Consider the following 115,343-nt stretch of genomic DNA (forward strand, 5'->3'; position numbering starts at 1 on the left):
CACACAAGTGCGGTAATGTATAAGATTCTCCTTCATACATATAGTATAGCATAGTATTAAGAATATCACAATAAAATATCGAACATATTTTCTTTTTTAATAAAGCTGGATACAGCATTTTTTAGTAAAAAAATAAATATATTTTACTTATAATGTGCAGATATGCACAGTTTACGCTTTCATCTCGGCAATTGAATTACCGAGGATTCCCGCTTATCTTCCTAAAAAGTACGGTAAAATCGGTATTAGAAATGAAGCTCTGAAATCGGGAGTTGATGGAGAATAATCGTTATGATCAGAAAGATGCAGAACATAGATATTAATAGAGTTGCCGATATATGGTTAAAGACTAATTTAAAAGCACATTATTTTATTCCTGAGCAATATTGGACAAGTAATTATGAATTAGTGAAAGAAATGATGTTACAAGCGGAAGTCTATGTGTATGAAGATGATAAAATGATTCATGGATTTGTAGGACTAAGTAACGAATACATTGAAGGGATTTTTGTTTCTGATGAAATGCAGTCATGTGGTATAGGTAAACTTTTATTAGACTATATCAAGAATAAAAAAGTTAGATTACGATTAAACGTATACCAGAAGAATGCCAGAGCCCTCTCTTTTTATCAAAGAGAAGGGTTCGATATTCAATCTGAAGGATTAGATGAAGCTACTGGTGAAAAAGAATACACAATGTTGTGGCAACAGAAATAGAAAGCGGATTTTTGGGGAGAATTTTATATGGAGTTTAAAAATAAAGTAGTGATTGTGACGGGAGGCGCGCAGGGCATTGGAAAGACCATTGCAGAGGAAGTATAAATCGATCAGTAAATCCCAAAATGCCATATTTATCTTTTTTGGCAATCAATTATGATATACCTGTAATTGTAGAAGTTCAAAGGTGGTTTGAGTCATGCGTTATTAGAAATTATGCGAATCCAATTGCAGATAGGCAGATTATGCTTTCAAAGGATGAGACATATCGTGCAAGAATCATTCGGGCGCTTAACGATGTTGATATCGATATGACAGGATATCGGTATGATGAAGAAAATCATGAGCTTTATACACAATGTATGATTGATGGAAAGATTTATGAATTAAGATTCAATGAGGAATCAGATGGAACAAAAAAGATGATTGCGGCATTACCTGTACCATTACAGTCTGTAAACTGGTTTAACCTGGCAGGTGTTGTAGTGGGAGCGATAGCAGCAAACCTTATTCCGGCGGGAATCGCAGCTGTAAATGCCATGATCGTGGCAGCAGTGTTTTATTTCGTTGGATTTGTGGTTGTGAAGGATAAATAAGATATAAAAATAATGTTTCACGTGAAACATTATTATAAAAAATCCCTTGCCGTAGTTACCAAAAGGTAACAGGCAGGGGGTTTTTTTGCGCAGATGGAAGAGAAACTATCTGGTTAATGTTTCTTACACAGTCGAGAAAGTGCCGCGACCACATCGTCCATATTCAATGGCTTTGCGAAGTGCATATTCATGCAGGCATCAATACATTTCTGAGCGTCTTCTTGGAAGGCGTTGGCGGTCACGGCGAGGATTGGAATCGTTTTTGTATCAGGGTGATCCAGACTGCGGATCTCTCTGGCTGCGGTAATTCCATCCATCACAGGCATCATGATATCCATAAGAATCGCATCGTAATAACCGGGCTTGCTGCGTTTAAATGCCTGTACAGCCTGCAGCCCATTTGGAACAACAACTACAGTTGCATCCCGTTCGGTAAGAAGCGTTTTGGCGATTTCAGCGTTGATCTCGTTATCTTCTGCCATAAGCAGATGCAGATCGTGAATACTGGCAGACTCAGAAGAGACAGAAAGCGGAGTATCGGGCTCTTCGGCAACCTCAAAAGGAAGAGTGATGATAAATGTGGAACCAACATCTTTCTGACTTTTTACTTCTAGTGTACCGTTCATTTTTTCAATCAGAGAGCGGACGATAGACATTCAAAGCCCAACGCCGTTATAATTGGTTCTTGCATCCGAATTTTCCTGCGAAAACGGTTCAAAAATATGCTGCAGGAATTCTTCACTCATTCCAATACCGGTATCGGAAATGATCCACTGATACGTGACAATACCGTCTTTATAGCCGAGCGAATGAATCTTTGTAGTGATAGAACCATTAGGCTTATTGTATTTAATGCAGTTTCCATATATATTCAGGAAAATCTGACGAAGATGCAGCGGACTTCCGTAAACATATGGATATGAAATCGGTGAGCTGGAAGCTTCTCTGTCAAAGTTCCATTGGAGACCGTTTTCATCTGCATGCTGTTTTATGATGGTAACAATCTCGATCGTCAGTTGGCTGAGATTTGTTTTTTTATGTGCCAGGTGTACGGCATCGTCATCCAGTTTGCTCATTTGCAGAACATCATTAATAAGAGAGAGCAGATGATTTGCAGAAATCATGATCTTTTCATGATTTGAGCGGAGAACATCCAGATCATCAAAATTAGCTTCGTCAATTTTCAGGAAACCGATGATTCCATTCAGCGGTGTTCGGATATCATGACTCATACTGGAAAGAAATCTGCTTTTGGTTTCATTAGCCTGTTTGGTCTGAAGAACAGCATGTTCAAGCTGTCGATTCTTGTTTTCCAGATGTCTGGTATATTCCTCCTTCATACGAAGCTGTGCCTGCTGGGAAGTACGTTCTGTATGCCACTTCAACAGATGAAGAAGTGCGATAACGATTACACAGATAAAAAGAGTAAACAGCAGGGTCGCAGGTGTGGAAGTAAATACGCTGCGTTCCGGAAGGTATGCGTAGATGTAATAATTCTGGCTTTTTTCCATCAGACCGAAAAAACGTTGGAAAGAATTCTCCGCATCCTGGGTATGGATAAGATTTTTACCTGTAGAATCCTTCATGATACGTTTCGTAATAGGAAGATCATTTGTGCTGGTACCGATCAGAGAATTGTTGTTTGAAGCAATGATCTGATTTCCGGAGCTGATAATGATCGTGCCATCGTATTCCGGTACAAAACCGTTAACAAGGGAGATAATGCCGTTGTTAAAGGTGTGGGCATATTCAGCAGAAGTCTGGAAGAATCCTACGATAATTCCCGGCTGATCGGAACGACTTATGGCTGCAACATCAATGTGCGATCTATTGTCAAAAGGAATACGGATAGAATAATGTTTTTCTTTAAAACGGGCTACATCCAGAAGAGAAGGGGTATCAATCTCTGCCAGAATATCCGAAGTAGCTACACTGGTTGAGTTGTAATCGGCCAGGATTTTTCCGTCTGTATTTAAAAGTGCAATGCCGTTAAGATAACAGTTATCTGCGGAGTCTTTCAGATATTCAACAGTTGTATTTAGTTTTTTCTCAGCAGCGTTAAGATCTGCGGAGATGGCAATAAAAGATACGATTGTCAGAATGACCAGACTGACAAATATTTCTATCAAGATATGATGTTTCCAGAAATTGATTTTTTTATTTTTCATAATTGTCACCCTTGTCATTCAGATACCTGTCCGGATCAGATAAGTACTTTTCTATGATTCTTCTGATTGTTCCGTCTTTACGCATTTCATCCAGAGTTTCTGAAAGCTCCTTATCAATACCGCGGGTATCATTTACACTGAAAGCAACTCCAAGTCCTACTGTAAGGAGTGGTTCGTCCAGAATGCGGAAGTTCAGACCGCTTTCGGACATAAACTGCTCAACGGAGGTATCATGGGCTGCCAGGGCATCCACATAGTCTTTGCTGGTCAGGATAAAGATAAGCTCTCTTTTCTGAACAGAGCTCACTTTTTTTAATTCAGGCAGGGTACCGTTATGAGAACGAATGATATCTTCCGGTTTTGTGGTGGACTGCACTGATTTTGTCTTTGAGATCGGATAAGGTATGGATATCGCTGTCAGGATTGACTGCGACTACCTGGTGGCTCTGCATATATGGACCTGCCCAGTTATACTCGGTTTCACAGCCATCCATGGTGAAAGAACTCCAGATACAATCAATCGCACCGGTATCTACCAGGTCTTTCTTTTCTTCCCAGTTGATGATCTGAAATTCGGGCTGATATCCCATTCTTCCGAATGCTTCATCAGCGAGTTCGACGTCGATGCCTGTGATATTTCCGTCTACATCCAGATAGGAGAACGGAGAGTAGGTATCACAGCCGATCGTGATAACCGGAAGTTTGCTGGTTTCCTGGGAGATATCGGCGGAAGATGTGCCGCAGCCGCTTAAGAGAGGGGGCAGCAGGCAGACACTGCAGGATACGATCAGAAATTTATAGTGAAACATGTGTTTTGTTGCTTTTGGCTTTTTTAACATAATTGATGACGCCTTTGTTTGATTATAACCTTAATTGCCTATATTCACAAGGAGTTGTGGGAGAGGTGTGGGGGAATATTGCTGAACAGTAAATGATTATAGCGAGATTTTTTGTGAATAATGCGAACGTCTATTGAAGCAGGAAATTAATATCACTGTGACTGAGAGGGTTAACTGGTGCCGGAGGCAGACCGGGAACAGTTAAGGGAATTGTCTTTTTCTGGGTCTCTTTTGTGAACAATGTAAACTTTTATTGAAAAGACAGGTTACAATGAGCTATAATAGTCTTTGAAAAATAGAGAATAAAAGGCAAAGCAGTCGAAAGATTGCGACGCAAAGCTATAGGGCCTGTAAAATGGCAGCCAGTTGCAGAATGTTAAGTGGATATTTAGAGAGAGAAGATTTCACTGACTGAGTTTATAATACGAGCATGCACTATAGTAAAAAAGAGATACTACCATAGTGCATGTATTTTTTGCTTACAGTAGCTTAACTGAATATAGCACTTCAGGAAAGTATTACATTAAGCATGGAAATCCATAACAGGAATTCCTTTGTTATATGTGATGCTATAATATGGAAGAACACAGGCTGGCAGGGAGCAGAGATGCGAAAGAAAGGAAAATATAATAAAAAAAGAAAACTGAACAGGGTCGTTAAAGTTATTCTTCTTGCAGTTGGGATTATTCTTGTGGCATTGTTGATTCAAACGGAGATCCTTAATATGATCAATAACCGTAATATTTCGAAAACATCAGAGGTTTTGCTGGATCGTGTTGTCAACGTGATCGAGAAGAATGAGGAATCGGAGAAAGATATGGTCGAAGATCTGAAAAGCGATTATATTATCCGTGCGAAGGCGGTTGCCTATATTCTCAATGCAAAGCCGGAGGCGGGTGAAAGAGCCTCTGAGCTGAAAAAAATCGCAAAGCTGATGGATGTAGATGAAATTCATCTTTTTGATTCGACGGGAACTATATATGGCGGAACAATACCAAGATATTATGGATTCAGCTTTGACTCTGGAGAACAGATATCTTATTTTAAACCAATGCTGACAGACAAGAAGCTTACCATGTGCCAGGACATTACGCCGAATACATCGGAGGGTAAAGAGATGATGTATGCAATGACCTGGGATGAAACAGGCTCATATATGGTTCAGGTTGGTATTAAACCGGTGCGTCTGATGAAAGAACTGAAGCAGAATGAGATACCGGCGCTCATTGATAATATGCCGGCATATGAGGGAATCCGCATATATGTGGCAGAAAAGAAAACTGGTGAGATATACGGAGCGACAGATTCTTCGGAAATAGGGAAAAAACTGGATGATCTTGGAATCATTAAACAGGGTGATGACGAAGATACGTTGTTTACAGAGGTAAACTGGACCGATGGCGTGAAGTACCGATGCACCTTCCGGATAGTAGGAGACTATGCAGTGGGTGTTGTCTGTTCAACAGAAATGAATCGTGAGATGAATATGATCGCGCTGGTGATCGTTGGTGTATATCTTCTTCTGGCGGCAGTCTGGATTATTTACATGTTTGTGAAAGTGGTAAAATCTAATATAGATGAGCTTACTCAGTGCCTGAATCGAAGAGTTTATGAAAAGGATATTAAAAAAATGTCCATAAGATCCGAGTTTGTTTACGCAGCGATGGATGTAAATGGGATGAAATGTGTGAATGATACGCAGGGACATGCAGCCGGGGACGAACTGATTCAGGGAGCGGCAGAATGTATGCGGCAGTGTTTCGGAAAATATGGAAAGGTTTACCGGACCGGCGGAGATGAATTTGTAAGCATTATTTTTGTAAATGAGGATAAGCTGAAGGAAATTCGGGAAACGTTTGAAAAAACGGTAAGTGACTGGAAGGGAGAACTGGTGAATTCTATTACGATATCAAGCGGATATGTATATTCGAAGGAAAAAGAATGGAGATCGCTTGAGGAAATCTCCAGAGAAGCAGATATCAGAATGTATCAGGCAAAAGAGAAATATTATACTTGCTCCGGAAAAGAAAGAAGAAAACGGTAAGAGCAGAATAAAAGAGCCGGAAGGTGAAATTGTTTCACGTGAAACATTCGCCTTCCGGCTTTTTCTGTATCTGAAAAAGTATCCTCAAGATTACTGCTTTGGAGCCTTTTCGCTCATGGATATGTATTCATAAGTTGGACGAAAATCATGATCTGTGCACAGGCGATAATATTGAAGGAAAATACGTTCCATAATATTTGGAATTTTTGTTTCAATAGGCTCAAATAATATAATGAGATACTGCATGGAACTGTAACGCGTACAGATATCTACCCGCCGGATTTTCTGGCGGATTGACTGTTCCATATATTCCAGAGCCTGTTCGATCGCTTCAATATCAGGCAATGTACCTGAGGCAGTTGTCATAGTAACCATTACAAGATAGCAGTGGCATTGACTGCGGATCATAAGCTGACTGAGATATTCATAGTGTCGGGCAAAATCACGGTAATTCAGATCAAGTGCACCATGATAGCTGCCACTCTGACGGAGTGAATCTGCGATCAGATTAAGATCTTTGCCTACGCTGGAAATGGATATGTCTTTTCGTTCTATCAGCTGATAGAAGAAGAACTGGTTTTTTCCATTTTGTTTCACGTAGTACAGAGCCTTGTCTGCTTTGAGATAGCAGTCCTCAAAGGAATCTTCAGAGGTACACATACATAATCCTGCGGAAATTGTTGCACATTGGATTTCTACGTCATTTTTTACAAGAGAATGGAATTCCTGGAAAAGCTTTTTAAGCTTTTCAGAAACAGAATCGTGAGTAACATCCGGCATAAAGAGTAGGAACTCATCACCACCAAGACGGCAGGCAATTCCGTTTTCGGTATAGTGGGTGAGCATATTGCCAAGAAGTTTGAGTGCTCTGTCACCGGCAGTATGGCCGTAGATATCGTTGATTTTTTTGAGGTTGTCCATATCAAGGAATACCAGACATCCGTTGTGTTGCTGCATAAGTTCTGCAGTAAGTCGTTCGCCAAGGTTTCGCATAGGAAGGCCTGTAAGAAAGTCATAATTTTTGGAATCTTCCTGAGCTTTTATGGTGGTTACAACGTCAGAGATGAATTTGCTGACAGTAAGCTGCATATCTGGAAAATTATAGGAATCGGCAGCTGCGGAATCAGAATCCCACACAGGAAGTCGATTTTCATCCATCAGCTTCAGGAAAATATCTGTGATTTTCGGATCGAATTGCAGGCCGCGGTTCTTGCGGATTTCTTCGTAAATAACATCTTGCGGAAGAGAATTTCGGTAAATACGCCTGGAATTCATGGCATCGTAGCTGTCTGCCATTGCCACGATCCGGGCATGAATCGGAATTTTCTCACCGGAAAGACCGTCAGGATAGCCTTTGCCATCGTAGCGTTCGTGATGGCTTCTGGTGACTGCAATAACATTAGGAATAAGAGTAACATCTTTAAGAATCTCAGCACCTATCACGGTATGGCGTTTGATGAGACTGTATTCCTCATCTGTAAGCCGGGAAGGTTTGTTCAGGATTGAATCAGGAATACCAATTTTACCGATGTCGTGAAGATAGGCTGAATGCTTCAGATTCTGTACTTCTTCGGGTGCCCAGCCAAGTTCTTCGGCAATCAGAGCAGAATATTCGGCAACACGATAGGAGTGTCCTCTTGTATATTCATTCTTTGCTTCGATTGTTGTGGAAAGTGTCTGCATCATTTGCAGAGACATTTTTTCTGTCTGTTTTTTATTCTTTTCAATTTCAGTCCGGCGGCGAAGGCGCTCGATATCCTGGATTTTTTTCATGGTGCGTACAATGTTGACAAAAAGCAGGACAAGCATTCCGATTCCTATAAAAAGACCGGAGATAGAAACTACGAAATACATGGAAACTACTTCGATCAAGATGCACAGAATGGAAAACATAAGTCCTAGAAGCAGCAGGTGATCCGCACCATTGCTTGTGGTTTTCATGTAGCGGAAAAGCTGTATAAACACGATCAGAAGCGTACATGCCAGAATGATCTGACCGGCAGGAAGCGTTTCGATGTAGTCTGCTTTGCGCGTAATTGCCAGAACGGAACAGACTGTGAAATTGAAGATCGCGATCCATCCGATGCAGGCATACAGCTTATGATGAATGTGCTTCTGGATACTGTCTGCGTAAAGTACAACAGGAATCGGACTCAACATGATCATGACAAAACATAAGGAACTTAAGGATGACGCGTTGGAAACCAGAAGCTGACGCATTTTTGATTCCCCGATCATCCATACAGAGCCCATGACCATACACCAGCCGAGATATTCCATGTCAAAATTTGTCCGGTAAACGATTCCCAGGGCAAAGCTGAACAGAATCGTGACAATACCGGCGAACAGAATAAAAAACGCGATAAAAGTTTCCAGGCCATGATCGTTGAAGATTGACAGCCAGATGTCTGTTTTGTCACCGCAGTAAACCGTATTGACTACGCCGGAATAGTTGGAAGTGTAGGTTGTCAGTTCAATGCGGAGTTCTTTGCCCGAGTCGTCAGAAGATACAGGGCAGAATATGTACCGGCTGGCAGAATTTTTGCCTGCGAGGCGTGTCTCCTTTGTGCTGTAGCTGACACGTAGATCATTGTCTACATAAAGCTTCACATCCTGCAGAGAGGAGCGAAGCGCAATGGAGGATTCGTTCAGATCGTCCGGAAGCTGTGAGACAAGAACCATAGTCTCACCTTTCGGAATGTCATATCTGCCGGGGACGGAGATCTCGTCACTGGTTCCGTCGGGCTTCTCCCATGTGAAGGCTCCGGTATAGACAACAGAATTGGGAGCATTCTCTATGGCACGTTCGTTTTTACCAAAGAACTGCATGAAAAGAAACCAGCCGAAAATGGCGACCATCAGAATATAAAAGAAGTATTGTTTCCCTTTTCCAAGGGCGAAGAATTTTTCTCTCATGTAAATCCCTCCTTGAAATGAGGCGGTGTCATAAGTGCTGCATATGTAATTTTTGTAAAAATATTATACCAGAGGAAGGCTGAGTTTGTCTTTTATATTTGGGGAAAAAAGAAAAAATCTTGAGAAATTCTGATGATAGTTGTAACATATGTGCAAGAAGAAATATATCAGGTGCGGAAAAAGTGATCTGAGTATACGGGCTGGAAGATAGAATATGTGCCCTATAACAGCGGAGATCAGAATAAAGATATCCAGGATGCCATGGACGACCTGGAAGCAGGAAAGGTTGATCTGCTTGGGCCGCTGCTGAAAAATTCGATTATAAGCTGAGTTATTGAGAAATTTTCACCAAGGGAATATTATTTTGCGGCCGCACCGGGAAATACGGCGTTGGTGAATGAGTTGGAGCAGGCGATCGAAACTCTTGATAAGGTGCAGCCAAGTCTTCAGGATGTGCTTTTTGAACGGTATTTCCGGAATGGAAGATATACGTTTGCACCCACGGAAAAGCAGAAAAAATATCTGGCTTCTTTGGATACACTTAAGGTATTGTGTATAGATCATGATGCACCGTATGTTTACCAGAAAAACGGTAAGCCGGCAGGAATGCTCATCAGTATTCTGGAGGATTTTGAGAAGAAGGCAGATGTGACGCTTGAATATACTTTTTGTGAAAACAGCGAGGAAGCGGAAGAGCTGATTAAGAAGCAGCATTATGATTTTATGGTAGGAATGAGCTTTACTTCCAGATATTGTGCAGAAAATGGTTTTGTGCGGAGCAAATCGATCATGGAATCCAATCTGGCATATGTGCATGATTCCGAGAATAACAGCCGTAAAAGGGTGGTAGTTCAGAAAGGTCTGGAGGATTATATTTATGACAGCTACAGTTCGCTGGTTACAAGCCTGATCTCGGGAGGTACGCAGGTGGTTTGCATTGCTATCGCAAGAGACAGTGATCTGCAGTTTATAAGGCTGGTTAATGATTATATTTACAGCCTTTCTGGAAGATGGAAATATGCATGAACATAAGACTCCCCTGAGAAGCTATATGAGGGTTCATCCGGTTGAAGTGATCCTTGTGTTTGTTATGATGACAGCTGTTGTGGCTGTGGCATGTTCCATGCTGTTTCACGCAAAACGGATACATAAGAAGAACGAGGAACTTCGGGAAGCCAATCAGATCAAGAGTGAATTCCTTACGCGAATGTCGCACGATATCCGTACACCGATGAATGGAATTATTGGAATGCTTAATATTGCGGACAGATATGTGGATGATCCGGAAATGGTAAAAAAATATCATAAAAAGATCCGGATGGCATCGGAATATTTACTGCCGTTGATCAATGATATTCTGGATATCCTGGAGGCGAGAGCAGGGGAACAGGCAATAGAAATGGAGACCGGGCTGGGATTTCCTATTGTAAAGAGCATTATTGACCAGATGGGTGGAGAGATCTGAGCTTCTTTTTTTATGGAGAGGTATATGCTACAATAATGCGGATGATATAGAACAGGAGGATGATATATGAGCAAGATTGTGAATATTACATCAAAAGAAGACAAGGAACAGAAGCTTCAGGACATTGCCAATTCACTGGAAGAGCTGAAAGATGTTATGGCAGAAGTGATTGAGGCTTACGAAGAAGAGAATGCGGGCAGCAGAAAAATGGATACGCTTACAGAGGCACTGGATGCCCTTGAGGACGCTTACGATGCAGTCAGCGATGTGATAATGGAAGAACTTTAGGAGGAGCGTCTGCTGTGCTGTATAAGGTGCTGAGAATAGAAGAAGATATAGACTTCGGATGTGAGGAAAGACAGCCTGGAGAGGCATTGATGTCTGTGGTCATCCTGGAAGACGAGAATGGACGGGAGATGAGCCTGAGACATGATGACAGGCTTTTGTATGAACGGGATATTAATGAAGGTGATATGGTCATGCTGGATGAGAAAAATGAACTAAAGAAAGGAAACTAATGTGAGGTATGAAGAAAAAGGCATTTAAGGCAGCTTTTCCGTATACCCTTCCGATCTGCGCGGGTTTTCTCTTTCTTGGAATGTGCGACGAATCTTTTACAGTCAACTGTACAGTAGATCCGCCGGAAGGCGTGGACAGGGGCTGGTTCATGTTCTGGGTCAATGCCTTGAATCAGTTTTACTGGGTAACAGGAGCAACAGCAGGAGCTCTCCTGGGATACGTGATCCATTTTAACACAACGGGAATTGAATTCGTTATGACGGCGTTGGTTGTAGTTATGTTTATTAACCAGTGGGAAGAGGCAGAGGATCATAAGCCTGCGCTGGTGGTTCTGGGAACGATGACGACACGTTTTCTGCCGTTCATTATCTTCCCGGAAGGAAAAAAGCCACCGGCAGGAAAAACAGGCGGAATTTTATGTGTAGAAATAGAGGGGCTTTAACCGCTGGAAATGAGGCACTGGCAATGAGCCATTTATCCCCGTCCCCAATGACACTGTCTTTTGTGCGCGAACAAATGTCTTTCTTTTCTCTCGGGATAATTGCTATATTTTTATGAACGTTGAGTAAATTATGGGCGATTTATGATGAAATATAACAACAAATTATTCGTGAAATAATGAATAATTATACACACTGTTCTGGAGTGATAACGCGAATGTTCTGCTCCTGAAAGAAGTTTTGATAATCTTCGGGGAGCTTCTGGTCTGTGATGAGGGTGTCCAGAGCTTTCAGCGGAGCGCAGGTCATCAGAGAAACTCGGCCGAATCTGGAGTGATCGGCAAGAAGAACGAGTTTTTCGGAGCGATCGGCGATTGTTTTTTTTGTAATGTATTCTTCTGCGCTGGCGGTGGTAAGACCGTTTTTTATGGTGACGCCGGTGCAGGAGATGAAGGCTGTGGAAATATTGTAAGCTTCCAGATAGTTCTGGATATCAGGGCCTGTAAAGGTCAGCGTCTCACGGTTCAGCTTTCCGGGAACGGAGATAACATCCAGGCTGGGGCAGGATACTGCCTTGTTGAGGATGAGGAGACTGTTGGCGAGGATCGTGCAGCGGCTGTCTGAAAGAAAATCAATCAGATCCAGACAGGTGGAATCGCTGTCAATATAGATAATATCTCCATTTGTTACCAGGCTGGCCGCCTGGCGGCAGAGCTCCCGCTTTTCACTGATAAAAGATTCGTTGTGTTCTTTATAAGACAGAAACGGATACTCCGGAGCTGCTTTAAGCGCAGCGACACCGCCGTAAACCTTGACGATGCTGCTGCGCTTCAGAAGAAGCTCGATATCTCTTCGAATTGTATTTTTTGACACATGGAATGTCTCACACAGGGTATCAAGTGAGACATTCCGATGCTCCAGTACATAGTCTTCAATCTGGTCAAGACGCTGTGATTTCATGAATGCATACCTTCTTTCTTGATGAGTAAATTATGAGTATATTATATCATAATACAAAATATATTGAAAGAATTTATGATTAAATTACAACAAAATAAGACCATGTAATCCGATTTCTTTACCGGAGCAAGTAAATTTCCTGCAGAGTTGCGAAGAACAATAAGCAGTGAGTGAAACTTATTCTTCGAAGAAGAGCTTCATATCTTCCTCCACAGACTGAATTCCCGCGATTCCAAAATTGTCGACCAGGAGCTTGGCTACATTTGGAGAAAGGAAAGCAGGTAGTGTCGGTCCCAGGTGAATATTTTTTACACCGAGGGAGAGGAGGGCAAGGAGAACGATAACAGCCTTCTGCTCGTACCAGGAGATATTGTAAATGATAGGAAGCTCATTGATATCATCAAGACCGAATACATCCTGGAGCTTCATGGCGATCAGGGCAAGGGAATAAGAATCATTGCACTGTCCGGCATCCAGAACACGTGGGATTCCGTTGATATCTCCCAGGTTCAGTTTATTGTAGCGGTATTTGGCACAGCCGGCAGTGAGGATCACGGTATCCTCTGGAAGCGCTTTTGCGAAATCTTCATAGTAGCTGCGGGATTTTGCACGGCCGTCGCATCCTGCCATGACAACAAATTTCCGGATGGCACCGGATTTTACGGCGTCTATGATCTGGTCTGCAAGAGATAATACCTGGTTGTGGGCGAAGCCTCCAATGATTTCACCCTGCTCGATCTCTGTTGGAGCGGCACAGGTTTTTGCATAATGGATGATCTGTGAAAAGTCTTTTTTGCCGTCAGGACCTGGTAAAATATGAGTACATCCTGGGTAACCTGTGGCACCTGTGGTATAAAGCCTGTTTTTGTAGCTGTCCTTCGGAGGAACGATACAGTTGGTGGTCATCAGGATAGGACCGTTGAAGCTTTCGAACTCTTCTTTCTGTTTCCACCAGGCATTTCCGTAGTTTCCCGCAAAGTTTGGATATTTTTTGAAAGCAGGGTAGTAGTGGGCAGGGAGCATTTCGGAATGCGTGTAAATGTCAACACCTGTGCCCTGGGTCTGCTCCAGAAGCATTTCCAGGTCGTGAAGATCGTGACCGGAAACAAGAATTCCCGGATTTTTCCTGGTTCCGATATTAACCTTTGTAATCTCCGGATTGCCAAAGGTATCGGTGTTGGCCTGATCCAGAAGTGCCATTCCCCGCACACCGAATTTTCCGGTTTCCAAAGTGAGAGCTGTCAGCTCATCTGCAGTGAGACTGTCGTCCAGGGTTTTTGCAAGGGCACTCTGAATAAAAGCATCCAGCTCCGGGTCCTCACGGAGAAGAGCGTTGGCGTGGCTGGTGTAAGCACAGAGACCTTTCAGGCCGTAAGTGATCAGCTCGCGGAGACTTCGGATGTCTTCATTTTTTGTAGCAAGGATGCTGGTAACGTATCCCATGGAATCGTAGTCGGCAGGACTTTTTGGATGCCAGAGTGCAGCTGCCGGAAGTCCTTTTTTGCTGGAAAGCTGTGCAAGGAGCTGTTCCTTGGCGGAGATGGTTTCGCTGATCTTTGCGACAACGGAGTTTTTGTCAAAATTGGCATTGGTGATAGTTGTGAAAAGATTCTGAATTACCATATGATTAATATAAGAAGGGATTTCCGTTCCTTCGCTGCGAAGTGCAGTGGTGACGGCGGAGAGCCCTTTTGTTACATAAACGAGAAGATCCTGCATGGCTGCCACATCCGGAGTTTTTCCGCAGACACCGGATATTGTGCAGCCGGAGCAGCCGGCAGTTTCCTGACACTGATAGCAAAACATTTTCTGTTCCATTATATATACCTCCTGTAATAAGCGTGCGGAGAAAAAAATCCCGCTTAATTAGTGTGATTGATTTGGGGCAAATATATGCCTGGTTTCATATGACGGAGAAAGAATATCATGTGCTGTATAAAAAATCGGTAACAAATGATACGAAAAAACAACTTGACGGAATTCTTTTTTGAATGTAATATGAAAACGGTTTTCAAATTCAATTTAACTGAATCAGGTAACGAAAGCGGATTGCGAATATCCGATATAACAATAGGTGACAAATATATGGAAGAAAAAATAAAATACAGTACAAAGCAGCAGAAAGTAATTATGGAATGCCTGCAGGAATATGGAGATACTTTTTATACGATCGATCAGTTTATGGATATTCTCCGCGGAAAAGACATTCGTATAGGAAGGACAACCGTGTACAGAGGTCTGGAGCGATTACAGAAGGAAGGCGCCGTGCTGAAGGTTCCGTCTGTAGAGGGCGCACCGGCGCAGTACCGTTTTATCCGGGATGAGGAGCGTAAGAATTACGGAAAGCTTGTGTGTCTGGAGTGCGGGCATACGATTCCTCTGCAGTGCGGATGCATCGACCATTTTGTAGGACATGTGCTGGATGAACACGGCTTTGAGATCGATCAGAGCCGGACGATCTTTTACGGATACTGTGATAAATGCAGGCGTAAGAGAAAGTAGCTGTGTATGTGAATGTCTGGAATAGCATAAGAAGTGGAGATTATGGACGGCGAATACGGTGATGCCTGGCGATAGAGACGAAGATCAGGCAAGGAGGATATAAAGAATGAGCTTTGACAGAGGAAAAATTGCAGCTGCAGCAGTCCTTGCGGCGACTGTCCTTGTGGTGGGTGGCGTGACCGGATATGGTCTGCACAGAGCCGGAGCGGCAAGCCAGACATTCGAGGATGACGGGCGGCTGAAAGTAATGGCAAGCTTTTATCCCATGTATGATTTTGCCCGGAAGGTCGGCGGCGATAAGGTCGAGGTAAAGGATATGGTTCCGGCGGGAACAGAGCCTCATGACTGGGAACCTGCGGCAGTGGATATCCGGAATCTTGAGGATGCGGATGTTTTTGTTTTCAATGGTGCGGATCTGGAGCACTGGGTTGAGGATGTGCTTGCAACACTGGAGAATAAAGATCTTGTGGTGACAGAAGCATCGGATGGTGTAGAGCTTCTTGAGGGCGGCGAGGATCATAGCCATGGAGACGATGGGAAGGATCCTCATGTATGGCTGGATCCCATGCGTGCAAAACAGGAGATGGCGAATATCCGAGATGCTTTTGTGAAAGCAGATCCGGAGAACAGGGATTATTATGAAGCCAATTATAAAAAATATGCCGGTGAGTTCGATGAGCTGGATAAAGAGATCAGGGATGGTCTTGCGAATGTGAAGAAAAGGGATATCATTGTGGCACATGAGGCTTTCGGATATCTGTGTAATGCTTATGATCTGACACAGCTGGCAATCGAAGGTCTGACACCGGATTCGGAGCCGGATCCTGCGAAGATGGAAGAAGTTATTAAGTATGCAAAAAAATACGACATCCATACCATCTTTTTTGAGGAGCTGGCAAGCCCCAAAGTGGCGAAGACAGTGGCAAAGGAAGTGGACGCGGTGACTGCAGTGCTGAATCCGATCGAGGGGTTAAGTGAAGAGGATATCCAGGCCGGTGAGGATTATTTTTCCGTGATGAGAAAAAATCTGGAAGCTTTGCAGAAAGCGTTGAATTGAGATAGAAAAAGCAGGAGAGAAATCTATGGGAATTTTAATAGAAAATCTTTCGTTTCATTATACAGGGACGCCTGTTCTGGAACAGGTAAATCTGGAAGTGGAGGATGGAGATTATGCCATTCTTACCGGTGAAAACGGAAGTGGGAAAAGTACATTTCTGAAGCTTCTTCTGGGTGAACTGAAAGCGCAGGAGGGAAGCATTACAGTAAATGGAAAAGATATTTCTGCCACCTTCGGAAAGGGAGAGCTGGGGTATGTTCCACAGAACAGTATCAGCAGAAACCAGAATTTTCCGGCCACGGTGGAAGAGATCATGATGACAGGCGTTTATACTTCTTCATGGAGAGAGCGGTTCCGGATAAAGAAGGAAATCCCCCGGCTGAAGGCTGCTCTTGCCGAGATGGAGATGGAGGATTACTGGAAAAGCAGGATTGGAGAGCTTTCCGGCGGGCAGCAGCAGAGGGTCATGCTGGCACGTGCACTGGTGGGAAATCCGAAGATCCTGATCCTGGACGAGCCGACTACAGGAATGGATACCGTTTCTGTGAAGGCACTTGCCAGAGTTCTGAAAAAACGTAATGAAGAACAGGGCCTGACTATTCTTATGGTTACGCATGGAAATTCCAATGAGTTTAAGGGTGCAAACCGGTTTTTCAAAGCGGAAGAAGGGAGAATTGACGAGGTATGAGTATTTTACAATATGGATTTATGCAGAGGGCTTTTCTCGTGGGAATCCTTCTGGCAGTGATCACTCCCTGCATCGGGATCACCATTGTGCTGAAGCGGATGTCCATGATCGGAGATGCGCTTTCTCATTCTTCCCTGGCGGGCGTTGTGCTTGGCCTGATCCTGGGGATCAATCCGGTTGCCGGAGCTGTGGCAGTGTGTATCGTAGCAGCACTTGGAATTGAAGCGATCCGAAAAAAAATCCCCCGGTATTCGGAGGTGGCAATCTCCATCGTCATGTCTGCCGGAATCGGACTGGCCGGTGTGTTATCCGGTTTTGTGGAAAATGGCGCAAGTCTGAACAGCTTTCTTTTTGGAAGTATTGTATCGATCAGCGAGGGAGAGCTGGCACTGGTTGTTGTGATCAGTGTTCTGGTTCTGGGAGCTGTGCTGTTTTTTTACAGAGAGCTTTTTTATATTGGATTCGATGAGAATGCGGCAAGGATCTCAGGTGTTTCCGTAAGAAATATCAATTTTCTGTTTACGATCCTGACAGCGCTGACGGTTTCCATTGCATCACGTACAGTAGGAACCCTGATCGTTTCTTCCATGCTGGTAGTGCCCATTGCATGCGGAATGCAGATGGCAAAAAGCTATAAGGGGACGCTGGTGTGCGGAATTCTGGTAGCTGTATGTACGACAATCGCAGGACTGTTTCTTTCTTATTATGCAGGGCTGAAACCGGGAGGAACGATCGTCCTTCTTGAGGTTGCATGGTTTGTGGTGGTTATGACTGTGAAAAGTTTTAACAAATAAAACACATTTTTCCCACAAAGTCAACACAATTAAAATCTATACTTTGAAGCATCAAAAGGAAACAGAGAAGATTTTTTCCAGGGAGGGACTTAATCATGAACAATAACAGAAAATTAAAAATAAAGAAAATGATGAAGAAAGGTGCAACCATCAGCCTGTGTGCAGTACTTGCAGGCGGTATTGGTGTGGGAGCATATGAGGGTGTAAACTATTTTTCTGGTGCACAGTCCGTACAGGCCGCAACAGACAGCTCCGAGAAACTTACGCTTATGAAATCCGAGAAGAAATCTGAGGATACAGAAGAAGCGGATACAAAATCCTCTGACACAAAGGGCAGCCTGGATGTATCCGATGTTGCTGAGGAGGCAATGCCTTCCGTAGTTGCGATCACAACAAAATCCGTTCAGGAGGTTCAGAATTACTACAGCATGTTCGGTTCCCAGTATGCACCGAGCCAGGAGCAGGAGGTACAGGGAAGTGGTTCCGGTATTATTATCGGAAAAACAAACTCCGAGCTTCTGATCGCAACAAACTATCATGTTGTTGACGGAGCAGATACATTATCTGTTGCTTTTGCTGACGGCAGTGCGTATGAGGCAACTGTAAAAGGTTTCGATGAGAATGAAGATCTGGCAGTTGTATCTGTTGCAACAAAGGATGTTTCTGATGACACGATGGATGCGATCGCTGTTGCAAAGATCGGCAGCTCCGATGATCTGAAGATCGGTGAGCAGGTTGTTGCAATCGGTAATGCACTTGGTTATGGACAGTCAGTTACAACTGGTATCGTCAGTGCCAAAAACCGTAAGATCGATTCCTCAGGACAGGTAGAATCCGGTGATTCCACAGATAACAGCAGTAGCCTGAATAAAGGTGTCAACCTGATCCAGACCGATGCAGCGATCAACCCTGGTAACAGTGGTGGTGCTCTTCTGAATATGGATGGCGAGGTCGTAGGTATCAACTCTTCCAAGCTTGCATCCACAGAGGTTGAGGGTATGGGCTATTCCATTGCCATCTCCGATGTTGCAGATTCTCTTGAAAATATGATGAACGCAAAGGCAAGAGATAAGGTTGATAATCATGGTATTCTTGGAATCACAGGTAGTACAGTCAGTGATGAGGCTGCTCAGATCTACGGCATCCCACAGGGTGTATTCGTATCCCAGGTAACAGAGGATGGTCCTGCCGATAAGGCCGGTATCACCAAAAACATGGTCATCACAGAGTTTGATGGAAAGACCATCACAAGTATCGATCAGCTGGTAGAGCTGCTTCAGTACTATGAGCCGAAGGAAAAGATCGATGTAGTTGTTGCCGTTCAGGATGGCAATGAATATAAAGAGAAAACTGTGACTGTAAAACTTGGTAAGGATGACAGCTCTGATAAGAGCAGCTCAGATGAGAGCTCTGCCCAGGATGAGCAGAACTCAGATTCTCAGGACGGTTCTGAGCAGGATGAAGAGAATGCTTTTGCAAATGATGGAGAAGCAAGCCTGTTCAGAGATTTTGAGCAGAATGGTCTGAACGACTGATACGAAGGAGCTCCCAGCGAGAGGTTACATTTGTCTTGCGGAAAATATTCTGCAGATGCTTCTGCAGGGTATTTTCCCGGATATCAAGAGAGGCAGCGATCTCGTCGTTATTGCGGAACTGGAAAACCTGTTCTGAGATCTGCAGCTCTCTGTTTGTAAGATGAAATTCGTTTTTCAGCCAGGAAAGAAGCTCTGAAAGATCGGTGGCTTCTGGCTGTCGGTGGAGTATCTGATACAGGACCGTATTCAGATGCATACCAAGAGCCTGAAGGAAAAACATATCGTCGTTTGTGAACGGGCCGTCTTTTTCGGTGCGGAAAAGCGTAAGAATGCCGAGAAGCTCCTGTTTGCAGACAATGGCATACTGCATGGAATCAAAGATCTGGAACTTACGGTAGCAGTGAACATATAATGGAGAATTCAGACGCTGCTGGTCCTCCAGGAGATCGCTTTCCCGGACGAGGCGCGGTTCTCTGGAATGAAGAAGCCACAGAAGATGATCTTCGTCAGCAACTTTCATATATTCGTTTTCTGCTTCACAGAAGGAGTCCGGAATACACACAGGACTGGTAAGGCGGATGGTGTCGGGCTCTGCGGTGGTATCCCGAAGAAGAATGCTTGCATAGCTGTAGGGAATCACCATTTTCAGACGGAGAAGAAATTTGGCTTTGATCTCGTTTAAGCTGGTGCAGGAATAGAGATCATAGATCAGATCGTTTATCATAAGAAAGCTGTTTTTTTCCATAGAGATACTCCTTTTTCTCAGAGAATGCGTTTTATGTTGCGTTCAGTATACTATGCGATATACTTAAAATCAAGTATATATACTTGAAAAAAATTAATCCACTCCTGAAATTAAGCATTGTATAAAAAACAGAAAAAGAATAGTATATCAGTATCAAAAAAAGAAAATACGAAGCATACAACGGTGTATTTATTGCGGGAACGCAGTGAATACGCCGTTTTTTGTTTCAGATTTTTTCTAAAAAAAACTGCGGGCAGCAGATTTATGCGAAGGGGCATATCCGTTAAACGGGTATGTCCCTTTTGCTTTCGCAGAGAGAAAGGGGAGAAAAAAATGAACACAGGTTTGATAGCGATCTTAATTCTTCTGGTCATCATTGTAGGTGCGATCGCAACCAGAAGATGTGTGGAATTTCTGATCGGAGGATCACTTCTGGCGGCGATATTTATGTATGGAAAGGATTTTCTGCCGCAATGGTGTACACTGATCCAGGATGTGCTTGCTGAGAACGTATGGATCGTTCTTGTATGTGGACTGTTCGGCAGTCTGATCGCACTTCTTCAGGAATCAAAAGGAACCTTCGGTTTTCAGAAGCTGGTTTCGAAATTCTGTAATACGGAAAGGAAAACACTTCTCACCACATTTGTTATGGGTATTCTCATTTTTGTGGATGATTATCTGAACGTGCTTTCCATTGGTGTGTGCATGAAGGGCGTCTGCGACAAACGTAAGATCCCGAGAGAGGCACTAGCGTATATGCTGGATGCAACAGGTGCTCCGGTATGCGTGCTTCTTCCGTTTTCCACATGGGCTGTTTTTTATGCGAGTCTTTTTATTGATCAGGCAAGCGTAAAGGCACTGGGATTCAAAACCGGAATTCAGGCCTACATACGTGCGATCCCGTATTGCTTTTATCCGATCTTGACGATCGCGATCGTATTTCTCTTTGCACTTGGTGTCATGCCAAAGCTTGGTGCCATGAAAAAAGCTTATAAGCGTGTGGAGGAGACAGGAAAGGTCTACAGCGATGCCAGCAGAAAATACAATCATGACGACAGAAAAGGTTATGAGGAGGATGGAAACATCTGGAACTTCATTCTTCCCATGGGTGTGCTGGTAGCGATCGCCATTGCCACAAGCAATCTGCTTCTGGCAGTTGTAGTTTCCCTGATCGTATGTTTCGTGCTTTATGTACCGCAGAAGGTCGTTGCACTGGATGATTTCTTTAACCTGATCGTAAGAGGCTTTGCGGATATGCTTCCGATCCTGATCCTTCTTGTTATTGCCTTTGTTCTTCAGAAAGTAACAGAAGGAATGGGAATGACAGATTTCATCATTTCAGTTGCAAAACCGCTTCTGTGGGGTCCGGTGTTCCCGGCAATCGCTTTTGTACTGGTAGCAGCACTTACCTTTACGACCGGTTCTCTCTGGGGTATGAGTGCAGTTGTCGCACCGATCGTATTTCCGCTTGGTGCAGCCATCAGCGCAAACCCGATCCTGATTATGGCAGCGATCATTTCCGGCGGTGCATTCGGAAGCCATGCCTGCTTCTATACAGATGCAACGCTTCTTTCCTCACAGAGTGCAGGAATCGACAATATGGAGCATGCGCTGACACAGCTTCCATACGTTATCATTGCAAGTGTTCTTTCTGTTGTGGGATTTATGATCTGCGGATTTGTGATGTAGGAGGATGGGTCTATGGGAAAATTTATTCTAAGAAGCAGAAATGTTTTTACAGGGCTTGAAGATTTCCCGGTACCGGCTGCGATCGCAGTGGAGGATAAAAAGATTCAGGCACTTCTTCCATGGGACTATCACAGAAATAAAGACTATGCAGAATGGCCGCTTTATGATTACGGTGAAAAAATGATCATGTCCTCGTTTCTGGACGCGCATACACATCTTTTTTCCGGAGCGGTTGGCGGCAGCAGATATGTCTGCTCTGATCTGGGAAAAGGACGCTCCCAGGCGGAATGTGTGCAGATCATAAAAGAATTCGCTGATGCACATCCAGATTACAAAAGGATCCGGGGATCCGGCTGGTTTATCACCAACTGGGGCGATGAGCCGCTTCCGGATAAAAAACTTCTGGATGAAGCTATTCCGGACAGGCCGGTGTATCTCTGGTGTGCGGACTGCCACAGCATGTGGCTGAACTCCCGGGCACTGGAGGAGGCAGGGATCGATCCGGACAAAGAAATGGAAAACGGTGTTAATGTAAAGTTCGAAAACGGAGAGCTCAGCGGTCTTCTTCTGGAGCCCGCAGCCTGTGCACCGGCACAGGAAAAATACATGGAGTTTTCGGAAGCGGAAATGCTGGAAATCCACAGAGATTTTCAGAATACACTGGCAGATTACGGAATCGCAGCTGCAAGCGAAATGTTTGCGGATGATTATACAGAAGACACGAAGAAGAAATACGATATCCTGAAAAGGCTGGATGAAGAAGAGGGGCTGAAGGCTCAGATCTTTTCTTATATGAAGCTGTTTGGATATACGGATTTTTCGAAATGCTTTGAATTTCAGAAATATTTTGATTCCCCGCATTTTCATATTGCGGGGGTAAAAGGATTTATCGATGGTGTGACGGAAACCTATACAGGACTTCTCCTGGAGCCGTACACAGATAAGCCGGAAACCTGCGGCGAGGGACTTCCGCTCTGGCCGGAGAAAAAAATGCAGGAGGAGATCGTCGCGGCAAACAAAGCCGGAATCCAGGTAAGGCTTCACTGTATTGCCGACGGATCGGTGCGGATGGCACTGAATCTTTTTGAAAAATCGGCAGAGGTGAACGGGGAACACGGACTTCGAAACACGATCGAGCATATTGAAAATATTCATCCCGATGATCTGAACCGATTTCAGGAACTGGATGTGATCCCGTCAGTTCAGCCTTATCATGTGACACTGGCAGCTAATGGAAAGGTGAACCAGATCGGGGAAAAAAGGGCAAGACTTCAGTGGCCGTTCCGGACATTGCTGGAACATGGCGGGGCACTTGCTCTGGGAACGGATTATCCGGTTGTTACTATAGATCCTTTTACAACGATCTACGCAGCAGTTACCCGGAAGGATGATGATGGAAAACTTACATCAACAAATCCATGGGAAAAGATCTCCATGGAGGATACGTTAAAGGCTTATACGATCGGCGCAGCCCGTGTTTACCACACAGAGGATTCCATGGGAACGCTGGAGCCGGGAAAGATGGCGGATATCATTGTTCTCAGCGGAAATCTTTTTGATGTAAATGAAGAAGAAATCCGGGGGATGAAAGTGGAATCCAATTATTTTGAAGGTAAGAAGATACGATGAATCACAGTGCATGAAGGTTTGATTTAATGATCCGGAAAAAAGGAGGACACGCTTATGGAGCTTCAGAAAATGTTTATTGACGGTGAATGGGTGGAAGGAAGTACAGGAAAAACAGTTCCAACATTGAATCCTGCAAATGGTGAAGTTCTTGCCATGGTAGCAGAGGGAAATGTGGAGGATGTAGATAAAGCGATCGCGGCAGCGAAGAGATCTTTTTATGTGACAAGGGAATGGCGCGACATGGATTCCCAGACAAGGGCGGATATTCTTCTGAAGATCGCAGATGCCATTGATGCGGAAAAAGAGGATTTTGCGAAGCTGGACTGCATGGATCATGGAAAGCCGTTAAGAGAGGCTGAGGCAGATGTGGATGATGCCATCCACTGTTTCCGTTATTATGCCGGACTCTTAAAAATGCCGCAGGGCGGAGTTTACGAAGTAAATGAAGGCTTTGGAAAAATGCACTCTTATACCGTTCATGAGCCGGTCGGTGTGTGCGGACTGATCACACCATGGAACTATCCGCTGCTTATGGGTGTCTGGAAGCTGGCTCCTGCGTTGGCAGCCGGAAACAGCGTGGTATTTAAACCAAGCTCCAACTGCGTGCTTTCCTGTGTGAAGCTGTTCGGAATTTTTGAAAAGATCGGAATGCCGAAGGGAAGTGTAAACCTGATCCTTGGCCCTGGCGGAATCACAGGAAACCGTATTGCAGAGAGCAAGGATGTGGATATGGTTACGTTTACCGGAAGTACAGAGGTAGGACAGAGCATCATGCGTGCGGCAGCAGGCAATGTGAAAAAGATCGGACTTGAGCTTGGCGGAAAATCTCCGAATGTGATCTTTGCGGATGCGGATCTGGATGGTGCAGTGGAATGGGCTATGATCGGAATTTTTCTGAATCAGGGCGAGGTGTGCTCCGCAGGTTCCAGAATCATCATCGAGGAGAGCATTAAGGATGAATTCGTGAAACGTCTTGTGAAAAAAGCAAATGCGATCACCATCGGAAACCCTCTGGAGAATCCGGATATGGGTCCGCTGGTATCGGAAAGCCATATGAATAAAGTTCTCGGATATATCAAAAAAGGTGTTGAGGAAGGCGCGACTCTTGTGTGCGGCGGCGAACGTTACACAGAGGGCGAGTGCGCGAAAGGTTTTTATGTAAGGCCGACAGTTTTTGATAACTGTACTTCGGATATGACGATCGTAAGAGAAGAAATCTTCGGACCGGTGGTTACGATCCAGACCTTTAAAACAGAGCAGGAAGCTATTGACATGGCAAACGATACGGAGTATGGTCTGGCTGGCGCGGTATTTACCGGTGATGGTTCCAGGGCACTCCGTGTGATCAAAGAGATCCGCGCCGGAATTACCTGGATCAACTGCTACAATCCTGCATTTAATGAAGCTCCGTGGGGTGGCTACAAGAAATCAGGAATCGGACGCGACCTGGGTGTTCAGGGACTTGAGGAATATCAGGAGATCAAACAGATCAACATTAACCTCAATCCGGGAATCGTCGGATGGTATGAGCATTGAGGAGGAATACCAGATGGGAAAAAGTAAATATGTAGTTACGATCACCAGACAGTTCGGAAGCATGGGACGTCCTATTGCAAAAAAAATGGCCGAGAAGCTGGGAATTGAATATTATGACAGAGATATTGTGGATCAGGCCGCGAAGAAATTGAATCTTCCGGTTTCTGTAGTGGATGAAGTAGAGGAAACGGCGAAAAAGGTCAAGGTGAGTCCTTTTGCAAGAATGATGTTTCCTCTAGGAAAAGGAACGAACAATACACAGGATAAGATCTTTGAGGCACAGCAGAATATCATTAAATTCCTGGCAGAAAAAGAGACCTGTGTTATCGTCGGAAGATGTGCGGATTTTACGCTTGAGGAAATGGAAAATGCCATGCATATTTATATTTATGCGCCGTATGAAGTGCGAGTGGAGCATTGCGTAAAGGATCTGAACATTGAGATCGAGGAAGCAAGAAAAATGATCGTGGCTGTTGATGAGGCGCGTGATTCTTATCATATGCAGTATGCCGGATATCATCCGGATGACAAGAATCATAAGAGTATTCTTGTGGACAGCAGCTTCCTTGATGTGGAAGGTACAGCGGATTTTCTGGTGGATGCTGTGAAGAGAAAATTTCAGCTGTAGAGTAAAAAGAAGCGTTCTGCCGGAAGAACAAACGGCAGAGGCTTGTTGTAAAAAAGAACAGAAGGGACAGATGGATCATGCGGAAGGTGACAGTAGCAGCGACGCAGATGGCGTGTAGCTGGGACAGAGAGGCAACACTTGCGAAGGCAGAAAAACTGGTACGGGAGGCAGCTGCGAAGGGTGCGAATATCATTCTTTTACAGGAGCTTTTTGAAACGCCGTATTTCTGCCAGAGACATGATTTTGAATATATGGAGCTTGCCACAACGCTGGAGGAGAATCCGGCTGTGAAACGTTTTCAGGAGGTGGCAAAAGAGCTGGATGTGGTGATTCCGGTGAGCTTTTTTGAGAGAGCCGGAAATGCTGCTTTTAACTCTATTGCGATCATTGATGCGGATGGTACGGTTCTGGGAAAATACAGAAAGACGCATATTCCGGATGGAATGCCTTATGCGGAGAAATTTTTCTTTACTCCGGGTGATACGGGATTTAAGGTCTGGAAAACAAAGTATGGTACCATCGGTGTGGGTATCTGCTGGGATCAGTGGTTCCCGGAAGCTGCCAGATGTATGGCGCTTCTTGGCGCGGAGATTCTTTTTTATCCGACTGCGATCGGCAGTGAGCCGGTTCTTCAGACGGATTCAAAACCGCACTGGCAGAGATGTATGCAGGGACATGCGGCGGCAAATATCATGCCTGTGATCGCTTCCAACCGAATTGGCCATGAGGTACAGAAGGATTCTGAGATGACTTTTTATGGTTCTTCTTTTATTGCGGATGAGACCGGCGGACTGGTGGCTGAGGCTGACCGTGAGACGGAGGGCGTGATCACGGCGGAGTTTGATCTGGATGCAATCGCTCAGAAGAGACGTGAGTGGGGCGTTTTCCGTGACAGAAGACCGGAGATGTATGGTACGTTGCTGACGCATGGATGTTAGATTTATTAGGATTAAGATACTGGAGGATGAAAAATGCAGGAACTGATGATCAGGCCGACAATCTACAGTTTTGATAACTGTCGGCAGTTTGCAGAGGAATTTAAACTTGGCGAGGGGGATCTTTTGTTTACCAACCGCCGGATTTTTAAGAAGGATTTTGAGCCGCTGGGGTTGAAGTGTGATGTGATTTTCCGTGAGGATTACGGAAAGGGTGAGCCTACGGATGTGATGGCGGATGCGATCTGGAAGGACGTTCCGAAGGATGCGAAGCGGGTTGTTTCTGTGGGTGGTGGAAGTATTCTGGATCTTTCCAAGCTGTTTGCACTGGAGAATGTTTCTCCGGTTACGGATCTTTATGATGGGAAGATTCCGGTTGTAAAAAACAAGGAGCTGGTGCTGGTTCCGACTACCTGTGGTACGGGTTCTGAGGTGACGAATATTTCGATTCTTGCGCTTACGACGAAGGGGACGAAGAAGGGACTGGCTGTGGATGAGCTTTATGCGGATGCGGCGGTTCTGATCCCGGAGCTTCTGGAGGATCTGCCGTTTCAGTTTTTTGCAACGAGTTCTATTGATGCGCTGGTTCATTCTGTGGAGTCCAGTCTTTCTCCGAAGGGGAATGAGACGACGCGGCTGTTTGGGTATAAGGCGATTGAGATGATCCTGAAGGGGTATATGGAGATCCGGGATCATGGTCAGGAGGCGAGGGTTCCGCTTCTGAAGGATTTTCTGATGGCTGCGAATTATGCGGGTATTGCGTTTGGTAATGCTGGATGTGCGGCTGTTCATGCGTTGAGTTATCCGCTTGGTGCGAAGTATCATGTGGCGCATGGGGAGTCGAATTATGCGATGTTTACGGGTGTGCTTAAGAATTATATGGAGATTAAGTGTGATGGTGAGATCGCGCGGCTGAATGCGTTTATGGCGGCGATTCTTGGGTGCGAGGTGGATGTTGTTTATGATGAGCTGGAGAGGCTTCTGAATGTGATGATTCCGAAGAAGGCGCTGCATGAGTATGGGGTGTCTGAGGAGGAGCTGGATGAATTTACGGATTCTGTGATGGAGAATCAGGGGAGATTGATGGCGAATAATTTTGTGGAGCTGGATCGGGAGCGGGTTTATAAGATTTATAGGGAGTGTTTCTGAGGTTCAGTGGAGCGTTTGGTGCGAACGGGTCGGTGTTTTTGCCGGCTCGTTTTTTTTGTGTAGGGTTTCGGGGAAGGGGACGCCCGGGAGGCGTGTGCGCCCTGTCACTGGGGCTTCGTCGGGGGCTAGCTTCTAGGCTGCCGGGATTCTGCTAAAAGCGTTTTCCAAAAAGCCGAACTCGCTCCGGATGTCGCTCAGACAGCGGCTTTTTGAAAAACAACGCAGATTCCCGCCAGCCAAGAATCAGCTCCCCTCCTGCAGAGTCCAGTGACAGGGCGCACACGCCTCACGGGCTGGCTTTCCCGAGTGGTTGGGGTGTGTGGTCTGGTGGGAGTTGGATGGGCCATCAGCGCTTCGCTGGATGGCTGGGAGGAAAGGCTGAGTTTGATGGTGTCTGACGGGAGGTTGTGCGTCGGCGCTGCGCTGGACACCTTGTTATACGGAGAAGCGTTTGATCAGGGTGGTGGAGACTTCTATTTTTACGGAGTGGGGGACGGGGCTTTTTATTTCTCGGATGAGTTGGGCGGCGGCTGTCTGGCCCATGAATTTTCGGGGGACGTCGACGGTGGTGATGGAGGGGTCTATGATGCGGCCTTCGGAGATGTTGTCGAAACCTGCGATGGCGATGTCTTCGGGGATTTTGTAGCCGCGGAGTTTTAGGGCTTTGATGGCGCCGATGGCGATGAGGTCGTTGTCTGCGAAGTAGGAACCGGCGAGGGGTGAGCCGCTGTCTATGATCTCCAGCATGTCGGAGAATGCGCCTTCAATAGATGGGGAGAGTTCGTGGATGATGGATTTGGCGGTGGACATGCCGTGTTCGCGGACTGCCCGCTGGAAGCCGTGGCGGCGTTCGCGAAAGTTTGTGATCTTGTAGGAGGAGGAGAGGTGTCCTGGCTGGCGGCCGCAGCGGTCAATGAGGTAGCTGGTAGCGAGATAAGCGCCCTGGGCGTTATTGCTGAGTATGCAGCTGCAGTCTGCGGAATCGAAATAGGAATCCAGGAGGACTACTGGGACGGACAGCTGGAGAAATTCATGGCATACGGAAGCGGAGACTTCGGTTCCCAGAAGGATGACGCCTGCACATTGGGAGATGCGGAGTTCTTCGATGTATTTCTGAAGTTCGTCGGCTTTTTCGTAGAGCTGGAAGGTTTTCAGGTGATAGCCGTTTTTGCGGCATTCCTGTTCGATTCCTTCGGTGAGCTCGGAGAAGATTGGGGTATAATTTAAGATGGCGTTGTGAGCGCGGCAGATGATACAGTAGATGTCGCCGGTCACATTTTTTTTCATGGAAAGTCGGCTGAAATCGTAGCCGGCTTTTTCTGCTTCCCGGATAACGAGGGCTCTTGTTTCGGTGCTGACTCCGGGTTTTCCGTTCAAGGCCATGGAGACGGCTGTGGCAGAGAGATTTAATCTGGCGGCGAGTTCTTTTGCTGTGATTCCCATGAGTGTTTTCCTCCGATCTTTACTGGATAATTGTGTTTATATATGAAGTGGTGTAATAAAAAAAGTGGCATTTGTGGTTGCTATATGAATTTCCTGAACTGTTTTAATTATAGGATGTTTTCCCCCTACTTACAACAATAAAGTAAAAAATAAAGTAGAAATCACTTTATTTTTTGTAGAAATAAAGTGCATATCAAGATATTATACAGATAACAAAGATAGAACATAAAAACGAATCACATATAAACAAGTAAACAGGATTCATGAAAGGAGTTCAAAAATGGATAAGATCAAAATTGGTTATGCACCAACCAGAAGAAGTATTTTCAGCGCACCGGATGCAGTGAAATATCGTGGACTTACTGCTAAGAGACTTGAGGAGCTTGGTGTTGATTTCGTAGATATCACAGATATCAACGATGAGGGGCTTCTCTACAATGACGAGGGTCTTGAGAAGATCATCGCTAAATTCAAAAAAGAGAAAGTTGACGGACTTTTCCTTCCACACTGCAACTTTGGTACAGAGTATGAGTGTGCAAGACTTGCAAAAGCTCTTGATGTTCCGGTTCTTCTCTGGGGACCTCTGGATGAGAGACCTGAGCCGGATGGAACAAGACTTCGTGATACACAGTGCGGACTTTTTGCAACAGGTAAGGTTTTAAGAAGATTCCGTGTTCCGTTTACATACATGACAAACTGCAGACTGAATGATCCGGTATTTGAAAGAGGAATCAAAGATTTCCTTGCTGTCTGTAATGTAGTTAAAACATTCAAGAATATCCGCATCCTTCAGATTTCCACAAGACCGTTCGACTTCTGGACAACTATGTGCAACGAGGGTGAGCTTCTTGAGAAATTCAACATCCAGCTTGCACCGATCCCGATGCCGGAGCTTACTGATGAGGTAAAGAAAGCGAAAGCTGAGCAGACAGAGGTTCAGGAAGTTATGCAGTACTGCCGTGACAACATGGAGATCTGCATCAAAGAGGATGAGCTTGAGAACGTAGCTGCTCTTAAGGTTGCCATGAAACATCTGGCTGAGAAATATGGCTGCAAGGCAATCGCAATTCAGTGCTGGAACCAGCTTCAGAGCGAGCTTGGAATCATGCCATGTGCAGCAAACTCCTTGTTAAATGATGAGGGAATCCCGACTGTATGTGAGACAGATATCCACGGTGCGATCACAGCACTTATGGTAGAGGCAGCAGGTATGGGCGAGACAAGAAGCTTCTTCGCAGACTGGACGATCCGCCATCCTGACGTAGAGAACGGCGAGCTTCTTCAGCACTGCGGACCATGGCCGATCTCCATCGCAAAAGAAACTCCGAAGCTTACTTACCCGCTGGCATTCGAGCATCCGGGAAGCATCACAGCTGAGGCAAAACACGGCGACGTTTCCCTGGTTCGTTTTGACGGAGATAACGGAGAGTATTCTCTTCTTCTTGGAAATGCAAAAGGTATCGACGGCCCGAAGGGTATGGGAACTTATCTCTGGGTTGAGGTTGAGAACATCAAACGCCTTGAGGCTAAACTGGTTGAGGGACCATACATCCATCACTGTGTCGGTATCCACAAGAATGTTGTTCCGGTACTTTACGAGGCATGCAAATATATCGGCGTAAAACCGGATCTCTATGACCCGATCGAGGAAGATGTGAAGGCTTATCTTCGCGGAGAATGATAAATAAAAAAAGCAGCGGCACGTTTTTCCGGAAGGGAAGCGTGCCGGGAGCTGCGAAGTCAATATAGAATCGAAAAAAGAAAGGACAGGAATCAGCATGGATTTTAGAGAATTAAGCAAACTTGCGTATGATCTCAGAAAAGACACAGTAGATATGATCGTTGCCGGTAAGGGCGGACATATCGGTGGTGATATGAGCGTTATGGAGACTCTGGTTACACTGTATTTTGATCAGATGAATATTTCCCCGGAGAATATGAATGATCCGGACAGAGACCTTTTCGTTATGAGTAAAGGACATTCTGTAGAAGCTTACTATGCAGTACTTGCAAAGAAGGGCTTCCTTGATATTAAAGAAGTAAACGAGAAATTCAGCAAATTTGGATCACAGTATATCGGACATCCGAACAACAAGCTTCCGGGAATTGAGATGAACTCAGGTTCTCTTGGACATGGCCTTCCGGTTTGTGTAGGTATGGCTCTTGCAGGAAAGATGAACAAGAAAGATTACCGTGTATACACAGTAATGGGTGACGGTGAGCTTGCAGAGGGTTCTGTATGGGAAGCAGCTATGGCAGGACACCAGTATAAACTGGATAACCTGTGTGCAGTTGTTGACCGTAACAGACTTCAGATCTCCGGAAATACAGAGGACGTTATGGGACATGACGACCTTCACGAGAGATTTAAGAGCTTCGGATGGCATGTAGTTGATGTTGCTGACGGAAACAGCATTGAGCAGCTTCACGCAGCATTCGAGGAAGCAAAACAGACAAAAGGACAGCCGACTGTTCTGATCGCAAATACAGTTAAGGGTAAAGGTTCTGCAGTTATGGAGAACAAGGCTGCATGGCATCATCATGTACCAAGCCAGGAAGAGTATGACCAGATCATGAAAGATTTTGAAGAGAGAAAGGAGCAGCTGTAATTATGAATAAGATTCCAAACCGTAAAGCAATTTGTGACGTACTTTTAAAAGAAGCGGAAACCGATAAAGATATCGTTGTTCTTTGCAGTGACTCCAGAGGATCTGCATCTCTGGCACCTTTTGCAGACGCATATCCGGAGCAGTTCGTTGAGATGGGAATCGCTGAGCAGGATCTTGTCAGCGTATCTGCAGGTCTTGCACACTGTGGCAAAAAAGCTTTCGCAGCTTCTCCTGCATGCTTCCTTACTACAAGAAGCTATGAGCAGTGCAAGATCGATGTTGCATACTCCAACACAAATGTAAAACTTATCGGAATCAGTGGCGGAGTCAGCTACGGTGCTCTTGGAATGAGCCACCATTCCGCACAGGATATCGCTGCTATGTCTGCAATTCCGAACATGAGAGTTTACCTTCCAAGTGACCGTTTCCAGACAACAAAACTGGTTGAGGCACTTCTGAAAGATGAGAAACCGGCATACATCCGTGTAGGTAGAAACCCGGTTGAGGATATTTATACAGAGGATAACTGCCCGTTTGAGATGGACAAGGCAACTGTTCTTACAGAGGGAACAGACGCAGCGATCATCGCATGTGGTGAGATGGTTCGTCCGGCACTTGAGGCTGCAAAACTCCTCGAGAAAGACGGAATCCACGCAACTGTTGTTGATATGTACTGCGTAAAACCTCTTGACAAAGAAGCAATCGTAAAAGCAGCATCCAACGCAAAGGTTGTTGTTACAGCAGAGGAGCATTCTCCATTCGGCGGACTTGGTTCTATGGTAAGCCAGGTTGTTGGCGCTGAGTGCCCACGTAAGGTTGTTAATATCGCACTTCCGGATGCACCGGTAATAACAGGAACTTCCCAGGAGGTATTTGACTATTACGGAATGAATGCAGAGGGAATCGCAAAAACTGTAAAAGACGCGCTGAAATAAGGTGAAAATTATGGAAAAAAAATATGTTCTTGCGGTTGATCAGAGTACCCAGGGAACAAAAGCGATCCTGTTCGATGCGAACGGTGATCTGGTCTGCAGAACAGACCTTCCTCACAGACAGCTGATCAATGAAAAGGGATGGGTTTCCCATGATCTTTCCGAGATCTACAGCAATACGATCCAGGTCGTAAAGAACCTGGTGGAAAAAGCCGGAATCCAGAAAGAAGAGATAGCGTGTCTTGGAATCAGCAATCAGCGAGAGACATCCGCAGCCTGGAGCCGCAACACAGGCGAGCCTCTGGCACCTGCCATTGTATGGCAGTGTTCCAGAGCTTCCGAGATCTGTGAGCGGATCAAGACAAATGTGATGATCGATCCTGACCGTGAACAGAAGAAGAACGGCGGTGTGGCAGAGATCATCCGTCAGAAGACAGGAATGCATCTTTCTCCGTATTTTCCGGCAGCGAAATTCGCATGGCTCCAGGAGAACGTAGAAGAGGTAAAACAGGCGAAGAGAGATAACGATCTCTGCCTGGGAACCATTGATACATGGCTTCTGTTCAAGCTGACAAAAGGCCAGGTTTATGCAACGGATTATTCCAACGCATCCAGAACCCAGCTTTTTAATATTCATGACCTGAAATGGGACAAAGAGATCTGCACATGGTTTGGTATCAATGCAGATATGCTTCCGGAGGTATGTGATTCCAGCATGCAGTACGGAACAACTGATTTTGAAGGATATTTCCAGACTCCGATTCCGATCTGTGGTGTGATCGGAGATTCCCAGGGAGCACTGTTCGGACAGGGCTGCATTGAAAAGGGAATGGTCAAGGCTACATACGGAACAGGTTCTTCTGTTATGATGAACGCAGGAACAGAACCAATCATGTCAGACCTTGGTCTTGTAACTTCTCTTGCATGGGGACTTGACGGAAAAGTCACCTATGTATTGGAAGGAAATATCAACTACACAGGCGCAGTTATCACATGGTTGAAAGATGATATGGGACTGATCACCTCTCCGGGAGAAACACAGGAGATGGCTGATCAGGCAAATAAAAATGATACCACTTATCTGGTTCCGGCATTTTCCGGTCTGGGAGCACCTTACTGGAAATCCGATGCAAAAGCCATTATCTATGGAATGAGCAGAACTACCGGAAAGAAAGAGGTCGTAAAAGCCGCACTGGAATCCATCGCATATCAGATCACCGATATTGTTGAGATGATGAAGGCAGAAGATGGAATGACAGTAAAAGAGCTCTGTGTAGACGGAGGTCCTACAAGAAATCAGTATCTGATGAAGTTCCAGAGTGATATCCTCGGAACAACAGTAAGTCTTCCTAGATGTGAGGAATCCTCAGCATTCGGAGCAGGTCTTATGGCTGGCTTGAGCTGTGGAATCTATAAGATGGAAAGTATTTTTGAGGTGAAGAACCGCAATCAGTTCATTCCGTCTATGAGCGCACAGGAAAGAGATCAGAAATACAGTGGCTGGAAAAACGCTGTAGAAAAAGTTCTTGTATAAAAAAACTGGTCTGATTATAATAAAATAAAAGGCATTTTCATTGTATGAACGACAGCATGGAAATGAAAGAAAGCCGGTCTTTGCCAACAGAAGCAGAGGCCGGCAAAACTTGTATTCAGATATAAAAAAATATCTGGGGGAAAGGAAGGAAAGCCACAGAGGCTTGCCATGGTAAAAGCATGATATATGTCAGTCATCTTCTGCCTGATGACGAAATGAGGGAAATCATTGAGCAGACAGGAGCAGGAATCGAAAGCATTGAATTTTCCATTTCGGATAATCTGGATAATCTGGAAGAATCTATCCGAAATTATCGGAAACGTCTGAAAGATATGAATTGTCCGGGACTGACGCTCCATGGACCATTTATGAATCTTGATCCGGCGGCTTTTGACAGTGAAGTCCGTAAGATCACAGGAATGCGTTTTCATCAGACCTATATTGCGGGGCAGGAACTGGGAGCAAAAAAGATCGTCTATCATACCTGTATGAATCCATATGTTCATTATCTTCAGGGCTGGGCGGAACGTGTGACAGAATTTTTCGGAGAATTCCTGGAAGAACATAAAGGCCTGGAGATCGTAATGGAGAATGTATTTGATCCGCAGATCGAGCCTGTTCTGGATGTCTACAAAATACTTGGGGAAAAATATCCGAACTTTCATTTATGCTTTGATATGGGTCATGCACACTGCTATTCGAAGATACCGGTGTTGGAATGGACAGAAAAACTGGCTCCTTATGTGACACATGTGCATGTTCATGACAACTGCGGTGACAGGGATTCCCATGCGTCCCTCGGAGCAGGAAATATTCCATATAAAAAAGTTCTGGGATTGCTTCCTGAGACAGAGGAAAGAACCTGGACGGTTGAGTGCTGCACAAAAGAAGATGTGTCGCGAACCTTTCATGTATTAAAAAATATTGTTTCCGGGTAACAAAAAGACTCTGATTTCGGCGATGAAAAGGTGTTCATGACTTGACATAAAATTATCGAACTGTTAGAATGATCAATAGAACAACTGCATATTTCAGATAAGGTGAACTGTCGGTTTCAGTTCTTAAAGGAAGATTACAGCGAGAGGTCTGAATCATGTTTCCGCCATATCATCAGCAAGCTCAGTAGATATCGTATATTTACTGATATGGTTTCCGCAGAGGGAATAGATTGTCTGGAATATTCAGCTGAAAATTAAATATAACTAACAAACAGCAGAAACAGTTCTCTCACTTCGGTGGGAGGACTTTTTTTGTGCAAAAAAGGAAAGGAAAAAGGATGAAAAAAACTAAAAAAGGGTATGGAAAAAAAGCTCTGAGTGTGTCGTTGTCGATGGCACTTATGCTTGGTGGAACTGCTCCGATACAGGCAGCAGATATGTTTTCAGACCAGGCCGCAGAAGAAAGTACAGCAGAAGAGCTTTATCCTGCAGACGAAGAAAGTAATGCAGAGGAAAACAGCACAGAAGATATTGTGACAGAAGAGGATGGGGCAGACAGTAGTGAGGATGATTTTTCTGCCGGACAGGAAGAAGAGACAGTAGAGTTTTCTTCAGGAGATGCCACAGAAACAGCAGAAGCTGAAAGTGTGGAGACACAGAGCGATTCTCATGTGATAAATACAGCCGCTGATATTCCTGTTGACGGAATTCCGGCCGGTGAGACTTACGAACTGGCAGCGGATATCACACTGGAAGCAGGACAGCAGATCAGTTCCATCGCTGGTACCCTGGATGGAAAAGGCCATGTGATCACCCTTGCGGATAAACCTCTTGCAGATCAGGTATCCGGAGCGATTCAGAACCTCGGTGTTGCAGGAAGCAGTACACTGAGTTTAAGCGACGGACAGGGAAGTGTGGCAAATACAGTAACGGGAACGATCCAGAACTGTTATTCTACAGCATCTTCTCAGGCTGCAAGCGACTATATGGACACCATCGGCGGATTTGTGGGAAGCCTTCAGGGAACTGTGGCAAACTGTTATTTTGCAGGAAACACCGATATGTTCGGAGGCGGAATCGCGGCTACCAACGGTGGTGCGTATAAGATCAGCCATGCGCTGTGGACTGCCGGAATGTCTACAGTTGGTATGGGAAGAACAGATAACATTTCCGAAGACAGCAAGAAAAAGATGACAGCAGATCAGATCAAAGCCAATGTGGATATCCTGAATACGGATCTTCCGACTACAGGCTTTTACTGGGTACTGCCTTCTGACGGAAGAAATAACGGGCTTCCTGTACTTTCAGAGGGAACACCGGCTCCGGCAGAGGTGAACTGGGATGGACTGAAAGCTTCCATAGAATCTGCGGAAAAGCTTACAGAGTCAGATTATACAGAATCCAGTTGGAAAACAGTTTCCGATGCGCTGGCTAAGGCAAAAGAAATGCTGGAAGCAGGGACTGCTTCTCAGGCAGAAGTAAACGAGGCAGCAAAAAATCTCAGTGATGCCATCAGCGCACTGAAAAAACAGAAACCGGTAACACCGGTAAAAATTCCGGAAGGCGTGACAGTTACCCATATCACTTCCGCAGATCAGATTGGAAATATCTGGGACGGAACAGAGGGACAGTATTATGTTCTGGATAATGATATCACTCTGGATGAAAATTATATGAATTTCTGTGAATTTAACGGTGTTCTGGACGGACAGGGACATACCGTTACGTTTAAAGATTCCCAGGGGCTGTTTAGCAGAGTCGGGGAAAGCGGTGTTGTTCAGAATATTGCTTTTAAGGGAACAATCGGTAATGTCTGGGAAAATACAGGCGTTCTTGGCGGAAGTATCAAAGGCGCAGTTCTGAACTGTTCCGTTGAGATCTCCGGAAGTGATGCCTGCGGTTTTGCAAAGAAATTATCCGGTGGTGTGATCGCAAACAGTATTGCTTTTGGCGAGAGCCCAAGCGGAGCATTATTTGCCCAGTATGAAGATGTAAACGGAGCTGGTCTGGTGAAAAACTGCTACTGGCTTGATACCCTTACCATGCCATCCGTGCCGGAGGGAGTTCTTGTAAATTCCATGTCCAGAGAAGAATCCGAAATGAAAACTCTGGATCTTGTGGAGTTGTTAAACAACGGCCGTGGCGACAGTGGGTCAAAATGGGGACAGAGCAGTGATGGATTCCCATATTTCGGAGAAAACCAGTCCTATAAACCGGACACTGAGGTCTGGCCGGAGCTTCCGGGGGAAAGCAAATATCAGGTAGAGTTTACTTCTTTTGACGGAAGTGAAAAAGAGACTTTGACCGATTCCCGTATTCAGGTTTCTCCTGATCAGGTAAACTCATACCAGATCGCAGGAACTTTCAGCCTGAAAGACTATCAGGCACCGGAGGGAAGTTCCCTGGAGTGGAACTGTACAGAGATGAAACCAGCCGGATGTATGGCGATGAGTTTAAGTGACGGAGAGCTTTTTGTTTATAAAAAAGGAAAGGCCGTTATTACAGCAACACAGATCAACAGCGACGGTTCCAGTGAGATTGTGGCGTATGCTTCCGTGATTGCAACAACGAAAAAAATCGACGCAGTCCGTCTTCTCATTGACGGTCAGGATGTAACAAACGGAAATTATACGGTAGCCGGTTCCGAAACAAAGAAGATTCAGGTACAGGGAAGATATGAGGGAGAAGAAGAATTCAGTGATATGGCTTTCTCCAGTTTCCGTTACAAAGCAGCTGATGAAACCCTGATCAAAAATGAAGAAAGCTACAGCTCTTTCACATTTGTGAAACCGGGAACTTCTTCCATCGCGGTAAGCTCCAAAGCACAGCCGGAAATTTCCGCCACAGTTTCCCTGACATCTACCTATGTGCCGGTAGAATCCATTGTTGTGGGAATGTCCGGACAGCAGGTGATCCACGGAAGAAACGCAAACAGTGACGGCCAGGAAGAGGACGGAAGAGTGGCTTTCAATCCGATTCCGGGAAGTGCGGTAGTGACTCCGGAAAACGCAAGCTTTGCTTCCGACTGGACGATTAAAAGCAGTGATGATACCATTGGATATTACAGCAACGGATCTAAGGTATTTGTTCCCAAGCAGGCCGGAAAAGTAACCTATACAGCAGAAATTAAAGATACAGATCCGGAAACAGGAAAGACCCGTACTGTAACAGGAAGCTCAGAAGTTGAGTATGTATATAAAAATCCGCTGACAGCTGTTTCTTCACCTGTAACAGAAGTTACGGTAAAAGCAGGAGAGAGTCAGGATATTGATCTCAGCTTTGTGGGAGAGCTCTCTGAGCAGGGGTATAACGTGACAGATCCGTCCATGAAATGGACATTTGATAAAAAAGGTGTCGCAGTTATCACAAAGAAAACAAGTGGCTACTGGAAACGTGAGGATGGTGCACCGGATACAAACAGCTACTTTATCGGAACCGATTACAGAATTACAGGAATTGGAGAAGGCACAGTAACAGCAACCGGTACACCGGTGGATCAGACAAATTCTCCGAAACCGGTGACAATTAAGATCACAGTAACAAAAGGTGACGGACAGGATACCGATAATACAAAACTTGCTTCAGAAGGAATCGAAAAGGCAGCGTCATACCTTGCAGATATTCATGAAACAAAAGGCTACAAATATGGAGATGAGTGGGCTGTATATGCACTTGCGCGTAGCGGAAAGACGATCGCACAGGATAAACTGGATGCATATTATAACTCTGTATGCGAGACAGTAAAAACCTGGAGCGCAGACCAGAAACCTACGGATATTGAGCGCGTAGCACTTGCTTTAACTTCCATGGGAAAAGACATCACAAATGTAAATGGTGTTAATCTGGCAGAGATGATATATAATTCACCGAAGCTGAAAAACGGATCCAATGAACTGATCTATGCACTGATTGCACTGGATGCGGCAGATATTCAGATACCTTCCGGTGCAAAATGGAATCGCGGTGCTATTATAGCGGAACTTGCAAAGTTCCAGAATTCAGCAAGTGGAGGAATCGGTCTTTCCGATGCGAGAGGTGGAAGCTCTGATATTACAGCAATGGCTCTTCAGGCACTTTCTGTTTACAGAAATCATAATACAGCAGCAAAAAAAATCTCCGATCAGGCACTTACCTATTTGAAAAATACAATGGGTGATGACTTCGGATATGGAACTTCAGAAAGTACTGCCCAGGTGCTTCTTGCTCTGACATCTATGGGAATTGATCCGTTGAGCGGTGATTTTGGAACTGTAAATATGAATCTGATCACCAATCTGACCGGCTATATTCAGAGTGACAATGGTTTTTCACATTCCATGTCCATGACGAAATCCAGTGAAATGTCTACGGTACAGGCTCTTCAGGCTCTGGATGCGTACAGTCGTTTTGTAAATAAAAAGACAGCTTACTGGGATCTTAAGGATAAAGGAGAGCATACAAAACACAGCTGGAATACAGGTGTGGTTACAAAGCAGTCCACATGTAAGGAAAAAGGAAGTAAAACATTTACCTGTACCTGGTGTGGCGAGAAAAAGACAGAATCTACAGCACTTGCAGATCATAAATGGAGTTCCTGGAAGACAACGAAAGAGGCTACAGTATTTGCTGCAAAACAGATCACAAGAACCTGTTCTGTATGCGGTAAAACAGAAATGAAAAACTCAGGAAGCAAGCTGAAAGCAACGATTAAGCTCAGTACATATGAAATTAAACTGGTTTCAGGAAAGTCCACAGATAAGGTAAAAGTAAGCGGACTGGCAAAAGGAGATTCCGTAAAATCCTGGAAATCAAGTGATACAGCTATTGTGAAAGTAGATAACAAGGGTGTGATCACTGCACAGAAGAAGACAGGAACAGCCTATGTTACCGTAACTCTGGCAAGTCAGACAACAGCAAAAGTAAAAGTAGTTGTGCAGAAGGCAGCACATGTGACTCATAAATGGAGCTCCTGGAAGACAACAAAAGCAGCTACGGTCTTTGCAGCAAAACAGATTACAAGAACCTGTTCTGTATGCGGCAAAAAGGAGACGAAAAGCTCAGGAAGCAAGCTGAAAGCAACAATTAAGCTTAATGCATATGAGATCAGGCTGAATCCGGGAAAATCCACAAACAAAGTGAAAGTAAGCGGACTGGCAAAAGGAGATTCTGTAAAATCCTGGAAATCAGGCAATACAGCTATTGTCAAAGTAAATAACAAAGGTGTGATCACTGCACAGAAAAAGACAGGTACAGCTTATATTACTGTAACACTGGCAAGTAAAAAGACAGCAAAAGTAAAAGTAATCGTACAGAAAGGAACTGTAAGAACAACAGCCATTACAGGCCTGAAATCCAGTATTACTCTGAAAAAAGGAAAAACGGATACATTAAAACCTGTACGTAAACCAATTACTTCTGCTGAGAAGATCACATACACTTCTTCCAATAAAAAAGTTGTTTACGTAAATGCTAAAGGAGTAATTAAAGGACTTAAAAAAGGAACGGCAGTTATTACTGTAAAATCAGGAAAAGCAGTTTATAAATGCAAGGTGACAGTAAAATAAATAATCCGGCTGCGTCAATACAGGATTGCCACGGTAAGAGAATTATGTTATAATTTCGGCACAGTTAAATATGGAAAAGTAATTCAACAATTACCGGTTTTAAGTTCTCTGTTATATCGACAGAGCCAAGAGGGAACAGGGTTAGAATCCCAGGCAGTCGTGCTACTGTATTTGTTTAGGTTTTCTGCATCCATTGTACATATTTTGTATGAGAAGGAGAAAGACCGTGATTACATAAGCCAGGATACCTGCTTAAAGCTGCTACCAGTTATTACACGCAATGATAAATGGAGTGGGAGATTGTTTTATTTTGTGAACCTTTTTTCGGGTTACGGAGAGAAAACAGCTTCCGGATTCAGAGATATTGCGGTAGCAGATGGTATTGTTTGAGAAAAACATGATTATAATACGGGTGCGATATCTTTCGGGATATTGCACCTGTTTTTTTATTTGAGAGGTAAAAAATGCAGAAAACACTGGTGTGGCGGTTACAGAAGGATGAAGAAAAAACATTTCTGAGAGGCTGTGCAGATAAGCATGGAGACAGACGGCTCGTTATCACATGGCCATATACAAAGATTGGTGATGAGGCACTGAAAAATAACATTCGGATCAAGGAGGCAGTTTTTTCAGACTGTGTAAGAGAAATCGGGAAGGAAAGTTTTTCGGGGTGTACGAGACTAAGAACGGTAGATACGCAAAAACTGAAAAAAATAAAAAACGGAGCATTTTCCGGTTGCGTAAATCTGAGAAAATTTCAGATTTCAAAAACAGTTGAACGCATGGGAAAAGGGATTTTTTCCGGATGCAAAAGATTACAGCAGGTTTCTTTTGATGACAATTTAAAGATTTTCAGAATTCCGGAAGAAACATTTATGGAATGCAGGGAGCTTTCGCAGATTATTCTGCCGGAAACTGTAAGAGAGATTGGAAGACAGAGCTTTTACAGATGTATAGAGCTGTCAGAAATAGAGATACCGAAGTCTGTGGAAAAAATAGAAGAAAAAGCTTTTTATCAGACTGGTCTGAAAAACCTGAAACTTCCGGAGAATCTGCATTTTATAGGAGAGAGTGCTTTTTTGAAATGCAAAGAACTGGAATACGTCAGAATTCCTCAAAGTGTGGAAACTGTGGAAAAATGGGCGTTTCATGGATGCAGTATGTTGAAAACAGTAGAATTTTCCGGAGATCCGGAGGTTCTTGGAGAGTGGATCATCAACAGAGGAACAAAGATTTTATGTAAAAAAGATACCAGGGTGGATGACTATTGTAGGAAGAATGGATTTGAGGTAAAATATTTCTGAGATGGTGTCATTTTGGAAAAAAGAGGAGAAGAAATCATGAATATCTGCATATACGGAGCATCCAGTGAGGAGCTCAAAAAAATCTATTATGAAAAGACAGAAGAGCTTGGACGACTGATGGCAAAAAGAGGTCACGGGCTTGTGTTTGGCGGAGGTGAGACTGGCCTGATGGGTGCAGCTGCCCGGGGAGTTTCCCATGAAAAAGGCTATATCCTTGGAATCTCGCCGAAATTTTTTGACCAGCCGGGAGTGCTGTATCAGCACTGTACGGAGTTTATTTTTACGGAAACCATGAGAGAGAGAAAACATCTCCTGGAAAGCCGTTCCGATGCTACGATCGTGGTACCCGGAGGAATCGGTACATATGAGGAATTTTTTGAGATCCTGACATTAAAGAGTCTGGGGCGGATCGATCGTCCGATCGTTCTCTATAACATCGAAGGCTATTATGACAGTATGAGAGAACTGCTGGAATATACGGCAGCTGAGAAATTTATGTCACGGGATGTTGTGGGACTTTGCAGGTTTATGAAGAATCCGGAGGAGATCCTGGATTATATTGAGAATTATAAGAATTACGGTGGGAAACTGTAAGTTCAAAAGCGACAGTGGTTCCGAAAAGAAAGACGCAGCTTTTACACGGCAAAAATGTAAAAGCTGCGTCTTTTTTTATCAGAATTCGTAGTTTTTATGTCTCTTGAAGAAATTTTTTGTTTCCTTTACGACCACACCGCTCAGGGCAAGAAGAGCAATCAGGTTCGGGAATGCCATCAGGGCATTGAAGATATCTGCGATGTTCCATACTGCTGCTACAGTCATATATGGTCCGATGAATACGCAGATGATGTACAGCCAGCGGTATGTTGTAACTGCGGCTTTGTTTCTGTTGAACAGGTATTCCAGACATCTTTCACCGTAATAATCCCATCCGAGAATGGTTGTGAATGCGAAGAATACCAGACACAGCATCAGTGAGAAGGATGCGACAACCGGCGGGAAAGGAAGTCCTTTCTGGAAAGCTGCTGTTGTGATGGCAACACCCTCAAGACCTGTGTTCCATGTTTCTGTGATGACGATGGAAAGACCTGTCATTGTACAGATAACGATGGTATCAATGAATGTACCTGTCATGGATACAAGACCCTGACGTACCGGCTCCTTTGTCTGAGCTGCAGCGGCTGCGATCGGGGCACTACCAAGACCGGACTCATTGGAGAAGATACCGCGGGCGATACCCTTCTGCATAGCTACGACCATGGTTCCCATTGCGCCACCTGCAAGTGCACTTCCTGTGAAAGCAGATTTTACGATAGTTACGATCGCTGCAGGTACTGCAGTGATGTTTGTGATCACGATGATCAGTGCCAGTGCAACATAGAGAACTGCCATAAACGGTACAACGACCTGGGATACCTTTGCGATTCTCTTGATTCCGCCGAGAACGACAAGTCCTACACATACTGTAAGTGCCAGACATGCAACTACAGTTGCCCAGGAATATGTATTTCCGAAAAGTGCTACTGTATGTGCTTTATCCGGGTCAAAGAAATTGGTAACTGCAGACGCGATACCGTTTACCTGTGTGAAGGTTCCGATACCGAAAAGTCCTACACCTGCTCCGAAAAATGCGAAGATCTTGGCAAGCCATCTCCACTGTTTTCCCATACCGTTTTCGATGTAGTAGAATGGTCCGCCGAGAACGTGGCCTTCTTTGTCAATGGTACGATACTTGATCGCCAGAAGTCCTTCTGCGTATTTGGTTGCCATCCCGAAGAATGCGGCTACGATCATCCAGAAAAGTGCACCTGGTCCGCCGGCTGCGATAGCAGTTGCGACACCTACGATATTTCCGGTTCCGATGGTTGCTGAAAGTGCAGTACACAGAGCTCCGAAGCTTGTGACCTCACCATCGCCGCCTTCTTCATTTTTTACCATGAATTTCAGTGCCTTTCCGAGGTGCCTTACCTGTAAAAGACCTAACCGAGCGGTTAACAGAATTCCTGTGAACAGGATCAGAATGATCAGCGGAAGTCCCCAAACGACTCCGTCAAACCATGTGATAAAGTTGTTGATTTGTGTAAACATTACTCTTTCCTCCATCCTTTTGCCTGAGAGATTTACAGCATTTTATGCTGCTTACACCTTCGGCGCTCTTCTTTTTTATTTGAAGAGACTCTCCTGAGTTTTTTATTTTTGAATGAGTGCCGGAACCTCCTTGTGTACGGTAGTGGCGGTCATTCGTTTTGTGTAGAAATACACTGTAAGAAAGAGTATCACATGAATTGACGGATTTCAATGGGTTTTATTAAAAAAATTTGATTTATTAGTAAAATTAATCGACATATAACCAGTGTTGTTGGTACATTTCGATACAATGCGATTATTTTTCTATAAGAGGATGTTCTTTGTAATACATTCGTGTGAAATGCAGAAAGGTAAGCATATCACCGCTGATGTATTTGCCTTTTTTCCATATCATACCGATCTTTATGCGGATAGGCGGATTCAGTGGAATTCCGGTGATATTGGAATCAGAAAATTTATCGGTCATGCTGGAATAGAGAAAACAGGCGTATTTACCGGTTTTTACGAACTGCAGGGTCGTATAGATCTGGCTGCTTCGCATGACGATATTTGGAGTGTAGCCATCCATTTCAAAACGCATTTTGAGAAGCTGGTTTTGGACAGAGTCTGCGTTGAAAAAGATCAGAGGCTCCTGTGACATCTCTTTTGTTGTGACAGTACTTTTGCCGGCCAGTTTATGATCGTTGTTCACGCAGAAAACAACCTGATCATTGGCAAGGACCGTGTTATGAAATTTGTCAATGTTATATTGTTCCATATTTACCAATGCCAGATCCAGAGTGTCATCCTGAACCAGATGACAGGCGCGGACGGAACCGTATTCCTCCAGAACAACAGCGATCTCCGGATGCTTTTCATGAAAAGCAGTAAGCAGCTCCGGAAAAAATACAGTGCTCAGCATTGGTGGAATCCCGATACGGAGAGGGGGCTTTACCCTGGACATACTGGAATAATCAGCCTGGAGCTCGTTGCAGTATTGAAGGATGTAGGTGGCTTTTTCATAGAAGGCTTCACCTTCCTGGGTAAGGATCAGCTGATTTCCTTTTCTGGAAAAAAGACTGATTCCGAATTCAATCTCCAGGTCACGGATCGCCATGGAAACGGTTGGCTGGGTTACATATAATTCTTCAGCTGCTTTTGTGATGCTGTGGCAGCGGCTGGCGGTGCAGAAATATCGAAGCTGGTTCAATGTCATAATAAAATACTTCCTTTAATATGGTGTTCGGATGTTTTTCTCCGTTTAAATGTTATCATAAAAATATCACAGGCATGGTATAATTTCTATGTTTATTTTGATAAACAGACTGTTTTATAGCAATATTGCATAAAAAATCGGGCGAAAAATTGAGAACATAAATTTTTTTTATGGGGATATGTGTTTCATTAATTTGTTTTTTTATATGTACACCAGTTATAATAAAGTCATCAAAAGAAACGTGTATGGCCTATACTTTTCAGAAAAAATAAGACGGAAAATAAAGACAGAATAAACATGAAATCACAACACAGTGAAAGGAGAGTACAGAAATGTCTCAGACAACTATAACATTGCTGTTTCTTGTGTTCACCATTATCAGTTTCATCCTTGAAAAAATTCCTCTTGGACTGACTGCTTCAATCTGTGCCATCGGTCTGACACTCACAGGAGTTGTGGATGCAACAACAACATTTTCACAGTATGTAAACAGTAACGTAATCCTTTGCGTTGGCATGTTTGTAGTAGGCCAGGCATTGTTCGAAACAGGAATGGCAAATAAGATCGGAGGACTGGTCACGAAATTTGCCAGAACAGAAAAAACATTGATCATTGCGATCATGGTGATCGTAGGTGTAATGTCCGGATTTTTATCCAATACAGGTACCGCAGCAGTGCTGATTCCGGTAGTCTGTGGAATAGCCGATGAGTCCGGCTATTCCAGAAGCCGTCTTCTGATGCCGCTGGTATTTGCCGCAGCACTTGGCGGAAACCTTTCCATTATCGGTGCACCCGGAAACCTGATGGGTGTGAATGCACTTCAGGAGATGGGGCTTTCCACAAGCTTTTTTATGTATGCGCCGGTTGGAGTTCCGATGCTTCTGATCGGAATCCTCTACTTTGTCCTTATCGGATATAAATTCCTTCCGGATGGAAAGAATGCATCCGGTGCAGCTCTTGAAGATCAGCAGGATTTCAGCCATGTACCGAAATGGAAACAGACTGTTTCCCTGGTAGTACTGATCCTTGTGATCCTTGCAATGATCTTTGAGAAAGAGATCGGCATCAGCATTGAGGTTTCCGCATGTATCGGAGCGATCCTCCTGGTTCTGACAGGAGTTATTTCCGAGAAAGACGCATTGAAGTCTATTGACCTGAAGGTTGTATTTCTTTTCGGCGGTTCTCTGACACTTGCAAAAGCATTGGATACAACCGGAGCCGGAGAGCTGATCGCAGATAAGATCGTAGGACTTCTTGGAGCAGATCCGAGTCCGATCCTTCTTCTTCTGGTGATTTTTATTGTAACCTGTGTGCTGACAAATTTCATGTCAAATACAGCAACCACAGCACTGATGATCCCTATTGCGGTATCTCTTGCAAACAACCTCGGAGCAGATCCGAGAGCCGTTGTTATCGCAACTGTTATTGCAGGCTCCTGTGCTTATGCAACACCGATCGGAATGCCGGCGAACACAATGGTGGTAGGACTTGGCGGATATAAATTCAAGGATTATGTAAAATCCGGTCTGCCGCTGATCCTGGTATCTTTCGTGATCTGTATGATCCTGTTACCGATTTTGTTCCCGTTTTACCCGTAAACCTTAAACTTTGTTAATTCTTCTGCACATTGTGAAATGCAATGAGCAGTGGAAAAAAATACATATTCCATCTTAACCAATTAATCAGCCAATTAATTGATGAAACAACCAACCAAAACACAAACCATCGAACCGTATCAGGAGGTAAATCATGACTAAGGAAAATGGAGTTAAAGTATTAACAGATATGGTAGCAGATTTTGTTGCCCACATTGGAAAAAAATTACCGGATGATGTAGTAAACAAACTGGAGGAGCTTGGCTCCCAGGAAACAGCAGCACTTCCGAAAGTTCTCTATGAGACAATGACAAAAAACCAGGGATTGGCTGTAGAGCTGAACCGTCCAAGCTGTCAGGACACAGGTGTTCTTCAGTTCTGGCTGAAATGCGGAACGAATTTCCCGTATATCAATGAGCTGGAGGGACTTTTAAAGGAGGCTGTTGTGCAGGCTACGTTTGCAGCTCCGCTGAGACACAATTCCGTTGAGACTTTTGACGAGTACAACACAAAGAAAAACGTTGGAAAAGGAACTCCGACTGTATGGTGGGATATCGTTCCGAACAGCGATAAATGTGAGATCTACGCATACATGGCAGGCGGCGGATGTACTCTCCCGGGAAAAGCAATGGTTCTGATGCCAGGTGCCGGATATGAGGGTGTTACCGATTTCGTTCTTGATCAGATGACAACTTACGGACTGAATGCGTGTCCTCCGCTTCTGGTAGGCGTTGGTGTGGGAACTTCTGTGGAAACAGCTGCACTTAATTCAAAGAAAGCGCTGATGCGCCCGATCGGTTCTCATAACGACAATGCAAATGCTGCAAAAATGGAAAAGCTTCTCGAGGATGGTATCAATGCGATCGGCCTTGGACCGCAGGGTATGGGCGGAAAGTATTCTGTAATGGGTGTTAATATCGAGAATACAGCCCGTCATCCGTCTACTATCGGTGTTGCGGTAAATGTGGGCTGCTGGTCTCACCGTCGTGGACATCTTGTTGTAAATCCGGATCTTACAGTAACCTGTGATACACATTCCACATGGAAATTCAACGCATAAACGGAGGGAAAAATCATGATTGAAATCAGAGGAGATAAAAAAGTTCTTATTACACCTATAAGCGCAGAAGACCTGGCTGATATCAAAATCGGCGATATCGTATGGTTGGACGGAGATCTGATGACCTGCCGTGATGTGGCACATCGTCGTCTGGTTGAGTACGGAAGAGAGCTTCCGTATGATATTAAAGATAAAGCAATTTTCCATGCAGGTCCTATCGTCCGCAAGATCGAGGGAACAGAGGATGATTATGAAATGGTTTCTGTAGGACCGACAACTTCCATGCGTATGGAAAAATTCGAGTATGAGTTTACGAAACTGACTGGTGTGAGAGTGATCGTTGGTAAAGGTGGTATGGGTCCGAATACTGAACGTGCATGTAAGGAGTTTGGTGCGATTCACTGTGTATTCCCGGCAGGCTGTGCAGTAGTTGCTGCTACAGAGGTTGAGAAGATCGTTGAGCATCACTGGGATGAGCTTGGTATGCCGGAGACCTTATGGTGCAATAAGGTTAAGGAATTTGGGCCATTGATCGTATCTATCGATGCACAGGGACGTAACCTGTTTGAGGAGAACAAGGTTGTATTTAATGAGCGTAAAGAAGCTGCCAAGCAGGCAATTTATCCTGAGGTTAAGTTCATTAAATAATATTGGATATTGGAAAAATTTTTCGGGATATCTGAAATGACGAGGCTCTGCCATGAGAGCTTCGGGATTGACTGGTGATTGTGAAATTGAATTAACAGCGTGATATGAAAAAGAGAGATGTCCGGCGGATCATATAATGTAGTCTGCCGGATGTCTTTTTTTGTTGCTTTTTGTTGTTTCTTGGGGCTTTTGTGTTTTACAGGGGTGAGGTGGTGTGATAGAATATAAGCGTTGCAGCAGGCTGGTTATTAAGGTATTATCTGGTATGGATTCTGCGCAGTGAAGGTGGATCGTGGATATCTGCCTGACAATATTTTCAGAGAGGATGAGGTAGAAGGTTTATGGGGGAGTATTTGAAGAACATTAACTGGAAGCATGTTCTGATCATGTGTATCGGAAATGTTTTTGCAGGTATGGGGATTGGAATTTTCAAGCTGGCCGGGCTTGGAACGGATCCGTTCAGTGGAATGAATATGGCGGTTGCAGATACGCTTGGTATGGCTTATGGTAACTTTCAGCTGATTGTAAATATCGTGTTATTGATCATTGAGATTGCTTTTGGCAGAAGATTCCTGGGAATTGGAACTATTGTGAATGCGGTGTGCCTGGCTTATATTACTACGTTCTTTTATAATATTTATACAGGTGTGTTTGGATTGGAGCTTGTGGCACTGCCGGTGCGTTTGGTGGCACTGTGTGTTGGTGTTGTGATCTGTTGTCTGGGCTTGTCTATGTATCAGATGCCGGATGAGGGAGTTGCACCTTATGATAGTCTTTCCCTGATCATGACAGAGAGATGGCCGAAGATTCCTTATTTCTGGCACAGGATGTCCAATGATGTGCTTTGTGCGCTGATCTGCTATCTGACTGGTGGTGTTGTGGGTATCGGTACACTGGTGACGGCTTTTGGATTGGGTCCGGTGATACATTTCTTTAACAGAGTTTTTACCGGGAAGCTGCTTGCCTGGGTTGATGGTGAGTGAGTTTGTAGTTGTATGGTTTGAGCTGAACTGGCTGCGGAATGTGGCTGGTTCGGCTTTTTTTGTGAAAGGGATGCCTCACGGGCTGGCTTTTCAGAATGGTAGGATAGGTATGACTGATCAGGAGTTGGATGAGCTGTCAGCGCTATGCTGTGTTAAAATATAAACAATATTAATATAATACAGTTATATTATTCATTTTATAACTATTTATAAATGTGTTATGCTATCTTCTGATGAGAGATATATAATGAACACGGTCGTATGAAATGAGAGTGTTCATGAATAGCTGGCTGTCCGGGTTGCCGGGGCTTATGTGATGAAGGAGAGGATATTATTATGGAATTTAATCATGGCGTTTTGTTTTCAGATACATATCAGAAGAAGCTGAAATCTCAGTTTTATTATGCAGATAAGGATCCTCAGTATGGTGCGAGACTTTTCTTCGAGAACTCAGGTGGTTCTTTAAGACTTAAAAAAGCCGTTGAAGCCAAGGCTGCTATCGAGGAATTCCCGGATTGCCCGGAGCGTGCAAGAGGAAGAGGTTTTGACCTGGCAGATTATGTTAAGAATGGTACTCAGGAGATCCTTGAGGTTATTTTTGGCGCGAAGAGCGGTGCGCTTATTACAGAGCTGACAGCTTCCCAGACAATGTTTCATGCAGTAGGTACGATTATGGAAGGTGTTGACTGGGGTAAGAATGCGGTTACATCTGCACTGGAGCATCCGTCTGCACACGATGCAGTTGAGTACTACTGCAAAAAGACAGGAAGAGAGTTCCGTGAGGTTCCGGCTAATAAAGTAACAGGCGGACTTGATCCGGATGAGATCATGAAATATGTTGATAAGGATACCGTTCTTCTCAGCATCATGGCGGCTTCCAATATTTCCGGTAATATCATGGATATCAAGGAGATCGCACGTCGTGCAAAAGAGATCAACCCGGATATCTATATTGTAAGTGATGCAGTTCAGCATGCACCGCATGCAGTGATCGATGTTGAGGATTGGGGTGTTGATGTCTGCAACTTTGCACCGTATAAATTCTTTGGTGTTCGTGGATGTGGTTACTGCTATGTTTCCGATCGTGTTTCTGTAATGCCGCATATCAAACTGACATGCAAGGATGACAATGTATGGGCACTTGGAACACCGGCTCCGGCTAACTTTGCAGCTATGATGGCTGTTATTGATTATGTATGCAGCATCGGTAAGCATTTCCTAGGTGACTCCGCACAGAAATACAATAAGAGAGAGCTTTTTGTTGAAGGTATGAATCATATCCATCTTCAGGAGAGAGCACTTCTGTACCGTATGCTTGAAGGTACCGAGAAAGTTCCTGGACTTCGTCATATTCCTGGAGTACAGGTTTATGTTGATATGGAAGATCTTACATACAAGGACCTGATCGTTGCTATGGGCATCGAGGGAATTGAGTATGCAGAGTGTGCAAGAAGATATCTTGAGCATGGCGTAACACTGTTCGAGCGTGTAAAGAGCAGTCCGTATTCTAAACGTATCGTTGAGACACTTGGACTTGAGGGAGCACTTCGTGTTTCACCGCTTCACTGCCATGGAACAGACGATATCGATAAATTCCTGAAGATCACAAAGGATATCGCAGAAGGAAAATAAACGCACCATTGGGGACGGAGAAAACTGGCTTTCAGTTCTGTCCCCCAATGGCAAAAAAGCCTTGAAAATCAGAGATAAGGATGATAGCATAAAAATAGATGGTAAGTATTCATTTTGCTGTATATTCTTGTATTCTATTTTCAAGGTTTTTTTATTTCAGTTGGGAGGTATGAGTATGAAAAAAAGATTTTTGAAGAAATTTATGATTCTTACATTATCAGCAGCAACTGTATTAAGTTCTGTGCCGGCGACAACTGTAACAGCAGCAGGAAATCCGTATCCGACGACTCAGGATGTAGACCAGGATGGATTATATGAAATTCCCTGCACACGTTTTGCATGGCAATGTGTATATGAGAGACAGGGCATTGCATTACCAGCCTGGGGAAATGCGGTAAATTGGTGGCAAAATGCTATCAACCAGGGATATGCTGTAGGAAATGATCCGTTACCAGGATCCATTGCTGTATGGAGTGGAGATTATTATGGACATGTAGCGTATGTGACCGGTGGTTCAGGAGATACTTTTACAGTTGATGAAGGCGGAAGAACGGATCTGGATCAGACTTCATCACACGGTATAGCATATGGTTATACACTGACAAATTCGGTAGGTGGAAGAAGACCTTATGATTCCAACAAGATTTTGCTTGGTTTTATTTATCCTGGATGTCGAATGCCTGGAAAACCATATGCAAGTGTGAACGCGGGAAAAAGCGGGCAGACTACTACATTCACATGGAATGCCACAAGTAACACACAATATTATGATGTATACATATATAAAGATGGTGAGTCCAATATATATAAATGTCAGTCTAAAGTTACCGGAACAAGCTGGGCATGTACATTGCCGGCTGGAAACTACAGAATGACGGTAGCATCCGTTAATCATGCAAAGTACGCATATACATTTTCTGATTATGTAAACTTTACAGTACAGGCAGCCCCGGTAGCACATACGCATAATTATAAAAAAGTTACAAAGAAAGCAACTACGAAAGCAAATGGATATACGCAGGAAAAATGTAGCTGCGGAAAAACCAGGAATAAAAAAACGATTTATTATCCGAAAAAAATACAGCTTTCCAAAACGAATTATGTTTATGATGGTAAAACAAAAAAACCGACAGTAAAGGTAATCGGTAGCAATAATAAAGTAATCAGTGCAGCAAATTATAAGGTAACATATTCTGCAGGAAGAAAATATGTGGGTACTTATAAAGTAACGATTCAGTTCAAAGGTAATTATTCCGGAACAGTAACAAAGACTTTTAAGATTACCGGAAAATCCCATAAACATAATTATAAAAAACAGGTACAAAAAGCAACGGTAAGCAAGAATGGATATACTCGCTATATTTGCTCCTGTGGAAATATTACAAATCAGAAAACGATTTATTATCCAAAAAAAGTGCAGCTTTCTGCTACAAGCTATGTATATGATGGAAAAGTAAAAACGCCAAAAGTAACTGTGACTGGTGCAGATAATAAAAAAATCAGCTCGGGTAATTACAGTGTATCGTATTCCTGGGGAAGAAAAAAGATCGGTACTTATAAAGTAACGATTCGTTTTAAAGGAAATTATACAGGAACAGTAACCAAAACATTTAAAATTAAGGCAAAACCGAAAAACTGGGTTTATACAAACAAGCTTCCTGCTAATGTTACATCGAGTAAATATACTATCCAGTACAAACATACTTATAAGAAAACAACTTCCCAATATGTTAATGACGGAAGCGTTTATGAGACTGTGAGAACACTGGATACATCAGCTGCCAGACAGTTAGTTGGTTATTATTATTATCATTTTTGCGGACCAAGTACAGGAAACAATGTTAACTTTGCACAGACAGGTGCTTATGTACATTTTGACAGTGTAGCTGCAAATCAGGTAACAGTAGCAGCGTCCGGTGCAGATGGAGACGATCCAAGTATTGCATATTATCTGCTTAACTGGAATGGGAATGGAAACCGTGTATGGTGTTCCAGCGGAACCACCTGTGATGGATCTAATGGAAGTCATGGAAGCAGGGGACAGGCCTGGTATCGAATGAACCAATATCAGAATAAAAAATTACAGACACATACAATAACATCTGAAAGTGGATGGACATCAAAGAAAGACAGCAAAGCGATAAAGACGGTATATCGATATAAAACAAAATAGAATAAAACAAAATAAAACCATAGGGGACGGATAAAAAAGCCATTTTTCTCCGTCCCTTAAAAGAGGTGCAGAAATGGAAAAAATGAGCAGCATAGTAAGACGGCAATTTAAAGAGGGAGATGACATCCGTGATGCAGGTCTTACAACTCCGGAAGATGTGATCCGTTATGATGATATTGCTTATGGAAAAGATTCAGAAATGCAGGTGCTGGACGTATATCGCCCGAAGGATGCGGAGGGCAGAATTCTTCCGGTGATCGTCAGTGTACATGGCGGCGGCTGGGTATATGGTGACAAAGAAAGATATCAGTATTATTGTATGAGTCTTGCACAGAGAGGTTTTGCAGTTGTTAATTTCAGTTACAGACTGGCACCGGAGCATCAGTTTCCGGCATCGCTGAAGGATACCAATCTTGCTTTTGCGTGGGTTCTCAAACATAAGGATGAATATGGAATGGACATGGAGAATCTTTTTGCAGTGGGAGATTCCGCAGGTGCACAGATGCTTTCCATGTATGCGGATATCTGCACGAATGAAGAATATGCGGCGAATTGTGAGATCCAGATTCCGGATGGAATTCATATAAAGGCCGTGGCATTAAACTGTGGACAGTACAGTCTTGAAAATCCGGAGAACATGACAAAGCAGCTGATGGCGGAATATCTTCCCGGAAAAGGAACGGCAGAAGAACTGAAGCATTTATCTCCGGTACTTTATGTCAATGAGAAATTTCCTCCAGCTTACATTATGACCGCAGAGGAGGATTTTCTGCGGGCACAGGCACCGGTGATGTATGAGAAGCTGAAGGAAAAAGGTGTGGCCTGTGAGCTTCATGATTATAGCAGTGACAAAGAAAAGCTGCAGCATGTTTTTCATTTAAATATGAAGTCAGAAGCTGCAAAACGTTGTAATGATGAGGAATGTGATTTTTTCAGAAGATTAACCATTGGGGACGGGGAAAAACGGTTTACTGTGCACATGAAAGAAATCCTGTGTTATACTGAAAGAAAACGATAAAGGAGTTAAAAATGAAAAAAATTCTTATCGTAGTGGACATGCAGAATGATTTTATCGATGGTGCCTTAGGCACAAAGGAAGCAGTTGCGATCGTGCCGAAGGTGGAAGAGAAAATCCGCAATTTTGACGGAGAAGTATTTTTCACGAGAGATACGCATGAGACATATTATCTGGAAACGCAGGAGGGAAAAAACCTTCCGGTCAAGCACTGTATCCGTGACACCGAAGGCTGGCAGATCCGAAAAGAGCTGGATATACTGAGAAAAACGGAGCCGATCGACAAAGAGACTTTCGGCTCAACAGATCTGGCGGGCGAACTGGTTACACTTAATGAAGACCAGGGAATCGAAAGTATCACACTGGTCGGACTTTGCACAGATATCTGTGTGATCTCCAATGCTCTTCTGATCAAGGCATCCCTTCCGGAAGTGCCGATCTGTGTTGATGCCACATGCTGCGCTGGCGTAACACCGGAGAGTCATGAGAATGCACTGAAAGCCATGGAGGCGTGCCAGATTAAGATTATCAGATAAAAATATATCTGACGAAAATTAAATATTTTTATCAATAAATAAAACTATCCTGAACAAATTGCAAAGTTGAGAAGCTTTGTACCTGACAGGATAGTTTTATTTGCGTTAAGAGGCTGCGAAAAACATATTGGAATATGAAAGTGATGAACGAACAGGATACGCGGGCAGACGAGATGAGTAAAAAAGAACAGCTGAAATATACAGAATATTCTTGCACAAGATACCACATTAATGTGCGAAAGCTCAATTTTTTTGAAAAATGACAATAAAAATGTGGACAAAACCAAAAATAATGGTTAATATATACACATGCTCAAAAAAGCAAATATAAAAATTATGCGAAATATATAATATAAATCCACCACTGATAAAAAAATATATAGACATATTTACAAAACGACATCGGGTATATCAATACAGGAAGCAGCGGGGAAATAACGGGAGGGAGATATTATGTTGAAATTTTTTAAAGGAAAAGATAAAGGAAATGTAATTTATGCACCCTGCAAGGGAAGAGTGGTTCCCCTTGCGGAGGTTCCGGATCCTGTCTTTGCGGATAAGGTACTGGGTGACGGTTTTGCCGTGATCCCGGCAGAGGGCAGGATATATGCTCCGGCAGACGGTGAAGTGGCAATGGTATTTGATACTCTTCATGCAGTTACGCTGACAAGCACTCAGGGAGCGGAAATACTGATACATATCGGACTGGATACAGTCACACTTAAGGGTGAACCCTTTAAAGCACACGTTGCAGCAGGTGACAAGGTTAAAAAGGGTGATCTTCTGATAGAGGCTGATCTGGACAAAATCGAGAAAGCCGGTTTAAATACAATTATCCCGGTTCTGATCTGCAACACAGATGATTACGGAAAGATAAGCCTCCAGAAGGAGGGGGATGTTTCGGCGGATGAAGTCGTCCTCAAGCTTTCATGATCATCTTCATGCAGCTGACAGGCTTATAACAGCCCGGAGATAGTAGTAATTTTCGGGGTGTTATAACCGGAGTGATCCGGTCAAATATATTTATTTTAAGGGAGGGGAAATATATGAAATTTCTTCAAAAACTGGGAAAAGCGTTAATGCTTCCAGTGGCAGTACTGCCGATCTGTGGTATCCTTATGGGTATCGGATACTGGTTATGTCCGGCAACTATGCAGGGTGGAGACATTCATGGCGCAGCCAATCTGATCGGTCTGTTTCTGGTTAAGGCAGGCGGAGCTCTGATCGACAACATGGCAATCCTTTTTGCTATCGGTGTTGGTGTCGGTATGTCAGAAAAGAATGACGGAACCGGCGGAATTGCTGCACTTGCATCCTGGCTGATGCTCACAACACTTCTTTCTACAGGATTTGTTACAACCATCATTCCATCAATCGCTGACAATGCAACAAAAACTCTTGCATTTGATAAAATTGCGAATCCTTTTATCGGAATCCTTGCCGGTATCATCGGATCTACATGCTATAACAAATTCAAGAGCACCAAGCTTCCTGACTGGCTGTCATTCTTCAGCGGCAAGCGTTGCGTAGCGATCATCGCAGGAGTGGTTTCCATTATCGTATCTGTTGTATTACTGTTTGTATGGCCATTACTTTTCAGTGCACTTGTAGCATTAGGAAAAGCGATCGCAGGTATGGATGTTGTTGGTGCAGGTATCTATGCATTCCTGAACCGTCTGCTGATCCCTACCGGATTACATCACGCACTGAACAATGTATTCTGGTTTGATACCATCGGACTTGGTGATCTTCAGCACTTCTGGGCGGGCGAAACCTCTGCAGATGTATCCTGGAGCCTTGGAATGTACATGTCCGGATTCTTCCCATGTATGATGTTTGGTATTCCTGGCGCAGCACTTGCAATGGTTAAATGTGCAAAACCTGCAAAGAAAAAAATCGCGATCGGTCTTGTTGCATCTGCAGCAATCTGTGCATTTATCTGTGGTGTAACTGAGCCGTTCGAGTTTGGATTTATGTTCCTTGCTCCTGGCCTCTATGTGATCTATGCATTACTTTACGGTATCTTTACCATGATCACAGTTGCGCTTGGATTCCGTGCAGGCTTCAGCTTCTCCGCCGGTGCGATGGATTTACTTTTCTCATCCTCACTTCCGGCAGCACAGAAGACATGGCTCATCCTTCCTCTTGGAATTGCAGCATTCATCGTATTCTATGTTGTATTCCTTTTTGCCATCAAGAAATTTGATCTGAAGACTCCGGGAAGAGAAGACGATGACGATCTTGAGGCAGAGAAGAATATTGAGCTTGCGAATGATGATTATACTGCTATTGCCGCAAAAATCCTTGAAGGCTGTGGCGGAAAAGAGAACATCACAAGCATCGATAACTGCATCACAAGACTGAGACTTGAGGTTAAGGATATTACAGCTGTAAATGATAAAGTAATCAAATCTGCAGGTGTTGCAGGCGTGATCAAACCTGGAAAAACTTCTGTACAGGTTATCATCGGAACCAAGGTTCAGTTTGTTGCAGATGCATTTTCTGAGCTTTGTAAATAATGGCTTTTTTGGAGTCAGGTATTTGCTAAAATAATTATGGGGCAGCAGCAGAATTGTGAAAACGGTTCTGCTGCTGTTTTTTGTATACCTTATATTGACCGATACTTTCAAAAAGCGTACAATGTTACTTCGATAAAAAGCAATAGGTCAGTGCATTTATGATTGCAATATTTCTACAGGGGGAATGAAGTTAATGAAATCCTGCGTATTTCACAAAAAATATCTTTTAGCCGGCATATATATTATTTTTGTTCTGTTTACCTGCTGTAATTCCCGATTTTATCATACACCGCTGGCAAAAATATGTTCTGTGACAGAAAAACAGACTCTAAGCAGAGAAGGAACCAGGGGCTCAAAAGAATATTACTATACTCAGAATATTACAGCACGGATATTAAACGGTTCGCATAAAGGGGAAAAAATAACGGTCTCTAATGAATATACATCTTCTCAGGTTCAGACCAAGAAATATCATAAAGGAGACACCGTTCTTTTAAGCGGTTCAAAGGAAAGCCCCGGAAAAACGATACGTTCTGTAAAAAGGGATGGGTATCTGGCCTTACTGGCAGGAGGATTATTTTTTCTTCTGATCTGCATTACAGGAAAGCAGGGATTTTACACGATCATATCACTGATACTGAATACAGTCATATTTGCGTATGGATTTCAGGCTTTTACAGGGGGAAAAAATATTTTAAATATCTGTAATGTCATCGCAGTTCTTTTTTCACTGACTACATTGATCTGCTTAAATGGAATTCACAGAAAAACATTTTCCTCAGTTCTTTCAACACTGTGTGTTCTGTTTCTGATCATGGCATTGTTTGAATTTTCTATTTATATGTACGGAGATCTGGATTATTCCAATCTGGAATACCTTGGAAGTACAGGCAATTCAGCAGATATATTCTGGGCAGATATTATGCTGACAGGACTTGGTGCAATTATGGATGTGACGGTGACGATCAGCGCAGCAATAGGAGAAATCGTGCGGAAAAATCCTTCAGTTTCTCTGAGAAAGCTGATACATTCCGGCCGTGAAATCGGATATGATATTATGGGAACCATGATAAATGTACTGCTGTTTGTTCTGGCAAGCGGTATGATTCCCATGTTTATACTTAAGATGAATAATGATATAAGTTTTATAACGATCGTGAAATATCACATTCCATATGATATCTGTCGTTTTCTGATAGAAAGTATTGGAATTGTACTGGCAATACCGGTATCTGTTTTTATTGCTTCAGCGATTATGAAAATACCATCACGGAAAAGGGGTGTCGGAGAATGATCATTTTTCTTGCATTGATTTTAATTTTTCTGGTGATCTTAATTGGCGGAGAGCGTGGAGCCATGTCAATTATGACACTGGCAGGGAATATTGTAATTTTGTTTTTTTCAATTATGTTGATGTCTGCCGGTTTTCCTGTACTGCCCCTGATATTGGTGGCAGGAGCAGGTGTCTGTTATATTTCTCTGTTTTATCAGAACGGAAATAATCCCAAGACGCGGGCGGCTTTTCTGGCTACACTGCTGGTAATGTTATTTTTGTTTATTCCGATTTATATTATTACATGGAGATCAGGAAGTTACGGGTTAAATGAACTGCAGATTTCGGAAGACGATTTTATGTATTATTACAGTACGGATCTTCATATTAACATGCTTCATGTAGGAATATTTGTAACTGTTTTCAGTACTCTTGGGGCTGTTATCGATACAGCATTATCTATAACATCTTCTGTATATGAAGTCTGGACTCATAAAAACAGTCTGACAGCGAAAGAGCTTACAGCTTCCGGCTATCAGGTTGGGAAAGAAATTATCGGTACAACTGTAAATACGTTGCTGTTTGCTTATCTTGGAGGAACTATTTTATTGTTTTCATACATTCAGACACAGCAATATACCCTGGAGATCATTCTTAATTCCCAGTTCCTATTCCAGGATGTTGCAGTCATGCTATCTGGTGCGGTAGCCTGCCTTATTACCGTCCCGGTATCGATCAGATGTATTATTCGACAGATTCACCGTATTGATCCGGAAGAAAAATCTGAAGTTATATAACAGCGTTAAAAAACAGTCAGACCTGTGGAGAAGAATGTGAAGGGAAAAAATGTGAAGAAAGTGTGAAATTAGCACTCACCTCTTGATAATGGAAGTCGATTTTTGTCCTGTCTTGTGTATCCCGGAAGTGCCTGTTTTACAGGCTTTCCGGGGTATCAGTCATTTTGTCTGGTATTGTAAAGCAGTGTCAGATTTGTCGTAAATGTCGTAAATTTGTGGTCAAAAAATGATGAGAAATGGAGAGTGCTAATAAAATGGAATTAACGTATACAAATGTAAATGGATATCTGATCCCGAATCTCACCTATAAATCCGGTGAGCAGATGGAGCAACTTGGCAAGTATGGTTTTCTTCGCAGAGATTATCTGAAAAACTATCGAAATTCAACCTATCAGGTGATGCTTTTACAGGATACCATTGGAGAGCATCTTCTGGAAGTGGACAAGGCAGCCAGAGAACGGGAAGAGGTAATACTGAAACAGTTAGAAGAAAAAGAACCATTGCCGGATAAAGAGAAAGATCAGATTGCCTGGGTAAGAGCTGCTAATCAACACAAAGCGATTGCAGAAGAGATTATTCTCAAGGAATTGATTTATGTTTAAATGCAAGTTCTAAAAGGATACGCAGTGCGTAGCGAATTGCAACTGTAAATCGGAACTTTTTTGCAGAGTTCACAGTAAAGTAAATAAGTGCAGAGAAAGGCGTGAGTCATAGAAATGTGGCTTGCGTCTTTTTCTTTGCCTGAAAGGAAGTGATAAGTTTGAACAAGAAGTTTTTGAAGCATTATATGGAAACCAATCCAGAAGGGACAGCACAGACCTATATCTTTCTGGTGGACAATCAGGATATAGCGTTGAATATTGTAATGTCAGGATATCAGGCAATCTGTCTGGTGCAGGAAGATGACGGATATTATTTCAGTGCAGATTCTTTTATAGAGGAAATGAGGTCTATTCAGTTTACTGGAAGCTGTCAGAGTGCCTATCATTATGTGGCTGCCTGTACAGTGAAGTGGATGAATGATAAGTTACAGACATTTTTCAAAGACGCTGGTCTCGACGGAAAAGCAGGCTGGCAGTTGTTCAAAGAGAAAGAGTATCTTGGCAAACTGGATAATCAGAAAGAAGTTGAGAAATTACTGGAACAGTATATTCTTCGGTTTGAGCGAGATCCGAAAGAAGAACCGGAACTGAGCCGTTTTCATTTATTTGATGCAAAAGGGAATGTGAAAGGTGTCCGGGATATGGAGATTGTAGATTACCTGGTGGAGAATGTTCAGTTTTTTGTGGTGGGAATCACACCGTATTATTATGAGCATGGTGTTTTCCTGGAAGACCATGATGGGGTAAGAATGAAATACCGTATCCAGAAGCTGATCTATCGTGACCAGGTACAGAGTGGAGTGATCAAAAGAATCTATAATCTGCTGATCACACAGCCAAAAGTTCACCGAGAGGCATATGAACTAAATAAACAGCCTGTGCGGTGGATCAACTTCAAAAATGGATATTATGATCCGGTTACGGGTGAAATGTTGGAACACAATCCAGATTATCTGACAATCAATCAGATACCATTTCCCTATTATCCGGAGGACAGGGAGCAGGTGTTGCAGGGTGGAGAAAATATCAAAAAGTATCTTGCATCGTCTCTTCCTGACAAAGAAGAACAGCAGACATTCTGGGAGTATTTTGGATACTGCATGACACAGGATACGCAGTTTCAGAAATTTCTTACACTGAAAGGAAATGGTGGAACCGGAAAGTCTGTGGCAGTATCGCTGATCCAGCATGTAGTTGGAATCACCAATATGTCCAGCATTTCTTTACAGGATTTGAACAAACGATTCTATGCGACTGGAATGTACGGAAAGCTGTTAAATGCCTGTGCGGATATTCCCTGCAAAGCAATGGAGAACACAGATGTATTAAAGAAAGCAGTCGGTGAGGACACACTGATTTATGAGAAAAAAGGACAGGATGCAATTCATTTCCACTCTTATGCAAAGCTGCTTTTTTCTACCAATGAAATGCCGCAGAATCTTGAGGATAAGTCAGATGCTTTTTACCGTAGACTACTGATTCTCGATATGAACCGGGTAGTAAAAAGTGGTGAAAAAGATCTGCACTTAAAGGAAAAGGTACAGGCAGAATCCGATTATGCAATTCATATGGCGATGATTGCATTGAAAAATCTGTACGAACAGGGAAAGTTCACGGAGAGCGAACACAGCAAAGAATGTGTAAGAGAGGTACAGCGGTCATCTGACAGTATCTGTGCTTTTATTGATGAGTCATTGGTGCGTGCCAAAGGAAAACGTCTGAAACGAAGTGAAGTGTTCCATATGTATGAGGAATACTGCAAAGAGAATGGCAGACAGGGGCATGGTAAATCCAACTTTTTCAGGAATATGACAGATAAAGGTTTCCTTCTGAAGCAGTACAATGGTGAGTTCTATTATCAGGATATTGCAGTTAAGGAAGAAGATTTTTGTCCTGTAGATCCAGAAGAAAGAATACCTTTTGAAGAAACAGATACAGATTATAAACAGTTACAATTAAATATGAATCAGGGAATTAAGGGTATTTAGGGCAAAATAAGCAAAAAGAAATGTTACCGGAGCAGGAGAAATAACAAAGATAGCTGCCAGAGTACATAAAATTTTGCTTTTTTTACACTGACTGCCCTTTTTCATGTATCAACGTTTTAGCTGATACAAATATAGGTTTTCCTGAATTTGGGAGAAAGTCAAAAATAAATATTAAGAAAGTATGAGGTATGATTATGAGAATGATGAAAAACAACAATAATGAGACGGTTATGGTGATCGGGATTGATCATGGGTATGGAAACATGAAAACAGCCACCAGATGCTTTCCATCCGGTGTAGCCAGATATGACAAGGAGCCAATCTTCCAGAATAATCTTCTTGTTTACAATGGCATGTATTACCAGATCGGAGAGGAACACAAGGAGTTCTGTGCAGAGAAAACGCAGGACGAGGACTATTATGTGCTGACACTGGCAGCTATCGCAAGGGAACTGGATGGGAAAGGTATGAATCGGGCAAAGGTACACATTGCAGCCGGACTTCCACTTACCTGGGTTGCTACACAGAAAGAAGATTTCCAGAAATATCTTCTCCGGAATGAATGTGTGGATTTTGCATTCCGCAATAAAGAATATCATGTGGAGTTTGCAGGAACTGATATTTACCCACAGGGATTTGCAGCAGCCTTTTACCGCTTACAGGATTTTAAGGGCATCAATATGCTGGCAGACATTGGAAACGGGACTATGAACATCATGTATATCAACAATTCCCGTCCATTAGAGAAGAAATGCTTTACAGAGAAATATGGAACGCACCAGTGTGTGCTTGCAGTCAGGGAATCTTTGTTGAAAGAACTGGGCACAGTGGTGGATGATCTGGTGATTGAGCAGGTGATCCGTACCGGGACAGCAGATATTGGTGAGAAATATCGGACAGTCATTCGCAAAGCTGCCGGAGATTATACGAAAGAAATTTTCCATAAGCTGAGAGAACGGGAATATAATCCAGAACTGATGCGTCTGTATGTAGTGGGCGGTGGCGGTTGTATGATCCAGAACTTCGGAGAATATGACAAGAACCGAGTGACGATTGTACGGGACATCTGTGCCACAGCGAAAGGTTATGAAGCAATGACCGTAAGGAAAATCCAGAGAAACGGAGGGATGCTTGTATGAGAAAAGAGCGGAAAATCATCAATACAAATATCCGTTTGAATCTTAGTGATGAACAGGACAGGCAGGCATGGGAATATTTGCAGACGATGGACAGGGAAAAATATAAATCATACACCAGAGCAGTTGTAGTTGCTTTAAACGATTATTTTTCCAAAGAGTACAGGAATGAAGCAGATCCGTATCTGGAAACCAGAGAAAAGGAAGATGCGTTTCTGGAAAGGGTGGAAACAGCTATCCGGGATGGAGTGAAAGAATCCGTCCCGATGGCTATAGCGAAGAATCTGATGGAAATGCTTGTACCGTTTGTAAAAGAATCGGTAGGAGAAAGTAATCTGCCGGACAGAACACTAACAATGGAGAAAACGGATGGAGAGATCGCAGAAGATAATCTGGACTGGGAGAAAGAAGCTGATATGGATGCAGCACTGGATTTTGCGGACAGTTTTTAGATGATTATGAAATAGCAGTAACAGGAAAACAGACTGACAGTAAGGAATAGCTTTACAAAAACAAAATAGCAGAAAAAGACAATGGCAGTGGTGACATTTCAAACATTATGAATTGGAGAAATGTTTATGACTGCTATTTTTATGTCTTTTAGCAGAAATGGAAAGAGATTCAGAAAAAGAAAGACAGAAATAACAGGAAAATATAACAGAAAGGCGTTGGCAGATGGGTGGATGGAACAAGCAAGGCGAAGAAAAGAATAGAGTGCCGGATACGGCACATGATTGTCCGATACTTCGCATCGGAGTGATGCAGGAACAGCCTGTTTCAGAAAGAGAAAATCTATGGAAATGGGAGCTTTTCTATTTCTTCCACAGTCTGTCCCTGCACCACAAAACCACCGTCATCTCCATTTAGGATTGATAATGCAGTGTGGAAATGCTGCTTGGCTGGTATCGGTTTAGTAGTGGGAAGATGACAGGCAAGTTTCGCAAAGTGGCAAGCCACTCTGCACCGGAGCCAGCCTTTGGACTGTTCCTAAACTTGCCAGAGGGCTCTGCCCCTTGGAACCCCGACACGTCAATAGCGTAAGTATCCCTCCGAAATGTCCACCGGACATTCCTGCGGAACACTTACTGATTGACTAGGACTCTGTCCTGCACCTGTATAAGGGAGCGTTGCACTCCCTTATATATCCCCTGCTAATCTACCAGCCGGAAAGGTTATGAATGATTTATAAAAAAGAAAGAGTGGAGAAAGGAGACAAAGATTTATGCGAAAACGAAATTATACAGTAACGATACGAATGAATAAAGCAGAGTATGATCTGCTCCAAAATAAAGTAAAGGAGTCTGGACAGACTCAGCAGGCGGTTGTAATTCATGCAATAGCAGGTTTAAAAATTGCTTCTGCAGAGGAAGTGGAAGAACTGAAAACGCTGAATCAGATTCTTTCAGAGATACTTAGTCAGCTTCGTGGTGCAGCTACGAATTTGAATCAGATTGCAAGAAAAATGAATACGGATGGTTTTATGCCAAGGGAAGATATTCTGTATTATCTCAACAAAAATATTCTCAAATACAGGAAGGAGAGTGAAAAGATATGGCTATTAATAAGACGATTAATAAGCGGACAAATACACATGGAGCAATGAGAAATTGTATCGAATATGTTTTGCGACAGGACAAGACAAGTGAACTGCTTACTTATGTAACAGGTCCGTACTGCCATGATGAGATCAACTATGATCTGGTGTATAGAACCTTTTTAGAAGAAAAGAAGATGTGGGATAAAGATTCTGGGAGAATGTACGCTCACAACATTATTTCCTGGCATAAGGACGAGCAGATTACTCCGGAGCAGGCATTAGAATTTGGAAAAGAGTTTGCAGAAAATTGGTTCAGTGGATTCCAGACCTTAATGGCTGTGCATAAGGATAAAGATCATATCCACTGCCATCTGGTTACTAATTCAGTGAGTTATGAAGATGGAAGAAAACTGCATAACACCAAAAAGGATCTGGAACGTATGAAACAGCTTACCAATCAGATGTGCCGAGAACGTGGACTAACAGTTGTCGAGAAAGGAAAGCACTTTGATGGAAGCCAGATTGAAAAAGGGGAAGTCATTGCATGGAGTAAAGATAAATATAACCTGTTCCGTCAACAGGTAAAGGACAGTTTTGTAGCGGACTGTGCAATGGCGGTATTAAAGGCACTGGAAAATTGTATCAGCAAAGAAAAGTTTATAGAAAAAATGAAACAGTTTGGATGGAGTGTGAACTGGACAGAAAAGCGGAAACACATCACATTTCAGAATCAGGATGGAAAGAAAGTGCGTGACAGCAATCTGTCAAAAACCTTTCATCTGGACATCAGCAAGGAGGGGTTAGAGAATGAATTTAATGGAAATAGGGAAAAATCCAAAGTTGCAGCCGACAGAGACAGCAGATCAGACGAAGAACTCAGAAACTATTACAGAGAGCTTGACGCAGCCATTGCAGACACCAGAGGAATCACCAATCAAGCTCAAAGCGGAGAGGGATATTCTCGTACAGAGTTTCGAGAAAGCGAAAGAGTTCATGCGAACACAGAAAAAGCAGATACAGACACTGGAAGAAGAGAAACAGACGATCTTATCCGACAGGCAGAGATTGCGAGAAGAAGTTCGGAAATCAACCGTAGAAATTCAGCGTTTGACAACCGAACTGTCCGAAACGCAGAAGCTGAATCAATCGCTTCAGCAGAGCAACGACGACTTGAGGAACAGAAACGGATTGATGAGCAGGAGCGAGCAAGAGCGGCTCGAAGAAGAAATAAAAGACGTTCGGGACCGGAACTCTAAATTACAGATACAAGTGAACCAATCATCTGTGGAAGCGGTGGAACAGGCACAGCAGAAACAGGAAGAAGCTGAAAAGAAGGTAAGGACAATACAATGTCAATATAACAAATTACAAGAGAATGCAGAAACGATGAAAGAAAAGGCGGATCAGAAAATAAAAAGTCTGAAACAAGAAATGAAAGAAAAAACAAGTTTCTGGCAGATGGCATATATTATTTTTTTAGTATTTGAGATGATAAAAAGCACAGTAGTTCAGAATGATTTAATTGCTTGTATAAAAGTTCCGGTAAGAGTTTGGTGTAGGTATGTAGAATGGGTAATTCGTCCATCAGAATTAAATATTTGGGGTGAGAAGGAATATTTTTCAACAGAATGGTCGTGGTGTTTGCGAGTTATGGCAATTATTATCATTGTCGGAGCAGTAATTGCCGGTGAAATGTTTGTTCTGAAGAAAATAGAACAGTATCGAAGAGTGTGGGATAAATATTCCATACGGTTTATGGTGGTCAGTTTAGAGATGATTATTGTATCAAGCGATGTGTTGAGAAGATGTATGCCAATAAATCTTGTGGTATTATTTGGAATAATAAATATCGCTGTCATAGAAATAAGGATTTATTATCGTAGAGCTAATGAAATATATTAAAAATCAACAATGGTTATCAAAAACCAAATTTGATTATTGACAATCAATAATGTGGGTGCTATAGTAAAAATATGGAAATTGATTGTGAATAACCAAAGGAGGAAGTGGCATTGAAGACTTCGGTTAAAGAGCTAAAAGCAAAAGAAATCTCAAAAGTTGAAGAGATTAGCTGGAATATTTCAAACAGGATAAGAGAATTTGGAAATGCTTCTATGTACGGTGGGTTTTGTTTAGCATATGTGGCCTATGTATCCTTAAAAAATAAGATAACAGATATAAACCAGTTAAAAGAATATGTGGAGCTGACTTTTTCACCAGAAAGAGTCAGTTTCATAAAAGAAAATATTGGAAATTTATGGAATGTTGCAATAGAAATTTCAGAAGAATATTCAGAAGCTGCACTTTTAGCGACTGTTTTATGGTGGCAATTACAGGGAAATCGTTTCATGGGAGAATGTGAAACACCGCAGAGTGTCATAAAGCTGGCAAATGAGATTCTTCAGATTTCAAATGATAAGGTGGCAGATTTTTGCAGCGGAATTGGTTCGTTTCTTGTGAGTGCCATAGAAAAGAGTCCAGAATCACAATTTTATGGTACAGAGATTGTGCGAGATGTAAAAGAAGTGTCAGCAATCCGTACAGAATTGATATCTGATCGGGTAAAAATTGAGCAAAAATCAGTTTTAAATATAAAGGATAATTTGATGTTTGATAAAATATTCTGTGATTATCCATGGGGAATAAAAGCAAAAGACAGCATTGGAAGTAACGAAGCATTACAAGCAATATATGATGAGATACCAGAAGTACAGAAGGTGGCAGCAGGAGACTGGATATTTATTATAAATGTCATGAATCACCTTAATAAAAATGGTAAGGCTGTTATTTCGGTAAGTAATGGAGTTACTTGGAATGGTGGAAATAATACAATCATTCGTGAAAAATTTATAAAACAAGGATTTGTGGAAGCAGTGATTGCTCTTCCGCAAAATTTATATTTAAATACAGGAATTGCATGTTCATTACTGGTGCTAAGCAGAAATAATAAAAATATAAGAATGATAGATGCAACAGAAATGGTATCGGTCGGACGGAGACAGAACATTCTTAGTGATGAAAATATTTCTGAGATTGTTGAATTGTTGAATACCGATGACAAAAATTCAAGACTGGTTTCTATTGAAGAGGTGGCGGAAAATGAATATGTTCTTAATCCTTCAAGATATCTTCAACAAGAAACAGTTGTAAAAAATGGTGTGCTTTTTGAAACTGTAATAAAGAATATAACAAGAGGAGCACAAATTAAAGCATCTGTTTTAGATGAAATTGTATCAGATAAACCGACGAACATGCAGTACTTGATGTTGGCAAATTTACAGGATGGAATCATTAGTGACGAACTTCCATATTTAAAGGGAATAGACTCTAAATATGAAAAATATTGTATAAAAAATGGAAGTCTGGTAATTTCCAAAAATGCATCGCCGGTGAAAATGGCGATTGCGTCTGTACAAGAAGGCAATAAGATTTTGGCAAATGGAAATCTCTATGTTATTGAACTGGATGAAGATAAGATAAATCCTTATTTCTTAAAAGCGTATCTGGAAAGCGAAAATGGGAAGGCGGCTTTATCCAGAGTCGCAGTAGGTGCTACCTTGTTAAATCTACCGGTGGAAGGATTAAAAAAGGTGATAATTCCGTTGCCGGATTTAGAAAGTCAGAAAAAAATTGCAGATCAATATTATGCGAAGCTAAGTGAGATTAAAGAATTAAAATACAAACTGGAAAAGGCAACAGAAGAACTGGAACATATTTATACGGAGGAAAAATAAATGAACGAGAATAATAAATTTGATGTAGTTGGAACCAATATAGCAGAAAAAGCGACGATGATCTGGAATGTAGCAGATATGCTTAGAGGACCATTCAAACCGCATGAATATGGTTTGATAATCTTACCAATGACAGTAGTAAAAAGATTTCATGACTGCCTATTGTCGACGCATAAAGCAGTACTTGAAAAGTATGAGGAAGTAAAGAAATTTGCAGTTATTGATGGATTTTTGACAACAGCCTCTCAGTATCAGTTTTATAATATCAGCAAATATACATTTGATTCATTGCTTGCTGATCCGGAAAATATCGAAGCAAATTTTAGAGATTATTTAAATGGATTTTCTGCAAATGTCCAGGATGTGTTATCGAAGTTTGATTTTGACAACATTATCCGCAGAATGGTAGAAAGCAATACATTATATCTGGTTATCAAAGAATTCAATTCCCAGAAAGGTTACCTGGGACCGGATAAAATCAGTGCTGTAGATTGTGGTTATATTTTTGAGGATCTGGTAAAGCGATTTTCAGAGTCTTTCGGTGAAGAAGCAGGAGCACATTTTACCAGTAGAGATATCATTTATTTGATGACAGACTTGCTTTTATCCGATGCGGATCTGAGTAAGGGGGGAAATGTAACTGTGTATGATATGGCAATGGGAACCTCTCAGATGCTTAGCTGTATGGAAGAAAGAATTCAGGAATTAAATACAGAGATTGGCGTTACCTGTTTTGGTCAGGAGTTCAATCCGTCCACTTTTGCGATTGCAAAAGCAGATATGATGATTCGGGGTGGTGATCCGAATAATATGAGGTTCGGTGATACTTTGTCAGAAGATCAGTTTAGTGGCTATCAGTTCCAGTATATCATTTCCAATCCGCCTTTTGGAATCGACTGGAAAAGAGAAAAGGCAGCAGTGGAAGCAGAAGCAAAGAAAGGTGATCTGGGAAGATTTGCACCGGGACTTCCGAAAATATCAGATGGTCAGCAGTTGTTTGTATTAAATGGTCTTTCAAAGCTTGCACCAAATGGGAAAATGGCAATTATTCAGAACGGTTCACCACTGTTTTCCGGAGATGCGGGAAGCGGACCGTCAGAAATCAGAAGATATATTCTTGAAAATGACTGGCTGGATGCAATCGTGCAATTAGGAACCGATATGTTTATGAATACAGGCATCAGTACCTATATCTGGATTTGTTCCAAGGATAAACCGTTGCATAGAACTGGAAAAGTGCAGTTGATAGATGCATCACATTGTTATGAAGCAAGAAGAAAAAGTATTGGAACAAAAAGAAATGATATTACGGATCAGTGTCGTGATTTGATTGTAAAGGCATATGGTGCATTTGAAAATGATGCTGTATATGGAGATAAGGAAGGTATTTATTGCCAGAGCAAAATATTCGATACAGAGGAATTTGGATACCAGAAGATTGTCGTAGAACAACCCCATAGAGATGAAAATGGAGAAATTGTAATAAAGAAAGGCAAGCCTGTGGCAGATATATCTCTGCGTGATACAGAAAATGTGCCACTGACAGAAGATATCAAGGAGTATTTTAAGAGAGAAGTATTACCATACGCACCGGAAGCATGGATTGATGAGAAGAAGACAAAAAAAGGATATGAGATTCCAATGACAAGATATTTCTATGAATATCAGGCACCAGAACCAGTGGAAGAAATCGCAGTGCGTCTGCATGAACTGGAACTGGAAATTCAGAGCAGTTTGGATACTTTGTTTGGGGGTGAATGATATGAGTAGAGAGATGAAAGATTCTGGGGTTGAATGGATTGGGGAGATACCGAAAAATTGGAATGTGCAACGTGTAAAAAATGCATTTGTTCGAAAAAAAGCAGAAGCACATCAAGAAAATCCTGTTGTTTTATCTCTTGCAAGGGCAGGAGTAAAAGTACGTGATTTATCAAAAAATGAAGGACAAATAGCAGAAAGCTATTACAATTATAATCTTGTAGAGTTTGGGGATTTGTTATTGAATCCAATGGATTTATACAGTGGTGCTAATTGTAGTATTTCAATGGTTGAAGGAGTTATTAGTCCAGCTTATATCAATCTTCGTGCAAAAAGTGGCTATAGTTCAAGATTCTATGATTATTACTTTAAAACACAGTACTGGTCAATGGCAATGTTTGCACATGGGAAAGGTGTTTCTTTTGAGAATAGATGGACCCTAGGAATTGAAGAATTGTTTAACTATAAAATTCCGGTACCGTTGGAGAACGAGCAAGATAAAATTGCAGATTTTTTAGATGGACAATGTGAGAAAATAAATTTAGCAATAGAAAAAGCTAAAGTATCTATCGAGGAATATCGAAATTTAAAACAGTCATTTATTACACAAATTGTAACAAAAGGGATCAATGAAAATGATACGATGAAGGAGAGCGGAATTGAGTGGATAGGTAAAATTCCGGCTTCATGGAAAGTAACACAACTACGACATTGTGCAAGTATAAGATCTGGGATTACATTGGGAAAAACATATTCAAAAGATACTGAATTAGTTGAAATGCCATATTTAAGAGTAGCAAATGTCCAGGATGGTTATGTAGATACGAATGATATTGCTGTTCTTCAAGTAAGTAAAGATGAAATAGAGAAATATAGCTTATCAGCTGGAGAAGTTCTTATGACAGAAGGAGGGGACAGGGATAAGCTGGGACGCGGTTGTGTATGGGATGGACGAATTACACCATGTTTGCATCAGAATCACATTTTTGCTGTTAAAGTAAAAGAGAAACTGTTAAATCCACATTATTTAGAATATTTAACGGCTTCATCTGTTGGACGTACTTATTTTGATGTTACTGCGGTGAAAACAACGAATCTTGCATGCACAAGTTCAAGTAAGGTGTTAGCATTCACAATTCCTTTGCCAAGTATAGATGAGCAGAATGAATTTGTAGATTATTTAAAAGAAAAATGTGGTTGTATTGAAAATGTTATTTTTAAGAAAGAGCAGTTTATAAGTGAACTGGAAAATTACAAAAAATCCCTGATTTACGAATATGTCACCGGGAAGAAGGAGGTGCCGGAAATTTGAGCATAGATGTTACCACAGAGAAACGTTTTGAATCGGATATTGAAGAATTTTTTTTGTCGCCAGCAGGTGGATATACACACAATCAAGATGCATATGATTCGCAGCTTGGTGTATACAAAGATACTTTGCTACGGTTTATTCAGAAAACACAACCGAAAGAATGGAAGCGTTTTTTGCTGCAAAACAAAGTGGATCCGGAGCGGAAATTTTGTCTTGCGTTCAATAATGCCTGTGATATGGATGGACTCATTTCTGTATTACGCCATGGCTTCAAGCACAGAGGAATTCCATTTAAAGTCTGCTATTTTAAACCGGAATCAGGTCTGAATCAGACGGCGATGTCTTTATACGAAGAGAATGAGATTACCTGTAATAGACAATGGTTTTATTCCAATGATACACACAATTCTGTGGATATGGTTCTGGCTGTGAATGGAATTCCGGTATTTGCATTGGAATTAAAGAATCAGTATACCGGACAGAACGTAGATCATGCAAAACGACAGTGGATGTATGATCGTGATCCAAGAGAAATTTGTTTTCAGTTCAATAAAAGAATTTTAGGGTATTTCTGCATTGATCAGTTGGAAGTCTGGATGACAACAAAGCTAGAGGGAAAAAATACATATTTTCTACCGTTCAATCAGGGATCAAATGGTGCCGGAAAGGATGGCGGAAAGGGAAATCCGGCAAACCCGAATGGCTATCCGACGGCGTACTTCTGGGAGTATGTATTTCAGAAAGATAGTATGATGGATATCATTCAGAAATTTATCCATTTGCAAATCAAAGAAGAAAAGAAACGGTTGCCGGATGACACAGAGCAGGTTACGAAAAAGAAAACACTGATATTTCCAAGATATCATCAGTTGGATGTGGTGCGTAAGTTAATTGCAGATGTACGGGAAGAAGGATCGGGGCACAATTATCTGATTCAGCACAGTGCCGGATCTGGAAAATCAAATTCGATTGCCTGGACAGCATATAGACTGGCATCCTTGCATGATGCCAATGATATATCTGTTTTCAGCAGTGTTATTGTAGTGACAGATCGAACTGTGCTAGATGCTCAGCTACAGGAAACGATTTCAGGATTTGACCATACGATAGGTGCAGTAGAGACGATTGATGATAAAAAGAATTCAAAAAATTTGAGAGATGCAATTAATAATGGTGCAAGAATTATTGTAACTACTTTGCAGAAATTTCCGGTGATTTATCAGGAAGTGGATAAGGTGGCCGGAAGAAACTTTGCGATCATTGTTGACGAAGCACATTCTTCACAGACTGGAAGTTCGGCAATGAAATTGAAGGCCACATTAGCAGATACAGAGGCAGCATTACGGGAATATGCAGAAATAGAGGGGAAAGCAGAAGATGAAATTGACAGAAATGATAAACTTGTTCAGGAAATGCTGACACATGGAAAGCATCCGAACTTATCATTTTTTGCATTTACAGCGACTCCGAAACCAGCGACATTAGAGATGTTTGGTAGCCAATGGACTGATGGAAGTTTTCATCCATTTCATATTTATAGTATGAGACAGGCGATTGAAGAAGGATTTATTTTGGATGTACTGCAGAACTACATGACATACAGTATTTGTTTCAAGATAGCAAAAGATACACCGGAAAATCCAGAGCTTCCGGAGAGCAGAGCAACAAAGATTATCAAAAAGTATGAGAAATTGCATCCATATAATATCAGCCAGAAATCACAAATTATTGTAGAAACTTTTCGGGAAACGACCAAAAATAAAATTGGAGGAAAAGGGAAGATGATGGTAGTTACAGACTCCAGACTGGCTGCAGTTCGATATTTCCATGAAATTAAACGGTATATTCAAGAACGGCATTATGCAGATATGGATATTTTAGCGGCATTTTCCGGCAGCGTGCAGGATGGTGACGAAGAATATACAGAGTCTGGACTAAATGTAAGAAAAGATGGAAGTCATATATCAGAAGGACAGACCAAGGAAGAGTTTCATGACAACTTTAATGTCCTTGTTGTTGCAGAAAAATATCAGACAGGATTTGATGAGCCTTTGCTACATACTATGATTGTGGACAAAAAATTGAAAAATGTAAAGGCTGTGCAGACATTATCACGTTTGAACCGCACCTGCCCTGGAAAAGTAGATACATTTGTGTTGGATTTCGCAAATAAGAAAGAGGATATTCTGGAAGCATTTCAACCATTTTATCAGGAGACAAGCCTTGAGCAGGAAGTAAATGTGGATTTGATTTACCAGACAGAAAAAGAACTTTTGGATTATGCGATTTATAATGAGCATGATATTAATGCTTTTATAAACGTATGGAATCATCCGGGAAAACAAGATGCAACTGCCATGGGAAAAATGACGAGTGTGTTGAAACCGATAGCAGACAGGTACAATTTGAAGAATCCGGAAGAACGATATCAATTCAGAAGACTGGTAAGAAAGCTGATCCGATGGTACAGCTATATCACACAGGTAGTTCGTATGTTTGATGAAGATATGCATAAGGAATACCTGTTTCTGAGTTACCTGATTGGACTGCTTCCAGAAGAAAAAGAAGAGCCAGTCGATCTGGATGGAAAATTGAAACTGGAATATTATAAGCTGCAGAAAACATTTGAAGGTGCGATAACACTGGATAAAATTGATGGTCAGTATGTTTCGTCCAAGAAGCAAGGAGTACAGGGGAACAGACAGAAAAGTACATTGGATGAAATATTGGACAAGATTAATGAAAAGTATAAAGGACAATTTTCAGAAGGTGATCGGGTAATGCTGGGTGCTTTACATGATAAATTGATTGAAGATGATAAACTGGCAAGCTCGGCTCGCACTTCTGATCCAAGAATATTCACGGAAAGTATTTTTCCATCAGCGTTTGGAAATGCAGCAATGGAAAGCTATATGGAGGCCCAGGACAGTTATGGATCACTGTTTGAGGACAAAAGCAAGTACGATGCTGTAATGAGTGCGTTAGCAGGGGTGATTTATAGGGAAATGCGGTCAAAAAAGACTGTGGATTACCGGAAAGTTGAACGAGATGAGCAGGTTCAAATGGTGGCGGAAGAACCGGTTAAATATGGGAAATAAAAAAGAAACTATGATGGTATGAAAAGGCAAGGGAGGGTTTTTATGTGGCTAGATAATGCGTCAGATATTGATATTTTATTTTATGAGCCGTATGCAAGAATAATTGCCGATATTGCAAAAAATGAACAATATAATCCATTGACAGTTGGTGTGTTTGGATTATGGGGTGCAGGAAAATCAACCTTATTGAAGTTAATAGGTGAAAAACTTAAGAGTCAGGATGGAATTATTTGTGTAACTATTAATGCATGGATGTTTGAATCATATGACGATGCTAAAACTGCAATTATGGAGGCTTTATTACAGGAACTTAAAGAGGAAGTTCCTGTAGAAGAAACTAAAAAGAAATTGGGCAAATTAATAAAAAGAGTTGACTGGTTTAAGTTAGGAACAAAAGCAATATCCACGCTTGCACCTGTAGTTGCAAGCGTGGCAACAGGAAATCCATTGCCTATGTTGTTAAATGTAACGGGAAGTGCTGAAGAAATTGGAAATACAGTCAAAAATGCAGCAAATTCCATACAGTCATTAAAAGATGAATATTGGAAAGAGGAAGATGCATCAAATGATGAAAGCACGATAAACAATATCAGGAAATTTAGAGAGGAATTTTCTGATGCATTGAAAAGTGACGATATTAAAAATGTAGTTGTAATGATAGATGATTTAGACAGATGTCGTCCAGAACGAATAATTGAAATATTGGAAGTAATTAAACTATTCTTGTCCGTTGACAGGACAACTTTTATTATTGCTGCAGATGAAAATGTTATAAAGTACTCTATCCGTGAAAAGTATCCACCAATGAATGGATTTGATGTAGAACTGGACAAAGAATACATTGAAAAAATTATTCAATTGCCAATATATATCCCGGAGTTATCGGCAAAGGATATACAAAATTATCTATTATTATTGGTCACACAAAGCTATTTGGAACAAGAGAGTTTTAAGCATCTAATAGATAAGATATTCGAAGAAAAAAGAACAATTTCTGGGGATGTAATTACGCTAGAAGAAATTAATAAGTCGATTGGTGAGTTAGGATTGAATTGGCAGGATGGAGGACAAACAGCTTTTAATGAGACGGCGAAAATTATTGATGAAATAAGAGAAATTGTTGCATCTACATTGAAAGGCAATCCACGCCAGGCAAAACGCTTTTTGAACACATTTATTACCAAACGCCAGTTGGCAAAAATTTATTATGGTGATGAAATTGATATTTCCATTTTAGCCAAATTATTAGTGTTGCAAAAGTTGGATAATGACTTGTTTATACAATTGAATGAATGGAATAAAGAATTTGATACTGAAAATAAAGAATTTAAGGAAATTCGAACAAAAGTGATGGAGGGAAATGTTGATGCTCAGAATCCGTGGAACACATCACAAATAAAAAAGTGGCTAGAATGCAAACCTGTTGAATTAGAAAAATATCGATTGGAAAAATATTTTTATTTGACAAGAGAAAATTTGAAAAGATCTAGTATTGACGAGTCTGGATTCAGTAAAAATACGAAAGAAATTTTGGAAAGAATTGGACGAGCTAAATCTGGTCAAATGGTGGCTATTATAAAAGATATGGAAAAGTTGAGAGCAGAAGAAATTGCGGATACATTTAAGGTTGTTGTATCAAAAATCGAAAAAGGTGAAATGAAATTTTTTGTTGTAAGAGATTTGTTTTTGAATTTTGATGCATATAAAGGAAAAATAGTGGATGCAATTGGAAAATCAACAGTTCCAATTAAAGCAGGTGATATGGCTGCATTAAGAACAATGTATAATAGTGATACGGGAAATATGAATACTGTATTAGAAACCATGGTAAAAAGAGGAACGTTAACAGACGAGCAGATTACAGAAATAAAAGAGCAGAGGAAAAGCTAATATGGGTACATCAAAAGGATATATAGCACCAACAACATCGCATTGGTCAACCGCAAAAAGAGCAGTGACGGCCTTTATAAATAATAGAGACTTTGATTCTAAAGCGAAAGCTGCTAGTAAATATGCTACAGCAATGAAAACAGATATGTCGACAGGTGGTAGTTTTCAATCGGCAGCTGCAAGAACTTTAGGCTTTGCACAAAAAGTTGCGTCTGGTGGGCTGGACAATGCTTTGCGTGAATATAATAGAGAGGATCTTATAGGGAAGCCGTCGGAAGTTGTTTGGACAGAATTACTGCATGAATTCACAAATTCTGGAGCATCTGTAGAAGATAATATGGCAGCAGACGCATTGTCACAGGCTATGGATAATTTGGAAATAGAAGATATTGCGGATATAGGGAATGTTTCAGTTGATATATTACTGAAGGAAATGTTGAAAGAATACATAAAAGAAAATTTTGATTTTAGATATGAAGAAAAAATATCCAAAGGGAAAACACCTGCACAAACATCTGCAATTTTAAATGATATGCATGAATATATAGAAAATAGTATTGACGGTGATTTGAACTTGGATAATTTGAAATCGGTTGATTTTTCTAACATGGGAACATCACAAATCGTGGAGGATGCATTAAGAGATGCCTTGTCTGTATTTGAAAAGTATTATGGGGAGGAGTAGAAATGCGGTTTTGGGTTGATAAGGAACAAGAGAAAAAGCCAGATGGCGAATGGAAAGATGCATATGTTTTTTCGATTAATCGAAAACAATATAGTACGATATTTACAAATATAACGAATAGCTGGTACCGGATGGACCAAATGCAGATTCCTGCAATATATGAGGATTTATTTATAATAGGTTTGAGTATTTTTGCTTTAGACAAAAGAGTATCCAGAAGAAGGTTTAAAAATTGTTGGACTAGAGATATAAATGTATCAATTCCGGTATTGGAATATGATAAATGGAAGGATACGGGCTTACAATGGGAAAAAATGCTTGGATTTTTAACGGGAGATCATTGGCATATTGTATTTAGAAAAAGCGAAGTAATATATAGCTATAGAGAGCATGCAAATAGGATTCATTTGAATGTTCAGGATTGTGATTGTGTATGTTTGTTTTCAGGAGGATTGGATTCTTTTTGTGGTGCAATTAGACTATTAGAAGAAGGGGGATCTCCTTGCCTGGTTGGACATAATGAATATCCTAAACTTGCAAAAAGACAGAATTTATTTGTCAGGACTTTTCAGGATCTTTATCCAGAACAATCTGTTAAATTTATTAGTTTTACAGCAAATTCCAGAGCTCCTATAAGTGAAAAAGAAGGAATATTAAAGGGGAGCGAAAATACTTCTCGTGGCAGGTCATTACTGTTTTTATGTGCAGCACTTAGCGTGGCTGGTATTTTAGGAGAAAATGTACCGGTTTATATTCCGGAAAATGGATTCATCGGACTCAATATTCCACTAACGGGAGGAAGAAAAGGGACTTGCAGTACAAGAACTACTCATCCATATTTTTTAAGACAATTTAATGGTATCTTAGAACAGGTAGGAATAAAGAATACTATTACTAATTTTTTTGCGTACAATACAAAGAGAGAGATTGTAGGACAAGTTAAAGATACAGATGCATTTAAAAGCTGTTATGCAGATACAATTTCATGCTCACATCCTTGTTTAGCAAGATATAATAAAAAGGGCTCTAAAGAATATCCTGTAAACTGCGGATACTGTTATCCGTGTTTGATACGCAAAAGTTCACTTTTGGACATAGATGAGATAAAAAAATATTCTTATCAGGGAGAAGCTTATGATTTTTTGATAGAATATGAAGAAAGTGAGAAGAGTGCAGATTTAAGAGCGGTGCTTGGAAGTATCTATCGTTGTAAACATTCTTCGGATAAAGAATTAAAAAGATATATTAGATGCGTAGGAGAATTAACAGAAGAGGAAGTTGAAAAATTTTTATCATTATACAAGAAAAGTATAGAGGATTTAGTACAACTTTTTTCCGCAGATCAGAGAATGAAGGAGTATCTGGGATTATGATTCAACACCTTATTGATACACACTTTCATCTGGATTATTACAAAGAGCATCAGAAAATATATGACGGAATAAATGAAAGAAAACAATATACATTGTGCATGACGAATTCGCCTGGAGTATATATATCCTGTAAACGCATATATCCGGAAACAAAATATTTGAAATTTGCACTTGGATTCCATCCACAGGATGTATCACTGAAAGATGCGGATTTTTATGATTTTATGCAATTGGTAAATACAACTAATTATGTAGGAGAAATAGGACTTGATTTTTCAAGACAAAGTTATATTTCGCGTAATAAACAATGTATGTATTTTGAGCAAATTGTAAGAGTGTGTGCAGAAAAGGATAAATTAATGTCTGTGCATCTTAGAAGAGCGGAGGAAGAAGCAATATCTATTTTGAAAAAATATCGTCCTCGTAGGTGCATTATTCATTGGTTTAATGGAAACGGAGAGCAATTGCAACAATTAGTGGATATAGGATGTTATTTTTCACTTAATTCTAACATGGTAACAAATGAAAAGAATAAAGAAAAATTGTATTTGATACCAAAAACAAGAGTATTAATTGAAAGTGATGGACCGTTTACAAAAATTGATGGAAAAAAGTACACATTTAACAACTTAATAAAAATATACGAGTTAGTTGCACGATATTATAATGAACCAGACATTATTAAGATGGTTTATGCTAATTTTCGAGATATTCTTTCAAAATAGTGTTAATTGCAAAGTTAGAGGGTGATTTTATGGCAATACGATCAGTAGAATATCTGCAAAGCCTTGTCCGGGAACTTGCAAAACTTCCGGATGAGACTGAGTGGGTAGAATTTAAATGTAATAATAAACAGCCACAGATGATTGGTGAATATATTTCTGCTTTGAGCAATTCAGCAGCATTATGCGAACGACCAAAAGCATATCTTGTTTGGGGTGTGGATGATGCAACGCACAAAATTGTAGGCACTGAATTTCAGTATCGCAAAATGAAAAAGGGAAATGAGGAATTGGAAGCATGGCTTTCCAGGATGCTTTCACCAAGAATTAATTTCCGATTTTTTGAGGTTCCGATGGATGAAGGAATGGTTGTGCTGATGGAGATTCCTTGTGCAGAAAAACAGCCGGTACAGTTCGCTGGTGGGGAATATATAAGAATTGGAACAAATAAAAAGAACTTAAAAGAGTATCCGGATAAAGAAAGAGAATTGTGGAGAACATTTGATTCCACACCATATGAATTGCGAATTGCGATGGGAAATCTGAATGAGGATGAAATGGTGTCATTACTGGATTATTCTAAATATTATGACAAACTTGAAATGCCGATTCCGAGAAATCGAGATAAGGTACTAGAAGACCTGCAACATGAAAAATTTATTATGAAAAATGACGCTGGGACATGGGATATCACGAATATGGGTGCTTTGATGATTGCAAAAGATTTGAAAAAATTCGAATCTTTGCATAGGAGATCGGTTCGAGTTATTTGGTACAAGGAAAATTCCAGATTGGATGCTATAAGAGAAAAGGAATTTTGTGCAGGTTATGCATTTTCACATGAAGAAATCGTGCAGTATATTATGACAATTATTCCGCAAGAAGAAGTCATTGTGGAAGCTACGAGAAAATCTGTTGTCAGTTTTCCAGAAATCGCTATCCGTGAGTTGCTGGCAAATGCTATGATACATCAGGATCTTCAGCAAAGGGGAACGAATCCAATGGTGGAGGTGTTTAAAAATCGAATCGAGTTTTCAAATGCCGGAGCACCATTGGTGGCAATCGAAAGAATTGTAGATTCGGTGCCAGTATCCAGAAATGAAAACATTGCCGGATTTATGCACAAATGTGGTATTTGTGAGGAGCGTGGCAGTGGTTATGATAAGATTGTTGAAGCAACCGGTAAAAATGAGCTGCTTGCTCCGAGAATTGAAAATCAGAATAATCAATTCACAAAAGCAATATTGTTTGCAAAAGTACCATTTGAATTAACTACCAAAGAAGATCGGATGCGGACTTGCTATATGCAGGCGTGTCTAGCATATGTCAATTTTGAAGGTATTTCTAATTCAGATATTCGAAAAATATTTGGTCTGGGAGAAAAAGAGAAGGCCAAGGCATCAAGACTTCTTACCAGTGCTGTCGAAGGTGGATATATTAAAGTAATGGACCCGGATACAGCACCAAGATATAAAAAGTACATTCCATATTGGGCATAATTTAAGTTTCGCTAAGTTTCACCTATATAAGCATGTGAGAGAATCTTAATAGAAAAATATGCAAAAAAGGCACTGAAAACAATGGATTATCGGTTTTTCAGTGCCTTTTCCTTGAGTAAAAAGAAAAAAATATAATAAATTTAAGTTTTGCTAAGTTTCACTAAGCTCTACTCGCTTGATTTCCGCCACTGTTTCGACGGTTCCCGTTTACCACAATCATCACAGGTCTGTGGCCAGTTGATTTTCCATTCAAAATATTCATCTCTGGTAATCGCACCAGATGTCAGTTCTTCTTTTCTAAGTGTCCATTCTTTTAGAAAATCATTGAGAATCCCATAATTAAACCACATACCAATAGGCGGATGAGCAGGCCAACTATCAGAATCATGGTAGCGGATAGCGGTATCGCCACTGGAATTTGATTTTTCGCTTGGATAAGTCTCTAATTGAAAGAGATTAATCATGCCAGGATTAAATTCGTCAATCCAGAACAGGATTTCCATCAGTTCAGAAGCATTCATCGTAGTTGGCTCATGCAGTGTCAGTGGATTCACATCCAAAATCTTAGCCATTTCAGTAACCAGATCTTTACGGGGAACCCGGTAATTAGTTTCATATTGGGCAAGGCGGTTTGCACCTTTATCGCCCCAGCCAAGAGCTGCACCGAGTTCTGCCTGTGTCATATTCCGGAATGTCCGGATTTTTTTTATTTTATCACCAATTGTCATATCAGATTTCCTGCTTTCTATTTGATAATTCCATTTTACTATCAAAATCTCAGAATGTAAACAGAAACATTCGCAACTAAGCGAATAAAATGCTTGACATTAACATTAAAGCGAACTATAATAACAGAACAGTAAAGTTCGCATTAAAGCGAAAGTAAAAGCTGAAATGTAAATATTTTGTGAATTATCGCAAAAGCAGGTTGGTAAATCGCTTCTGTCAGGCTTTATTAGTGAAAGGATTTTTTAAAATTCCAAAAATCGAATAACATTTTACCCTCGCAGGGCTGTATAGATGAGGGGATATTTAAAATCCTTCTTGTACCTTGAAAATTGAATGAGCTGTACACCATATTTTCCTTTATAGAAAATGTAGCTAACACAGATGCCAAGATCCATAGCTTTTTATGGGGAGCGTTGAAGATACTCCGGAAACGGTCGGTATGTTTGGAAAGAAGCTGCTGACATTCAGAATAATTCTGATAGAGGTTGATTGTAACATTGACAGCAGGTGTATGAATGGAAGCCAACACGCCGAACGGAATGGAAAATCATCGTAAGAAGTCTAAACAAAAAGTAGAGTGTACTGACAACGGGCATAACCGCTGTCTGGGAGGTGATGCAGAAGAATACGAAGGAAAGGAGGTATGTGCATCATGAGAAAAACAACAGAGTATAAGGCTGAGAACCGTCTGACGGTAGATATTGAAGGATTAATGGCAATGTTATCCTGCGGAGAAGTAACTGCAAAGAAAATTGCAGATTATGCAGAAGCAAGAGTGATTATTGGAAGACGTGTTCTTTATAACGTGGATAAGATAAAAAAATATCTTGATGCAATGGCAGTGTAATGAAAGATGAGAAGATAAAATACAACAACTTTCCTTCGGAATGAAAAGTAAAAAAGGGAAAATATTCCTGTAAAACAGGCAAATAAAAATTAGCATTTTGCAGGAATTTACCCTTGGAAATCATAAAATATTATGTTAATCTGTGAGCAGATATCAGACAGTAAATGACTGATACCGACAGGACAAAAATCATTCCGAATAACGAAAAATGAAGTGAAAGGAATGATGATATGGCAAGAAAAGATAATAAAGGCAGAAATTTAAAAACAGGTGAATACCAGCGTCCGGATGGACGTTATGAGTATCGCTACAAGGATGAAATTACCGGAAAGCGTAATTCGGTTTATGCAGCTGATCTGGCGAGTCTGCGAGAAATGGAAAAGAAGATCAATAAGGATATGGATGATCTGCTTATTACAGACGCCTCAGTCAAGAAGCTGACCGTAAATACGTTGTTTGAGCGATACATGGCAACAAAGAATATCAAGGAAAGAACGAAAAAGAATTATATTCGTATGTGGGACTATCGGATACGAAATACTTTGGGAAACATTCGTGTTGTGGATTTTAAGACATCTCACATAAGGACGTTCTTTTCCGCATTGTCAGATGAAGGACTGGCACACAGTACAATCAAAGGCCTTTATGGCTTATTGAATCCCAGTTTTGAACTGGCAGTGGAAGATGGGATTATCCGTAAGAATCCGGTAACTGGAACACTTGGAGATTATGGGGCTCCGGCAAAAGAGAAAGAAGCACTGACATTGGAACAGCAGGAAAAACTTCTGAAGTTTGTTGAACAGAGTAATGTGTATAAGCCTCATCTTCCAATGATGCAGGTTATGTTTGGGGCTTGCCTGAGAGTGAGTGAAACCATTGGATTAACCTGGTCAGATGTGGATATGAAGAATCGGGAGATCCATGTAGGTGGACAGCTTGTATATTATGAAGGTGATGAAGGATATTGTTTTCATGATTCAGAAACCAAAACGGATGCAGGAATCAGAGACATTCCTATGACACAGATGGTATATGATGCGTTCCGTAAACAGAGAGAGCTGAACTTGATGCTTGGTTTGCAGAGTAATGTAGAGATCGGTGGACGCAGTGGATTCATCTTCAATACAAAGCATGGACGTCCAATCATGCCGGCGGGAGTGAACAGCTTTCTGAAAAATATTGTCAATGCCTATAATAAGAAAGAAAGCAAACTGGCAGAAGAAGAGAAGCGAGAGCCGGAACTGATGCCTCCCATTTCATCGCATACTCTTCGTCATACGGGATGTACCAGACTGGGTGAGAACAATGTCAATCCCAAAGTTATGCAGTATGTGATGGGCCATTCAGATGCACAGATCACAATGAATGTCTACAATCATATTGCAGAGAAGTCTCATGTGGAGAACGAGATGTCTAAAATGAACTTGCCAGAAACCGTACCTGCTGTGGTATAAACCATAAGTCGTTGTCGTAAAATGTGGTAAGAAAATCAGACGAATATATTTTTCCAAGAATTTGTGGTAAAAATGTGGTCAAATCAAGAAAAACGAGTGCGAAAGCAAGTGAAAAATCCCTGTGAAGCCCGTAAAATCAAGGCTTCACAAAATCTTCACAAAATAATTAGCACTCGCCTCTTGACAGTGCTAATAATGCGTGTTATAGTACATACAGAACAAAGGAAGAGAGAAAAGAGAAATCTTCCGGAGAAAGTTCGTACAGAATTTTCAGATGTTTTCTGAAACAGTAAATTAAAAATGGTTGCGTAGCACGCAGCGAATATAGATCAGGAGGAATGAGTTATGTTAATACCAAGTATTTTCGGAGAAGATTTATTTGATGATTTTATGGGATATCCTGCAGGCCGTCAGGCAGCTGCCAATGCTTATCCTCAGGTGAAGGATATGATGAAGACAGATATCCGTGATGTAGATGGCAATTATGAACTGGAGATCGATCTTCCGGGATTTAAGAAGGAGGATGTGAAGATCCAGCTGAAGAATGGTTATCTGAACATTCAGGCCACCAGGGAAGAGAAGAAGGACGAGAAGGATGATAAAGGTAAATATGTTCGCAGAGAACGTTATACAGGAACCTGCAACAGAAGCTTTTATGTAGGCTCGAGCATTAAGCATGAAGATATCCATGCGAAATATGAGAACGGAATCCTTTATGTAACCTTCCCGAAGGAAGAGACCAAGAAAGAAGCAGAAGAGAAGAAATTTGTTTCTATTGATTGATCGGCATTTACTTTGAAGCCAATATCCGGAACAACCCAAACGGATATTGCAGAGATAACCAGATAATGGCTGGTTGACCGAATGCGGATGATTTTATCCGCCTGACTTAAAACTCCAAATTGCACATTGCATTTGTTTATATAAATGAATATAACCCCCTTTTTTTCCACCCCTCTGTCAATGCCCGGCAGAGGGGTTCTTTATGTTTCAGCCTGAAGTACAGAGGTGAATTCTGATTAACTTTACACTACATCCTCACTCTGTTATACTTGGAACAGATAAACAGCGGAAATTCAGCAATACTATAAAATTGGGGAAAGAGTTTTTACAGAGGTGAATATATGGGAGACAGAATCAAGGTTATCATGGACTGTGATCCGGGAATCGATGATGGTATTGCGCTGGCATATGCGGCAGCGCATCAGGACGAGCTGGAACTTCTTGCAGTGACAACATTTGCAGGAAATAATACCATTGATAAAGTGACAAAGAATGCACTGGAGCTGGTAGATTTTTACGGATTGAAGGTTCCGGTGGCAAGAGGCCAGGAACGTCCTCTTGTGAAAGAGGTACTTCATGCGGAAGAATTTCACGGAGAGACAGGGCTTGGCCATTGTGTGCTGCCGGAAGCAAAATCAGAGACTGCATCTGACAATGCAGTGCTTTTTAGCCGTGAGCTTCTGAACAGACTTCCGGAGGGTGAACAGGTAGTAATGATCGAAACTGCGCCGATGACTAATCTCGCACTTCTGTTGAAGGTTTTTCCTGAAATAAAGAATAAGATTGGAAAAATTGTATTTATGGGCGGCGCAGCAAAAGGCGGAAACATCACACCGGCAGCAGAATTCAATATTTATGCAGATCCGGAAGCTGCGAAGATCGTATTCGATTCCGGTATCCCACTGGTAATGTGCGGACTGGATGCTACCCTGAAATGCAATCTTACCAGAAACCAGATCATGAAATTATGTCAGTCCGGTGATCCGACAGCCAGAGCCTGTGGAGATATGGCTGGCTATATACTTGAAAATTCTTCCAAATATCGCTGTGTGGCAAGTATTCACGATGCAGTACCGTTTATGTATCTCCTTCATCCGGAGTTCTTTAAGACAGAAAAAGTGCTCCTGGATGTGGATTGCTCTGACGGTGCCGGACGGGGTGCCACATTATGCGATTTCCGCTGGTGGCTTCACGATGAAGAAAAAATAAAAGATATGATTCTGACAGACGCAGATACAGAGCGTTTTCAGCAGGAGCTGTTCGAAGCGATTTATTCTGTTTCTGAGTGCAGAACCGGGAAATAACCGGGATCAGACCATGAAGCAGCTGCGTTCATAAGATATAGAGGAGCAGAACACAGTGCCTGCTCTTCATAAAAATATCTGTGCACACTGTCAGATAAGAGGAAAGAAAACCCATGAACTATATAGTATTTGACCTGGAATGGAACCAGAATCCGGATGGAAGAAAGCATCCGGACAGCCGGCTCCCTTTTGAGATCATCGAGATCGGGGCAGTAAAATTAAATGAAAAAAGAGAGATCATAGACACTTTTCAGTGCCTGATCAAGCCCAAGGTGTACCACTGGATTCATGACAGCATTCATGAAGTGATCCATGTGGATTTTCATGAGCTTGAGAACGGGATTCCTTTTCCGAGGGCGATTCGGAATTTCCTGGAATGGTGTGGACCGGAATATCGATTTTTTACCTGGGGAGATCAGGATGTGATGGAGCTCCAGCGTAACATGAAGTACTATAATCTTCTGAAGCTGATCCCCGGACCTGTTCATTATTATGATGTACAGAAGCTTTTCAGTGTGAAATTTGAAGACGGGATTTCCAGACGTTCTCTGGAATATGCTATTGATTATCTGAAATTTCCAAAAAACCGGGATTTTCACAGAGCACTGGCAGATGCCAGTTATACGGCAAGGATTCTTCTGGAAATTGATGAAGCATGTATGATTCGTCATCCTTCTCTGGATGTATACCAGAATCCGAAATCAAAGGCTAAGGAAATATACATTTCCTATACAGATCATGATAAATTCGTATCCAGGGAATTTGTGTCAAAGGAACGTCTGATGAAGGACCGAACTATGATAAGTACCATGTGTCCCATCTGCAGATGTCCTGCAAAACGGAAGATCCGCTGGTTCAGTACCAACAATTCCAAGGTATATTACAGCCTTGCTCTCTGCCATGAGCATGGACCGGTTGCAGGAAAGATCCGCATCCGCAAAACCGACGCCGGAAAATATTTCGGAGTAAAAACCCTGAGAGTACAGGATACAGAAGCGGCGGATGAGATCCGCGAAAAACACGAATCACTCCGCCGCAAGAAACTTTTAAGAAGAAGCCTGGAGAAGCAGGTCTGATACAACATTTCGTTCGTACTGCATTCCCCATCCAACCATCTGTTTATTATAATAATATTTGCTTTTCAGACGCAGCGGGCCGACAGCATCCTGGAGGACGGCCTGGCGTTTGGCAAGGCTGGAACTTTTGGTGCCTTTTGGCACTGTCACATAAACCTTACTCTTATAATAGAACGGATAAGTATTTCCGTTATTCTTAAGGATATATTTGTCGCATGGGAGTACCTTAAACGGGACTGGATCCATGGACACCTTCATATCCAGTTTCTCAAAATTATCATAACCATAATTAAAAAGTGAAGCCGTGTCGCCGTAAGCATTTGCTGCAGAAGTAGAATTCAGGATGACTGCGACAAGAGTCATATTTCCACGCTTACAGTAAGTGACAAGAGTGTTGCCGGATGCATCGGTGTAGCCCGTTTTTCCTCCGAGGACGCCTTCGTAATAATATTCGCCGTTCTTGATCATCTTGTGATGATTCAGAAGCTGACGTGCTTCCGCGAATTTGTTGGTGGCCGGGATCTCATAATACCGTCTGGTACAGAAGCGCCGGTAAAGCGGATTCAGCCAGGCTGCTTTTGCGATCTTTGCCATGTCGGAAGCTGTGGTATAGTGATTCTCATCCGGAAGGCCGTTTGGATTGTTGAAGTGCGTGTTCTTACAGCCAAAAAGCTTCGCGCGCCAGTTCATAAGTTCAGTGAATTTCTTTACAGAACCGGAAACCTTCTCGGCAACGGCAACGGACATTTCGTTGGCAGACTGAAGCATGACAGCCATCAATGCCTGATCTCTTGTGAATTTCTCGCCGGGAGCTGCGTAAATGCTGGAGTCACCGGCAGATACGCTGGCGGAAGCACTTTCGGAAACTGTGATGTCATCCTTTGAACCTAAATTTTCACAGGCCAGAAGTGTGGTCAGGATCTTGGTAATGCTGGCCGGATACATCTGTGTATCAGCATTTTTGGAATAGAGAACAGCTTCTGTGTTCACATCCATAAGTACTGCAGCCTGGGCTTCAATATTCGGGCCTGTAGGCCAGCCTTCAATGGAATCTGTGTCAGCGGCCTGTGAATAGTAACTGGAATGTGCAGGTGCGACTGCGATAGTCTGGCTGCTCTGTCCACTGTTGTCCGGAACAGGTGTTGCAGTGACGATAGGATCGCCATACTCATCGTAACCAAGCGGTGCGGAAGCACTGCAGGGAACAGCGCCTGTAAACAGGACTCCTACACAGAGAATACCTGCAAAGATCCGGCGCAGGGATCGTTTTTTCTTAGTGTTCATCATAAATTACCTTTCAATGTAGAGCCGGGTAGAAATTTTTTGCCCGATAATAAAGCAGACGCAGGGAGCATCTGCGAGATTCTGTAGTAGTATACCACTTTCTTTTCGGAAAAACCACTTGCAGTCTGTGAAATTTCCATTAAGAGTTTTTTAGATTATGTCAAAATATTATTGATTCGTCTTGTATTTTAAAGGTAGGATGTTTATACTATGAAGCTAGAAAGTGCCAGAGTTATATCAAATTTTTTTAAAAGCAAAGGTAGGATGTTTGATGAATGAGAAAATAATCAGTGCTGATATCCTGAATAAATATCAGCTTCCAGATGTGGAAGAAGTGAATCGATTACTGACAGAGGAAGCAGAAAGCTCCTGTCTGAAAATCGTAGTTCTTGATGATGACCCGACAGGTGTACAGACAGTACATGATGTGTCTGTTTATACAGACTGGAGTGTAGAAAGTATGAAAGAAGGGTTTGCCGAGAAAAACAAACTTTTTTTTGTATTGACAAATTCCCGCGGTTTTACAGAAGAAGAAACAATAAAAGCTCATCGTGAAATTGTAAATAATGTTCAGATCGCGGCAGATGAAACGGGTATGAAATACTGTATTATCAATAGAAGTGATTCTACTTTGAGAGGTCATTTTCCATTGGAAACTGAAATTGTAAAAGAAGAAATGGAAAAAAGAAATTCCTGGAAAGTAGACGGAGAGATTCTTTGTCCGTATTTTAAAGAAGGTGGCAGATTTACATTGAACAATGTTCACTATGTAAAATACGGTGAGGAACTTGTACCGGCAGGACAGACAGAGTTTGCCGGTGATGAGACATTCGGATATACATCCAGCAACTTATGCGAGTACGTGGAAGAAAAGACCAGAGGAAAATTCAAAGCGGATGACTGTATTACAATTTCTCTGGAGCTTCTTCGCAGTATGAATTATACTGAGATTCAGAAGAAACTGATGTCTGTGAAAAATTATGAAAAAATTATAGTAAATGCGATTGACAATGTTGATGTGAAAATTTTCTGTACTGCACTTTATCGTGCCATTGCACAGGGAAAACATTACACTTTTCGTACAGCGGCCGCATTGGTAAAAGCTTTTGGAGACATTTCCGATAAAGAATATCTTACAAGAAAAGAGATGATCAGCAGGGAGACAGAAAATGGCGGAATTATTGCAGTAGGAAGCCATACGGCAAAAACGACAGCACAGTTAAATGAACTGAAAAATATTTCGGATATTACATTTATAGAATTAAATTCCGATCTGGTTCTTGAGGAAAAGAAACTGGAAGAAGAGACAAAACGGGTTATTACTGTTACTCAGAACCTGATCAGCCATGGAACTACCGTGTGTGTTTCTACAAAAAGAACTCTTCTGAAAGTAGAAAACGATACGCCGGAAGAAGCACTGAAACGTTCGGTGAAAATCAGCGATGCGCTGCAGAAATGTGTAGGAGAACTTGAAGTAACACCGGCTTTCGTTATTGCTAAAGGCGGAATTACATCAAGTGATGTGGGAGTAAAGGCTCTGAAAGTAAAACATGCAAAAGTTCTTGGACAGATCAGACCGGGAATTCCTGTGTGGCAGACAGGTCAGGAAAGTAAATTTCCGGGTATTCCGTATGTTATTTTTCCCGGAAATGTGGGAGAAATAACAACTTTATGTGAAGCAGTAGAAATTTTAATGAATAAATAAAGGAGATCAGAAAATGAAAGTAGGATTAATTTATACCAGCACAACACCGGAGCTTATTGAGCTTGTTGAGAAAGAAGTAAAAAAGCAGCTTGGGGAAAATGTAGAATTATACAGCCTTGAAGATCCGTCTATTCTGGCAGAGACAAGAGATGCCGGATATGTAACACCAAAGGCAGCTGCCAGACTGATTGGAATGTATATGAAAGCAGTTGAGGAAGACTGTGAAGCAATGCTGAATCTCTGTTCGTCAGTAGGTGAAGTTGCAGATGCGGCACAGGATGCGGCAAAGTATATCGGGGTTCCTGTTGTCCGTGTAGATGAAGAAATGTGTCGGGAAGCAGTAAGACAGGGAAAGAAAATCGGTGTAGTAGCAACCCTTGCAACAACGCTGGAACCAACTAAGAATACCATTGTCCGTATGAGCCGTGAATGCGGAAAGCATGTGGAACTGGTTGACTGTCTTGTTGAAGGTGCTTTTGGTCTGAATCAGGATGAGTTCCGTGCACGAATGGCAGAAAGTATCGAAAAGATTGCAGATGATGTGGATGTGGTACTTTTTGCACAGGGAAGCATGGCATACTGTGAAGAGTATATTGCAGAAAAATTTGGAAAGGTAGTTCTTTCCAGTCCGAGATTTGGTGCAGCAGAATTAAAGAAAGCACTTATCAGAAAGGGAACCGTAAAATAAAATGAGTGAAAATGGGAAGAAAAGATCAGTAGTTGATAAAGTTACTGATGGCATCGTGTCGGGAATTATTTCCGGACGATTCCAGCCAGGTTCAAAACTTCCCACAGAAGTAGAGTTGTGCAGAGAATATGAGGCAGGAAGAAATTCTGTGAGGGAAGCAGTTAAAAAGCTGGAAGCAAATGGCGTTGTTTATATTAAACGTGCGGATGGTACATTTGTCAGTGAAAGCTACAATCAAAAGTTACTTGATCCTATGCTGTATCAGATTATTCTGAGAAAAAACAGCTGGAAAGATTTTGTGCAGCTTCGGGCTGTTATAGAGATTGGTACGCTGAATGTTATCCTTGAGAAAGAGCTGGAGCAGAAAAAAATTCAAAAGCTGTATGAAATACAGGAGAAAATGCAGATTGTGCTGAATGAACCCAAACCGGATCCGGATAAAATTATGGAAGCAGATACGGAATTTCATACAGGAATTGCAGAATTATCGGAGAATCCACAGATTGTAACAATTACGGAATATATAACCAGACTGACTGTTCCCTCACGTCTGGAAGCAATACGTAAAGTGATCGAGAAAGGAGAGGTTGAGCATTTTGCAGAACTTCACAGACAGATTCTGGAAGTAATTTCAAAAAGAGAGAAAGATAAGATTGTCCAGACAGTAACTGATCATTATGTATATTGGAATGGAGAAAAAATATGAAGAAAATAATGCTTTCTGTAGCACCGGTAAGTGCATCAGATACAGATATCAATCCGAGAAAAATAGCAGATGATGTGATCGAATGCTGGAAATTAGGTGCATCCATGGTTCATCTTCATGTAAGAGATGCACATGGAAAGCTTACTCCGGATATGACGCTTATGGATGAAACTATCCGATATATTCGTGAAGCCTGCGATATTGTGGTGGAGATTTCCACAGGTGGAGTTTCAGATCTTACGATCAGAGAAAGAGTACAGCCCTGTTATGCAGCCTATACGGAAGCGGTCAGTCTGAATGTCGGTTCTGTAAATCTTGGGAAGTCTGTATACAAAAATCCTATTGATGATGTGGAATATTGTGTGGGAGAACTGATCCGTGAAGACAAGAGACCGGAGATAGAGGTATTTGAGCTTGGTATGATCAATACAGTACGTCAGCTGGATGAAAAATTTCATTTTGTAGATCCGATCCTTTTTGCTCTGGTATTTGGCCACGGGGGAGAGATGCCTGCAACAGAAAATGCTCTTCGTCATATGAAAGAATATCTGTATGAGACGTTTCCTGAAGATGGAAAAAAAGTATTATGGGGTTATACAGAGGCAAACCGAAAAGATTTTAATATGGTGAGAAAAGCACTGGATATGGGAGCTGCATCATTAAGATTAGGGTTTGAGGATTCTGATTATCTGGAAAACGGAGTACGGTGTAAAACCAATGCCGAGCTTATAAAAGCTGCCACAGAGCTGATCCGCGGTAAAGGCATGGAACCGATGACACCGGATGAAGTGAGACAGATGTTAAAGATAAAGGCATTATAAGATATGACTGGCAGTGTGAAAATAAAACAACGCACCATTCAACAGCAGATTCAGATTGCAATCATAAGCATCTCTATTTTTTCAATGCTGGTTCTGGGAATCGGTACTTTTATGCTGACTACGAATAAAATTGTGGAGAACTATCAGCAGGACTTTTATTATAGTTTGCAGACTTCAGATAATATTGTGGAACTGCAGCTCAACAGTATTATAGAAGGAATGAGAAATCTGCTTCTGAAGGAGGCTTATATGAAAGCACTTTCAGAGGCAGGAGAGGAAGAGGGATCTTATTTTTCTTCAAAAGAAACAAGAATACTGGAAAAAAGTGTAAATGAGCTGACACTGCAACAGGCATCGGTTCAGGAAGTGCTGTCTGTCAGTCTTAACGGAAAACTTCATATTCATTCAAAGAAATCCGATTTGTCTCAATATACTTCGTTTTATCGAAATGGAGAAATACTGAAACAGGATTGGATAAAAGAAGCCCAGGATGCAGATGGAAAAGAACTCATCCTGGGCAGCAATGCTCTTACAGGAAAAGAAGATACCCTGTCGATTGTGAAGTATCTCAGAGGTTATAAGGAAGACAGCGGAGTAGGTTATCTGGTTGTAAATGTATCTAAAAATATTTTCAAAAAAGCGTTTGAGAACCGGGGAAATTATAAAACGAACTGTTTTATGGTTGTGGATGAAAATAAAGAAAATCAGCTGATTTATTTTCAGGGAGATGAAAATTACAAAGAAGGAATCTATAAGGCATACATAGAAGATTCTGTACAGTCAGGAAAAACTTCGTATATTTTCAGCACCAGAGGAAGTTTTGTAAATGGATGGAAGCTGATAAGCGGAATTCAGTCCAGTGAGTTAAATGCTCAGAAAATCAGTATTGGCACTCTTATCAGCATAATGATACTGATTTTGTTTGGTGTCGGTATGTTTGTTTCTCATACCATTGCAAGAAGAATATATATGCCCCTGAAAAAGCTGGAACGAACCATGCAGAGCGTGGAGGAAGGCACACGAAATATTACGGAAGAATTCGATGACAGTGAAGTGGGGCTTCTGGGACAGAAATTTAAAGAGATGGTAAATAATAATCTGGTTTTAAGAGAACGGCTTCTTTATGCCAAGATCAAACAGAGAGAACAGGAACTTCATCTCTTACAGGAGCAGATCAATCCCCATTTTCTTTATAATGCATTGGATGCTCTTTACTGCATGGCAATTGTACATGAGGAAGATGAGATTGCTACGATGGTGGCGGCTCTTTCGGACAACTTTAAACTGAGTCTGAATAAAGGAAGTAATCTGATTCAGGTCAGAGATGAACTGGATCATATCCGTGCTTATATTACAATTCAGAATATGCGTTATAAAGATAAATTCCACGTTCAGATACAGGTGGACAGCAGCCTTATGGATAAAAAGATACTCAAGCTTCTGCTGATTCCGTTTGTAGAAAATGCAGTATATCATGGTCTGGAGACAAAAATAGGAGAAGGAAATATCTGGATCACCGGACATGAGGAAGAAGAAAGAATTGTTTTTACCGTTATTGATGACGGAGTGGGAATTGATGATATGTCAAAACTGAATAAAGGATATGGGATAAACAATGTAAAAGAAAGAATAGAATTGTATTATGGTGAAAATTCAGAAGTAGTGATTACGAGTGAACCTGGAAAAGGAACCAGGGTGAAGATCGTTCTTATGGAAAATGAAATGAGGATATAAAATAAAGCGATGAAGAAACTGGTAGTAATAGACGATGAATATCTGACTATTGAAGGAATCCGGGTCATGCTGAAAAGAATTGGTGCAGATTATGAGATGGTCGGGTCTGCTTCTGATGGTCAGATGGCATTGGAACTGATTGAAAAAGTACGTCCTGATGTTGTTCTTGTAGATATTCGTATGCCAGGACTTTCCGGCCTTGAGGTTATCGAACATTTTTACAGAAAATATCCGGATATGGTGTTTGTACTGATAAGTGCATATAAAGAGTTTGAATATGCAAGGAAAGGAATGGAACTGGGAGTCCACAGCTATGTAGATAAACCGGTGACCATGGATAAACTGAAAAATACTCTTGAAAAAATAGATGAGGAATTAAAAAAACGACCAAATAAAACAGATGTAGAACATGAAAAGGTAATCCGGAATCTGAGACTTTCCCTTAATGCCATTGTGGAAATGATCAATGACAGCAATACAGAAAAATGGGAGGAAGAAACAAAAAGAATCCAGATGCTGATGAAGAAAGCAGAAAAAAGTCTGCCGGAATATAAAGAAGAGAGCTATAAACTTATTATGGCCGCTTCTGCTGCTTTTTACGAGAAATGGAAACAGTATGAGCATGACTTTAATTTTCCTTTTTTTAATAATGTTGAGGAGCTGAAAACAGAAGAAGAGGTGGACGAATACGTATTTCTCATTCTTCAGAGAATTTTTGAAAAAATTTCCGTAAGAAAAATCGGAAGCTCACACAGAGTGATTACTCAGATACTGGATTATATTAATCAAAATTATGATCAGGATTTTGGTCTGAATGAGATGGCGGAAATGGTACATATGAATCATGCATATCTCAGTATTCTCTTTAAAGATGAAGTAGGGATCAGTTTTGTGAGATATCTGACTCAGATCCGCATGGCTCATGCCAAGGAGCTTCTTCTTAAAGGGGCTAAGGTTCAGGAGGTAAGCGAGGCTGTAGGATATAATAATTACCGGTATTTCTGCAATATTTTTAAAAAAGAAGAAGGCGTTACTCCTATGCAGTTTAAAGGTGGTGTCCGTAAGGCGAAATAAGAGGATTCTATAAAATTTGTACATTTTCAAAAAAATGACGGACTATCAATATGAAACGTAGGATGTTAGAATTAAACCAGCTTAAAGATAACACGAAAATTGTATTAGGAGGTTTTGAAATGAAGAAAAAAGCAATGGCATTAGTTATGGTTGCAGCAACAGCAATTTCATTGATGGCAGGATCCTTAAGCGTAAGCGCAGCAACAGATCCTGACACATCAGCAGAAAAAAAGATCAAGGTTCTTTCAATCTGGGCAGAGGACAGCGCAGATGGAAAAATCCTTACAGGAATGCTTGACAACTACACCAAAGATGTAAATCCGAATTTCAGCTATGAATATGAGTATGTATCAGCTTCAGACCTGAGCACAAAGATTTCCACACTGGTAGCATCCAACGATCTTCCTGATCTGTTTGCTTACTCAGCAGGTGTTCCGTTAAGAGAGCTGATCCAGGCAGGAAAAGTTGTAAATGTTTCCGAAGAGCTTAAAGCAATGGGCGATGAGGACAAAGTCATGGACAGTGCAAAGAGTATCATGACTTCTCTTTCTGACACAGATGATCTGTATGATCTTCCATTCGGAATGAATATCGAGGGATTCTGGTACAACAAATCTGTATTTGAGGATGCAGGCGTAGAAGTACCGACAACATGGGATGAGCTCCTTCAGGTATGTGACACATTAAAAGAAAAAGGAATTCAGCCGATCGCAACAGGCGGATCTGACAAATGGCCTACAACACGTATCGTAAACGCTTACGCATATCGTACAATGGGCGCAGATGCAGTTAAGAAAGCATGCGAGGGCGAGACAAAATTCACAGATGACGGATTTGTAGCAGCAGCTCAGATGGTAGCAGATATGGCAGACAAAGGATACTTTGGCGAAGGTGCTACAACAGTTGATAACACAACTGCTGAGGGAATGTTATTAAATGGTCAGTGTGCAATGCTCTATGACGGAAGCTGGTTCACATCTTCCATTACAGATGAGGAGACAAACCCGTCCGGAGAGGACAACATCGGATTCATGGGAGTTCCTGTAGTTGATGAATCTGTAAGCGAAGCTTCCGAGCTTCCTGCAAACTGTGGTAACATCCTTTGCCTGTCTCAGGACAAATATGACGGAGCAATGGCAGGATTCTTACAGTACTTCGTTGAGAACGTTGGTAACTACGCGATGGGCGACTATCAGTCAGTACGTGGTTATACATACGATGTAGATACAAAAGATATCAGCTCTGTTACCCAGACAGTAATTGATGCTATCGCTGATGCAAAGACTTCTACCGCATGGTGGGAAGCATACATGAATGATGAGACAAAAGCAACTGCACAGGATAATATTCAGTCTGTATTAAATGGAGATATGGATGGAGCCGCTTATATGGATTCCATTGAGGAAGCATATACAATCAGCAACTAAGCTGTAAGATCAACGGACTAATTAAGAGTATTGGGAGTGGCAGGATAACAGTTATGTCATTTTCAATACTCTTTTTATGAGAAAGGCAAGGAAACAGGATGAAACATGTATTAGGAAATAAAAAGGCAATTGCGCTGTTTGTTGTTCCGGGGCTGATTCTTTATGTGGGACTGGTATTCGTACCTGTAATCTGGTCCTTTGTATATTCTTTATATTCAGGAACACCGGGACTTAGCTGGAGCTTCAGCGGCCTTAAGAATTATTCAAAACTTCTGATCGACTCAAAATTCCACGAATCACTTATGGTAACGATCCGGTATATTCTTACCACCATGCTTGGTATGGTAGTGCTGGGACTGGCACTTGCCATGATGTATCGCTTCTGGCTTGTTAAATTCAAGAACCTGATCCGTACTATCACATTTTTCCCGGTAATCCTCCCGACAGTAGCCGTTGGACAGCTGTTTCGTAAAATCTATGAGATCCAGCCGAATTATGGTCTGTTAAACAGCATTCTGGATGCAGTTGGTCTTCATGATCAGGTACAGGCATGGATCGGACAGGCAAGTACAGCCTTGGGATGCCTGAGTGTTATGGATATCTGGGTATCTGTTGGTTTCTATGCGGTAATTTTTTACGGTGGTCTTATTGATATTCCTGATGATGTTATTGAAGCCGCAAAAGTTGATGGATGTAATTCCTGGCAGATGTTTAAAAATATTATCTTTCCGTTACTTCGTCCGATTACAATCACATGTCTTGTATTTGCATTTGCAGGTACTGTTAAAGTATTTGAATCTGCAATTGCCCTTACCAACGGTGGTCCTGGAAATGCAACAACAACCTTATCCATGTATATGTATAATGTAGCATTTGAATATAGAAATTATGGATATGGAAGTGCGATTGCTATTGTTATTTTCCTGATCTGTATTATCGGAACAAGAATTATTCGTTTCTTTGATGTAAAGGAGGCATAAAAAATGGGAAAAAAGACAATCACCCCGGTGGATGTTATCAAAAAAATCATTATTATAATGGTTGTAATTGTTGATGCGTATCCTATTTTCTGGTTGTTTACATGTGCGTTTAAAAAGTCATCTGAGTTTGTAACAAAGCCATCTTTTGCACTTCCGGACGGATTTTATCTTAAAAATTTTGTGGAAGCATGGACAAGAGGAAATATGGGGCTGTACTTTAAAAACAGTTTGATCTATACAGCACTGGCACTTGTATTTATTGTGATTTTAAGTATGACAATCGGTTTTGCGGTAACTCAGATGGAATGGAAAATGAAAAACTTCTTTGCAGACTTTTTCCTTCTGGGACTTATGGTTCCGGTTGCAACTGCACTGCTTCCACTGTTTCAGATCTACAATAATACAGGACTTACAAATACAAGACTTTGCCTGGTACTGACTTATATCGCATTTGGCCTTTCTCTTTCTATCTTCCTTGTAACAGGATATATGAGATCTCTTCCAAGGGAAATTCTTGAGGCAAGTGTTATTGACGGATGCGGAATTTATTCCATGATGTGGCATATTGTTTTCCCGCTGATGAAAAATGCCGCAGTTACTGTTCTGGTTCTGCAGTTTTTCTATAAATGGAATGACCTGCTGTTTTCCATGACATTTATCAGTGACAGCAAACTGAAAACAATACAGACCGGACTTCTCTATTTTGAGAATGAGTTCGGAACAAAAGACTGGGGTGCGATCTTTGCGTCTATCGCGATCAGCGTATTCCCGATGCTTATCATCTATATGATTCTTAACAAGACAGTAATCGAAGGTATGACAAGTGGAGCTGTAAAAGGCTGATTTTAGGAGGAAAAACATGCTTGCGGATACAAGAAAATCGAAATATGCAAAAGTAAGCGGAGCAGAATATGACCAGATCAAATGGACCGGCGGTTTCTGGAAAAATGTTGTGGAGAGCTGTGCAGAGAGTACAGTTCCCCACCTCCAGAAAATGTTCGAGGCACTGGATGCGGGACATGTAGTTGAAAATTTCCGTATCTGTGCAGGAGAAAAAAGCGGCGAGTTTGGCGGCAGTGATTTTGGTGACGGAGATTTTTACAAATGGATGGAGGCCCAGCTTTATTCCGCAGAACAGCTTCAGGACCAGAGCCGTCTGGACAAGCTGGACGAATATATCGACCTGATCGGACGCGCCCAGGAAGAGGATGGATATATTTCCACAAAACAGATTATTGGCATGCGTAATGGTACCCGTAAGGGACGTCTGGGAGATATTAACGAATTTGAAGTTTACAATATGGGACATCTGTTTACTTCTGCGTGTCTTTATAAAAGAATCACAGGAAAAGAAAACTTCCTGAATATTGCAAGAAAAGCAGCAGATTTTCTGGAAAATATGTATGCGGAAGCAGAGAAAAAAGGGGAAGTACAGACTGCTGTGTGCCCGTCACATTACATGGGACTTATTGAAATGTACCGTACCACCGGAGAAAAAAAATACCTGGATCTGGCACACAAGGCGATTGTACTGCGTGATTCCGTGAAGGAAGGCATGGACGATAATCAGGACAGACTGCCCTTAAAAGAACACGAGAAGATTATAGGACATGCAGTGAGAGCAACATATCTTTATGCAGGTGTGGCAGATCTTTATGCAGAAGAAGGGGACAAAGAATATTTAGATGTTCTTCACAAGGTCTGGAAAAATATGGTTAATACCAAAATTTATCTTACAGGCGGTGTGGGGGCGTTATATAACGGAGCCTCTCCTTACGGTGATTTCTGGAACCATCAGCTGATCCATCAGGCATTCGGATATGAGTATCAGCTTCCGAATGTGACTGCATATAATGAAACCTGTGCATCAATCGGTCTTGTGATGTGGGCATACAGAATGTTTCTTATTGAACCGAAAGCAGAGTACTTTGATGTGATTGAGCGGGCTCTTCTGAATGTAAATCTGGCAGCTGTAAGTCTGGATGGAAAGAAATTTTTCTATGAAAATATGCTGCGCAGAGCAAAGAAGCTGGAATATAAACTGATCTGGCCGCTTACACGTACAGAATATCTTATCAGTTACTGCTGTCCTCCGAATCTTGCACGTATGGTAACGCAGTCCGGAGAGTATGCGTATACCGTATCTGATGACAGTATTTATACCGGTATATACGGAGAATGTGAAGCAGCACTTACCCTTAAGAACGGAGCGGCATTTACTCTGAAGCAAAAAACAGAGTATCCGTATGATGGAAAAATCACATTCGAATTCAAAAATGTCACCTGCGATAAACCAGTTATATTAAATCTGAGAATTCCAAAATGGGCAGAAGCAGGAAGTATAAAAACCGCTCAGGGGGAAAAAATGCTTGATAAAACCATGAGGGAGAGCTATCAGTCGGTTCACATTGAAAAGCTTGCAGGAGCTAAAATTGAGCTTGAATTGAAAATGCCGGTCAGATTTACCATGGCGCATCCTATGGTTGAAGAAGACAGCCAGCTTATTGCAGTAGAAAAAGGTCCTCTGGTATATTGTATGGAAAGCCCCGATGCGAATACAGATACGCTGGATGATATCTGCATCAATATTCACAGCACATTCAAAGAAAGTAAAATGCAGATTAAAAACAGAGAAATCGGAATTCTGGAAACGGAGGCATATCGGATTATTCATGAAGAATATAATCCGAAAGAATTGTATCAGTCTTTTACAGGAGAGAAAAAACAGAGTATACAGGTGCGGCTGATTCCGTATTTTGCATGGGATAACCGTGAATATGGAGAAATGCGTATCTGGATGCCATGGAGAGAATAAAAAATCCCTGAAAAGACTTGACATATGGATTTTCCCCAACCTATAATATACACCGTATATAGAAAAAGCAATGACGGAGACAGTATGTTATACGGAAAGCCTTACAGCAGATGCTTTCAGCGAACGGGGATGGTGCAAGCCCGTGGTGAATAAGTATGGCAGAATATCACTCCCGAGCTTCAGTTCTGAAGAGATTAAGTAAGAGCTGACGGATTTCCTCCGTTACAGGGAACATATATCGGCAGATACAAAGATGTCCGCCATGCAGAGACATGGATAATGGCGTCCCCACAGGATAGAGTTGAGGGAGGCCGGACAACAGGCCCGTATAATGTAACAGGTGGTACAGCGAATCAGACTTCGTCCTTTTACAGGATGGGGTCTTTTTTTATAAGTGCCCGAAACACTGGCACGATCAAGTATCTGTGAGAAAAGAATCAGTTACTGTCCGGTTTATGGGACAGTAATCAGTAATCAGACACAGGAGGGAAAAGTTGTGTATCGTAAAGTTGACACGAATCTGAATTTTGTTGACCGCGAAAAAGAAGTCGAGAAATTCTGGAAAGACAACAAGATTTTTGAAAAAAGTATGGACAGCCGTAAAGAGGGCGAGACATACACATTTTATGACGGACCGCCTACCGCTAACGGTAAGCCGCACATCGGACATGTTCTGACACGAGTTATCAAGGATATGATCCCGAGATACCGTACAATGAAGGGCTACATGGTTCCGAGAAAAGCAGGATGGGATACTCACGGACTTCCGGTTGAGCTTGAGGTTGAGAAGAAGCTTGGTCTTGACGGAAAAGAGCAGATCGAGGAGTACGGAATCGAGCCGTTCATCCAGCAGTGTAAAGAGAGCGTATGGAAATACAAAGGAATGTGGGAGGACTTCTCCTCTACTGTTGGTTTCTGGGCCGACATGGAGCATCCTTATGTAACATACGACAACAATTTCATCGAGTCCGAGTGGTGGGCACTGAAAGAAATCTGGAACAAAGGTCTTCTTTACAAAGGCTTCAAGATCGTTCCTTACTGCCCGCGTTGTGGAACTCCGCTTTCCGCACAGGAGGTTTCCCAGGGCTACAAGACTGTTAAAGAGCGCTCTGCGATCGTGCGTTTCAAGGTTGTTGGTGAGGACGCATACTTCCTGGCATGGACAACAACACCGTGGACACTTCCGTCCAACGTTGCACTTTGTGTAAACCCGGATGAGATCTACTGTAAGGTAAAAGCAGCAGACGGCTATACTTATTATATGGCAGAAGCACTTCTGGACAAGGTTCTCGGCAAGCTTGCAAAGGATGATGAGCCTGCATATGAGATCCTTGAGAAATATAAAGGAACAGATCTTGAGCGTAAGGAATATGAGCCGCTTTTTGCATGCACAGGAGAGGCAGCAGCAAAACAGCGTAAAAAAGCCCATTTCGTAACCTGTGACAACTACGTTACCATGAGCGATGGTACCGGTATCGTTCATATCGCACCTGCATTTGGTGAGGATGACAGCCGTGTCGGACGTGAGTATGACCTTCCGTTCGTACAGTTCGTAGACGGACAGGGTAACATGACAAAAGAAACACCATACGCAGGTGTATTCGTAAAGAAAGCGGACCCGATGGTTCTCACAGATCTTGACAAAGAGGGCAAGCTTTTTGATGCGCCGAAATTCGAGCATGATTATCCGCACTGTTGGAGATGTGACACACCGCTTATCTACTATGCACGTGAGTCCTGGTTTATCAAGATGACAGCAGTAAAGGATGATCTGATCCGCAATAATAATACAATTAACTGGATTCCGGAGAGCATCGGTAAGGGACGTTTCGGTGACTGGCTTGAGAACGTTCAGGACTGGGGTATTTCCAGAAACCGTTACTGGGGAACACCACTGAATATCTGGCAGTGTGAGTGCGGACATATGGAATCCGTAGGAAGCCGCCAGGATCTCTATGAGAAGAGTGGTGACGAGCGTGCGAAGACTATCGAGCTTCACCGCCCATACATTGATGACATCACCATGAAGTGCCCGGACTGCGGAAAGACCATGCACCGTGTACCGGAGGTAATTGACTGCTGGTTCGATTCAGGAGCAATGCCTTTTGCACAGCATCATTATCCATTTGAGAATAAAGACCTGTTTGAGCAGCAGTTCCCGGCAGACTTTATTTCAGAGGCTGTTGACCAGACAAGAGGATGGTTCTACTCCCTTCTTGCTGAGTCCACACTGCTTTTCAACAAGGCTCCGTATAAGAATGTAATCGTTCTGGGACATGTGCAGGATGAGAACGGACAGAAGATGAGTAAGTCCAAGGGAAATGCCGTAGATCCGTTTGACGCACTGAACAAATACGGCGCAGATGCTATCCGCTGGTATTTCTACATCAACAGTGCTCCATGGCTTCCGAACCGTTTCCACGGCAAGGCAGTTGTAGAAGGACAGAGAAAATTCATGAGCACTCTGTGGAACACCTACGCATTCTTCGTACTGTATGCAAACATTGACAATTTTGACGCAACTAAATATACTTTAGATTACGATAAGCTTCCGGTTATGGATAAATGGCTGCTCAGCAAACTGAATACCATGGTGAAGACTGTCGATGAGGATCTTGGTTCCTATAAAATTCCGGAGGCTGCAAGAGCACTTCAGGAATTTGTTGACGATATGAGTAACTGGTATGTAAGAAGAAGCCGTGAGCGTTTCTGGGCAAAGGGCATGGAGCAGGATAAGATCAATGCTTACATGACACTTTACACAGCACTGGTAACTGTTGCCAAGGCTGCAGCTCCGATGATTCCGTTTATGACTGAGGATATCTACCAGAACCTTGTAAGAAGCATTGATGCAGACGCTCCGGAGAGTATCCATCTCTGTGATTACCCGGAGGTAAACGAGGCATGGATCGACAAGGATCTTGAGGCGAACATGGAAGAGCTTCTTGAGATCGTTGTTCTCGGACGTGCATGCAGAAATACTGCAAACATCAAGAACCGTCAGCCGATCGGAACCATGTATGTAAAAGCTGAGAAAGCTATGGATAAATTCTACACAGATATCATCGCAGATGAGCTCAATGTAAAAGAAGTGAAATTCGCAGATGATGTAGAGTCTTTCATTTCCTACAGCTTCAAGCCACAGCTTCGTACAGTAGGACCGAAATACGGCAAGCTTCTGAATGGCATCCGTACCGCACTCTCCGAGATCGACGGAACCGCTGCAATGAAAGAGCTGAGAGACAATGGTGTTCTCGTTCTTGACATTGACGGAAACAAGGTCGAGCTTGCAGAGGAAGACTTATTGATCGAAACAGCCCAGAGCGAGGGCTATGTTACAGAGACAGACGGTGAGACATCCGTTGTCCTTGATACAAACCTGACACCTGAACTGATCCAGGAGGGCTTTGTCCGCGAGATCATCAGCAAGGTTCAGACCATGCGTAAAGAGGCTGGTTTCGAAGTCATGGACAAGATTATTGTCTATGCAAAAGATAACGACAAGATCATGGATATCATGAAAGCAAACCAGGATGAGATCAAACGTGAAGTACTGGCAGAAAACATTGTTCTGGGAGAAGCAGAGGGTTACACCAAAGAATGGAACATCAACAAAGAGGCTGTAACACTGGGAGTATCCAAAGTACAGGAGGAAAACTAATGATTGACAAGCAGTTTGAGAAAGAGGAATTCAAAAAAAGCGTAAAAGAAAACGTAAAATTCCTTTATCGAAAAACACTGGAAGAGGCTACACAGGAGCAGATTTTTCAGGCTGTAAGCTACACTGTGAAGGACGTGATCATTGACAACTGGCTCAAGAGCCAGAAGGCGTATGAAAAACAGGACCCGAAGATTGTATATTATATGTCCATGGAGTTCCTTATGGGCCGTGCCCTTGGAAACAATCTGATCAACCTTGGTGCATACGGCGAGGTTAAGGAGGCTCTTGAGGAGCTTGGACTTGACATTAACTGCATCGAAGACCAGGAGCCGGATCCGGCTCTTGGAAACGGTGGACTTGGAAGACTGGCAGCATGCTTCCTGGATTCTCTTGCAACTCTGAACTACTGTGCATACGGATGCGGAATCCGTTACCGTTATGGTATGTTTAAGCAGGAGATCCGTGACGGTTATCAGGTAGAGGCACCGGATAACTGGCTGAAGAACGGCTATCCTTTCGAGCTCCGTCGTCCGGAGTATGCAAAAGAAGTTCATTTCGGCGGATATGTACGCGTTGAGTGGGATCCGGTGAAGAACGAGAACAAATTTATCCACGAGGGATATCAGGCAGTTAAGGCCGTTCCTTACGATATGCCGATCACAGGTTATAATAACGATGTTGTAAACACACTTCGTATCTGGGATGCAGAGCCGATCGTAGACTTCAACCTTGACTCCTTCGACAAGGGTGATTATCACAACGCAGTAGAGCAGGAGAACCTTGCACGTACTATCGTTGAGGTACTTTACCCGAATGATAACCATATGGCAGGTAAAGAGCTTCGTCTGAAACAGCAGTACTTCTTCGTATCTGCCAGCCTTCAGGCAGCGATTGCCAAATATAAGAAAACACACGATGACATCACAAAGCTTCATGAGAAGGTTGTATTCCAGATGAACGATACTCATCCGACTGTAGCTGTTGCAGAGCTGATGCGTCTTCTTATGGATCAGGAAGGTCTTGGCTGGGATCAGGCATGGGATATCACAACAAAATGCTGTGCTTACACCAACCACACCATCATGTCCGAGGCACTTGAGAAATGGCCGATCGAGCTGTTCTCCAGACTGCTTCCGCGTGTATACCAGATCATCGAGGAGATCAACCGTCGTTTCATTCTTGAGATCCAGCAGAAATATCCTGGAAACTTTGAGAAGGTTAAGAAGATGGCGATCATCTATGACGGACAGGTTAAGATGGCTCACCTTGCGATCGTTGCAGGCTACTCTGTAAACGGTGTTGCACGCCTTCATACAGAAATCCTCAAGAATCAGGAGCTGAAGGATTTCTATGAGATGATGCCTGAGAAGTTTAACAACAAGACAAACGGTATCACACAGAGACGTTTCCTTGCTCATGGAAACCCGCTTCTGGCTGACTGGGTAACAGATAAGATCGGACCGGACTGGATCACAGATCTTTCCCAGCTTTCCAAACTGAAGGTTTATGCAGACGATGAGAAAGCACTTCAGGAGTTCATGACCATTAAGTTCAAGAACAAAGAGCGTCTTGCAAAATATATCCTGGAGCACAATGGTGTTGAGGTTGATCCGCACTCCATCTTCGATATCCAGGTTAAGAGACTTCATGAGTACAAGCGTCAGCTTCTCAACATCCTGCATGTGATCTATCTGTACAACCAGATCAAGGCACATCCGGAGATGGATTTCTATCCGAGAACATTTATCTTTGGTGCAAAAGCTTCCGCAGCTTACGCACGTGCAAAGAAGATCATCAAGCTGATCAACTGTGTGGCAGATGTTGTAAACAATGATGCTTCCATCAACGGCAAGCTGAAGGTTGTATTCATCGAGAACTACCGTGTATCCAACGCTGAGATCATTTTTGCGGCAGCAGATGTTTCCGAGCAGATCTCCACAGCAAGTAAAGAGGCTTCCGGTACAGGTAACATGAAATTCATGCTGAATGGTGCTCCGACACTTGGAACCATGGATGGTGCTAACGTTGAGATTGTACAGGAGGTTGGCGAGGAGAATGCATTTATCTTCGGTATGAGCTCCGACCAGATCATCAACTATGAGAATAACGGCGGTTACGATCCGGACTTCATCTACAACACAGATCCGGAGATCCGTCAGGTACTGATGCAGCTGATCAACGGAACCTTCTCCAGCGATACAGAGATGTTCCGTGACATCTACAATTCACTTCTCGACAAACGCAACATGCCGAGACCTGACCAGTACTTCATCCTTGGCGACTTCCGTTCCTATGCAGAAGCACAGAAACGTGTTGAGGAAGCATACAAAGATGAGAAACGCTGGGCTAAGATGGCACTTCTTAACACAGCATGCAGCGGTAAGTTCACATCCGACAGAACAATTCAGGAGTATGTAGATGATATCTGGCACCTGGATAAGGTCATTGTGAAAGAGAACTAAGAAATATTGGTTTGACAACACCTGGTTTCATTTGTATAATGAAACCAGGTGAATAATTGAATGAGAAAAGCTTCCGGCGAACAGGTGAGATTCCTGTACAGGAAAATGCGTTGTCGTACAGTCGGCGGGCGGGAACTTTTAAAAAAAGATAGTGACTGAAACTGGTCAGTTTACGCATAAAGAACGTCTATCAGGTAACAGAAACCCCATGCGGGGCTTTTTCTGTTACCTTTTTTGTTGCCTTTTTGGCATCATGATCTTTCAATTAAAACAGCGAAAAAGAAAGCTGTCACCGAAAAATTAAAAGGAGGAAAGGTTATGAAACGAAAAAAACTTCTCAGTATTCTTCTTGCAGGTGCCATGATCGGTACAGCTCCGGCTTCAGCCTGGGCAGCTGATTTCACAGATGAAAATATCAGCATGGCAGAAGATGTAACAGAAGGAGAAGCAGCAGAGGAGGACGTTTCGGAGCAGCAGGAAGCAGATGATTCTGAAGATGCTGTAGCAGAAATTGCAGAAAGCGATGAAGAGCAGACAGATGCGGAAGAGCTTTCACAGGCAGAGGATATTGCAGATTCTGATCAGAGCGTAGAGGCTTATGCACAGGAGGACGAGGATCCATTTTCTGATGGAGAGGCTGTAGCAACATTTGATGATGGACATACAAGTGAAGATCTGATACTGGCAGGAACAGGTACAGAGGCAGATCCGTACCTTGTTACATCCACAGCTGACATTCAGGCAGTTGCAGATTATGTAAACAATGGAAAAGGTACCTTTGTAAATCAGTATCTGAAATTTACAGAGGATATCACACTTCCGGAAGGTTGGACTCCGATCGGAACAAAATCATCTAAATTCCAGGGAAATCTGGATGGTGACAACCATCTGCTGACAGTACCGAAAGGTGAGAAATGTCTTTTCGGCTATGTGGCAGATTCTACTTTGAAAAATCTGAATATCTATGGAGAGCAGATCGCGTCCGACGGTGTTGTCTGTAATTATGAGGTTGATTACAGTTCCTACAATCCGATCAAGATCGACAACGTAACTTTAAAGGCAGGAACACAGACTCTGAAATCCGGATTTATCGGAGGATACGCATCCGGAAATAATCAGATCACGATCACCAACAGTACTGTAGAGAAAGGCGTCGTGATTGGATATGATAAAGCGCAGTCCAATATCGGCTCTTTTGGCGGTGACTTCAACGGAACGATTGAGAACTGTGTAAGTTACGCAGACGTTTACGGAACAAAATATGTAGGTGGTATCAGCGGAAACAAAGGTCAGTCTATGGGAAATTACACACTGAAAGACTGTAAGTTCTATGGAACAGTAACTGCAAGCGGTAATTATGCAGGTGGTATTTCCGGCGGCGGATACGGCGGAACCATGTGGGGTGAAGCGAGCGCACCGAATACGCCGGGCGTAACGATTCAGAACTGCTATTCCAACGGAACGATCACAGGAAAAGACTATGTAGGCGGTATCCTTGGTTCCGAGACAGGTATGGTACAGTGCTGGGAGAACGGCACTCAGTATGTACAGAACAATTCCTTTGAGGGAACCGTAAGCGCAACAGACGGAACACGTGTCGGCGGCGTGATCGGTTATATCAAAGGTATTGATAAATATAATGTTATTGAGAATAATGAGTATACATGTAAAGGCGTAAAGGGTATCGGCGCAGTTGATTTTGTTGATACAAGTTACGCAAATCCTGCACCTGTTGAAGGGGTAATCTATTACAGCTCAGAAAACGGAAGACCAAGCGGTATTTCCGGTGCAACCAAGGCACAGCAGAACCGTACAGATGATCCTCTTGGTGTGGATGCAGACAAGCTTGTCAGACTGGTTGCTCCGAAGATTAAGGTTTCCCTTACAATTTTAGGTGATCATGTTCATGACAGCGATGCAGATCATGAGTATCATACATATTATGCAGGAAATCTGGAAACCTGGCTTGAGCAGAGCGAGTATACCGTTGTAGAGGGATCTACAGCAAAAGATGTTATTGACGCAGCACTGCTTGCGAATAACATGACATGCGATAATCCATCCGGAAACTACATCGCGTCTATCACAAAAGATGGTGTTACACTTGGTGAATTTACAAACGGTAAAAACAGCGGTTGGATGGACACGATAAACGGCGTTTATCCAGAGGTTGGAATTGCTGAACAGAAAGTACAGAATAACGACCAGATCGTGCTTCACTATACAGACTGGTATGGAGAAGAGGGCGTTCACACCTGGTCAGAAGCCTGGACATCAGATGAAAATGCACACTGGCATGAGTGCACTGATGGCGGATGGTGTAATATTTCAAGCAACGAAAGAAAGAACGGATACGCAGCACATACCTTTGATGAAGGTAAAGTAACAAAAAAAGCAACTTATACAGAGAAAGGTGCTAAAACATACACCTGTACAGTATGTGGCTATGAAAAGACAGAAGAACTTCCGGTAGTTCCGCATCAGCACAAATGGGATAACGGAAAAGTGACCAAGGCAGCAACCTGCAAGACCACAGGCATTAAAACATATACCTGCAGCGTCTGCGGCAAGACAAAAACAGAAAAGATCCCGGTAACATCCCAGCATAAATGGAACAACGGAAAAGTAACCAAGGCAGCAACCTGCAAGACAACAGGTGTAAAAACATATACCTGCAGCGTCTGCGGAAAGACAAAGACAGAAAAGATCCCGGTAATTGCACATACTTACACCTGGAAAACAACTGCAAAGGCAACTGTATTCAAACCGGCAGTACAGACAAAGGTATGCTCAAAATGCGGATATAAGACAAAATCAACCAGACCTTACGGTAAAAAACTTACTCCGACTCTGAAACTGAATGTAACAAAATTCACACTTAAGGTAAATCAGCTTACAACCAGAGTAAAAGCAACAGGTCTTGCAAATGGTGATTCCGTAAAATCCTGGACATCCAGCAACAAAAATATTGTGACTGTAAACAGCAAGGGCGAGATCAAAGCCGGAAAGAAAACCGGAACAGCCAAAATTACAGTAACATTAAAGAGTGGAAAAAAAGGTTATATTACAGTAACCGTACAGAAAACAGCTGTAAAAACAACTAAGATTTCCGGTGTAAAATCTTCTCTTACTCTGACAAAAGGAAAGAAAACAACACTGAAACCGGTAATCAGTCCGTTTACTTCCACTGAGAAGATCACATACACAACTTCAAATAAAAATGTAGTTACTGTAAACAGCAAAGGTGAGATCACAGCAAAGAAAAAAGGAACAGCAACAATTACTGTTAAGAGTGGTAACAAGAAAGTAACATGTAAGGTAACTGTTAAATAAACAGAAAAATAAGAACAAAAAATGGCTCTGCTTCACAGAAAATAATGATGTGAAGCAGAGCCGTTTTTTATTTAAAGATATTCAACGTTAAAATCAAATTCTTTGCAGTAGTCATCTACTTTAGAACCCTTATAGCATCGGATCGTGCATGCACGGTTGATGATCCAGGAACCGATAAAATCCGGATTATGGTAAATCTCCAGATACTTCATACGGTTACAGCCGTGAAAGACCCATTTGCCGATATAGCGGATACCTGTAGGAAGACAGACATGAGTAAGATTCTTACATTTGAAAAAGGCACTTTCCTCCAGTACTTCCAGAGACTGAGGAAGCTTCAGATGATCGATTGCACAGAAGTAAAAAGCTTCTTTGCCGATCTGCTTCAGTCCCTCCGGGAAATTTACAGAGGAGAGATTTTTGCATTTGTAAAAAGCGCGAGCCTCAATTTCTGTAAGCGCGGGAGGAAGATCCAGTGATTCCAGAGAGGTACACTGCGAAAAAGCTTCGGAACGAATACGGGAAATCTGGGAATTATCCGGAAAAATTATGCATCCAAGCTTACGGTTTTCCTGAAAGGCAGCTTTTGGGATTGAGGAAAGTGATTGGGAAAGAGTGACTTTTTCCAGGGAATTGCACTGAGAAAAAACGTTGGAACCTAAAGTCTCCACCTGTGTGGGAAGATCGACCTCTGTCAGAAGAGAACAGCCCTGAAAGGTTCTGGCTCCGATATTCTTCAGTGTATCCGGAAAACAGACGGAAGAAATCTTGGTTTTCTTCTGAAATGCTTCGGAAGCGATATATTCAACAGGCGCAGGAATCTTTACATTTTGGGAAAGATAGTTCCTGGCATTGGTTTTGGAAATAACGCGGTTGGATCTGTAATAAGTACCTGACATAAAAAGACTCCTTTGACATAAAAAAGACACCGCATCACAGGCAGATACGATATCCAAAAAAGACTTCTTTGTTTATCACACGTGTAATGGTAGGCAATATTTCCAAGCAAGTCTCCTGACTTATACAGTTACACTTATTTCCTTTTCATACGATATAGTATAATCGTTAATAAATACTTGAAAATGTCTAAATTTATTATTTGGGTGTCTGATTATTATAGCACAGAAAAGAATTATATACAATTGTTTTTGACGCTTTTTATTTGACAGATAACAGGAAATGAACTATACTTTTAGTATAAATTTCATACAGGGAGAAATACAGGCAAACAGGCGTAATTCCTGTACATATAAGTGCGATGTCGTATAGTCGGCAGGCCGTTTTTCTTTATGTGTAAGGTAGAAGCATTTGTTTGCGCATAGGAACGTCTATCAGGTAACGGATTCCCTTTAAAGAGGGATTATTTTCCGTTACCTTTTTTGTTGCTCTTTTGTGCAGAAAAAAGGAGGAAAAATGGAAAGTAAAAAGAAAAAGACGCTGTTTAATGTGATTATGGTAGTGCTGATCCTGGTTATTGCCGGATGCGGAGTTATGGCAGTAGGAAACCTGAAAGGGTGGTTTGATAAAGGCACAGACAGCGTTCTGATGACAAAAGATGTAAAAGGTGTAGCGAATATCGAAAGAAACGGAGTCGGCTACGGACTTGAAAAAAATGTTTCGCTGAGAGACGGAGATACGATTGAAACCAAAAACGGAACCACGGCAGAGCTTTCAGCCGGTGAAAAAAATATTCTTTCGCTGAATGCCAATACAAAGCTTACTGCAGAATCCGTAGAAAAAAATAATCTCAGATTTTCAGTTGAACAGGGAGAGATTTTTTCGGATTTTACAGATTCTGTCGGAAAGACAGAACTTACCTTTGATGAAAATAAGATTACTTTTGAAAAGGGCGTTTTTTCTGTCAGTGCACAGTCTGGCAGCGGCGCTATTTATGTTTTTAAAGATGAGCTGGAACTGGATGAGGCAGATGGAAGTACTGCTACTGTAAAGGCCGGTGAAAGTGCCCAGATAACCAAAGACGAAGATGGAAACTGGAAAGTCGAAACCAGTAAAATTTCGGCAGGATCATTAAACGAATACATGATTCAGCAGCTGATGGGATGCCAGGACAAAGAGGAACTGTGTTTCACAGCAGATGAACTTCAGAAAGTACTGGATGACAGAGCCGCAGAGAAAAAAGCAGCTCTGGAAAAAAGTCTGTCCTCTGCAAACAAGATCCCCAAAACTTCTGGAAAATCGGAAAATAAAGCAAGCAGTAATAAAAATAACAGTAATAAAAATAGTGATAAATCTGGTAATCAGAGCACAGATGCAGGCACAGCCAATGAAAGTGTAGGGGAAAGCTCCGTAGAGGAATACACACCAGATGCATCTGAGAACACTACAGACAGTTCGACAGAAAATGGAGAAGATATATCTGCTGCGGATACGGACGAAAGTGCAGATGCAGGCTCAGACACCAATGCGGATGCAGATGCCAATACAAATGATGATGTAAATACGGATAACACAGCAGATGATGATTACAATAATGATACAGATACCGACTCTTCAGATATCCGGCAGTGTACGATCACGATTCGCTGCGATACCATTCTTGATAATATGGATGATCTTACTTCCGGAAAAGAGGCATACGTACCGTCAAACGGAATTATCCTGGATACCAGCACAGTAGAGTTCTCAGAAGGAGAAACTGTTTTTGATGTACTTCAGAGAGTCTGCGATTATGCAGGAATCCAGCTGGAATATTCCTGGACACCAATGTATGACAGTTATTATATTCAGGGAATTAATAATCTTTATGAATTTGACTGTGGTGCACAGTCAGGCTGGATGTTTAAAGTAAATGGATGGTTCCCTAATTACGGATGCTCCAAATATACACTGGAAGACGGAGATGATATTGTATGGTGCTTCACCTGTAACGGTCTTGGTGCTGATGTTGGCGCAGACTATAACGGTGAATGACAGCAAAGGGAGTAAAAGATATGCAGAGAAAAAGATTTCTGGCACTGATGTTGACGGCTACCCTTTTTGGACAGTCTGTGACAGTTATGCCGGTTATGGCATCCAGTGAGAATACGGAAGAGATTGAAGATTTTGCTTCCGGACTGGAACCGGAAGAGAATGAGATACCTGTGATTTCAGAAGACCTTCCGGAAGAAACAGTTACTTATTATCTTAATGAAGAGGCAGAACCTTTAAAGATCAGGACAGAAAATGAAGAATATCTGAAATACCTGTGGCTGAAAAGTGAAGATAATGAGAACTTTCAGGAAATAAAAAAATCAGACACAGAGAAAACCGATCAGGAAGAGAAGCAGGAGGATCAGGAAAACCAGTCAGAGAAAACAGAAGAATACGAAACAGAAGCGGAATATGCACCTCCTACAGATATAGCAGGAACCTTTTATTATAAGGTCAGAGTCTGGAATGCAGATGAAACAGATGAGAATGCGTATATAGAAAGCAGGACAGTCTGCATACAGGTGCTGGAGGAAGAACCGGGTGATAATGATAGTACCGACTCTGCGGACGGGCAGGAAGAACAGCTGGAAAGTCCGGACGAAAGTGAAAGTGCTGCAGAAAATAAAGAGACATCAGAAGCTGAAAATCCCAGTACAGTTGAAGATTATACGGAAGATGCCGCCAATGAAGATACGGACGCTGATGCAACAGAGGAACTGGCTGCACCTGAAAGTGACAGCGCAGGCAATGACGTAAATATTGATGAGGATAATGCGGAAAATAACAGTGCAGATGATGAAAACGAAGAAACAGCAGAGTCACTGGATTATGTTAATCATCTCCCGGTACGCCAGGAAAACATTCCGGAAAATGAAACATATGAAACAGAAGGATACTGGAATGTATTACTTGATGAAATCTTCCGGGATCCGGATGGCGATCAGATGACTTATTATGAAAGAGGCGAAAGAGATGAGGAGTGGACTCAGATCGATGGAAATTCCTATCTCTGTCATCTGAAAGAAAACCAGGAGACTTATATTTTCACGGCGAAGGATCAGGAAGGTTATGGTGAAATTTATGCGATAACGCTCACTAAGAAAAATGATTCGCAGGAAGAACAGACAGAAACATATGCGATGGATTCCGAGGAGGATTTTTCTGCCGGAGAAGCTGAAGTGGCTTCTTCACAAAAAGTAAATTTTGCAGCTACGTATAAAGCAACTGGTGAATATCTGGCTTCCATGGCGGAAAAAAGTGCTCCGGAAAATGCAAGTATTTACGGTGAATGGATGATCATAGGGCTTAAAAGAAGCGGGCAGCCTGTAGATTCATCCGTTTACAATCGTTATCTTTCAAATGTGGTAAACACAGTTAAAGAAAAACAGGGTATACTTCATGCAAAAAAATACAGTGAATATTCCAGAACGATTCTCGGCCTGACTGCTATCGGAGAAGATGTTACTGATGTAGGCGGTTATAATCTTCTGCAGCCATTATCGGATTTTGATCAGACAATATGGCAGGGAGTAAATGGAACTATATGGGCTTTAATTGCTTTTGACAGTCATGATTATGAGATTCCGGAAGCTGAGGAAGGAAAGAATCAGACCACAAGGGAAAAACTGATTGATGACATTTTGAAAAATGAAGTATCCGGCGGAGGATGGAGTATTTTCGGCGGAGCAGACAGCGACATGACAGGAATGGCACTGCAGGCACTGGCTCCATATTATAACAGCAATTCATCTGTAAAGGCAGCTGTGGACAGAGCTGTTTCGAAGCTTTCTTCCATGCAGCTTTCAGACGGAACTTTTGGAACCATGGGACACAGCACATCAGAGAGCTGTTCTCAGGTTGTGGCAGGCTTGTCTGCAATGGGAATTGACTGTGATAAAGATTCGCGTTTTATTAAAAACGGCAATTCTCTTTTACAGGGACTTTTAAGCTATTATACCGGTGAGGGCGGATTCCGGCATGTAATGAGCAGTGGATACGATCAGATGGCTACAGAGCAGGCGTATTATGCAATGACTGCATACAGCCGTATGAAGAACGGACAGAACTCACTTTATGATATGACTGATATAGCGATAAAGTCAGACAGGGAAAAAGCTTCTGAGGTGATTAAGCTGATTGAAGCTTTACCGGAAGAGATTACAATGAATAATTTTCAGCAGGTGATTACTGCTTATGCTGCCTATAACGGACTGAATTCAGCACAGAAATCAGTTATTACGAAAGAAGATCAGGAAAAACTTCTGAAAGCTTATAAGGCAGCTCAGGAAGTAGAAATAAAAAATGTAGAAAAGCTGATTGCCGGAATTGGAAAGGTAACACTTAAAAGTGAGGAAAAGATCACAGATGCCAAAATCGCTTATAACTCACTGCCTGAGGACAAGAAAAAAAAGGTGAGCAATTATTCAGTACTGGTTGCTGCGGAAAAAGAATTACAGAAACTGAAAAAAGAGTCAGAACCGACTTCAACGCCAGGCAAACCGTCAAAACCGGAAAAGACACCGACGCCAGATTCAAAACCAACGGCAGATCCGACGGAAAAACCGTCAAAACCGTCAGGAAAACCGGGACAGTCTGTAAATATGGTGACACCAACGCCAACGCAGCCGCCGAAATCAGAAAAGACACCGGAACCAACTCCGGGTCAGTCACAAAAACCGGCGAAGACACCGGCACCAACTCCGGGACAGGCATCAAAACCAACAAAGACGCCAACACCGTCTCCGACTTCCGGAGCGAATCCGTCCAGAACAAAATCGGCAGGCGGATCAACGAAGTCAGTATCTTCAGGAGGCAAAATAAGCAGCAAAAA

Annotated in this window: 91 protein-coding genes and 3 riboswitches (1 of these 94 running past the window's edge); of the genes, 77 read left to right on the forward strand and 14 right to left on the reverse strand. The window is 42.1% G+C overall.

Annotation, left to right across the window (positions count from 1 at the left end; genetic code table 11):
* Positions 1 to 291: 291 nt before the first annotated feature.
* Together WMO28_RS01985 and WMO28_RS01990 are read left to right on the forward strand one after the other, a co-directional pair.
* A complete protein-coding gene (locus tag WMO28_RS01985; protein WP_349055908.1) occupies positions 292 to 717 on the forward strand; it encodes a GNAT family N-acetyltransferase in 426 nt (141 codons plus the stop codon).
* A gap of 245 nt (positions 718 to 962) precedes the next feature.
* A complete protein-coding gene (locus WMO28_RS01990; protein ID WP_349055909.1) occupies positions 963 to 1,313 on the forward strand; it encodes a hypothetical protein in 351 nt (116 codons plus the stop codon).
* A 113-nt stretch (positions 1,314 to 1,426) separates the two neighbouring features.
* Here the strand turns inward: WMO28_RS01990 and WMO28_RS01995 are convergent, their stop codons facing one another.
* The 4 genes from WMO28_RS01995 to WMO28_RS17150 are packed head-to-tail and all read right to left on the reverse strand — an operon-like array spanning position 1,427 to position 4,320.
* Positions 1,427 to 1,939, reverse strand: coding sequence for an ATP-binding response regulator (locus tag WMO28_RS01995; RefSeq protein ID WP_349055910.1), 513 nt, complete (start codon positions 1,937 to 1,939; stop codon positions 1,427 to 1,429).
* Positions 1,940 to 1,969: 30 nt separating this feature from the next.
* Entirely contained in the window at positions 1,970 to 3,481 is a 1,512-nt protein-coding gene (locus tag WMO28_RS02000) for a sensor histidine kinase (RefSeq protein ID WP_349055911.1), read from the reverse strand.
* Entirely contained in the window at positions 3,471 to 3,857 is a 387-nt protein-coding gene (locus tag WMO28_RS17145; protein WP_349055912.1) for a transporter substrate-binding domain-containing protein, read from the reverse strand. The genes WMO28_RS02000 and WMO28_RS17145 overlap by 11 nt, the downstream gene beginning before the upstream one ends.
* Complete coding sequence (locus WMO28_RS17150; protein WP_349055913.1) at positions 3,814 to 4,320, reverse strand: transporter substrate-binding domain-containing protein; 507 nt, start codon at positions 4,318 to 4,320, stop codon at positions 3,814 to 3,816. The genes WMO28_RS17145 and WMO28_RS17150 overlap by 44 nt, the downstream gene beginning before the upstream one ends.
* Positions 4,321 to 4,618: 298 nt before the next feature.
* Positions 4,619 to 4,694, forward strand: a riboswitch (cyclic di-GMP riboswitch).
* 233 nt (positions 4,695 to 4,927) lie between these two features.
* On the opposite strand from WMO28_RS17150, the gene WMO28_RS02015 reads away from it, so the two are divergent.
* Positions 4,928 to 6,364, forward strand: a complete 1,437-nt coding sequence (locus WMO28_RS02015) for a diguanylate cyclase domain-containing protein (RefSeq protein ID WP_178641331.1) — start codon at positions 4,928 to 4,930, stop codon at positions 6,362 to 6,364.
* Between the two features lie 90 nt (positions 6,365 to 6,454).
* On the opposite strand, the gene WMO28_RS02020 is transcribed toward WMO28_RS02015, so the two are convergent.
* Entirely contained in the window at positions 6,455 to 9,280 is a 2,826-nt protein-coding gene (locus tag WMO28_RS02020) for an HD domain-containing phosphohydrolase (protein WP_349055914.1), read from the reverse strand.
* A 393-nt stretch (positions 9,281 to 9,673) separates the two neighbouring features.
* Between WMO28_RS02020 and WMO28_RS02025 the strand changes: the two genes are divergently transcribed.
* The 5 genes from WMO28_RS02025 (at position 9,674) to WMO28_RS02045 (ending at position 11,706) form a co-directional block, all read left to right on the forward strand.
* A complete protein-coding gene (locus WMO28_RS02025; protein WP_349056067.1) occupies positions 9,674 to 10,306 on the forward strand; it encodes a transporter substrate-binding domain-containing protein in 633 nt (210 codons plus the stop codon).
* Entirely contained in the window at positions 10,299 to 10,745 is a 447-nt protein-coding gene (locus tag WMO28_RS02030) for an ATP-binding protein (protein WP_349055915.1), read from the forward strand. Before WMO28_RS02025 ends, WMO28_RS02030 begins: the two co-directional genes overlap by 8 nt.
* Before the next feature lie 66 nt (positions 10,746 to 10,811).
* Positions 10,812 to 11,033, forward strand: a complete 222-nt coding sequence (locus WMO28_RS02035) for a hypothetical protein (protein WP_178641359.1) — start codon at positions 10,812 to 10,814, stop codon at positions 11,031 to 11,033.
* 14 nt (positions 11,034 to 11,047) lie between these two features.
* Positions 11,048 to 11,263, forward strand: a complete 216-nt coding sequence (locus tag WMO28_RS02040; protein WP_178641362.1) for a hypothetical protein — start codon at positions 11,048 to 11,050, stop codon at positions 11,261 to 11,263.
* An 8-nt stretch (positions 11,264 to 11,271) separates the two neighbouring features.
* Entirely contained in the window at positions 11,272 to 11,706 is a 435-nt protein-coding gene (locus WMO28_RS02045) for an AzlC family ABC transporter permease (protein ID WP_178641365.1), read from the forward strand.
* A 184-nt stretch (positions 11,707 to 11,890) separates the two neighbouring features.
* Here the strand turns inward: WMO28_RS02045 and WMO28_RS02050 are convergent, their stop codons facing one another.
* Positions 11,891 to 12,664, reverse strand: a complete 774-nt coding sequence (locus tag WMO28_RS02050) for a DeoR/GlpR family DNA-binding transcription regulator (protein WP_349055917.1) — start codon at positions 12,662 to 12,664, stop codon at positions 11,891 to 11,893.
* A gap of 177 nt (positions 12,665 to 12,841) precedes the next feature.
* Positions 12,842 to 14,482, reverse strand: a complete 1,641-nt coding sequence (gene hcp, locus WMO28_RS02055; RefSeq protein ID WP_349055919.1) for a hydroxylamine reductase — start codon at positions 14,480 to 14,482, stop codon at positions 12,842 to 12,844.
* Positions 14,483 to 14,749: 267 nt separating this feature from the next.
* Here hcp and WMO28_RS02060 point away from each other — a divergent pair, with 267 nt between their 5' ends.
* The 5 genes from WMO28_RS02060 to WMO28_RS02080 all read left to right on the forward strand — a co-directional run bounded on the left by WMO28_RS02060 (position 14,750) and on the right by WMO28_RS02080 (position 19,240).
* Positions 14,750 to 15,166, forward strand: a complete 417-nt coding sequence (locus WMO28_RS02060) for a transcriptional repressor (protein ID WP_178642911.1) — start codon at positions 14,750 to 14,752, stop codon at positions 15,164 to 15,166.
* A 106-nt stretch (positions 15,167 to 15,272) separates the two neighbouring features.
* Complete coding sequence (locus WMO28_RS02065) at positions 15,273 to 16,223, forward strand: metal ABC transporter solute-binding protein, Zn/Mn family (protein ID WP_178642909.1); 951 nt, start codon at positions 15,273 to 15,275, stop codon at positions 16,221 to 16,223.
* A gap of 25 nt (positions 16,224 to 16,248) precedes the next feature.
* On the forward strand, positions 16,249 to 16,911 hold the full coding sequence (locus tag WMO28_RS02070) for a metal ABC transporter ATP-binding protein (protein WP_349055920.1): 663 nt from the start codon (positions 16,249 to 16,251) through the stop codon (positions 16,909 to 16,911).
* Positions 16,908 to 17,705 (forward strand): metal ABC transporter permease, encoded by a 798-nt coding sequence (locus WMO28_RS02075; protein WP_178642907.1) that lies wholly within the window; start codon positions 16,908 to 16,910, stop codon positions 17,703 to 17,705. The genes WMO28_RS02070 and WMO28_RS02075 overlap by 4 nt, the downstream gene beginning before the upstream one ends.
* Positions 17,706 to 17,800: 95 nt before the next feature.
* Positions 17,801 to 19,240, forward strand: coding sequence for a trypsin-like peptidase domain-containing protein (locus tag WMO28_RS02080; protein WP_178642905.1), 1,440 nt, complete (start codon positions 17,801 to 17,803; stop codon positions 19,238 to 19,240).
* Here WMO28_RS02080 and WMO28_RS02085 read toward each other — a convergent pair.
* Complete coding sequence (locus WMO28_RS02085) at positions 19,206 to 19,985, reverse strand: LuxR C-terminal-related transcriptional regulator (protein WP_178642903.1); 780 nt, start codon at positions 19,983 to 19,985, stop codon at positions 19,206 to 19,208. The two genes, WMO28_RS02080 and WMO28_RS02085, sit on opposite strands and share 35 nt — an antisense overlap.
* A gap of 333 nt (positions 19,986 to 20,318) precedes the next feature.
* Between WMO28_RS02085 and WMO28_RS02090 the strand changes: the two genes are divergently transcribed.
* From WMO28_RS02090 to WMO28_RS02115, 6 genes are all read left to right on the forward strand, one after another.
* Complete coding sequence (locus WMO28_RS02090) at positions 20,319 to 21,674, forward strand: Na+/H+ antiporter NhaC family protein (protein ID WP_178642901.1); 1,356 nt, start codon at positions 20,319 to 20,321, stop codon at positions 21,672 to 21,674.
* A gap of 12 nt (positions 21,675 to 21,686) precedes the next feature.
* Entirely contained in the window at positions 21,687 to 23,303 is a 1,617-nt protein-coding gene (locus WMO28_RS02095) for an amidohydrolase family protein (protein ID WP_178642899.1), read from the forward strand.
* A gap of 54 nt (positions 23,304 to 23,357) precedes the next feature.
* Positions 23,358 to 24,839 (forward strand): aldehyde dehydrogenase family protein, encoded by a 1,482-nt coding sequence (locus WMO28_RS02100; RefSeq protein ID WP_178642897.1) that lies wholly within the window; start codon positions 23,358 to 23,360, stop codon positions 24,837 to 24,839.
* Positions 24,840 to 24,852: 13 nt separating this feature from the next.
* Positions 24,853 to 25,467 carry a cytidylate kinase family protein gene (locus tag WMO28_RS02105; RefSeq protein ID WP_178642895.1) on the forward strand — a complete coding sequence of 205 codons (615 nt, stop codon included), beginning with the start codon at positions 24,853 to 24,855 and terminating at the stop codon, positions 25,465 to 25,467.
* Positions 25,468 to 25,544: 77 nt separating this feature from the next.
* Positions 25,545 to 26,405, forward strand: a complete 861-nt coding sequence (aguB, locus tag WMO28_RS02110; protein ID WP_435375667.1) for an N-carbamoylputrescine amidase — start codon at positions 25,545 to 25,547, stop codon at positions 26,403 to 26,405.
* Positions 26,406 to 26,438: 33 nt separating this feature from the next.
* Positions 26,439 to 27,551, forward strand: coding sequence for a 4-hydroxybutyrate dehydrogenase (locus tag WMO28_RS02115; RefSeq protein WP_349055923.1), 1,113 nt, complete (start codon positions 26,439 to 26,441; stop codon positions 27,549 to 27,551).
* A 435-nt stretch (positions 27,552 to 27,986) separates the two neighbouring features.
* Here the strand turns inward: WMO28_RS02115 and WMO28_RS02120 are convergent, their stop codons facing one another.
* Positions 27,987 to 28,994, reverse strand: a complete 1,008-nt coding sequence (locus tag WMO28_RS02120) for a LacI family DNA-binding transcriptional regulator (protein WP_349055924.1) — start codon at positions 28,992 to 28,994, stop codon at positions 27,987 to 27,989.
* Between the two features lie 280 nt (positions 28,995 to 29,274).
* On the opposite strand from WMO28_RS02120, the gene WMO28_RS02125 reads away from it, so the two are divergent.
* The 8 genes from WMO28_RS02125 to WMO28_RS02160 all read left to right on the forward strand — a co-directional run bounded on the left by WMO28_RS02125 (position 29,275) and on the right by WMO28_RS02160 (position 42,448).
* A complete protein-coding gene (locus WMO28_RS02125; RefSeq protein WP_349055925.1) occupies positions 29,275 to 30,675 on the forward strand; it encodes an L-fucose/L-arabinose isomerase family protein in 1,401 nt (466 codons plus the stop codon).
* Between the two features lie 97 nt (positions 30,676 to 30,772).
* Positions 30,773 to 31,603 carry a thiamine pyrophosphate-binding protein gene (locus tag WMO28_RS02130; RefSeq protein ID WP_178642888.1) on the forward strand — a complete coding sequence of 277 codons (831 nt, stop codon included), beginning with the start codon at positions 30,773 to 30,775 and terminating at the stop codon, positions 31,601 to 31,603.
* A gap of 2 nt (positions 31,604 to 31,605) precedes the next feature.
* On the forward strand, positions 31,606 to 32,538 hold the full coding sequence (locus WMO28_RS02135; RefSeq protein WP_178642886.1) for a transketolase C-terminal domain-containing protein: 933 nt from the start codon (positions 31,606 to 31,608) through the stop codon (positions 32,536 to 32,538).
* Positions 32,539 to 32,548: 10 nt separating this feature from the next.
* A complete protein-coding gene (locus WMO28_RS02140; protein ID WP_178642884.1) occupies positions 32,549 to 34,069 on the forward strand; it encodes a glycerol kinase GlpK in 1,521 nt (506 codons plus the stop codon).
* Between the two features lie 215 nt (positions 34,070 to 34,284).
* Positions 34,285 to 35,007 carry a sugar phosphate isomerase/epimerase family protein gene (locus WMO28_RS02145; protein ID WP_349055926.1) on the forward strand — a complete coding sequence of 241 codons (723 nt, stop codon included), beginning with the start codon at positions 34,285 to 34,287 and terminating at the stop codon, positions 35,005 to 35,007.
* A 338-nt stretch (positions 35,008 to 35,345) separates the two neighbouring features.
* Positions 35,346 to 40,550 (forward strand): Ig-like domain-containing protein, encoded by a 5,205-nt coding sequence (locus WMO28_RS02150; RefSeq protein WP_349055927.1) that lies wholly within the window; start codon positions 35,346 to 35,348, stop codon positions 40,548 to 40,550.
* Between the two features lie 84 nt (positions 40,551 to 40,634).
* Positions 40,635 to 40,820: riboswitch (cobalamin riboswitch) on the forward strand.
* 194 nt (positions 40,821 to 41,014) lie between these two features.
* Positions 41,015 to 41,854 (forward strand): leucine-rich repeat domain-containing protein, encoded by an 840-nt coding sequence (locus tag WMO28_RS02155; protein WP_349055928.1) that lies wholly within the window; start codon positions 41,015 to 41,017, stop codon positions 41,852 to 41,854.
* Positions 41,855 to 41,890: 36 nt separating this feature from the next.
* Positions 41,891 to 42,448 (forward strand): LOG family protein, encoded by a 558-nt coding sequence (locus WMO28_RS02160; RefSeq protein WP_178642876.1) that lies wholly within the window; start codon positions 41,891 to 41,893, stop codon positions 42,446 to 42,448.
* 78 nt (positions 42,449 to 42,526) lie between these two features.
* Here the strand turns inward: WMO28_RS02160 and WMO28_RS02165 are convergent, their stop codons facing one another.
* Together WMO28_RS02165 and WMO28_RS02170 are read right to left on the reverse strand one after the other, a co-directional pair.
* Positions 42,527 to 43,939, reverse strand: a complete 1,413-nt coding sequence (locus WMO28_RS02165; RefSeq protein WP_178642874.1) for an amino acid carrier protein — start codon at positions 43,937 to 43,939, stop codon at positions 42,527 to 42,529.
* Position 43,940: 1 nt separating this feature from the next.
* Positions 43,941 to 44,045: riboswitch (glycine riboswitch) on the reverse strand.
* Positions 44,046 to 44,234: 189 nt separating this feature from the next.
* A complete protein-coding gene (locus WMO28_RS02170) occupies positions 44,235 to 45,134 on the reverse strand; it encodes a LysR family transcriptional regulator (protein ID WP_349055930.1) in 900 nt (299 codons plus the stop codon).
* Between the two features lie 332 nt (positions 45,135 to 45,466).
* Between WMO28_RS02170 and WMO28_RS02175 the strand changes: the two genes are divergently transcribed.
* The 29 genes from WMO28_RS02175 (at position 45,467) to WMO28_RS02315 (ending at position 80,699) form a co-directional block, all read left to right on the forward strand.
* Positions 45,467 to 46,732 (forward strand): SLC13 family permease, encoded by a 1,266-nt coding sequence (locus tag WMO28_RS02175; protein WP_118368653.1) that lies wholly within the window; start codon positions 45,467 to 45,469, stop codon positions 46,730 to 46,732.
* A gap of 151 nt (positions 46,733 to 46,883) precedes the next feature.
* A complete protein-coding gene (gene ttdA / locus WMO28_RS02180) occupies positions 46,884 to 47,789 on the forward strand; it encodes a L(+)-tartrate dehydratase subunit alpha (RefSeq protein ID WP_178641200.1) in 906 nt (301 codons plus the stop codon).
* Positions 47,790 to 47,804: 15 nt separating this feature from the next.
* Complete coding sequence (gene ttdB / locus WMO28_RS02185; RefSeq protein ID WP_178641197.1) at positions 47,805 to 48,437, forward strand: L(+)-tartrate dehydratase subunit beta; 633 nt, start codon at positions 47,805 to 47,807, stop codon at positions 48,435 to 48,437.
* A 341-nt stretch (positions 48,438 to 48,778) separates the two neighbouring features.
* Positions 48,779 to 49,420 (forward strand): YczE/YyaS/YitT family protein, encoded by a 642-nt coding sequence (locus tag WMO28_RS02190; protein WP_173738180.1) that lies wholly within the window; start codon positions 48,779 to 48,781, stop codon positions 49,418 to 49,420.
* 336 nt (positions 49,421 to 49,756) lie between these two features.
* A complete protein-coding gene (locus WMO28_RS02195) occupies positions 49,757 to 51,052 on the forward strand; it encodes an aminotransferase class V-fold PLP-dependent enzyme (RefSeq protein ID WP_349055931.1) in 1,296 nt (431 codons plus the stop codon).
* Between the two features lie 175 nt (positions 51,053 to 51,227).
* Positions 51,228 to 53,225, forward strand: a complete 1,998-nt coding sequence (locus WMO28_RS02200; RefSeq protein ID WP_349055932.1) for a CHAP domain-containing protein — start codon at positions 51,228 to 51,230, stop codon at positions 53,223 to 53,225.
* A 73-nt stretch (positions 53,226 to 53,298) separates the two neighbouring features.
* Positions 53,299 to 54,243 carry an alpha/beta hydrolase fold domain-containing protein gene (locus WMO28_RS02205; protein WP_178641185.1) on the forward strand — a complete coding sequence of 315 codons (945 nt, stop codon included), beginning with the start codon at positions 53,299 to 53,301 and terminating at the stop codon, positions 54,241 to 54,243.
* 11 nt (positions 54,244 to 54,254) lie between these two features.
* The gene (locus tag WMO28_RS02210) at positions 54,255 to 54,776 is read left to right on the forward strand and encodes a cysteine hydrolase family protein (protein WP_349055935.1); all 522 of its coding nucleotides are present in this window, start codon (positions 54,255 to 54,257) and stop codon (positions 54,774 to 54,776) included.
* 453 nt (positions 54,777 to 55,229) lie between these two features.
* Positions 55,230 to 55,709, forward strand: coding sequence for a PTS sugar transporter subunit IIA (locus WMO28_RS02215; RefSeq protein ID WP_349055937.1), 480 nt, complete (start codon positions 55,230 to 55,232; stop codon positions 55,707 to 55,709).
* Positions 55,710 to 55,822: 113 nt separating this feature from the next.
* Positions 55,823 to 57,295 carry a PTS transporter subunit EIIC gene (locus tag WMO28_RS02220; RefSeq protein ID WP_294676090.1) on the forward strand — a complete coding sequence of 491 codons (1,473 nt, stop codon included), beginning with the start codon at positions 55,823 to 55,825 and terminating at the stop codon, positions 57,293 to 57,295.
* A 193-nt stretch (positions 57,296 to 57,488) separates the two neighbouring features.
* Entirely contained in the window at positions 57,489 to 58,589 is a 1,101-nt protein-coding gene (locus WMO28_RS02225; protein ID WP_435375768.1) for a YibE/F family protein, read from the forward strand.
* A complete protein-coding gene (locus WMO28_RS02230) occupies positions 58,586 to 59,365 on the forward strand; it encodes a YibE/F family protein (RefSeq protein ID WP_349055942.1) in 780 nt (259 codons plus the stop codon). The genes WMO28_RS02225 and WMO28_RS02230 overlap by 4 nt, the downstream gene beginning before the upstream one ends.
* A 254-nt stretch (positions 59,366 to 59,619) precedes the next feature.
* On the forward strand, positions 59,620 to 59,967 hold the full coding sequence (locus WMO28_RS02235; protein WP_026649314.1) for a TnpV protein: 348 nt from the start codon (positions 59,620 to 59,622) through the stop codon (positions 59,965 to 59,967).
* 149 nt (positions 59,968 to 60,116) lie between these two features.
* Entirely contained in the window at positions 60,117 to 61,955 is a 1,839-nt protein-coding gene (locus WMO28_RS02240; protein ID WP_334300544.1) for a DNA primase family protein, read from the forward strand.
* 194 nt (positions 61,956 to 62,149) lie between these two features.
* Entirely contained in the window at positions 62,150 to 63,094 is a 945-nt protein-coding gene (locus WMO28_RS02245; protein ID WP_349055943.1) for a ParM/StbA family protein, read from the forward strand.
* Positions 63,091 to 63,543 carry a hypothetical protein gene (locus WMO28_RS02250; RefSeq protein ID WP_349055944.1) on the forward strand — a complete coding sequence of 151 codons (453 nt, stop codon included), beginning with the start codon at positions 63,091 to 63,093 and terminating at the stop codon, positions 63,541 to 63,543. Before WMO28_RS02245 ends, WMO28_RS02250 begins: the two co-directional genes overlap by 4 nt.
* Before the next feature lie 223 nt (positions 63,544 to 63,766).
* The gene (locus WMO28_RS02255) at positions 63,767 to 63,958 is read left to right on the forward strand and encodes a hypothetical protein (protein ID WP_349055945.1); all 192 of its coding nucleotides are present in this window, start codon (positions 63,767 to 63,769) and stop codon (positions 63,956 to 63,958) included.
* 355 nt (positions 63,959 to 64,313) lie between these two features.
* Positions 64,314 to 64,694: a plasmid mobilization protein gene (locus tag WMO28_RS02260; protein WP_055220260.1), complete on the forward strand. Its 381-nt coding sequence runs from the start codon at positions 64,314 to 64,316 to the stop codon at positions 64,692 to 64,694.
* The gene (locus WMO28_RS02265) at positions 64,643 to 65,884 is read left to right on the forward strand and encodes a relaxase/mobilization nuclease domain-containing protein (RefSeq protein WP_172680491.1); all 1,242 of its coding nucleotides are present in this window, start codon (positions 64,643 to 64,645) and stop codon (positions 65,882 to 65,884) included. Before WMO28_RS02260 ends, WMO28_RS02265 begins: the two co-directional genes overlap by 52 nt.
* A gap of 28 nt (positions 65,885 to 65,912) precedes the next feature.
* Positions 65,913 to 66,530, forward strand: a complete 618-nt coding sequence (locus tag WMO28_RS02270) for a DUF6040 family protein (RefSeq protein ID WP_055261426.1) — start codon at positions 65,913 to 65,915, stop codon at positions 66,528 to 66,530.
* 104 nt (positions 66,531 to 66,634) lie between these two features.
* On the forward strand, positions 66,635 to 68,362 hold the full coding sequence (locus tag WMO28_RS02275) for an N-6 DNA methylase (protein ID WP_242856270.1): 1,728 nt from the start codon (positions 66,635 to 66,637) through the stop codon (positions 68,360 to 68,362).
* On the forward strand, positions 68,363 to 70,123 hold the full coding sequence (locus tag WMO28_RS02280; RefSeq protein ID WP_147631021.1) for a type I restriction-modification system subunit M: 1,761 nt from the start codon (positions 68,363 to 68,365) through the stop codon (positions 70,121 to 70,123).
* A gap of 1 nt (position 70,124) precedes the next feature.
* Positions 70,125 to 71,432 (forward strand): restriction endonuclease subunit S, encoded by a 1,308-nt coding sequence (locus tag WMO28_RS02285; protein WP_349055946.1) that lies wholly within the window; start codon positions 70,125 to 70,127, stop codon positions 71,430 to 71,432.
* Positions 71,429 to 74,530, forward strand: coding sequence for a type I restriction endonuclease subunit R (locus WMO28_RS02290; protein WP_070100829.1), 3,102 nt, complete (start codon positions 71,429 to 71,431; stop codon positions 74,528 to 74,530). Before WMO28_RS02285 ends, WMO28_RS02290 begins: the two co-directional genes overlap by 4 nt.
* 42 nt (positions 74,531 to 74,572) lie before the next feature.
* Positions 74,573 to 76,420: a KAP family P-loop NTPase fold protein gene (locus WMO28_RS02295; RefSeq protein WP_195601506.1), complete on the forward strand. Its 1,848-nt coding sequence runs from the start codon at positions 74,573 to 74,575 to the stop codon at positions 76,418 to 76,420.
* A gap of 1 nt (position 76,421) precedes the next feature.
* Entirely contained in the window at positions 76,422 to 77,105 is a 684-nt protein-coding gene (locus WMO28_RS02300) for a Qat anti-phage system associated protein QatB (protein WP_055220276.1), read from the forward strand.
* A gap of 2 nt (positions 77,106 to 77,107) precedes the next feature.
* Positions 77,108 to 78,478 (forward strand): Qat anti-phage system QueC-like protein QatC, encoded by a 1,371-nt coding sequence (gene qatC, locus WMO28_RS02305; RefSeq protein WP_055220279.1) that lies wholly within the window; start codon positions 77,108 to 77,110, stop codon positions 78,476 to 78,478.
* Entirely contained in the window at positions 78,475 to 79,203 is a 729-nt protein-coding gene (locus WMO28_RS02310; RefSeq protein ID WP_055220281.1) for a TatD family hydrolase, read from the forward strand. The genes qatC and WMO28_RS02310 overlap by 4 nt, the downstream gene beginning before the upstream one ends.
* 29 nt (positions 79,204 to 79,232) lie before the next feature.
* The gene (locus tag WMO28_RS02315) at positions 79,233 to 80,699 is read left to right on the forward strand and encodes an RNA-binding domain-containing protein (protein ID WP_055220284.1); all 1,467 of its coding nucleotides are present in this window, start codon (positions 79,233 to 79,235) and stop codon (positions 80,697 to 80,699) included.
* Positions 80,700 to 80,866: 167 nt separating this feature from the next.
* Here the strand turns inward: WMO28_RS02315 and WMO28_RS02320 are convergent, their stop codons facing one another.
* On the reverse strand, positions 80,867 to 81,427 hold the full coding sequence (locus WMO28_RS02320) for a helix-turn-helix domain-containing protein (RefSeq protein WP_055220286.1): 561 nt from the start codon (positions 81,425 to 81,427) through the stop codon (positions 80,867 to 80,869).
* 516 nt (positions 81,428 to 81,943) lie between these two features.
* Here WMO28_RS02320 and WMO28_RS02325 point away from each other — a divergent pair.
* The 6 genes from WMO28_RS02325 (at position 81,944) to WMO28_RS02350 (ending at position 86,892) form a co-directional block, all read left to right on the forward strand.
* Positions 81,944 to 82,084: a hypothetical protein gene (locus WMO28_RS02325; RefSeq protein ID WP_156339411.1), complete on the forward strand. Its 141-nt coding sequence runs from the start codon at positions 81,944 to 81,946 to the stop codon at positions 82,082 to 82,084.
* On the forward strand, positions 82,081 to 82,275 hold the full coding sequence (locus WMO28_RS02330) for a hypothetical protein (RefSeq protein ID WP_026649299.1): 195 nt from the start codon (positions 82,081 to 82,083) through the stop codon (positions 82,273 to 82,275). Before WMO28_RS02325 ends, WMO28_RS02330 begins: the two co-directional genes overlap by 4 nt.
* A gap of 230 nt (positions 82,276 to 82,505) precedes the next feature.
* A complete protein-coding gene (locus WMO28_RS02335; RefSeq protein WP_055220288.1) occupies positions 82,506 to 83,729 on the forward strand; it encodes a tyrosine-type recombinase/integrase in 1,224 nt (407 codons plus the stop codon).
* 345 nt (positions 83,730 to 84,074) lie between these two features.
* The gene (locus WMO28_RS02340; RefSeq protein WP_349055947.1) at positions 84,075 to 84,512 is read left to right on the forward strand and encodes an Hsp20/alpha crystallin family protein; all 438 of its coding nucleotides are present in this window, start codon (positions 84,075 to 84,077) and stop codon (positions 84,510 to 84,512) included.
* 341 nt (positions 84,513 to 84,853) lie between these two features.
* Complete coding sequence (locus WMO28_RS02345; protein ID WP_178645067.1) at positions 84,854 to 85,816, forward strand: nucleoside hydrolase; 963 nt, start codon at positions 84,854 to 84,856, stop codon at positions 85,814 to 85,816.
* A 113-nt stretch (positions 85,817 to 85,929) separates the two neighbouring features.
* Positions 85,930 to 86,892, forward strand: a complete 963-nt coding sequence (locus tag WMO28_RS02350; protein ID WP_178645068.1) for an exonuclease domain-containing protein — start codon at positions 85,930 to 85,932, stop codon at positions 86,890 to 86,892.
* Here WMO28_RS02350 and WMO28_RS02355 read toward each other — a convergent pair.
* Entirely contained in the window at positions 86,863 to 88,179 is a 1,317-nt protein-coding gene (locus WMO28_RS02355; RefSeq protein WP_349055948.1) for a D-alanyl-D-alanine carboxypeptidase family protein, read from the reverse strand. The two genes, WMO28_RS02350 and WMO28_RS02355, sit on opposite strands and share 30 nt — an antisense overlap.
* Before the next feature lie 280 nt (positions 88,180 to 88,459).
* Here WMO28_RS02355 and WMO28_RS02360 point away from each other — a divergent pair, with 280 nt between their 5' ends.
* From WMO28_RS02360 to WMO28_RS02420, 13 genes are all read left to right on the forward strand, one after another.
* The gene (locus WMO28_RS02360) at positions 88,460 to 89,881 is read left to right on the forward strand and encodes a four-carbon acid sugar kinase family protein (RefSeq protein WP_178645081.1); all 1,422 of its coding nucleotides are present in this window, start codon (positions 88,460 to 88,462) and stop codon (positions 89,879 to 89,881) included.
* Positions 89,882 to 89,894: 13 nt separating this feature from the next.
* Positions 89,895 to 90,569: an aspartate/glutamate racemase family protein gene (locus WMO28_RS02365; RefSeq protein WP_178645069.1), complete on the forward strand. Its 675-nt coding sequence runs from the start codon at positions 89,895 to 89,897 to the stop codon at positions 90,567 to 90,569.
* Between the two features lies 1 nt (position 90,570).
* Complete coding sequence (locus WMO28_RS02370) at positions 90,571 to 91,275, forward strand: GntR family transcriptional regulator (protein ID WP_178645070.1); 705 nt, start codon at positions 90,571 to 90,573, stop codon at positions 91,273 to 91,275.
* Positions 91,272 to 92,096, forward strand: a complete 825-nt coding sequence (locus WMO28_RS02375; protein WP_178645071.1) for a 3-keto-5-aminohexanoate cleavage protein — start codon at positions 91,272 to 91,274, stop codon at positions 92,094 to 92,096. The genes WMO28_RS02370 and WMO28_RS02375 overlap by 4 nt, the downstream gene beginning before the upstream one ends.
* A 15-nt stretch (positions 92,097 to 92,111) precedes the next feature.
* Positions 92,112 to 93,830 carry a cache domain-containing sensor histidine kinase gene (locus WMO28_RS02380; RefSeq protein ID WP_349055949.1) on the forward strand — a complete coding sequence of 573 codons (1,719 nt, stop codon included), beginning with the start codon at positions 92,112 to 92,114 and terminating at the stop codon, positions 93,828 to 93,830.
* A 9-nt stretch (positions 93,831 to 93,839) separates the two neighbouring features.
* A complete protein-coding gene (locus WMO28_RS02385) occupies positions 93,840 to 94,904 on the forward strand; it encodes a response regulator (RefSeq protein ID WP_178645073.1) in 1,065 nt (354 codons plus the stop codon).
* Between the two features lie 119 nt (positions 94,905 to 95,023).
* Positions 95,024 to 96,331: an extracellular solute-binding protein gene (locus WMO28_RS02390; protein ID WP_178645074.1), complete on the forward strand. Its 1,308-nt coding sequence runs from the start codon at positions 95,024 to 95,026 to the stop codon at positions 96,329 to 96,331.
* Between the two features lie 98 nt (positions 96,332 to 96,429).
* A complete protein-coding gene (locus WMO28_RS02395) occupies positions 96,430 to 97,311 on the forward strand; it encodes an ABC transporter permease subunit (protein WP_178645075.1) in 882 nt (293 codons plus the stop codon).
* A gap of 3 nt (positions 97,312 to 97,314) precedes the next feature.
* Complete coding sequence (locus WMO28_RS02400; protein WP_178645076.1) at positions 97,315 to 98,154, forward strand: ABC transporter permease subunit; 840 nt, start codon at positions 97,315 to 97,317, stop codon at positions 98,152 to 98,154.
* 16 nt (positions 98,155 to 98,170) lie between these two features.
* Entirely contained in the window at positions 98,171 to 100,126 is a 1,956-nt protein-coding gene (locus tag WMO28_RS02405; RefSeq protein ID WP_178645077.1) for a beta-L-arabinofuranosidase domain-containing protein, read from the forward strand.
* A 496-nt stretch (positions 100,127 to 100,622) separates the two neighbouring features.
* Complete coding sequence (gene ileS, locus WMO28_RS02410; protein WP_178645078.1) at positions 100,623 to 103,787, forward strand: isoleucine--tRNA ligase; 3,165 nt, start codon at positions 100,623 to 100,625, stop codon at positions 103,785 to 103,787.
* Positions 103,787 to 106,249 (forward strand): glycogen/starch/alpha-glucan phosphorylase, encoded by a 2,463-nt coding sequence (locus tag WMO28_RS02415; protein WP_178645079.1) that lies wholly within the window; start codon positions 103,787 to 103,789, stop codon positions 106,247 to 106,249. The genes ileS and WMO28_RS02415 overlap by 1 nt, the downstream gene beginning before the upstream one ends.
* Positions 106,250 to 106,567: 318 nt before the next feature.
* A complete protein-coding gene (locus WMO28_RS02420; protein ID WP_349055950.1) occupies positions 106,568 to 109,582 on the forward strand; it encodes an Ig-like domain-containing protein in 3,015 nt (1,004 codons plus the stop codon).
* Positions 109,583 to 109,653: 71 nt separating this feature from the next.
* Here the strand turns inward: WMO28_RS02420 and WMO28_RS02425 are convergent, their stop codons facing one another.
* On the reverse strand, positions 109,654 to 110,481 hold the full coding sequence (locus WMO28_RS02425; RefSeq protein ID WP_349055951.1) for a leucine-rich repeat domain-containing protein: 828 nt from the start codon (positions 110,479 to 110,481) through the stop codon (positions 109,654 to 109,656).
* Positions 110,482 to 110,995: 514 nt separating this feature from the next.
* Here WMO28_RS02425 and WMO28_RS02430 point away from each other — a divergent pair.
* Positions 110,996 to 112,513, forward strand: coding sequence for a DUF4430 domain-containing protein (locus WMO28_RS02430; RefSeq protein ID WP_349055953.1), 1,518 nt, complete (start codon positions 110,996 to 110,998; stop codon positions 112,511 to 112,513).
* 20 nt (positions 112,514 to 112,533) lie between these two features.
* Positions 112,534 to 115,343 carry the 5' portion of a hypothetical protein gene (locus WMO28_RS02435; protein ID WP_349055954.1) on the forward strand. The gene runs 907 nt beyond the window's last position, so 2,810 of the gene's 3,717 nt are visible here — the first part of the coding sequence; it begins with the start codon at positions 112,534 to 112,536; its stop codon lies beyond the right edge, outside the window.

This window comes from Blautia aquisgranensis, from assembly GCF_040096615.1.
In the GTDB taxonomy this organism is placed as follows: Bacteria; Bacillota; Clostridia; order Lachnospirales; family Lachnospiraceae; genus Blautia_A; species Blautia_A aquisgranensis.

Excerpts from the sequence above, each read along its gene's own strand:
- WMO28_RS01985 (WP_349055908.1), top strand. The coding sequence starts at position 292 with ATGATCAGAAAGATGCAGAACATAGATATTAATAGAGTTGCCGATATA.
- WMO28_RS01990 (WP_349055909.1), top strand. The coding sequence starts at position 963 with ATGCTTTCAAAGGATGAGACATATCGTGCAAGAATCATTCGGGCGCTT.
- WMO28_RS01995 (WP_349055910.1), bottom strand. The coding sequence starts at position 1,939 with ATGAACGGTACACTAGAAGTAAAAAGTCAGAAAGATGTTGGTTCCACA.
- WMO28_RS02000 (WP_349055911.1), bottom strand. The coding sequence starts at position 3,481 with ATGAAAAATAAAAAAATCAATTTCTGGAAACATCATATCTTGATAGAA.
- WMO28_RS17150 (WP_349055913.1), bottom strand. The coding sequence starts at position 4,320 with ATGTTAAAAAAGCCAAAAGCAACAAAACACATGTTTCACTATAAATTT.
- WMO28_RS02015 (WP_178641331.1), top strand. The coding sequence starts at position 4,928 with ATGCGAAAGAAAGGAAAATATAATAAAAAAAGAAAACTGAACAGGGTC.
- WMO28_RS02020 (WP_349055914.1), bottom strand. The coding sequence starts at position 9,280 with ATGAGAGAAAAATTCTTCGCCCTTGGAAAAGGGAAACAATACTTCTTT.
- WMO28_RS02030 (WP_349055915.1), top strand. The coding sequence starts at position 10,299 with ATGCATGAACATAAGACTCCCCTGAGAAGCTATATGAGGGTTCATCCG.
- WMO28_RS02035 (WP_178641359.1), top strand. The coding sequence starts at position 10,812 with ATGAGCAAGATTGTGAATATTACATCAAAAGAAGACAAGGAACAGAAG.
- WMO28_RS02045 (WP_178641365.1), top strand. The coding sequence starts at position 11,272 with ATGAAGAAAAAGGCATTTAAGGCAGCTTTTCCGTATACCCTTCCGATC.
- WMO28_RS02050 (WP_349055917.1), bottom strand. The coding sequence starts at position 12,664 with ATGAAATCACAGCGTCTTGACCAGATTGAAGACTATGTACTGGAGCAT.
- hcp (WP_349055919.1), bottom strand. The coding sequence starts at position 14,482 with ATGGAACAGAAAATGTTTTGCTATCAGTGTCAGGAAACTGCCGGCTGC.
- WMO28_RS02060 (WP_178642911.1), top strand. The coding sequence starts at position 14,750 with ATGGAAGAAAAAATAAAATACAGTACAAAGCAGCAGAAAGTAATTATG.
- WMO28_RS02065 (WP_178642909.1), top strand. The coding sequence starts at position 15,273 with ATGAGCTTTGACAGAGGAAAAATTGCAGCTGCAGCAGTCCTTGCGGCG.
- WMO28_RS02070 (WP_349055920.1), top strand. The coding sequence starts at position 16,249 with ATGGGAATTTTAATAGAAAATCTTTCGTTTCATTATACAGGGACGCCT.
- WMO28_RS02075 (WP_178642907.1), top strand. The coding sequence starts at position 16,908 with ATGAGTATTTTACAATATGGATTTATGCAGAGGGCTTTTCTCGTGGGA.
- WMO28_RS02080 (WP_178642905.1), top strand. The coding sequence starts at position 17,801 with ATGAACAATAACAGAAAATTAAAAATAAAGAAAATGATGAAGAAAGGT.
- WMO28_RS02085 (WP_178642903.1), bottom strand. The coding sequence starts at position 19,985 with ATGGAAAAAAACAGCTTTCTTATGATAAACGATCTGATCTATGATCTC.
- WMO28_RS02090 (WP_178642901.1), top strand. The coding sequence starts at position 20,319 with ATGAACACAGGTTTGATAGCGATCTTAATTCTTCTGGTCATCATTGTA.
- WMO28_RS02095 (WP_178642899.1), top strand. The coding sequence starts at position 21,687 with ATGGGAAAATTTATTCTAAGAAGCAGAAATGTTTTTACAGGGCTTGAA.
- WMO28_RS02100 (WP_178642897.1), top strand. The coding sequence starts at position 23,358 with ATGGAGCTTCAGAAAATGTTTATTGACGGTGAATGGGTGGAAGGAAGT.
- WMO28_RS02105 (WP_178642895.1), top strand. The coding sequence starts at position 24,853 with ATGGGAAAAAGTAAATATGTAGTTACGATCACCAGACAGTTCGGAAGC.
- aguB (WP_435375667.1), top strand. The coding sequence starts at position 25,545 with ATGCGGAAGGTGACAGTAGCAGCGACGCAGATGGCGTGTAGCTGGGAC.
- WMO28_RS02115 (WP_349055923.1), top strand. The coding sequence starts at position 26,439 with ATGCAGGAACTGATGATCAGGCCGACAATCTACAGTTTTGATAACTGT.
- WMO28_RS02120 (WP_349055924.1), bottom strand. The coding sequence starts at position 28,994 with ATGGGAATCACAGCAAAAGAACTCGCCGCCAGATTAAATCTCTCTGCC.
- WMO28_RS02125 (WP_349055925.1), top strand. The coding sequence starts at position 29,275 with ATGGATAAGATCAAAATTGGTTATGCACCAACCAGAAGAAGTATTTTC.
- WMO28_RS02130 (WP_178642888.1), top strand. The coding sequence starts at position 30,773 with ATGGATTTTAGAGAATTAAGCAAACTTGCGTATGATCTCAGAAAAGAC.
- WMO28_RS02135 (WP_178642886.1), top strand. The coding sequence starts at position 31,606 with ATGAATAAGATTCCAAACCGTAAAGCAATTTGTGACGTACTTTTAAAA.
- WMO28_RS02140 (WP_178642884.1), top strand. The coding sequence starts at position 32,549 with ATGGAAAAAAAATATGTTCTTGCGGTTGATCAGAGTACCCAGGGAACA.
- WMO28_RS02145 (WP_349055926.1), top strand. The coding sequence starts at position 34,285 with ATGAGGGAAATCATTGAGCAGACAGGAGCAGGAATCGAAAGCATTGAA.
- WMO28_RS02150 (WP_349055927.1), top strand. The coding sequence starts at position 35,346 with ATGAAAAAAACTAAAAAAGGGTATGGAAAAAAAGCTCTGAGTGTGTCG.
- WMO28_RS02155 (WP_349055928.1), top strand. The coding sequence starts at position 41,015 with ATGCAGAAAACACTGGTGTGGCGGTTACAGAAGGATGAAGAAAAAACA.
- WMO28_RS02160 (WP_178642876.1), top strand. The coding sequence starts at position 41,891 with ATGAATATCTGCATATACGGAGCATCCAGTGAGGAGCTCAAAAAAATC.
- WMO28_RS02165 (WP_178642874.1), bottom strand. The coding sequence starts at position 43,939 with ATGTTTACACAAATCAACAACTTTATCACATGGTTTGACGGAGTCGTT.
- WMO28_RS02170 (WP_349055930.1), bottom strand. The coding sequence starts at position 45,134 with ATGACATTGAACCAGCTTCGATATTTCTGCACCGCCAGCCGCTGCCAC.
- WMO28_RS02175 (WP_118368653.1), top strand. The coding sequence starts at position 45,467 with ATGTCTCAGACAACTATAACATTGCTGTTTCTTGTGTTCACCATTATC.
- ttdA (WP_178641200.1), top strand. The coding sequence starts at position 46,884 with ATGACTAAGGAAAATGGAGTTAAAGTATTAACAGATATGGTAGCAGAT.
- ttdB (WP_178641197.1), top strand. The coding sequence starts at position 47,805 with ATGATTGAAATCAGAGGAGATAAAAAAGTTCTTATTACACCTATAAGC.
- WMO28_RS02190 (WP_173738180.1), top strand. The coding sequence starts at position 48,779 with ATGGGGGAGTATTTGAAGAACATTAACTGGAAGCATGTTCTGATCATG.
- WMO28_RS02195 (WP_349055931.1), top strand. The coding sequence starts at position 49,757 with ATGGAATTTAATCATGGCGTTTTGTTTTCAGATACATATCAGAAGAAG.
- WMO28_RS02200 (WP_349055932.1), top strand. The coding sequence starts at position 51,228 with ATGAAAAAAAGATTTTTGAAGAAATTTATGATTCTTACATTATCAGCA.
- WMO28_RS02205 (WP_178641185.1), top strand. The coding sequence starts at position 53,299 with ATGGAAAAAATGAGCAGCATAGTAAGACGGCAATTTAAAGAGGGAGAT.
- WMO28_RS02210 (WP_349055935.1), top strand. The coding sequence starts at position 54,255 with ATGAAAAAAATTCTTATCGTAGTGGACATGCAGAATGATTTTATCGAT.
- WMO28_RS02215 (WP_349055937.1), top strand. The coding sequence starts at position 55,230 with ATGTTGAAATTTTTTAAAGGAAAAGATAAAGGAAATGTAATTTATGCA.
- WMO28_RS02220 (WP_294676090.1), top strand. The coding sequence starts at position 55,823 with ATGAAATTTCTTCAAAAACTGGGAAAAGCGTTAATGCTTCCAGTGGCA.
- WMO28_RS02225 (WP_435375768.1), top strand. The coding sequence starts at position 57,489 with ATGAAATCCTGCGTATTTCACAAAAAATATCTTTTAGCCGGCATATAT.
- WMO28_RS02230 (WP_349055942.1), top strand. The coding sequence starts at position 58,586 with ATGATCATTTTTCTTGCATTGATTTTAATTTTTCTGGTGATCTTAATT.
- WMO28_RS02235 (WP_026649314.1), top strand. The coding sequence starts at position 59,620 with ATGGAATTAACGTATACAAATGTAAATGGATATCTGATCCCGAATCTC.
- WMO28_RS02245 (WP_349055943.1), top strand. The coding sequence starts at position 62,150 with ATGAGAATGATGAAAAACAACAATAATGAGACGGTTATGGTGATCGGG.
- WMO28_RS02250 (WP_349055944.1), top strand. The coding sequence starts at position 63,091 with ATGAGAAAAGAGCGGAAAATCATCAATACAAATATCCGTTTGAATCTT.
- WMO28_RS02255 (WP_349055945.1), top strand. The coding sequence starts at position 63,767 with ATGGGTGGATGGAACAAGCAAGGCGAAGAAAAGAATAGAGTGCCGGAT.
- WMO28_RS02260 (WP_055220260.1), top strand. The coding sequence starts at position 64,314 with ATGCGAAAACGAAATTATACAGTAACGATACGAATGAATAAAGCAGAG.
- WMO28_RS02265 (WP_172680491.1), top strand. The coding sequence starts at position 64,643 with ATGGCTATTAATAAGACGATTAATAAGCGGACAAATACACATGGAGCA.
- WMO28_RS02280 (WP_147631021.1), top strand. The coding sequence starts at position 68,363 with ATGAACGAGAATAATAAATTTGATGTAGTTGGAACCAATATAGCAGAA.
- WMO28_RS02285 (WP_349055946.1), top strand. The coding sequence starts at position 70,125 with ATGAGTAGAGAGATGAAAGATTCTGGGGTTGAATGGATTGGGGAGATA.
- WMO28_RS02295 (WP_195601506.1), top strand. The coding sequence starts at position 74,573 with ATGTGGCTAGATAATGCGTCAGATATTGATATTTTATTTTATGAGCCG.
- WMO28_RS02300 (WP_055220276.1), top strand. The coding sequence starts at position 76,422 with ATGGGTACATCAAAAGGATATATAGCACCAACAACATCGCATTGGTCA.
- qatC (WP_055220279.1), top strand. The coding sequence starts at position 77,108 with ATGCGGTTTTGGGTTGATAAGGAACAAGAGAAAAAGCCAGATGGCGAA.
- WMO28_RS02310 (WP_055220281.1), top strand. The coding sequence starts at position 78,475 with ATGATTCAACACCTTATTGATACACACTTTCATCTGGATTATTACAAA.
- WMO28_RS02315 (WP_055220284.1), top strand. The coding sequence starts at position 79,233 with ATGGCAATACGATCAGTAGAATATCTGCAAAGCCTTGTCCGGGAACTT.
- WMO28_RS02320 (WP_055220286.1), bottom strand. The coding sequence starts at position 81,427 with ATGACAATTGGTGATAAAATAAAAAAAATCCGGACATTCCGGAATATG.
- WMO28_RS02325 (WP_156339411.1), top strand. The coding sequence starts at position 81,944 with ATGGAAGCCAACACGCCGAACGGAATGGAAAATCATCGTAAGAAGTCT.
- WMO28_RS02330 (WP_026649299.1), top strand. The coding sequence starts at position 82,081 with ATGAGAAAAACAACAGAGTATAAGGCTGAGAACCGTCTGACGGTAGAT.
- WMO28_RS02335 (WP_055220288.1), top strand. The coding sequence starts at position 82,506 with ATGGCAAGAAAAGATAATAAAGGCAGAAATTTAAAAACAGGTGAATAC.
- WMO28_RS02340 (WP_349055947.1), top strand. The coding sequence starts at position 84,075 with ATGTTAATACCAAGTATTTTCGGAGAAGATTTATTTGATGATTTTATG.
- WMO28_RS02345 (WP_178645067.1), top strand. The coding sequence starts at position 84,854 with ATGGGAGACAGAATCAAGGTTATCATGGACTGTGATCCGGGAATCGAT.
- WMO28_RS02350 (WP_178645068.1), top strand. The coding sequence starts at position 85,930 with ATGAACTATATAGTATTTGACCTGGAATGGAACCAGAATCCGGATGGA.
- WMO28_RS02355 (WP_349055948.1), bottom strand. The coding sequence starts at position 88,179 with ATGATGAACACTAAGAAAAAACGATCCCTGCGCCGGATCTTTGCAGGT.
- WMO28_RS02365 (WP_178645069.1), top strand. The coding sequence starts at position 89,895 with ATGAAAGTAGGATTAATTTATACCAGCACAACACCGGAGCTTATTGAG.
- WMO28_RS02370 (WP_178645070.1), top strand. The coding sequence starts at position 90,571 with ATGAGTGAAAATGGGAAGAAAAGATCAGTAGTTGATAAAGTTACTGAT.
- WMO28_RS02375 (WP_178645071.1), top strand. The coding sequence starts at position 91,272 with ATGAAGAAAATAATGCTTTCTGTAGCACCGGTAAGTGCATCAGATACA.
- WMO28_RS02385 (WP_178645073.1), top strand. The coding sequence starts at position 93,840 with ATGAAGAAACTGGTAGTAATAGACGATGAATATCTGACTATTGAAGGA.
- WMO28_RS02390 (WP_178645074.1), top strand. The coding sequence starts at position 95,024 with ATGAAGAAAAAAGCAATGGCATTAGTTATGGTTGCAGCAACAGCAATT.
- WMO28_RS02395 (WP_178645075.1), top strand. The coding sequence starts at position 96,430 with ATGAAACATGTATTAGGAAATAAAAAGGCAATTGCGCTGTTTGTTGTT.
- WMO28_RS02400 (WP_178645076.1), top strand. The coding sequence starts at position 97,315 with ATGGGAAAAAAGACAATCACCCCGGTGGATGTTATCAAAAAAATCATT.
- WMO28_RS02405 (WP_178645077.1), top strand. The coding sequence starts at position 98,171 with ATGCTTGCGGATACAAGAAAATCGAAATATGCAAAAGTAAGCGGAGCA.
- WMO28_RS02415 (WP_178645079.1), top strand. The coding sequence starts at position 103,787 with ATGATTGACAAGCAGTTTGAGAAAGAGGAATTCAAAAAAAGCGTAAAA.
- WMO28_RS02420 (WP_349055950.1), top strand. The coding sequence starts at position 106,568 with ATGAAACGAAAAAAACTTCTCAGTATTCTTCTTGCAGGTGCCATGATC.
- WMO28_RS02425 (WP_349055951.1), bottom strand. The coding sequence starts at position 110,481 with ATGTCAGGTACTTATTACAGATCCAACCGCGTTATTTCCAAAACCAAT.
- WMO28_RS02430 (WP_349055953.1), top strand. The coding sequence starts at position 110,996 with ATGGAAAGTAAAAAGAAAAAGACGCTGTTTAATGTGATTATGGTAGTG.